At 68.6% G+C, this 111,522-nt stretch carries 107 protein-coding genes (2 of these 107 running past the window's edge); 69 read left to right on the top strand and 38 right to left on the bottom strand.

Features of this window, described 5'->3' with window-relative positions; all coding sequences use genetic code 11:
* Both FZ983_RS04840 and FZ983_RS04835 read left to right on the top strand, forming a co-directional pair.
* On the top strand, positions 1 to 364 hold the final stretch of the coding sequence (locus tag FZ983_RS04840) for a CYTH and CHAD domain-containing protein (RefSeq protein WP_149222413.1). Its footprint begins 1,241 nt before the window's first position; the window shows 364 of its 1,605 coding nt (coding positions 1,242–1,605); the start codon falls outside the window, past its left edge; the stop codon is at positions 362 to 364.
* 12 nt (positions 365 to 376) lie between these two features.
* Positions 377 to 1,000 (top strand): ParA family protein, encoded by a 624-nt coding sequence (locus FZ983_RS04835; RefSeq protein ID WP_149222412.1) that lies wholly within the window; start codon positions 377 to 379, stop codon positions 998 to 1,000.
* A 31-nt stretch (positions 1,001 to 1,031) separates the two neighbouring features.
* Here the strand turns inward: FZ983_RS04835 and FZ983_RS04830 are convergent, their stop codons facing one another.
* The 3 genes from FZ983_RS04830 to FZ983_RS04820 all read right to left on the bottom strand — a co-directional run bounded on the left by FZ983_RS04830 (position 1,032) and on the right by FZ983_RS04820 (position 3,684).
* Complete coding sequence (locus FZ983_RS04830) at positions 1,032 to 1,826, bottom strand: methyltransferase domain-containing protein (protein ID WP_247883571.1); 795 nt, start codon at positions 1,824 to 1,826, stop codon at positions 1,032 to 1,034.
* 80 nt (positions 1,827 to 1,906) lie between these two features.
* The gene (locus FZ983_RS04825) at positions 1,907 to 2,095 is read right to left on the bottom strand and encodes a hypothetical protein (RefSeq protein ID WP_149222410.1); all 189 of its coding nucleotides are present in this window, start codon (positions 2,093 to 2,095) and stop codon (positions 1,907 to 1,909) included.
* A gap of 119 nt (positions 2,096 to 2,214) precedes the next feature.
* Complete coding sequence (locus tag FZ983_RS04820; RefSeq protein WP_149222409.1) at positions 2,215 to 3,684, bottom strand: HAMP domain-containing sensor histidine kinase; 1,470 nt, start codon at positions 3,682 to 3,684, stop codon at positions 2,215 to 2,217.
* A 122-nt stretch (positions 3,685 to 3,806) separates the two neighbouring features.
* On the opposite strand from FZ983_RS04820, the gene rfaE1 reads away from it, so the two are divergent.
* From rfaE1 to FZ983_RS04805, 3 genes are all read left to right on the top strand, one after another.
* On the top strand, positions 3,807 to 5,252 hold the full coding sequence (gene rfaE1 / locus FZ983_RS04815; protein WP_149222408.1) for a D-glycero-beta-D-manno-heptose-7-phosphate kinase: 1,446 nt from the start codon (positions 3,807 to 3,809) through the stop codon (positions 5,250 to 5,252).
* 197 nt (positions 5,253 to 5,449) lie between these two features.
* A complete protein-coding gene (locus FZ983_RS04810; RefSeq protein ID WP_149222407.1) occupies positions 5,450 to 5,659 on the top strand; it encodes a cold-shock protein in 210 nt (69 codons plus the stop codon).
* 132 nt (positions 5,660 to 5,791) lie between these two features.
* Positions 5,792 to 6,211: a DUF6481 family protein gene (locus FZ983_RS04805; protein ID WP_247883570.1), complete on the top strand. Its 420-nt coding sequence runs from the start codon at positions 5,792 to 5,794 to the stop codon at positions 6,209 to 6,211.
* Positions 6,212 to 6,383: 172 nt separating this feature from the next.
* Here FZ983_RS04805 and FZ983_RS04800 read toward each other — a convergent pair whose 3' ends face one another.
* Entirely contained in the window at positions 6,384 to 6,542 is a 159-nt protein-coding gene (locus FZ983_RS04800; protein ID WP_042443141.1) for an entericidin A/B family lipoprotein, read from the bottom strand.
* Positions 6,543 to 6,681: 139 nt separating this feature from the next.
* On the opposite strand from FZ983_RS04800, the gene FZ983_RS35005 reads away from it, so the two are divergent.
* The 3 genes from FZ983_RS35005 to lpdA all read left to right on the top strand — a co-directional run bounded on the left by FZ983_RS35005 (position 6,682) and on the right by lpdA (position 8,849).
* The gene (locus FZ983_RS35005; protein ID WP_188092239.1) at positions 6,682 to 6,990 is read left to right on the top strand and encodes a Uma2 family endonuclease; all 309 of its coding nucleotides are present in this window, start codon (positions 6,682 to 6,684) and stop codon (positions 6,988 to 6,990) included.
* A complete protein-coding gene (locus FZ983_RS35000; protein ID WP_188092238.1) occupies positions 6,987 to 7,292 on the top strand; it encodes a Uma2 family endonuclease in 306 nt (101 codons plus the stop codon). The genes FZ983_RS35005 and FZ983_RS35000 overlap by 4 nt, the downstream gene beginning before the upstream one ends.
* A 159-nt stretch (positions 7,293 to 7,451) precedes the next feature.
* Positions 7,452 to 8,849, top strand: coding sequence for a dihydrolipoyl dehydrogenase (lpdA, locus tag FZ983_RS04785; protein WP_149222404.1), 1,398 nt, complete (start codon positions 7,452 to 7,454; stop codon positions 8,847 to 8,849).
* A 103-nt stretch (positions 8,850 to 8,952) separates the two neighbouring features.
* Here the strand turns inward: lpdA and FZ983_RS04780 are convergent, their stop codons facing one another.
* The 4 genes from FZ983_RS04780 to fsa all read right to left on the bottom strand — a co-directional run bounded on the left by FZ983_RS04780 (position 8,953) and on the right by fsa (position 13,790).
* Complete coding sequence (locus tag FZ983_RS04780) at positions 8,953 to 11,133, bottom strand: methyl-accepting chemotaxis protein (protein ID WP_149222403.1); 2,181 nt, start codon at positions 11,131 to 11,133, stop codon at positions 8,953 to 8,955.
* Positions 11,134 to 11,446: 313 nt separating this feature from the next.
* Complete coding sequence (locus FZ983_RS04775) at positions 11,447 to 12,397, bottom strand: tyrosine recombinase XerC (RefSeq protein ID WP_149222402.1); 951 nt, start codon at positions 12,395 to 12,397, stop codon at positions 11,447 to 11,449.
* Positions 12,394 to 13,116 (bottom strand): DUF484 family protein, encoded by a 723-nt coding sequence (locus tag FZ983_RS04770; protein ID WP_149222401.1) that lies wholly within the window; start codon positions 13,114 to 13,116, stop codon positions 12,394 to 12,396. The genes FZ983_RS04775 and FZ983_RS04770 overlap by 4 nt, the downstream gene beginning before the upstream one ends.
* 17 nt (positions 13,117 to 13,133) lie before the next feature.
* A complete protein-coding gene (fsa, locus tag FZ983_RS04765) occupies positions 13,134 to 13,790 on the bottom strand; it encodes a fructose-6-phosphate aldolase (RefSeq protein WP_085090287.1) in 657 nt (218 codons plus the stop codon).
* A 105-nt stretch (positions 13,791 to 13,895) separates the two neighbouring features.
* On the opposite strand from fsa, the gene FZ983_RS04760 reads away from it, so the two are divergent.
* Together FZ983_RS04760 and FZ983_RS04755 are read left to right on the top strand one after the other, a co-directional pair.
* A complete protein-coding gene (locus FZ983_RS04760; protein ID WP_247883569.1) occupies positions 13,896 to 16,202 on the top strand; it encodes a primosomal protein N' in 2,307 nt (768 codons plus the stop codon).
* A gap of 187 nt (positions 16,203 to 16,389) precedes the next feature.
* Positions 16,390 to 16,905 carry a cache domain-containing protein gene (locus tag FZ983_RS04755; RefSeq protein WP_149222400.1) on the top strand — a complete coding sequence of 172 codons (516 nt, stop codon included), beginning with the start codon at positions 16,390 to 16,392 and terminating at the stop codon, positions 16,903 to 16,905.
* Between the two features lie 118 nt (positions 16,906 to 17,023).
* On the opposite strand, the gene FZ983_RS04750 is transcribed toward FZ983_RS04755, so the two are convergent.
* Positions 17,024 to 17,419, bottom strand: coding sequence for a hypothetical protein (locus tag FZ983_RS04750; RefSeq protein WP_149222399.1), 396 nt, complete (start codon positions 17,417 to 17,419; stop codon positions 17,024 to 17,026).
* Positions 17,420 to 17,802: 383 nt separating this feature from the next.
* On the opposite strand from FZ983_RS04750, the gene FZ983_RS04745 reads away from it, so the two are divergent.
* From FZ983_RS04745 to FZ983_RS04720, 6 genes are all read left to right on the top strand, one after another.
* Positions 17,803 to 18,372 (top strand): F0F1 ATP synthase subunit delta, encoded by a 570-nt coding sequence (locus FZ983_RS04745; protein WP_149222398.1) that lies wholly within the window; start codon positions 17,803 to 17,805, stop codon positions 18,370 to 18,372.
* Positions 18,372 to 19,901, top strand: coding sequence for a F0F1 ATP synthase subunit alpha (gene atpA / locus FZ983_RS04740; protein ID WP_014248784.1), 1,530 nt, complete (start codon positions 18,372 to 18,374; stop codon positions 19,899 to 19,901). Before FZ983_RS04745 ends, atpA begins: the two co-directional genes overlap by 1 nt.
* A gap of 87 nt (positions 19,902 to 19,988) precedes the next feature.
* Entirely contained in the window at positions 19,989 to 20,876 is an 888-nt protein-coding gene (locus tag FZ983_RS04735) for a F0F1 ATP synthase subunit gamma (RefSeq protein ID WP_149222397.1), read from the top strand.
* Positions 20,877 to 20,961: 85 nt separating this feature from the next.
* Complete coding sequence (gene atpD / locus FZ983_RS04730; protein ID WP_149222396.1) at positions 20,962 to 22,383, top strand: F0F1 ATP synthase subunit beta; 1,422 nt, start codon at positions 20,962 to 20,964, stop codon at positions 22,381 to 22,383.
* A gap of 146 nt (positions 22,384 to 22,529) precedes the next feature.
* Positions 22,530 to 22,946, top strand: coding sequence for a F0F1 ATP synthase subunit epsilon (locus tag FZ983_RS04725; protein ID WP_149222395.1), 417 nt, complete (start codon positions 22,530 to 22,532; stop codon positions 22,944 to 22,946).
* Between the two features lie 259 nt (positions 22,947 to 23,205).
* Positions 23,206 to 24,027, top strand: coding sequence for an acyl-ACP desaturase (locus tag FZ983_RS04720; protein ID WP_149222394.1), 822 nt, complete (start codon positions 23,206 to 23,208; stop codon positions 24,025 to 24,027).
* A gap of 175 nt (positions 24,028 to 24,202) precedes the next feature.
* Here the strand turns inward: FZ983_RS04720 and FZ983_RS04715 are convergent, their stop codons facing one another.
* The gene (locus FZ983_RS04715) at positions 24,203 to 25,738 is read right to left on the bottom strand and encodes a DEAD/DEAH box helicase (RefSeq protein ID WP_149222393.1); all 1,536 of its coding nucleotides are present in this window, start codon (positions 25,736 to 25,738) and stop codon (positions 24,203 to 24,205) included.
* A 297-nt stretch (positions 25,739 to 26,035) separates the two neighbouring features.
* The gene (locus tag FZ983_RS04710; RefSeq protein ID WP_149222392.1) at positions 26,036 to 26,590 is read right to left on the bottom strand and encodes a superoxide dismutase family protein; all 555 of its coding nucleotides are present in this window, start codon (positions 26,588 to 26,590) and stop codon (positions 26,036 to 26,038) included.
* Between the two features lie 142 nt (positions 26,591 to 26,732).
* Between FZ983_RS04710 and FZ983_RS04705 the strand changes: the two genes are divergently transcribed.
* The 10 genes from FZ983_RS04705 (at position 26,733) to FZ983_RS04660 (ending at position 36,313) form a co-directional block, all read left to right on the top strand.
* Positions 26,733 to 27,155: a Fur family transcriptional regulator gene (locus FZ983_RS04705; RefSeq protein ID WP_149222391.1), complete on the top strand. Its 423-nt coding sequence runs from the start codon at positions 26,733 to 26,735 to the stop codon at positions 27,153 to 27,155.
* Positions 27,152 to 27,376 carry a hypothetical protein gene (locus FZ983_RS04700; RefSeq protein WP_149222390.1) on the top strand — a complete coding sequence of 75 codons (225 nt, stop codon included), beginning with the start codon at positions 27,152 to 27,154 and terminating at the stop codon, positions 27,374 to 27,376. Before FZ983_RS04705 ends, FZ983_RS04700 begins: the two co-directional genes overlap by 4 nt.
* A 503-nt stretch (positions 27,377 to 27,879) precedes the next feature.
* Positions 27,880 to 28,698, top strand: coding sequence for a phage capsid protein (locus tag FZ983_RS04695; RefSeq protein ID WP_149222389.1), 819 nt, complete (start codon positions 27,880 to 27,882; stop codon positions 28,696 to 28,698).
* 60 nt (positions 28,699 to 28,758) lie between these two features.
* Positions 28,759 to 29,031 (top strand): hypothetical protein, encoded by a 273-nt coding sequence (locus tag FZ983_RS04690; protein WP_149222388.1) that lies wholly within the window; start codon positions 28,759 to 28,761, stop codon positions 29,029 to 29,031.
* Between the two features lie 77 nt (positions 29,032 to 29,108).
* A complete protein-coding gene (locus FZ983_RS04685) occupies positions 29,109 to 29,678 on the top strand; it encodes a hypothetical protein (protein WP_149222387.1) in 570 nt (189 codons plus the stop codon).
* On the top strand, positions 29,678 to 31,573 hold the full coding sequence (locus FZ983_RS04680; protein ID WP_149222386.1) for a hypothetical protein: 1,896 nt from the start codon (positions 29,678 to 29,680) through the stop codon (positions 31,571 to 31,573). Before FZ983_RS04685 ends, FZ983_RS04680 begins: the two co-directional genes overlap by 1 nt.
* A 20-nt stretch (positions 31,574 to 31,593) precedes the next feature.
* Positions 31,594 to 32,379 (top strand): hypothetical protein, encoded by a 786-nt coding sequence (locus FZ983_RS04675; RefSeq protein ID WP_149222385.1) that lies wholly within the window; start codon positions 31,594 to 31,596, stop codon positions 32,377 to 32,379.
* Positions 32,380 to 32,411: 32 nt separating this feature from the next.
* Positions 32,412 to 34,442 carry a glycosyl hydrolase family 28-related protein gene (locus FZ983_RS04670; protein ID WP_149222384.1) on the top strand — a complete coding sequence of 677 codons (2,031 nt, stop codon included), beginning with the start codon at positions 32,412 to 32,414 and terminating at the stop codon, positions 34,440 to 34,442.
* The gene (gene terL / locus FZ983_RS04665) at positions 34,439 to 35,959 is read left to right on the top strand and encodes a phage terminase large subunit (RefSeq protein ID WP_149222383.1); all 1,521 of its coding nucleotides are present in this window, start codon (positions 34,439 to 34,441) and stop codon (positions 35,957 to 35,959) included. The genes FZ983_RS04670 and terL overlap by 4 nt, the downstream gene beginning before the upstream one ends.
* A gap of 33 nt (positions 35,960 to 35,992) precedes the next feature.
* Positions 35,993 to 36,313: a hypothetical protein gene (locus tag FZ983_RS04660; protein ID WP_149222382.1), complete on the top strand. Its 321-nt coding sequence runs from the start codon at positions 35,993 to 35,995 to the stop codon at positions 36,311 to 36,313.
* Between the two features lie 29 nt (positions 36,314 to 36,342).
* On the opposite strand, the gene FZ983_RS04655 is transcribed toward FZ983_RS04660, so the two are convergent.
* Positions 36,343 to 36,561, bottom strand: coding sequence for a hypothetical protein (locus tag FZ983_RS04655; protein ID WP_063635317.1), 219 nt, complete (start codon positions 36,559 to 36,561; stop codon positions 36,343 to 36,345).
* A 356-nt stretch (positions 36,562 to 36,917) separates the two neighbouring features.
* Here FZ983_RS04655 and FZ983_RS04650 point away from each other — a divergent pair, with 356 nt between their 5' ends.
* The 5 genes from FZ983_RS04650 to infC all read left to right on the top strand — a co-directional run bounded on the left by FZ983_RS04650 (position 36,918) and on the right by infC (position 42,417).
* Entirely contained in the window at positions 36,918 to 37,292 is a 375-nt protein-coding gene (locus FZ983_RS04650; protein ID WP_149222381.1) for a DUF952 domain-containing protein, read from the top strand.
* Positions 37,289 to 38,362: a quinone-dependent dihydroorotate dehydrogenase gene (locus FZ983_RS04645; protein ID WP_149222380.1), complete on the top strand. Its 1,074-nt coding sequence runs from the start codon at positions 37,289 to 37,291 to the stop codon at positions 38,360 to 38,362. The genes FZ983_RS04650 and FZ983_RS04645 overlap by 4 nt, the downstream gene beginning before the upstream one ends.
* Positions 38,363 to 38,398: 36 nt before the next feature.
* Complete coding sequence (locus FZ983_RS04640; protein ID WP_149222379.1) at positions 38,399 to 39,598, top strand: EAL domain-containing protein; 1,200 nt, start codon at positions 38,399 to 38,401, stop codon at positions 39,596 to 39,598.
* Between the two features lie 242 nt (positions 39,599 to 39,840).
* Entirely contained in the window at positions 39,841 to 41,805 is a 1,965-nt protein-coding gene (gene thrS, locus FZ983_RS04635) for a threonine--tRNA ligase (protein ID WP_149222378.1), read from the top strand.
* Positions 41,806 to 41,889: 84 nt separating this feature from the next.
* The gene (infC, locus tag FZ983_RS04630; RefSeq protein ID WP_149222470.1) at positions 41,890 to 42,417 is read left to right on the top strand and encodes a translation initiation factor IF-3; all 528 of its coding nucleotides are present in this window, start codon (positions 41,890 to 41,892) and stop codon (positions 42,415 to 42,417) included.
* 75 nt (positions 42,418 to 42,492) lie between these two features.
* Here infC and FZ983_RS04625 read toward each other — a convergent pair whose 3' ends face one another.
* The 3 genes from FZ983_RS04625 to FZ983_RS04615 form a co-directional block, all read right to left on the bottom strand.
* Complete coding sequence (locus tag FZ983_RS04625; protein WP_149222377.1) at positions 42,493 to 43,863, bottom strand: CocE/NonD family hydrolase; 1,371 nt, start codon at positions 43,861 to 43,863, stop codon at positions 42,493 to 42,495.
* A gap of 234 nt (positions 43,864 to 44,097) precedes the next feature.
* Entirely contained in the window at positions 44,098 to 44,295 is a 198-nt protein-coding gene (locus FZ983_RS04620; protein ID WP_149222376.1) for a DUF2783 domain-containing protein, read from the bottom strand.
* Between the two features lie 24 nt (positions 44,296 to 44,319).
* Positions 44,320 to 45,987 carry an FAD-dependent oxidoreductase gene (locus tag FZ983_RS04615; RefSeq protein ID WP_149222375.1) on the bottom strand — a complete coding sequence of 556 codons (1,668 nt, stop codon included), beginning with the start codon at positions 45,985 to 45,987 and terminating at the stop codon, positions 44,320 to 44,322.
* Between the two features lie 234 nt (positions 45,988 to 46,221).
* Between FZ983_RS04615 and FZ983_RS04610 the strand changes: the two genes are divergently transcribed.
* On the top strand, positions 46,222 to 46,860 hold the full coding sequence (locus FZ983_RS04610; RefSeq protein WP_149222374.1) for a transferase hexapeptide repeat family protein: 639 nt from the start codon (positions 46,222 to 46,224) through the stop codon (positions 46,858 to 46,860).
* Between the two features lie 6 nt (positions 46,861 to 46,866).
* Here the strand turns inward: FZ983_RS04610 and FZ983_RS04605 are convergent, their stop codons facing one another.
* Complete coding sequence (locus tag FZ983_RS04605; protein WP_149222373.1) at positions 46,867 to 47,412, bottom strand: MarR family transcriptional regulator; 546 nt, start codon at positions 47,410 to 47,412, stop codon at positions 46,867 to 46,869.
* 157 nt (positions 47,413 to 47,569) lie between these two features.
* Here FZ983_RS04605 and FZ983_RS04600 point away from each other — a divergent pair, with 157 nt between their 5' ends.
* Positions 47,570 to 48,694: a homogentisate 1,2-dioxygenase gene (locus FZ983_RS04600; protein ID WP_149222372.1), complete on the top strand. Its 1,125-nt coding sequence runs from the start codon at positions 47,570 to 47,572 to the stop codon at positions 48,692 to 48,694.
* Between the two features lie 64 nt (positions 48,695 to 48,758).
* Positions 48,759 to 49,775, top strand: coding sequence for a fumarylacetoacetate hydrolase family protein (locus FZ983_RS04595; RefSeq protein WP_149222371.1), 1,017 nt, complete (start codon positions 48,759 to 48,761; stop codon positions 49,773 to 49,775).
* Between the two features lie 43 nt (positions 49,776 to 49,818).
* On the opposite strand, the gene FZ983_RS04590 is transcribed toward FZ983_RS04595, so the two are convergent.
* The 4 genes from FZ983_RS04590 to paaX all read right to left on the bottom strand — a co-directional run bounded on the left by FZ983_RS04590 (position 49,819) and on the right by paaX (position 53,969).
* Complete coding sequence (locus FZ983_RS04590) at positions 49,819 to 50,877, bottom strand: 2Fe-2S iron-sulfur cluster-binding protein (protein ID WP_149222370.1); 1,059 nt, start codon at positions 50,875 to 50,877, stop codon at positions 49,819 to 49,821.
* Positions 50,878 to 51,118: 241 nt separating this feature from the next.
* Positions 51,119 to 52,147: a hypothetical protein gene (locus FZ983_RS04585; RefSeq protein ID WP_149222369.1), complete on the bottom strand. Its 1,029-nt coding sequence runs from the start codon at positions 52,145 to 52,147 to the stop codon at positions 51,119 to 51,121.
* A 262-nt stretch (positions 52,148 to 52,409) separates the two neighbouring features.
* A complete protein-coding gene (locus FZ983_RS04580) occupies positions 52,410 to 52,895 on the bottom strand; it encodes a BLUF domain-containing protein (RefSeq protein ID WP_149222368.1) in 486 nt (161 codons plus the stop codon).
* A gap of 129 nt (positions 52,896 to 53,024) precedes the next feature.
* Positions 53,025 to 53,969 (bottom strand): phenylacetic acid degradation operon negative regulatory protein PaaX, encoded by a 945-nt coding sequence (paaX, locus tag FZ983_RS04575; protein ID WP_149222367.1) that lies wholly within the window; start codon positions 53,967 to 53,969, stop codon positions 53,025 to 53,027.
* Between the two features lie 447 nt (positions 53,970 to 54,416).
* Here paaX and FZ983_RS04570 point away from each other — a divergent pair, with 447 nt between their 5' ends.
* From FZ983_RS04570 to FZ983_RS04540, 7 genes are all read left to right on the top strand, one after another.
* Positions 54,417 to 55,583, top strand: coding sequence for an ABC transporter substrate-binding protein (locus FZ983_RS04570; protein ID WP_149222366.1), 1,167 nt, complete (start codon positions 54,417 to 54,419; stop codon positions 55,581 to 55,583).
* A gap of 196 nt (positions 55,584 to 55,779) precedes the next feature.
* Positions 55,780 to 56,655, top strand: a complete 876-nt coding sequence (locus FZ983_RS04565; RefSeq protein WP_149222365.1) for a branched-chain amino acid ABC transporter permease — start codon at positions 55,780 to 55,782, stop codon at positions 56,653 to 56,655.
* A gap of 14 nt (positions 56,656 to 56,669) precedes the next feature.
* Entirely contained in the window at positions 56,670 to 57,617 is a 948-nt protein-coding gene (locus FZ983_RS04560; protein ID WP_149222364.1) for a branched-chain amino acid ABC transporter permease, read from the top strand.
* The gene (locus tag FZ983_RS04555; RefSeq protein ID WP_149222363.1) at positions 57,614 to 58,438 is read left to right on the top strand and encodes an ABC transporter ATP-binding protein; all 825 of its coding nucleotides are present in this window, start codon (positions 57,614 to 57,616) and stop codon (positions 58,436 to 58,438) included. The genes FZ983_RS04560 and FZ983_RS04555 overlap by 4 nt, the downstream gene beginning before the upstream one ends.
* 13 nt (positions 58,439 to 58,451) lie before the next feature.
* Complete coding sequence (locus FZ983_RS04550; protein ID WP_063635298.1) at positions 58,452 to 59,156, top strand: ABC transporter ATP-binding protein; 705 nt, start codon at positions 58,452 to 58,454, stop codon at positions 59,154 to 59,156.
* Between the two features lie 193 nt (positions 59,157 to 59,349).
* The gene (gene maiA, locus FZ983_RS04545) at positions 59,350 to 60,000 is read left to right on the top strand and encodes a maleylacetoacetate isomerase (RefSeq protein WP_149222362.1); all 651 of its coding nucleotides are present in this window, start codon (positions 59,350 to 59,352) and stop codon (positions 59,998 to 60,000) included.
* Positions 60,001 to 60,150: 150 nt separating this feature from the next.
* Positions 60,151 to 62,742, top strand: a complete 2,592-nt coding sequence (locus FZ983_RS04540) for an ATP-binding protein (protein WP_149222361.1) — start codon at positions 60,151 to 60,153, stop codon at positions 62,740 to 62,742.
* A gap of 9 nt (positions 62,743 to 62,751) precedes the next feature.
* On the opposite strand, the gene FZ983_RS04535 is transcribed toward FZ983_RS04540, so the two are convergent.
* A complete protein-coding gene (locus FZ983_RS04535) occupies positions 62,752 to 63,666 on the bottom strand; it encodes a DMT family transporter (RefSeq protein ID WP_014248737.1) in 915 nt (304 codons plus the stop codon).
* Between the two features lie 205 nt (positions 63,667 to 63,871).
* Between FZ983_RS04535 and FZ983_RS04530 the strand changes: the two genes are divergently transcribed.
* From FZ983_RS04530 to FZ983_RS04520, 3 genes are all read left to right on the top strand, one after another.
* A complete protein-coding gene (locus FZ983_RS04530) occupies positions 63,872 to 64,447 on the top strand; it encodes a hypothetical protein (protein WP_149222360.1) in 576 nt (191 codons plus the stop codon).
* 56 nt (positions 64,448 to 64,503) lie between these two features.
* Positions 64,504 to 64,701, top strand: coding sequence for a hypothetical protein (locus FZ983_RS04525; protein ID WP_149222359.1), 198 nt, complete (start codon positions 64,504 to 64,506; stop codon positions 64,699 to 64,701).
* A gap of 159 nt (positions 64,702 to 64,860) precedes the next feature.
* The gene (locus FZ983_RS04520) at positions 64,861 to 65,673 is read left to right on the top strand and encodes a cold-shock protein (protein ID WP_149222358.1); all 813 of its coding nucleotides are present in this window, start codon (positions 64,861 to 64,863) and stop codon (positions 65,671 to 65,673) included.
* 18 nt (positions 65,674 to 65,691) lie between these two features.
* On the opposite strand, the gene FZ983_RS04515 is transcribed toward FZ983_RS04520, so the two are convergent.
* The 3 genes from FZ983_RS04515 to FZ983_RS04505 form a co-directional block, all read right to left on the bottom strand.
* Positions 65,692 to 65,958, bottom strand: a complete 267-nt coding sequence (locus FZ983_RS04515) for a DUF2934 domain-containing protein (protein ID WP_149222357.1) — start codon at positions 65,956 to 65,958, stop codon at positions 65,692 to 65,694.
* Between the two features lie 35 nt (positions 65,959 to 65,993).
* Positions 65,994 to 66,428, bottom strand: a complete 435-nt coding sequence (locus tag FZ983_RS04510) for a CBS domain-containing protein (RefSeq protein ID WP_149222356.1) — start codon at positions 66,426 to 66,428, stop codon at positions 65,994 to 65,996.
* 80 nt (positions 66,429 to 66,508) lie between these two features.
* On the bottom strand, positions 66,509 to 67,180 hold the full coding sequence (locus FZ983_RS04505) for an NnrU family protein (protein ID WP_149222355.1): 672 nt from the start codon (positions 67,178 to 67,180) through the stop codon (positions 66,509 to 66,511).
* 155 nt (positions 67,181 to 67,335) lie between these two features.
* Here FZ983_RS04505 and FZ983_RS04500 point away from each other — a divergent pair, with 155 nt between their 5' ends.
* From FZ983_RS04500 to FZ983_RS04490, 3 genes are all read left to right on the top strand, one after another.
* Positions 67,336 to 67,974 (top strand): DedA family protein, encoded by a 639-nt coding sequence (locus FZ983_RS04500; RefSeq protein ID WP_149222354.1) that lies wholly within the window; start codon positions 67,336 to 67,338, stop codon positions 67,972 to 67,974.
* A gap of 138 nt (positions 67,975 to 68,112) precedes the next feature.
* Entirely contained in the window at positions 68,113 to 68,679 is a 567-nt protein-coding gene (locus tag FZ983_RS04495) for a DUF4398 domain-containing protein (protein ID WP_149222353.1), read from the top strand.
* Positions 68,676 to 69,446, top strand: coding sequence for an OmpA family protein (locus FZ983_RS04490; protein WP_149222352.1), 771 nt, complete (start codon positions 68,676 to 68,678; stop codon positions 69,444 to 69,446). The genes FZ983_RS04495 and FZ983_RS04490 overlap by 4 nt, the downstream gene beginning before the upstream one ends.
* Before the next feature lie 91 nt (positions 69,447 to 69,537).
* Here FZ983_RS04490 and FZ983_RS04485 read toward each other — a convergent pair whose 3' ends face one another.
* Positions 69,538 to 71,133 (bottom strand): phospholipase D-like domain-containing protein, encoded by a 1,596-nt coding sequence (locus FZ983_RS04485; protein WP_149222351.1) that lies wholly within the window; start codon positions 71,131 to 71,133, stop codon positions 69,538 to 69,540.
* Positions 71,134 to 71,492: 359 nt separating this feature from the next.
* Here FZ983_RS04485 and FZ983_RS04480 point away from each other — a divergent pair, with 359 nt between their 5' ends.
* On the top strand, positions 71,493 to 71,888 hold the full coding sequence (locus tag FZ983_RS04480) for a hypothetical protein (protein ID WP_149222350.1): 396 nt from the start codon (positions 71,493 to 71,495) through the stop codon (positions 71,886 to 71,888).
* Between the two features lie 176 nt (positions 71,889 to 72,064).
* Here FZ983_RS04480 and FZ983_RS04475 read toward each other — a convergent pair whose 3' ends face one another.
* On the bottom strand, positions 72,065 to 72,841 hold the full coding sequence (locus FZ983_RS04475; RefSeq protein WP_149222349.1) for a gamma-glutamyl-gamma-aminobutyrate hydrolase family protein: 777 nt from the start codon (positions 72,839 to 72,841) through the stop codon (positions 72,065 to 72,067).
* A 14-nt stretch (positions 72,842 to 72,855) separates the two neighbouring features.
* Positions 72,856 to 73,878, bottom strand: a complete 1,023-nt coding sequence (locus FZ983_RS04470) for an amidoligase family protein (protein WP_149222348.1) — start codon at positions 73,876 to 73,878, stop codon at positions 72,856 to 72,858.
* 340 nt (positions 73,879 to 74,218) lie between these two features.
* Between FZ983_RS04470 and FZ983_RS04465 the strand changes: the two genes are divergently transcribed.
* Positions 74,219 to 77,323: a PAS domain-containing protein gene (locus FZ983_RS04465; protein WP_149222347.1), complete on the top strand. Its 3,105-nt coding sequence runs from the start codon at positions 74,219 to 74,221 to the stop codon at positions 77,321 to 77,323.
* Between the two features lie 18 nt (positions 77,324 to 77,341).
* Here FZ983_RS04465 and FZ983_RS04460 read toward each other — a convergent pair whose 3' ends face one another.
* The 4 genes from FZ983_RS04460 to FZ983_RS04445 form a co-directional block, all read right to left on the bottom strand.
* Positions 77,342 to 77,824, bottom strand: coding sequence for a hypothetical protein (locus FZ983_RS04460; protein WP_149222346.1), 483 nt, complete (start codon positions 77,822 to 77,824; stop codon positions 77,342 to 77,344).
* Entirely contained in the window at positions 77,821 to 78,033 is a 213-nt protein-coding gene (locus FZ983_RS04455; protein ID WP_149222345.1) for a hypothetical protein, read from the bottom strand. The genes FZ983_RS04460 and FZ983_RS04455 overlap by 4 nt, the downstream gene beginning before the upstream one ends.
* A 243-nt stretch (positions 78,034 to 78,276) precedes the next feature.
* A complete protein-coding gene (acnA, locus tag FZ983_RS04450) occupies positions 78,277 to 80,964 on the bottom strand; it encodes an aconitate hydratase AcnA (RefSeq protein ID WP_149222344.1) in 2,688 nt (895 codons plus the stop codon).
* A 345-nt stretch (positions 80,965 to 81,309) separates the two neighbouring features.
* Positions 81,310 to 82,233: a class I SAM-dependent methyltransferase gene (locus FZ983_RS04445; RefSeq protein WP_149222343.1), complete on the bottom strand. Its 924-nt coding sequence runs from the start codon at positions 82,231 to 82,233 to the stop codon at positions 81,310 to 81,312.
* A gap of 396 nt (positions 82,234 to 82,629) precedes the next feature.
* Between FZ983_RS04445 and FZ983_RS04440 the strand changes: the two genes are divergently transcribed.
* The 4 genes from FZ983_RS04440 (at position 82,630) to FZ983_RS04425 (ending at position 84,692) form a co-directional block, all read left to right on the top strand.
* Positions 82,630 to 83,232 carry an NUDIX hydrolase gene (locus FZ983_RS04440; protein ID WP_149222342.1) on the top strand — a complete coding sequence of 201 codons (603 nt, stop codon included), beginning with the start codon at positions 82,630 to 82,632 and terminating at the stop codon, positions 83,230 to 83,232.
* Between the two features lie 22 nt (positions 83,233 to 83,254).
* Positions 83,255 to 83,896: a 3'-5' exonuclease gene (locus tag FZ983_RS04435; protein ID WP_149222341.1), complete on the top strand. Its 642-nt coding sequence runs from the start codon at positions 83,255 to 83,257 to the stop codon at positions 83,894 to 83,896.
* A 74-nt stretch (positions 83,897 to 83,970) separates the two neighbouring features.
* Positions 83,971 to 84,255: a YciI family protein gene (locus tag FZ983_RS04430; protein ID WP_149222340.1), complete on the top strand. Its 285-nt coding sequence runs from the start codon at positions 83,971 to 83,973 to the stop codon at positions 84,253 to 84,255.
* A 17-nt stretch (positions 84,256 to 84,272) separates the two neighbouring features.
* Positions 84,273 to 84,692 carry an EVE domain-containing protein gene (locus FZ983_RS04425; RefSeq protein ID WP_149197959.1) on the top strand — a complete coding sequence of 140 codons (420 nt, stop codon included), beginning with the start codon at positions 84,273 to 84,275 and terminating at the stop codon, positions 84,690 to 84,692.
* A gap of 131 nt (positions 84,693 to 84,823) precedes the next feature.
* Here FZ983_RS04425 and FZ983_RS04420 read toward each other — a convergent pair whose 3' ends face one another.
* On the bottom strand, positions 84,824 to 85,048 hold the full coding sequence (locus tag FZ983_RS04420) for a hypothetical protein (protein ID WP_149222339.1): 225 nt from the start codon (positions 85,046 to 85,048) through the stop codon (positions 84,824 to 84,826).
* Between the two features lie 400 nt (positions 85,049 to 85,448).
* On the opposite strand from FZ983_RS04420, the gene acs reads away from it, so the two are divergent.
* Complete coding sequence (gene acs, locus FZ983_RS04415) at positions 85,449 to 87,389, top strand: acetate--CoA ligase (RefSeq protein ID WP_149222338.1); 1,941 nt, start codon at positions 85,449 to 85,451, stop codon at positions 87,387 to 87,389.
* A 262-nt stretch (positions 87,390 to 87,651) separates the two neighbouring features.
* Here acs and FZ983_RS04410 read toward each other — a convergent pair whose 3' ends face one another.
* The 3 genes from FZ983_RS04410 to FZ983_RS04400 all read right to left on the bottom strand — a co-directional run bounded on the left by FZ983_RS04410 (position 87,652) and on the right by FZ983_RS04400 (position 89,863).
* On the bottom strand, positions 87,652 to 88,146 hold the full coding sequence (locus FZ983_RS04410) for a hypothetical protein (RefSeq protein ID WP_149222337.1): 495 nt from the start codon (positions 88,144 to 88,146) through the stop codon (positions 87,652 to 87,654).
* On the bottom strand, positions 88,143 to 88,682 hold the full coding sequence (locus FZ983_RS04405) for a hypothetical protein (protein WP_149222336.1): 540 nt from the start codon (positions 88,680 to 88,682) through the stop codon (positions 88,143 to 88,145). Before FZ983_RS04405 ends, FZ983_RS04410 begins: the two co-directional genes overlap by 4 nt.
* A 143-nt stretch (positions 88,683 to 88,825) precedes the next feature.
* On the bottom strand, positions 88,826 to 89,863 hold the full coding sequence (locus FZ983_RS04400; RefSeq protein ID WP_149222335.1) for a DctP family TRAP transporter solute-binding subunit: 1,038 nt from the start codon (positions 89,861 to 89,863) through the stop codon (positions 88,826 to 88,828).
* Between the two features lie 53 nt (positions 89,864 to 89,916).
* On the opposite strand from FZ983_RS04400, the gene FZ983_RS04395 reads away from it, so the two are divergent.
* The 6 genes from FZ983_RS04395 to cowN all read left to right on the top strand — a co-directional run bounded on the left by FZ983_RS04395 (position 89,917) and on the right by cowN (position 94,479).
* Positions 89,917 to 90,585 carry an OmpA family protein gene (locus FZ983_RS04395; protein ID WP_149222334.1) on the top strand — a complete coding sequence of 223 codons (669 nt, stop codon included), beginning with the start codon at positions 89,917 to 89,919 and terminating at the stop codon, positions 90,583 to 90,585.
* Positions 90,586 to 90,674: 89 nt separating this feature from the next.
* Entirely contained in the window at positions 90,675 to 91,139 is a 465-nt protein-coding gene (locus tag FZ983_RS04390; RefSeq protein WP_149222333.1) for a cupin domain-containing protein, read from the top strand.
* Positions 91,140 to 91,229: 90 nt separating this feature from the next.
* On the top strand, positions 91,230 to 92,360 hold the full coding sequence (gene lpxD, locus FZ983_RS04385) for a UDP-3-O-(3-hydroxymyristoyl)glucosamine N-acyltransferase (protein WP_149222332.1): 1,131 nt from the start codon (positions 91,230 to 91,232) through the stop codon (positions 92,358 to 92,360).
* Between the two features lie 144 nt (positions 92,361 to 92,504).
* Positions 92,505 to 93,287 (top strand): RNA methyltransferase, encoded by a 783-nt coding sequence (locus FZ983_RS04375; RefSeq protein WP_149222331.1) that lies wholly within the window; start codon positions 92,505 to 92,507, stop codon positions 93,285 to 93,287.
* A gap of 22 nt (positions 93,288 to 93,309) precedes the next feature.
* A complete protein-coding gene (locus FZ983_RS04370) occupies positions 93,310 to 94,038 on the top strand; it encodes a LytTR family transcriptional regulator DNA-binding domain-containing protein (protein WP_149222330.1) in 729 nt (242 codons plus the stop codon).
* 144 nt (positions 94,039 to 94,182) lie between these two features.
* Positions 94,183 to 94,479, top strand: a complete 297-nt coding sequence (gene cowN / locus FZ983_RS04365; RefSeq protein WP_149222329.1) for a N(2)-fixation sustaining protein CowN — start codon at positions 94,183 to 94,185, stop codon at positions 94,477 to 94,479.
* A 28-nt stretch (positions 94,480 to 94,507) separates the two neighbouring features.
* Here the strand turns inward: cowN and FZ983_RS04360 are convergent, their stop codons facing one another.
* Positions 94,508 to 95,866: a PQQ-dependent sugar dehydrogenase gene (locus tag FZ983_RS04360; RefSeq protein ID WP_149222328.1), complete on the bottom strand. Its 1,359-nt coding sequence runs from the start codon at positions 95,864 to 95,866 to the stop codon at positions 94,508 to 94,510.
* A gap of 269 nt (positions 95,867 to 96,135) precedes the next feature.
* On the opposite strand from FZ983_RS04360, the gene FZ983_RS04355 reads away from it, so the two are divergent.
* From FZ983_RS04355 to FZ983_RS04330, 6 genes are all read left to right on the top strand, one after another.
* On the top strand, positions 96,136 to 100,035 hold the full coding sequence (locus FZ983_RS04355; protein WP_149222327.1) for a response regulator: 3,900 nt from the start codon (positions 96,136 to 96,138) through the stop codon (positions 100,033 to 100,035).
* 8 nt (positions 100,036 to 100,043) lie between these two features.
* Positions 100,044 to 100,961, top strand: a complete 918-nt coding sequence (locus FZ983_RS04350) for a PleD family two-component system response regulator (protein WP_149222326.1) — start codon at positions 100,044 to 100,046, stop codon at positions 100,959 to 100,961.
* A complete protein-coding gene (locus FZ983_RS04345; protein ID WP_149222325.1) occupies positions 100,958 to 102,124 on the top strand; it encodes a molybdopterin-binding protein in 1,167 nt (388 codons plus the stop codon). Before FZ983_RS04350 ends, FZ983_RS04345 begins: the two co-directional genes overlap by 4 nt.
* Positions 102,125 to 102,148: 24 nt before the next feature.
* Positions 102,149 to 104,125, top strand: a complete 1,977-nt coding sequence (locus tag FZ983_RS04340) for a molybdopterin biosynthesis protein (protein ID WP_149222324.1) — start codon at positions 102,149 to 102,151, stop codon at positions 104,123 to 104,125.
* A gap of 248 nt (positions 104,126 to 104,373) precedes the next feature.
* On the top strand, positions 104,374 to 104,949 hold the full coding sequence (locus tag FZ983_RS04335; RefSeq protein WP_149222323.1) for a sigma-70 family RNA polymerase sigma factor: 576 nt from the start codon (positions 104,374 to 104,376) through the stop codon (positions 104,947 to 104,949).
* A gap of 10 nt (positions 104,950 to 104,959) precedes the next feature.
* Positions 104,960 to 105,631: a ChrR family anti-sigma-E factor gene (locus FZ983_RS04330; protein WP_247883568.1), complete on the top strand. Its 672-nt coding sequence runs from the start codon at positions 104,960 to 104,962 to the stop codon at positions 105,629 to 105,631.
* 21 nt (positions 105,632 to 105,652) lie between these two features.
* Here the strand turns inward: FZ983_RS04330 and mtgA are convergent, their stop codons facing one another.
* Positions 105,653 to 106,327, bottom strand: coding sequence for a monofunctional biosynthetic peptidoglycan transglycosylase (mtgA, locus tag FZ983_RS04325; RefSeq protein WP_149222321.1), 675 nt, complete (start codon positions 106,325 to 106,327; stop codon positions 105,653 to 105,655).
* 112 nt (positions 106,328 to 106,439) lie between these two features.
* Here mtgA and FZ983_RS04320 point away from each other — a divergent pair, with 112 nt between their 5' ends.
* Positions 106,440 to 109,205, top strand: a complete 2,766-nt coding sequence (locus FZ983_RS04320; RefSeq protein ID WP_149222320.1) for an ATP-dependent DNA helicase — start codon at positions 106,440 to 106,442, stop codon at positions 109,203 to 109,205.
* 24 nt (positions 109,206 to 109,229) lie between these two features.
* Here FZ983_RS04320 and FZ983_RS04315 read toward each other — a convergent pair whose 3' ends face one another.
* Positions 109,230 to 110,177 (bottom strand): AEC family transporter, encoded by a 948-nt coding sequence (locus tag FZ983_RS04315; protein WP_149222319.1) that lies wholly within the window; start codon positions 110,175 to 110,177, stop codon positions 109,230 to 109,232.
* A 173-nt stretch (positions 110,178 to 110,350) separates the two neighbouring features.
* Here FZ983_RS04315 and FZ983_RS04310 point away from each other — a divergent pair, with 173 nt between their 5' ends.
* Positions 110,351 to 110,776 (top strand): tellurite resistance TerB family protein, encoded by a 426-nt coding sequence (locus FZ983_RS04310; RefSeq protein ID WP_149222318.1) that lies wholly within the window; start codon positions 110,351 to 110,353, stop codon positions 110,774 to 110,776.
* A gap of 49 nt (positions 110,777 to 110,825) precedes the next feature.
* Positions 110,826 to 111,522, top strand: the 5' portion of a protein-coding gene (locus FZ983_RS04305) for an NAD(P)-dependent oxidoreductase (protein WP_149222317.1). The gene runs 191 nt beyond the window's last position; only the first 697 of its 888 coding nucleotides appear in the window; the start codon lies at positions 110,826 to 110,828; its stop codon lies beyond the right edge, outside the window.

The following is a 111,522-nucleotide window of genomic DNA, read 5'->3' as shown; positions in this document are numbered from 1 at the left end:
CGGTTTCGCCCATCTGCCGGTGGCCCAGCGCCACCAGCTGCGCATCGCCCTGAAGAAGCTGCGCTATGCCGTGGAGTTCTTCCGCAGCCTGTATGACGACAAGCCGGTGCGCCGCTACATCCAGCAGCTTGCCGCCTTCCAGGACGCGCTGGGCCACCTGAACGACGTGGCGACGGCGACGCGGCTTCTGCACGAGCTGCATGACGACGGCAGCCGCTCCGCCCCCGGCGAGCCGCGCGCCGCCGGCATCGTCATCGGCTGGCACGCCCGCGGGGTCGCCGACACCGAAGCGGCGCTTGTCGCCCTGTGGCATGATTTCCTCGACACCAAGCATTTCTGGTCGAAGCCGGACGCTGCGGTGTAGAGTCCCAGGGACATGCTCACGATCCTCGTCGCCAACATCAAGGGCGGCTGCGGCAAGACGACCGTCGCCACCCATCTCGCCGCCGCGTCCGCCGCGGCGGGCCTGCCCACCGTGCTGGCCGACGTGGACCGTCAGCACTCCTCGCTCGGCTGGCTGGAGCGCCGGCCGGGACAGGCGCCGACCCTGGTCGGGCTCGATTGGGCCAAGGACTTCTCCGACACGCCGCGCGGCACCAAACGGCTGGTGATCGACGCGCCCGCCGCATTGAAGACCAGGCAGATCGAGGATCTGGTGAAGATGGCCGATATCGTCGTGCTGCCGGTGCTTCCCGGCGCCTTCGACGAACAGGCGACCCAGCGCTTCCTCACCAAGCTCGATGAATTGAAGCGCATCGCCAAGAAGAAGACCACGGTGGCGGTGGTCGGCAACCGCATGCGTGCCCGCACCAGGGCCGCCGACCGGCTGGACCGTTTCCTCGGCGGTATCGGTCATCAGGTGGTGACCCGCCTGCGTGACAGCCAGATCTACGCCGACGCGGCCGAAAGCGGCCTCAGCCTGTTCGACATGCCGGGCAAGCGCGCCGCCGAGCATCGCGGCGACTGGCAGCCGCTGCTGAGCTACATCGACGGGGTTTGAGGGAGGGGGTGCGGTTGTCTCCTCCTCTCCCCTACACCCGCACCACGACGAACAGCCATTTGGTCGGGATCAGCGTGTTGCCGCTGGAATGCTCCGGATAGGCAGCCTCCAGGCGGCGGCGGTAGGCGGCGAGGAAACGGTCGAGTTCGGGGCCGGTCAACCGATGCATCACCGGCGCCAGCGCCGCCTGATGCAGCCATTGCAGAAGCGGAACGTCGCCGTCGAGGACGTGGAAATATTCGGTCTCCCACAGCTCGATGGACGCTCCTTCCGGGCTGAGCCAGTCGTAATAGTCCTGGGCATCGCAACCCCGGCCCTCGGTCAGCGGAGCCGCGGGCCAGACGCCATGCAGCCGCTCCGCCCAAGGGCCGTCGGCGGCGGTTTCCAGAAGCAGGTTGTGGGTGTCCTGATCCTGCGGGCGGGGCAGGGCGACGGCCAGCACGCCGCCGGGGCCGAGCGATTGCAGCAACTCGGGAAACAGCCGGTCATGCCCGGCCACATGCTGAAGCCCGCCGGCCGAGATGACGAGATCCGTCGGCCAGTGCGGACGCCAGACCGCCAGATCGGCGTGGAGGTAGCGCACGGAGGACGGCGTGTCGGCGGCCCAGCGCAGCATCGCGCGCGAATGGTCGACCGCCAGCACGTCGGCCTGGGGCCAGCGCGCCGCCAGCAGCCGGGACAACTGTCCGGCACCGCAGCCGAGATCGACGACCGAGCGTGGTGTGAGGGAGGAGGGAAGCGCCGCCGTCAGGTCGATGACGGGACGGCGGCGCAGGACATCGAGCGTCGCGAAGGCGTCAGGGTCCCATGCCATGCTGTGTGTCATGTGGCACCCGCTCTGTTGGGCTCATGCCCTCCAGCCATCGCGTCGACCGTCGGGGCTTCGCCGATGGAAGCCCCTTCAGGTCAGTGGGCGGAGCCCATGCGGTCGAAATAACGGCCGATCGACGCGAAGATGAAAAGCACGCAGCCGAGGAAGACGATCAGGCCACCGATGGCGAATGCATCGTCCGCCGCGCGCGAGGAGGCGAGCAGGCCGACGAAAGCCATGAGGCCGGCGAGGATGGGATTGATCCAGTAGGAGAAGGCTTTCACGTCCCGAAGTCCTTTCAGAACAAGGCGTTGGCGGAGGGGAAGCGCTCGCCTCCCGCCCCGCCGGGCTTCCCGCGAACGCTTCGTCATTGAAGGGATTCTGCGGGACGGAGCCCGCGGAATCAATGCGACACAAACGACTTGTGCCCTGCAACATCTACCGGATCGGTTTCCGTGTTGCCTTGCGGTATGTCAAGCGCGAAGACCGTTCCGGCCGCATCGCTGCGCACCAGCCGCAACTCCCCGCCATGGGCGCGCAGCACCTCCCGCGCGATGGCGAGGCCGAGGCCGATCCCGCCGGCCCGGGCCGATCCGGCGAAGGGCTGGAACAGGTTTTCCCGTGCCCGCGGGGCAAGGCCGGGGCCGTCGTCGGCGGCTGTCAGGGTCAAGGAGCCCGCCGGCCCGGCCTCGACCGCGATCCGCACCCGGCCGGCGCCGGCTTGCACCGCGTTGCGGCCGAGGTTGACGAGCGCGCGGCCAAGCTGTGCCGCATCCACCGGCGCCAGAGTGCCGGCGGGGATGTCGTTGATCCATTCCGCCTCGACCCGCCCGCCGTCGGGGTGGACGGTGGCGAGCACCTCCGCGCCGGCCTCATCGGCCACACGGTGCAGGTCGGTGGAGGCGGGGGACAGCGGCAGGACGCCGTCACGGGTGAAGGACAGCGTCTGGCCGCACAGCTCAACCGCACGATCCAGCGAGGCGACCAGCCGCGGCGTCACCCGCCGCACCTCCGGATCCGCGCTCTCGGTCAGTCGTTCCGACAGTAGGGAGGCGGTGGAGAGGATGCCGCGCAGGTCGTGGTTGATCTTCGCCACCGCGGTGCCCAGGGTGGCGAGCCGTTCACGCTGGCGCAAGGCCGCGCGCACCGTGCCCTGCATGGCAGCGAGTTCTCGCTCGGCGACGCCGATCTCGTCGGCGCGGGCGCCCGGCACCAGCGGCGGGGCGCCGTCGGGGTCGCGGCGGAAGGCGACGACCTCCGCGGTCAGCCGCCGCATCGGCCGCACCAGCAGCGCATGCAGCGTGAGATAGACCAGGATCGCCGCGATCAGCGAGATGGCGACCGATACCGCCAGGATGCGGCGGGAGAACTCCACCATCGCGTCGATCAGCGGCCGCTCGTCCATCGTCACCTCGACGCGCTGGACAGGGTCGTTGGGCGAACGGTCGATCACCCGGATCACCCGGTTGCGCGGCGGTCCGAAGGCGCCTTCCAGGGCCAGCCGCAGAGCGTGGCCGGCATCGATGATCTGCATGCCCATGCCGGTGGTGCGCAGGTCGTACACGGCATCGACCTGCGGCGGCATCGGGCGCGACAGCATATAGACCCGCGCACCCGGCTGGATCAGGTCGATGACATGGGTGCCGGTGTAGGCCAGCAGCTTCGCCTGCAGCTCCTTCGTCACCATCAGGTCGGGGGCGGCCTCCACCGACAGGGCCGCGATGTGGGCGGCGGCCAGCCGCTCCTCCAGGTAGCTCATGCGGAAACGGGCGATGGAAGGGGTGTAGATCAGCACCTCCGCCAGCAGCACGAACAGGATGGTCAGCACCAGCAGCTTGGCCGACAGGCTGGTCGCGACGGTGTGGCGGGGCATGGGCGGAGGAACTGAGCGTGTGTTGCAGGAACGCCATCCTACGACGGTGACAAACGAGCGTCACCCCCGCCAAGGCCCCGATCCGCTGGCTTTACCGCTTTGGCGTTGGTAAGACAGGCGCCATGAGCGACCTTGCCCGTCACATCGACTCCCTGTCGCGCGCCAACGTGCTGTGCATTGGCGACGTGATGCTCGACCGTTTCGTCTATGGTTCGGTGGACCGGGTGTCGCCGGAGGCGCCGATCCCTGTCCTGCGCGTGGACCGCGAGGTGCCCAAGCTGGGCGGCGCCGGCAATGTCGCCGCCAACCTGGTGGCGCTGGAGGCGGCCTGCCGCTTCGTTTCGGTGGTCGGGCGCGACGGCATCGGCACCGACCTGCTGGCCCTGCTGCGGCGCGAGGGCGTCAGCGACGGCGCAATCGTCATCGAGGACGGGCGCCAGACCACGGTGAAGACCCGTTTCATCGCCGGCCAGCAGCAGCTTCTGCGCACCGACATCGAGACGGTGGTGCCGATCACCGTCGCCGATCGCGTGCTGGAACGGGTGCGCGAACTGCTGCCCGACGTGGGCGGCGTCATCCTGTCCGACTACGGCAAGGGTGTGTTGACCGACGATCTGGTGACGGCGGTGATCGCCGCCGCGCGGGAGGCAGGGCGCACGGTGGTGATCGACCCCAAGGGGCGCGACTACCGCCGCTATCGCGGCGCCGACATCGTGACGCCCAACCGCAAGGAGCTGATGGAGGCCACCGGCCTGCCGGCGCGGACGGACGAGGAGGTGATCGCCGCCGCCCGCCACCTGATCGCCACCTGCGGCATCGGCGCCGTCGTCGCCACCCGCAGCGAACAGGGCATGTCAGTGGTCACGGCCGGGGACGCGGTGCATCTGCCGGCCGAGGCGCGCGAGGTGTTCGACGTTTCCGGTGCCGGCGACACCGTGGTGGCGACGCTGACCGCCGCGCTGTCGGTGGGGATCGATCTGGTGGACTCGGCGCGGCTGGCCAATCTGGCCGCCGGCATCGTGGTGGGCAAGGTCGGCACCGCGGTCGTCCGCTCGGCCGAGCTGTTGTCCGGCTTGCACGAGCAGGAGTGGCGCCAGGGCGAGGAGAAGGTGGCGACCCGCGACACCGCGGCCGAGCGGGCGGAGCGCTGGCGGCTGCGCGGCAAGCGCGTGGGCTTCACCAACGGCTGCTTCGACCTGCTGCACCCCGGCCATATCTCGCTGCTGAAGCAGGCGCGGGCGGCCTGCGACATCCTGGTCGTTGGGCTGAACAGCGACGAATCGGTGAAGCGGCTGAAGGGCGAAAGCCGGCCGGTGCAGAACGAGACGGCACGTGCCACGGTGCTGGCGTCGCTGGGTTGCGTCGATCTGGTGGTGATCTTCGGCGAAGACACGCCGGAAACGCTGATCCGTGCGCTGCGCCCGGATGTGCTGGTCAAGGGCGCCGATTACACCATCGCGACCGTGGTGGGGGCGGAGTTCGTCCAGAGCTATGGCGGCAAAGTTGTGCTGGCCAATCTGGTCCAGGGCCAGAGCACGACCAACACCATCAAGCGCATGAAGAGCTGATCCAATCCGGCGGGCCATCGCCGCCGGCATCGATTGTCACTTGTAAGCTGCCGATGCATGGCCCATCTATGGGTGATCGACGTTGCTCTGGGCTTTGTTATTCCGATCCCTCACACGGATTTGGGTCTCTTCCCCGAAGTGAAATTGATGCGCCTGCGCACTCTCGCGCAGGGCAACGCCAGGAAGGGAACTGACCCATGGCTATCGGTACCGTCAAGTTTTTCAATTCCACCAAGGGCTTTGGCTTCATTCAGCCGGAAGACGGCACGGCCGACGTGTTCGTCCACATCTCCGCGGTGGAGCGCGCCGGGATCAGCAACCTCGGTGAAGGCCAGAAGCTGTCCTTCGATGCCGTTCGCGATCCGCGCCGCGGCAAGGTTGCGGCCGAGAACCTGCGCGCCCTCTGAGCGCAGCAGGTTCGAAGAGGAAGGGCGGCTCCGGCCGCCCTTTTTCGTACCGGAAATCGGGAGCGCCGCAGCCGGGATCACTGATCCCCGGCGCCGCATCGCCGCCTTTGGTGGCCCCGCCCGATACGGGACTTGTTTGATGGCCTGCCTGCGGGCACGGCCAGTTTTACGAAATGGATGGATATGAACGGTTTTAAGAATGCAGGGCTTTCGGAGCGTCTGAGCGCGGCCGCCGGCGCGAAAAAGGCACTGCTGGAAAAGTTCAAGGCGCAACCCGGTGTGAACGATCCGGTATTCGCCGAGCGCGAAGAGGCGCGGCTGGCCATTCGCGTCGCCCGTGAGGCCCGCGAGGCTGAACGCAATGCAGCGCGCGAAGCCCGCAAGGCCGCCGAACAGGAAGTGTTGCAGGCCGAGCAGGCCGAGTTGGCCGCCCGCGAGGCGCTGGCGGTTCAGGAACTTGCCGAGCAGGCCAAGCGCCAAGTGGCGACGGCAGCGGAGGCGAAAGCCGCCCGCGACGCCCGCTACGCCGCCCGTAAGGCCAGAAACCGCTGAATCGGATCGCGGAAAGTCGGAAATCGGACTGAACCGCGAATCCGGTCGTTGAACAAAGCGGTCGTTGAAAAAAGCCATGGCCCCATGCGGTTCGGATCGAACGCATGGGGCCATGGCTTTTTCATTGTCGGCTCCGGGTGGATCGGCTTCCGGAGCCGTGCTGAACGCTGACTTACATCTTCTTCTGGACGTTGTCGGCGCCACGCTCGATGGCGCGGCCGCCGGCCTGCACGTCCTGGCCCGCACCCTCGACGGTGTTGCAGGCGGCCAGCGTGGTGCCCAACAGCGTGCCCAGGACGGCGAGCAGGGCGAACTTCTTGACGGTGGTCATGGTCGGTCTCCGTTGCGGTGGCTGTGTGATGTCCACTGGAACGCAAGCGGAGCCGTAAAGGTTTCCCGATCCAATCGGAGAGGGGCCTTGCGCAAAAGGGGTGCCCTTCGCTTCGACGCCGGGATGGATTACATTTGGAGTGCTGCCGCACGTCGCGCCCGGATCGGAGACCGCCATGCCGCTCGCCCGCCGCTTCACCCCGCTGACGACCGCCGACGAATTCCTGGCCATGGAATTCCGTGACGATGCCCGATACGAACTGGTCGATGGTGAGATCGTGGGGCAGGCGCATTCAAGTCCGGCGCACAGCACCCTGCAGGTCGCCCTGGGCGGCGCATTGCGCGATGCGTTGCGGGAGAAGGCCAAGCGGGACGGAACCCGCTGCCGCGCCCTGTCGGAGGCCGGCGTCCGTCCGCACTTCGACCTAACACACAACTACTCGCGGTGACCTGCGAGCCCTTCGATCCGGAGATCCCCTACACCACGGCGCCGGTGCTGCTGGTGGAAATCCTGTCGCCGACGGAGGAGAAGGCGCAGCGGGCGAAGCTGCACGCCTATGCCGCCATGGCGTCGGTGCGGGAGATCCTGTTCCTCGACTCGCGGATCATCCGGGCGGAACTGCATCGCCGCAACTCCGACAATCTCTGGCCCGCCGCACCCGAGGTGCTGGAGGAGGAGGGGCGGCTGGTGCTGGGAACCGCCGGCCTCGACATACCGCTGGCCGAGTTGTACCGCGACCTCGGGTTCTGACCTCGTCCATTAGGCGACCCTGCTTGCAGAGACGAAGTGTCCCGTTGCCACCGGGCGTGAGCGCGGGCATAAATCGCCCCGCGGAACATCCCGCTTGCCCTCCCCGCTGGATGGGACGGCTTTTGGCAACGAGCAAGAATGGCGAAAGGAAAGCCTCTCATGGCTGAAAGCACTTTTGACGTCGTTGTGATCGGCGGCGGCCCCGGCGGGTATGTCTGCGCGATCCGCGCGGCGCAGCTCGGCTTCAAGGTCGCCTGCGTCGAGAAGCGGGGGACGCTGGGCGGCACCTGCCTGAATGTCGGCTGCATCCCGTCCAAGGCTCTGCTGGCGGCGTCGGAGAAGTTCGAGGAAGCGGCCCACGGCCTCGCCAAGTTCGGCATCAAGGTCGGTGGCGTCGAGCTCGACCTGCCGGGCATGCTGGCCCACAAGGACAAGGTCGTTAAGGACAACGTCGGCGGCATCGAATTCCTGTTCAAGAAGAACAAGGTCACCTGGCTGAAGGGTGCGGGCAAGATCACCGCCGCGAACACCGTCGAGGTCGAGGGCGTCGGTTCCATCACCGCGTCGAAGGCGATCGTCATCGCCACCGGTTCGGACGTGACCCCGCTGCCGGGCATCGCCATCGACGAGAAGCGCGTGGTGTCCTCCACCGGCGCCCTGTCGCTGCCGGAGGTTCCGAAGCATCTGGTCGTCATCGGCGGCGGCGTGATCGGGCTGGAGCTGGGCTCCGTCTGGGGCCGTCTGGGCGCCAAGGTGACGGTGGTCGAGTATCTCGACCGCGTGCTGCCGAGCATGGACAACGAGCTGTCGAAGCAGGCCCAGCGCATCTTCGCCAAGCAGGGCATGGACTTCAAGCTGGGCACCAAGGTGACCGGCGCGTCCGTGACCGAGACCGGCGTGACCCTGACGGTCGAGCCCGCCGCCGGCGGCGAGGCGCAGACCATCGAGGCCGATACCGTCCTGGTCGCCATCGGCCGCCGCCCCTACACCGAAGGCCTCGGCCTGGAGGCGGTGGGTGTCGAGCTGGAGCGCGGCCGGGTCAAGATTGACGGTCATTTCCAGACCAACGTGCCGGGCATCTACGCCATCGGCGACGTGGTGGAAGGCCCGATGCTGGCCCACAAGGCCGAGGAAGAGGGCGTCGCCCTGGCCGAGCAGCTGGCCGGCCAGAAGAGCCACGTCAACCACGACTTGGTTCCCGGCGTCGTCTACACCTGGCCGGAAGTCGCCGCCGTCGGCAAGACCGAGGAGCAGCTGAAGGCCGCGGGCGTCGCCTACAAGACCGGCAAGTTCCCGTTCACTGCGAACGGCCGCGCGCGTGCCGGCGGCAACACCGACGGCTTCGTGAAGATCCTGTCGGATGCCTCCACCGATCAGGTGCTGGGCGTCCACATGATCGGCCCGAACGTGTCGGAGATGATCGGCGAGCTGGTGCTGGCCATGGAGTTCAGCGCGTCCGCCGAGGACGTCGCCCGCACCTGCCACGCCCACCCGACTTTGTCGGAAGCGGTCAAGGAAGCGGCCCTGGCGGTGGACGGGCGTCCGCTGCACATCTGATTTCCTGCCCATCTGATCCGCGGTCCGCAAGGTCCGTAACGACGAAAGGCTCCCTCGCCGTTTGGCGGGGGAGCCTTTTCCGTTCCGGCGCCCGGGTCGCTCGTCAGGCCGCGCGGATGGTCGACAGGAAGCCGTTCACCGCGGTGCGCAGGCGGCCGGCGTCGCCGGCGAGCTGACCGGAGACCGACAGGACGTTCTCGGCGGAATGGCCGGCCTCGACGGCGGCGCTGCGGACGTCGGCGATGGTCCTGGTCACTTCCTGGGTGCCGCTGGCGGCCTGCTGGACGTTGCGGGCGATCTCGGCGGTGGCCGATCCCTGTTCCTCCACCGCAGCGGCGATGGCGGTGGAGATCTCGTCGATCTGGGCGATGATACCGCCGATCCCCTTGATGGCGCTGGCGGTCTCGTCGGTGACGCGCTGCATGCCGGTGACGTGGCCGGCGATCTCCTCCGTCGCCCGGGCGGTCTGGCTGGCGAGGCTCTTCACCTCCTGCGCCACCACGGCGAAGCCCTTGCCGGCCTCACCGGCGCGGGCGGCCTCGATGGTGGCGTTCAGCGCCAGCAGGTTGGTCTGGCTGGCAATGTCCTGAATCAACTGCACCACCGTGCCGATCTTCTCTGCCGCCTCCGTCAGGCTCAGCACCTGCCCGTTGGCCTGTTGGGCGGCCTCCACCGCCTCACGGGCGATCTGGGCGGAGCGGTTGACCCGCTCGCCGATCTCCTGGATCGACGCCGACAGCTCTTCCGTGGCGCTGGCGACGGTCTGGACGTTGCTGCTGGCATCCTGGGACGCGTTGGCGACCACGCCGGCCTGCTGGCTGGTCTGGGTCGCGGTGGCGGTCATGGTCTGGGCCGTGCCGGTCATCGATTGGGCCGCACGGTCGACGCCGTCGACCACATTCATAACCTGGGCCTCCAGGGTGTCGGCCAGTTGCAGCATGGCGGCGCGGCGTTCGGCGTCGGCCTTGGCCTGATCCTCCGCCCGCTGGTCGATCATCCGCTTCAGGTCGGCCAACATCTTGCGCAGGGCGTCGGCCAGGGCGCCGACCTCGTCGGATTGGCGGATGTCGAGCGTCTGATCGAAGCGGCCGGCGGCGATGCCTTCGGCGAAGGCGACGCTGGCGCGGATCGGCCGGGCGACGCCGCCGGCGACCACCCACATCACCGCGACGGCGCCAAGCGCGACCAGGGCGCCGACGGTCATCTGCCACAGGATGTTGGAGTTGGCACGCTCGCCGAGCGCGGAGGACAGCGCCATGCCGTCGGCCAGCACGATGTCCTTCGGCACCTGCACCAGCACCGCCCACGGCTTCTCGGTGTTACCCATGGTGATGGGGGCGAAGCTGCGCAGCATGTTGGTGGAGGACTCGATGTCGACATGGGCCTTGCCGGCCTGGACATTCGCCAGATCGGCCTGCCAGGAGGTGTCGAAGGTGGAGATCGGCTGGCCGATCAGGTCGGGCCGGGCGCTGTGGGCGACGATCAGGCCCATGTTGCTGATGATGACGACCTGGCTGCGGCCGTCGAACACCGCGGCGCTGACCTTGGTCGACAGCTGCTGGACGAAATCGAGGTTGAAGTCGGCGCCGGCCACGCCGCGGAACTTGCCGTCGATCACCACCGGCACCGACAGGGTCGCCAGGAACACCTGCTTGCCCTGCACGATGTAGGGCAGGGGGTCGAGCACGCTTTCACGCCCGTTCTCCTGCGGGCCGATGTACCAGCCGCCCTTCATGACGCCGTTGGGATGGCGTTCGCGGCTGTCATACTCGACCAGGGGCTGCATGGCGATGTGGCCGCTCTGGTCGCGGTTCCAATAGGGAAGGAAGCGGCCGGTGGCGTCGGTGCCGGTTTCGCGGCGGTTGCGGAACTCTTCGTCCCGGCCGTCGAGCGCGTTGGGCTCCCAGGCCGAATAGGTGCCGTTGAACAGCGGGTTGCGCTTCAGCACCGACAGGAGCACGCCGTTGAAGGCGTCGCGGCGCCGGTCGGACGGGACATGGCCGCCCGCGCTGCCATCGGCGAGGCTGGAGAAGCTGGCGGCCATGGTCCGGGCGGCGTTCAATGCGGTGTCGAACTCCGACCGCAGAAGGCCGGCCTGCGTGGCTGCGAGATTCTGAAGCGATTCCGTCGTCTTGCTCTCAAGAATTCGCTCTACGTTGTCCGTGACGAATTCGTTGCTGGAGCGTGTCGACAGAATTCCGAAACCGACGAGTACGGCAACCGTGCCGGCCAAGCAAAGTCCAGATAGGATGGATATCTTCGATTGGATTGATTTTATTTGCATGTCGGTTTCCCCGCGTGAGCTGCGCGCTGGGATAGCATTAGAAAATTGAAATATTAAACAACAGATAACAGCTTGTAAGGGTTTATCACCGATATCCTGTACAAAAGTCTGATAGGCTCAGAGAGTTTGACAATCATTATCATTGGGTATTCTTGCAATGTGCAGAACACGTTTGATTGACGGCAAAGTGAATGCCGTCAGTTCGATTGTTGCGCGGTTTGCAGCGTGACCGCGAGTGCTTTGATGGAGAGTTCGGCCAGACGTTGGGGCGCATACTGGAATATGTCGACTGGGTTGAGCAATCCGGCGTCGGTCAGCCCTTGCGCGCCCGAGGATGGGCGTTGCGGTACACGTTCATCAACTGCTCGTTCTCCACATCCGTGTAACGCTGGGTTGTGGAAAGTGAAGCGTGGCCGAGCAGGTCCTGGATGGCACGCAGGTCGCCGCCGTCCGCCAAAAGATGGGTCGCGAAACTATGTCGCAGGGCGTGCGGGGTGGCACTGTCCGGCATGCCCATCAGGGCGCGCAGCTTCTGCATCTGGTGCTGGGCCACGCTGGCGTTCAGCCGGCCGCCGCGGGTGCCGACGAACAGCGGGCCGTCCGGCGCCAGCGTGAAGGGGCAGCTGTCGATATAGGCGCGCACAGCCTCCGTCACCGCCGGCAGCACGGGGATCATGCGGTCCTTGCGGCCCTTGCCGGTGACGCGCAGCGTGTCGCCCAGCGGTGCGTCCTTTCGGGCCAGACCCAGCGCCTCCGAAATGCGCAGGCCGCAGCCGTAGAGAAGTGTGAACAGGGCGCGGTCACGCTTGCCGATCCAGGGCTCCTCGCGGTCGCGTTCGGCCTCCTCCAGCAGGCGGTCGGCGTCGATCTCCGTCAGCGGGCGCGGGGCCGGGCGCTTGACCTTCGGTGTGGCGAGCGTGGCGATGGCGGGATTGTGCAGGCGGCCGCTGCGGTCCATCCAGCGGAACAGGTTGCGCACCGCCGCCAGCTTCCGCGCCCGGCTGGCCCCGACCAGCCCATCCATCGCCAGCCTGGACATCCAGGCGCGGAAATCCGCCGCCTTCAGGTCGCCCAGATCGTTCAGCGAGGGCGGGGTGCCGCCGCGGAATTCGGTGAGGAAGCGCAGGAACTCAGCAACGTCGGCGGTGTAGGCCGACAGGGTGTGGCGGGAAACCGCCTTTTCGCTCTCCATCCAGCGCTGCCAATGGGCCAGCACGTCCTGGACGTCCGGCTTGGCGGAGAATCCCAATACAGGTTCGCTCACGCCGGCAGCTCCAGCCAGCCGCGGATCACCCGCTCGATGACGCGGGCGAGGAAGCCGACCAGTTCGGTGCCCTGACCGCTGTGGAAGGTGTCGGGCTCGCGGCTGCCGAAGGCGAGCAGGCCGTCGGGCGTCTCGCTGGAAACCTGGATGCGGATCAGCGCCTCCGACCGGACCAGGCCGGCGCCGGGACCGTAGATCTCGGGATCGCCCTGGATGTCGGTGTTCAGCACCACGTCGGCGCGGCCCAGCCGGTCGGCGATGGCGCCCGGCTCCACCACCCGCACGCCGGAGCGGTGGACATGGGGGATGTCGGTGCCGTTGGATTCGATGACGAGGCAGGCGACGTCGAGGTCGAGCAGAACCGCGAGGTCGGTGGTGATGGTCTGGATCAGCTGCTCGAAGCTTTGGGCGTCGAGCAGGAACAGCACCGCGGCATGGATGCGGTTCTGGCTGTTCAGGTTGGCCCGGCTGGTGCCGATCAGCTCGCGCTGCTGGTCCTTGAGGGTGCGGACCTCGGCGCGCAGCCGGTCGACCATGAAGGCCTGGAGGTCCACCACCCCACGCCCACGGTCGACCGACGGCGGAGTCAGGTGGTGGACCAGATCGGCGTTCTGGGCCAGGAAGTCCGGGTGGCTCCGCAGATAGGCGCGCACATCCTCCGAGGAGAGCGTCGACGCCTGACGCGGGGGGTGGCCCGGTTCGCGGCCCCTGTCGGCCATGATCGCTCCGGCCCGCCTTACAGGATCGACTGACCGGTCTTCTTCCAGTCATCGACGAACTGGGAGAGACCCTTGTCGGTCAGCGGGTGGTTGAACAGCTGCTTCAGCACCGACGCCGGGGCGGTCACCACATGGGCGCCGAGGCGGGCTGCCTTGACGATGTGCATCGGGTTGCGGATCGAGGCGACCAGCACCTCGGTCTTGAAGGCGTCGTAGTTGTTATAGATCTCGCAGATGTCCTTGATGATGCCCATACCGTCCTGGCCGATGTCGTCCAGACGGCCGACGAAGGGCGACACGAAGCTGGCGCCGGCCTTGGCCGCCAGGATCGCCTGGGCGGGGGAGAAGCACAGCGTGACGTTGACCATCGTGCCTTCGGACGAGATGATCTTGCAGACCTTCAGGCCGGCCGGGGTCAGGGGCACCTTCACCGCGACGCGGTGGGAGATCTTGGCGATCTTGTGGGCCTCGGCGAGCATGGTCTCGAAGTCGGTGGAGGCCACCTCGGCGCTGACCGGACCGTTGACGACGTCGCAAATCTCGGCCACGAGGTCGAGGAATTGACGGCCGGACTTGGCGATCAGGGAGGGGTTGGTGGTAACACCGTCCAGCAGACCGGTATCGGCCAGATCGCGGATCTCGGCGATGTCGGCGGTGTCGACGAAGAACTTCATGACGAAGGGTCCATGCTTGCTGATGTTGACCGGAACCGGCCGCGCCGGAAAGCTGACCGACGCGCCGTCCCGCCCGGTGCCCGGGACATGAGGCCACTCTAGCCGATGCGTTCGACTTCCGCCAGTTCCGCCCCGGGCATTCAGGGGGATCTTCTTGGGGACACGCCCGAAACGGGGCAGCCCGAAGGCGATTTCGCGCCCGAATCCACCCGTTCCGCGGCAAAGCTCCAGCCCGGTGCGCCGGACCGCCGCGTCGCCGTTCTGCTGCCACTGCCCTTGCGCGAGGCCTACGACTACCGCGTGCCGGACGGGATGGAACTGGTTCCCGGCGATTACGTCGAGGTGCCGCTGGGCCCGCGCCGGGTCATCGGCGTCGTCTGGGGACCCGGCGCCGGGACACTGGAGTCCGGCCGGCTGAAGGCGGTGGTGCGCCGGTTCGACGTGCCGCCGATGACCGAGGTCGGCCGCCGCTTCGTCGAATGGGTCGCCGCCTACACCATGACCCCGCCGGGCTTCGTCCTGCGCATGGCGGTCAGCGTGCCGGCGGCGCTGGAGCCGCCCAAGCCGATGCTGGCCTATCTGCGCAAGCAGGGTGCCGAGCCGCCGCCCGGCTTCAAGATGACCGACCCGCGCAGGCGCATCCTGGCCTTGCTGGAGGATGGGCCGCCGCGCACGCCGGCGGAACTGGCCGACGAGGCCGGCTGCGGCGTCACCGTGGTGCGGGGACTGGCGGAGGCCGGGCTGCTGGAGCCGGTGATGCTGCAGCCGACCCGGCTCGGCCGGCCGGACTGGCAGCGGCCGGGGCCCACCCTTTCACCCGACCAGCGGGCGGCGGCCGATGACCTGCGTGAGCGGGTGGCATCGGGGCGCTACTCCACCGTGCTGCTCGACGGCGTCACCGGGTCGGGCAAGACGGAGGTCTATTACGAAGCGATCTCGGCGGCGCTGGAGCAGGGCAAACAGGCGCTGGTGCTGCTGCCGGAAATCGCGCTGTCGGCGCAGTGGCTCGACCGCTTCGCCCGGCGCTTCGGCGCGCCGCCGGCGGAATGGCATTCGGAATTGACCGGGGCGCAGCGCCGCGACACCTGGCGCGCGGTGTCGAAGGGCGAGGTGCCGGTGGTGGTCGGCGCGCGCTCGGCGCTGTTCCTGCCCTATCCCGACCTGGGCGTCATCATCGTCGACGAGGAGCACGACTCCGCCTACAAGCAGGAGGAGGGGGCGATCTACCACGCCCGCGACATGGCGGTGGCGCGGGCGCATCTAGGGGGCTTGCCCATCGCGCTGGTCTCGGCCACGCCGTCGCTGGAGACCAAGGTCAATGCCGACAGCCACCGCTATGCCCGCATCGCCCTGCCGGCGCGCCATGGCGGCGCCGTGCTGCCCGACGTCGAACTGGTCGACCTGCGGCGCGACCGTCCGCCGGCCCGGCATTGGCTGGCGCCCAGCCTGCGCAAGGCACTGACCGACACGCTGTCGGGGGGCGAGCAGGCGATGCTGTTCCTGAACCGCCGCGGCTACGCCCCGCTGACCCTGTGCCGCGCCTGCGGCCACCGCATGCAATGCCCGAACTGCACAGCGTGGCTGGTCGAGCACCGGCTCGCGCGGAAGTTGCAGTGCCACCATTGCGGCCTGCAGCAGCCCTTGCCCCATGCCTGCCCGGAATGCGGGGAGGAGGGCACGATGGCGGCTTGCGGTCCCGGCGTGGAGCGCATCGCCGAGGAGGTGGCGGAGCTGTTCCCCGAGGCCCGTGCCGCCATCATGGCGTCCGACACCCTGCATGGGCCGCGCGCCATCCAGGAGATGGTGGAGAGCATCGGCCGGCACGAACTGGACATCATCATCGGCACCCAGGTGATGGCGAAGGGCCACCATTTTCCGATGCTGACCCTGGTGGGGGTGGTCGATGCCGACCTGGGCCTCAACGGCGGCGACCTGCGGGCGGCGGAGCGCACCTACCAGCTTTTGCATCAGGTGGCCGGGCGCGCCGGGCGCGGCGAGCGGCCGGGACGGGTGATGCTGCAGACCTTCATGCCCGAACATCCGGTGATGCAGGCTCTGGCCGCCGGCGACCGCGACGGCTTCTACCAACTGGAGGCGGAGATGCGGCTGGAGGCCGGCATGCCGCCCTTCGGCCGGCTGGCGGCGCTGATCGTGTCGGGCGAGGATCCGACGCTGGTGGAGCGGGTGGCGATGGCGCTGGGCCGCGCGGCCCCGCGCAGCGACGACGTCCATGTGCTGGGGCCGGCCCCGGCGCCGCTGGCCCTGCTGCGCGGGCGGCACCGCCGCCGCCTGCTGCTGAAGGCGCCGCGCAGCACCCAGGTGCAGCCGCTGATCGCGGAATGGCTGGACCGGGTGGAGATCCCGCCGGCCATTCGGGTGCAGATCGATGTCGACCCCTACAGCTTCCTTTAGGCGTCCTTGGTGCCGTCCGGCGAAGCTGCGGCGAATTGACCCGAATTGGTCGCCGCGACGGCCGGGCATGGCACCTGTGACGTTTGGTCCATTGCGCGGCGGCGGTCACGGTATTACCACGGCCGAGATGGTTCCGAATCGAAACATCCTTCCCGGACCCAAACACCACAGGCACAGGTTCAGGCTGATGGCCGGCATGATCTCCAAGCTTCGTCTGCGCGTACAGCGTCAAACCCTGCTGACCGTTCTGCCGGTTCTGCTGCTGCTGGTGGTCATTGCCTTCGCCGCCGGCGCGCCGGCCCACACCCGCGGCACCGATGCGGAGGCGCTGACCATGATCGACCGTGCCCAGCATCTGCTGGAGCGCATCGGTCCGGACGCTGCGGCCGAAGCCTTTGCCGGCCATGATAGCGCTTACATCGACCGCGACCTCTACCCGATGCTGCTGGACGACAAGGGCGTGATGATCGCCCATGGCTGGACCGCGACGCTCAACGGGTCGGACCTGCAGGATCTGCGCGACGTCGACGGGAAGCCCTTCATCCGCGAGGCGCTGGCCGGGGTGGCGCGCGACGGGCGCACCGATGTCACCTATCAGTGGATCGATCCGCTGACCGGACAGGTCGCGCGCAAGACGATGCACGCCCGCCGCTTGGTGCTGAACGGCAAGCCCTACATGCTGGCGGTCGGGGTCTACCGATAGGCGGGGATGGCGCCGGCAGGTCGTCCGGTTCGACAGTGGAACGCATGCGGCGGGATGCCGCACGTCTCTTTTCTACATGGTGAAATTTGGAAGCCGCCCTTCCTGGGCCATCCGACGGTCACGGCGTCCGCGGGCGACGCGGGCGCCAGATCGACAGGCATTCCGCGGCGCTGTCGCCGGCTCCGATGCCGTACCACCCGGAACGGTCGTGGAAGGACAGGCTGTAGCGCCCCTTGGCATCGCGTTCGAAGCGGAAGACGGGGCGATCCACCTCCGGCAGAAGCACCAGCAGGCGATCGTGGTCGCGGCCCGACTCGCGCAGCACGCCGGCCCAATGGCCGTGGCTCAGCTTGGGTTCGGCGACCGCGGAGAAGGCGTCCAGGTCTTCCGGAGTGAAACGGGCGCGGCAGAACTGGATGACGTTCGACGGCCGGGATCCGGTGCCGGCATCGGCGATCGCAACGGTGTCGGCAACGGCATCGGCACTAGGATCGGACGTCGGCATGATGGTCATGGCGGAAGGGCCCCTGGTCTCTCTGGACCGGCCTCGAGCATGGCGAAACCACCGGAAACGGTGGCGGATCGGCCGGCTGGGCGGTTCGGTACGACCGTGGATCAGATTGGTTAACCTTGAATTAAGCCGAGATTGGGGCCACATCGAAGTCACAGCCGGTATGACCAGTCGAGCCCGACTCGAGTCATTGGCGAACGCAGTTGCGACCAATGATTCCGCAGTTGCTCAAAACGCCGCAGTCAAATTGTCCAGACCCCGTTGCGTAGGCGCGATTCCTGTGATATTGGACCGCTCGCTTTCGCGGCCGGGGTGTTTGTGCCTCGGGTTGACACCCTATAAGGCCGCCGAATTCACCGTCTACCGAACTCAATTCGAGGGATCAGGTGGCATCCGAAGGAACAGGCGTATCCGAACTCGCCGCGCGTTACTCCATCGCGCTGTTCGAGCTTGCGGACGAAAACCAGGCGTTGGACACGGTCGCGAGCGACCTGACCACGCTGAAGCAGATCCTGGCCGAGAGCGCTGACCTCCGTCGCCTCGTCCGCAGCCCCGTCATCAGCCGCGCCGATCAGGGCAAGGCCATGGCCGCTGTCCTGGACAGCGCCGGCGTGTCCGATCTGACCAAGCGCTTCATCGGGCTGGTGGCGGCCAACCGCCGCCTGTTCTCGATCGACGGGATGATCGATGGCTTCCTGGCCGAACTGGCCCGGCGCCGCGGCGAGGTCACGGCGCAGGTCACGACGGCCCAGCCGCTGAACGACGCCCAGCGCGACGCCGTCATCGACGCGCTCAAGGCGTCCATCGGTTCCAAGGTGCTGGTGAACACCTCCGTCGATCCGGAGTTGATCGGCGGCATGATCGTTAAGTTCGGCTCGCGCATGGTCGATACCTCGGTGCGCACGAAGCTGAACAAATTGCAACTCGCCATGAAGGCCTCAGGGGGATCAGTCTGATGGATATCCGCGCCGCAGAAATCTCTGCGATCCTCAAGCAGCAGATCGCGAATTTCGGGACCGAGGCGGATGTCGCCGAGGTTGGTCAGGTCCTGTCGGTGGGTGACGGCGTCGCCCGCGTGCACGGCCTGGACAACGTCCGCGCCGGCGAAATGGTCGAGTTCCCGGGTGGCCTGCAGGGCATGGCGCTGAACCTCGAAACCGACAATGTCGGTATCGTGATCTTCGGCGACGACCGCGGCATCAAGGAAGGCGACACCGTCAAGCGCACCGGCACCATCGTCGACGTTCCGGTCGGCCGTGGCCTGCTGGGCCGCGTGGTCGACGGCCTGGGCAACCCGATCGACGGCAAGGGTCCGCTGGTCAACGTCGAGCGCAAGCGCGTCGAGGTGAAGGCCCCCGGCATCATCCCGCGCAAGTCGGTGCACGAGCCGATGCAGACCGGCCTGAAGGCCGTCGACAGTCTGGTTCCGATCGGGCGCGGCCAGCGCGAACTGATCATCGGTGACCGTCAGACCGGCAAGACCGCCGTCGTCATCGACACCTTCCTGAACCAGAAGCCGATCAACCAGGGCGACGACGAGAGCAAGAAGCTCTACTGCATCTACGTCGCCGTCGGCCAGAAGCGTTCGACCGTCGCCCAGATCGTCAAGACCCTGGAAGACGCCGGCGCCATGGAATACTCCATCGTCGTCGCCGCCACCGCGTCGGAGCCGGCTCCGCTGCAGTTCCTGGCGCCGTACACCGGCTGCACGATGGGCGAGTATTTCCGCGACAACGGCATGCACGCCCTGATCGTGTACGACGATCTGTCCAAGCAGGCCGTCGCCTACCGCCAGATGTCGCTGCTGCTCCGCCGTCCGCCGGGCCGCGAAGCCTATCCGGGCGACGTGTTCTACCTCCACAGCCGCCTGCTGGAGCGCGCCGCCAAGATGGGCGACGCCCACGGCAACGGCTCGCTGACCGCCCTGCCGGTCATCGAGACCCAGGCCGGCGACGTGTCCGCCTACATCCCGACCAACGTGATCTCGATCACCGACGGTCAGATCTTCCTGGAAACCGGCCTGTTCTATAAGGGCATCCGCCCTGCCATCAACGTCGGTCTGTCGGTGAGCCGCGTCGGCTCCGCCGCCCAGATCAAGGCGATGAAGCAGGTCGCCGGCACCATCAAGATGGAACTCGCGCAGTACCGCGAGATGGCTGCCTTCGCCCAGTTCGCCTCGGACCTCGACGCCTCGACCCAGCGCCTGCTGGCCCGCGGCGCCCGTCTGACCGAGCTGCTGAAGCAGGGCCAGTTCCAGCCGCTGCCCGTCGAAGAGCAGGTCGTGTCGATCTTCGCCGGCGTGAAGGGCTACCTGGACGCCATCCGCGTCGAGGACGTGAACCGCTTCGAGGCCAAGTTCCTGTCGGAAATCCGCGCCAAGGGCGCCGATATCCTGGCGGCGATCCGCACCGACAAGCAGATCACCTCGGCGACCGAAGAGAAGCTGAAGGCGTTCCTCGACGGCTTCGCCAAGGTCTTCGCCTGACCGACCGCGCGCGGGGGCGGGAAACCGCCCCCCACCGTCTTGTAGAGACGGTCACGGAACGACCTCGAGCGGAATTGAAGGGCCGGCATGCCTAACCTCAAGGACCTAAAGAACCGGATCTCGAGCGTCCAGTCGACGCGCAAGATCACCTCGGCCATGAAGATGGTTGCGGCTTCCAAGCTGCGCCGCGCTCAGGACCAGGCGGAAGCCAGCGGTCCCTACGCGGAGCGCATGGGCCGCATGCTGTCCTCCCTGGCCGCCAACGTGCAGGACAGCGGCAACGGCCCGAAGCTGATGACCGGGACGGGCGCCGACAAGGTGCATCTGCTGGTCGTCATCAGCTCCGACCGCGGTCTGTGCGGCGCCTTCAACGGCTCCATCGTTCGTGAGGCCAAGCGCCAGATCACGCGCCTGCAGAGCGAAGGCAAGACCGTCAAGCTGCTGACCGTCGGCCGCAAGGGCCGCGACCAGCTGAAGCGCGAATTCGCCTCCCTGATCGTCGAAAGCTACGAGGATGTCGGCCGCCGCCGGCTCGGCTTCAGCGACGCCGACATGGTGGCGACGAAGGTGCTGGCGATGTTCGATGCCGGCGAGTTCGACGTCTGCTCGGTCATCTTCAACAAGTTCAAGTCGGCGATCTCCCAGATCGTCACGGTTCAGCAGCTCATCCCCTTCGCCGTCGCCACCGAGGCCACCGAGGCCGCCGGTGCTGATGCCAAGGCGATGTACGAGTTCGAGCCGGACGAGGAGCAGATCCTCGCCGAACTGCTGCCGCGCAATCTGTCCATCCAGATCTACCGCGCCCTCCTGGAGAGCGCAGCGTCCGAGCAGGGTGCCCGGATGACCGCGATGGACAATGCGACGCGCAACGCCGGCGACATGATCAACAAGCTGACGATCACCTACAACCGGACGCGCCAGGCCTACATCACCAAGGAGCTGATCGAGATCATCTCCGGTGCCGAAGCCCTGTAACGGCCGCATCCGCACGTAGCGTCCAGCCAATTTGCGCCGGCGACGGCATACCGACACTTACCGAGTTCCTAGGGAGCTTTACTCCATGGCCACCACCAATTCTGTCGGCAAGATCACGCAGGTCACGGGCGCCGTCGTGGACGTGCAGTTCGACGGCGACCTGCCGGCGATCCTGAACGCGCTGCACACCCAGAACGACGGCAAGACGCTCGTTCTGGAAGTGGCGCAGCACCTGGGCGAGAGCACGGTCCGCACCATCGCCATGGACAGCACCGACGGTCTGGTGCGTGGCGCCGAGGTGACCGACACCGGCGCGCCGATCGCCGTGCCGGTCGGCCCGGAGACGCTCGGCCGCATCATCAACGTCATCGGCGAGCCGATCGACGAGCGCGGTGCGGTCAACGCCGCCCGCTCGCTGCCGATCCACCGTCAGGCCCCGGATTTCGTCGACCAGTCGACGGACGCCGAAGTGCTGATCACCGGCATCAAGGTCATCGACCTGCTGGCTCCCTACGCCAAGGGCGGCAAGATCGGCCTGTTCGGCGGCGCCGGCGTCGGCAAGACCGTGACGATCATGGAGCTGATCAACAACGTCGCCAAGGCGCACGGCGGTGTGTCGGTGTTCGCCGGCGTGGGTGAGCGTACCCGTGAGGGCAACGACCTCTACCACGAGATGATCGAGTCGGGCGTCATCAAGCTCGACGGCCCGGGTTCGAAGGTGGCCCTGGTGTACGGCCAGATGAACGAGCCGCCGGGCGCCCGCGCCCGCGTCGCGCTGAGCGGCCTGACGCTCGCGGAATACTTCCGCGACGAGGAAGGCCAGGACGTGCTGTTCTTCGTGGACAACATCTTCCGCTTTACCCAGGCCGGTTCGGAAGTGTCGGCCCTGCTGGGCCGCATCCCGTCGGCGGTGGGTTACCAGCCGACGCTGGGCACCGACATGGGCGCCCTGCAGGAGCGCATCACCTCGACCAAGAAGGGCTCGATCACCTCGGTGCAGGCCATTTACGTGCCCGCCGACGATCTGACCGACCCGGCCCCCGCCGCCTCCTTCGCCCACCTGGACGCCACCACGGTGCTGTCGCGCTCGATCGCCGAAATGGCCATCTTCCCGGCCGTGGACCCGCTCGACTCGACCAGCCGCATCCTCGACCCGCGCGTCGTCGGTGAGGAGCACTACGCGGTCGCCCGCTCGGTGCAGAAGGTTCTGCAGACCTACAAGTCGCTGCAGGACATCATCGCCATCCTGGGCATGGACGAGCTGTCGGAAGAGGACAAGCTGGTCGTCGCCCGCGCCCGCAAGATCCAGCGCTTCCTGTCGCAGCCGTTCCACGTCGCCGAGGTGTTCACCGGCACGCCGGGCGTTCTGGTCAGCCTGGAAGACACCATCAAGGGCTTCAAGGGCATCGTGAACGGCGACTACGATCACCTGCCGGAGGCTGCCTTCTACATGGTCGGCACCATCGACGAGGCGATCGCCAAGGCCAAGAAGCTGGCCGCCGCCTGATCCCTCACCAGGGATTGCGGCATTCCGACCCGGCCCCATCGCCCTTGTGAAGAGGCGTGAGAGGGCCGGGTGGAAATCGACATCAGCACACCCCCTCCCCCCGTCAGCGGGGGAGGGGGTTCCTATGAAGAGGCACCAGGAAACCCATGGCCGATAAAGTCGAATTCGAGCTGGTCTCGCCGGAAAAGCTGCTGAAGTCGCAGCCCGTGGACATGGTCGTGGTGCCGGGTTCGGAAGGCGATTTCGGCGTGCTCGCCGGCCATTCGCCGATGATCTCGACCGTGCGTCCGGGTGTCATCGACGTCTATGAGGGCGACCGCGTGGTCGACCGCGTCTTCGTCGCCGGCGGCTTCGCCGAGGTCACCGAGGCCCGCTGCACCGTGCTGGCCGAGGAAGCGGTGGCGCTGACCGACCTGGACCGCGCCGCGGTCGAGAAGCAGATCAAGGATCTGTCCGAAGATCTGGACGACAGCAAGTCGGACGCCGAGCGTGCCGTCGCGGAGGCCAAGCTGGCCGTTGCGCGTGCCAAGCTGGACGCGCTGAGCCAGTCCTCCGCTCACTGAGCGGAAAGTTCGTCGGCCCAGGGTTTTCCGGGGCAGACGGCATACATTTCTTCGGTCAGACGGGCGGCTTGGGCTTCCAGGCCGCCCGTTTCCGTTGCGACTCGGTTGCATCGCGAAAAAGACGACTTACATTCGAAGGCCTGAACCGTAAATCCCGCCGCACCCCGACGGCACTGGTGGGGACGCGGGGAACAGACCTTACCCGATATTGGACACGGCCGCCGGCAGGGCGGCCCAAGACGAGGCGGCAGAGCGGATCATGGCGCGTGCGCATTGGCGGATCGATGAGCTTCCCTGGGACCGTTTCGATGCCGGCCGGGTGGATCCCGACCTGGTCCCTCTGATCAAGGCGGCGGCTCTGGTCGAATTCAACGCCGACGACTACACGGCCTATCTGTGCAACGTCTTCAATGACGATCCGGAGTTCCAGGAGGTCGCCCGCGGCTGGGCGGTCGAGGAGGTCCAGCATGGCGAGGCGCTGGGCCGCTGGGCCGAGCTGGTCGATCCGACCTTCGATTTCCGGGCCGCAGTAGAGCGCTTCCGCGCCGGCTACCGCGTGCCGATCGATCTGGACGCCTCGGTCCGTGGATCGCGCACCGGCGAGATGATTGCCCGCTGCATGGTGGAGACTGGCACCAGCTCCTACTACGCCGCCATCGGCGACTCGACCGATGAGCCGGTGCTGAAGGAGATCTGCCGCAACATTGCTGCCGACGAACTGCGCCACTACAAGATCTTCTACACCTACGCCAAGAAGTACCTGGACCGTGAAGGGCTGAACAAGATCCAGCGCCTAAAGGTGGCGCTGTCGCGCATCGGCGAGTCCGAGGATGACGAGCTGGCCTACGCCTATTACGCCGCCAACGCCCCGGCCGAGGCCGCGTACGAGCACAAGGTCTACAACGCCGCCTACAAGCGCCGCGCATTCGGCCGCTACCGCCGCAAGCACGTCGACCGCGCCATCGCCATGGTGTTCAAGGCCTGTGGCCTGAAGCCGCACACGCGGCTGTGCAGCGTGGCCTCGCGTGGCGCCTGGTGGTTTATCGACCGACAGGCTCGGAAGCTGGCGGCGCAGGCCTGACCGCGTCAAGCCAACCCGTCGGTGGCCGACGTCCAGGCAGTGACCGGCGTATCACGCAGGCGAGCCGCGGGAGGTGCATGCTGTGGAAGCCCAGGGCCGACGACTGCGTTTCTGAACGGAAAAGGCCCCGTCTCGGCGAGAGACGGGGCCTTTTTCCTTGCCGGCGCTGTCCGGATCAGGCGGCGCTGGGCTTGCGGCGCATCGGCGTGTTGCCGCCGGGGGTGCCGGCCACGCGCGGGGCCTGCTTGCCGCCCCCATGGTTGTTGTTGCCATGGGTGTTGCCGTGCGAAACGGCATGCGGAGCCGGGCGGCGGTCATGCCGGTTCTGGTCGTTGCGGGCGGCGTCCGGCCGCGGTGCGCCGGTTGGCTTGCCGGCCTTCTGCGGGACCTTGGCTGCCGACGCGACAGGCTTCGGCTGTGCAGCCTTGGCGGGGGCCGCCGGCTTCGGCGCGGCGTTGGAACCAGCGTTTCTGGGGCGGGCCTGCTGCTGGTTGCGGTTGTTCTGGTTGCGGTTGCTGCCCGGCGCCTTGGGGCGGGGCGGCGGCTTGCTGGAGGCGTGGATTTGCGCCACGTCGACCGCGTGGTACGGGTGGTCGGTGTCGGCCGGGATGGGCTGACGGATCGTCTTCTCGATATCCTTCAGGTAGCCGACCTCTTCATGGTCGCAGAAGGACACCGCGCTGCCGTCGGTGCCGGCGCGGGCGGTCCGGCCGATGCGGTGGACGTAGCTTTCCGGCTCGTTCGGCAGGTCGAAGTTGATGACGTGGCTGATGCCGTCGATGTCGATGCCGCGGGCGGCGATGTCGGTCGCCACCAGCGCCCGCAACTCGCCCGCGCGGAAGCTTTCCAGCGCGCGGACGCGGGCCGACTGCGACTTGTCGCCATGGATGGCGTCGGCGGCGATGCCGGCCTTCTTCAGGTGGTCGGCGATGCGGTCGGCGCCGTGCTTGGTGCGGGCGAAGACGATGGTGCGGGCCATCGCCGAATCTTCGAGCAGGTCGGCCAGCAGACGGCGCTTGTCGCTGCGCTCCACGAACAGGACGCGCTGGTTGATGCGCTCCACCGTGGTCGATTGCGGCGTCACTTCGATGCGTTCGGCATCGGTCAGGATGCTGTTGGCCAGATCGACGACGGCGTCGGGCATGGTGGCGGAGAACAGCAGGGTCTGCCGTTCCTTCGGCAGCACCGCGACCACCTTCCGCACGTCGCGGATGAAGCCCATGTCGAGCATGCGGTCGGCTTCGTCGAGGACGAACACCTCGATCGCGCCGAGATTGACGTGGTTCTGCGCCATCAGGTCGAGCAGGCGGCCGGGGGTGGCGATCAGCACCTCGACGCCGCGGGCGATGGCGGCGACCTGCGGGCTTTGGCCGACGCCGCCATGGATCACGGTGCGGCGGATCGGCAGATGGCGGCCGTAGGTGGTGAAGCTGTCACCGATCTGCAGCGCCAGTTCCCGCGTCGGGGTCAGGATCAGCGTGCGCGGCGACTTGGCGGCCACGCGCTTCTTGTTCTGGAACAGCCGCTGCAGGATGGGCAGCGTGAAGGCTGCGGTCTTGCCTGTGCCGGTCTGGGCGAGGCCCAGAACGTCGCGGCCGGCCAGCAGCAGCGGGATGGCGCCGGCCTGGATCGGCGTGGCCGTGGAGTATCCCTCCTCCGCGACGGCGCGCAGAAGAGGCTCGATCAGGCCGAGGCCGGAAAATTCGGTCATGGAAGCGATGGTCCTGGTCACCAAAATGGGGGCCGCGCCAGGAGGGAGCGGCCGGGCTTGCGCGCTCCGCGGCGGGTTGGCGCGGAGCCGTCGGGCGGCGGGCGATCCGGGCGCGCGCAAGTCCTGCGCGGCGCCGGGCGCCGTCCGACCCCGGACAGATAGGGCCGGTGGCTTGATTTGGCAAGCAAACTCGGCGCGCGGCTGGGGTGCGCCGGTCAGCATGCGCGGGGGAGGGGCGCGAATCCCCGCCGCGGCACCGCGGCAAATCGTCGCGCCCCGGGGCTGGTCAGGAGGTGCTTACGGCTTCTTGATGACGCCGCAGGCGATGCGGTCGCCCGAGTTGCCGGCGGGCTGGCTGAGATAGTCGTCGGGCTGGGCATGGACGACGATGGAGGTCCCGCCCTGCTTGAACAGGCCGTCCGGCGCGTCGGTCAGTGTGACCATGTGGGTGATCGCCTCGAACCCGGCCTTGCCGGCCTCGTTGGCCCAGATGTTGGGAAGCTCGCCATAGTGCATCTTTTCGGCCTCGAGCCCGTGCTTGGAGCCCTGGGCGGCGAAATGGCCGCCGGCCGCCTTGAAGTCGGGCGTGCAGGCGCCGTTTTCGTGGATGTGGATGCCGTGCCAGCCCGGCGGCAGCCCTTCGAGTTGGCCGTGGACCAGGATGCCGTGCGGGAAGCGGGTGAAGGTGACGGTCCCCAGCGGCTTGCCCTGGGCATCGGCGACGGCGGCCTGGGCGGCGGGAGCGGGAGCCGGGGCCGACTGCTGGGCCAGGGCCGGGGCGGCGAACAGCGACAGGCCGGCGATCAGCAGGGCCTGCGTCGTCCCGATCCGGGGCGGGTGGGCACGGGTCATGCGGGTGAGTCCTCCATCTTGGCCGGGCCATGGGTGGCGCCGGCGGGTTCAGCGACTTTCCGTCGCTGCGAAACCGCTCTGGGATTGCGAACGGTTTTCAGTATGATGGGGGTCTCGGGAAGCAAAGACCAGGGTTGGGGTGATGACGTCGCGTCTGGAAGCGTTGTGTATGGAGAAGGGGCTGAAGATGACCGGGCAGCGCCGCGTCATCTCGCAGGTGTTGTCGGACGCCGACGACCATCCCGATGTGGAGGAGGTGCACCGCCGGGCCGTGCAGATCGACCCGCGCATTTCCATCGCCACGGTGTACCGCACCATGCGGCTGCTGGAAGATGCACAGGTGATCGAGCGCGTCGACCTGGGCGACGGCCGTGCGCGGTACGAGGAGGCGTCGGCCGACCACCATCACCACCTGATCGACACCCGCACCGGGCGTATCATCGAGTTCGCCAGCCCGGAGCTGGAGGCGCTGAAGGAGCGCATCGCCCGCGAGCTCGGCTACAGGATCGTCGGCCACCGGCTGGAGATTTACGGCGTGCCCCTGGATGAGGAGGAGCGTCCATGACCGATCCCCGTTTTTCCGAGGCAGAGCAGCCGATCGCCGACGCCATCGCCTGCCGCGATGCGGTTCAGCGCTGCTATTCCGGTCTGTGCCGCTGCGGCCAGCCGGAGCGCTATGCGCTGGAGGCGGCGGTCACCGTCTACCGCTACCACCATCCGGAAATCCCGCCGGCCCAGGCGGAAACCATCGTCAGCCATTGGGTGGCGGGGCCGGTTCGGCACTGAGGCTTTCTGTGGGTTGGTATCGGCCACCGATGCCCCCACCCTGACCCTCCCTTGTCGGGCGGGGGAGGGAATTGGATTTTTGTCGGCGTTCAGCGGCAGTCCCTCCCCCGCCCAGCTCTCGCACAAAGCTCCTCTTTGTGCTGACGCGGCAGGCGGACCATAGGTCCGCCGATAGCGGGGAAGGTTAGGTGGGGGCATCGCCAGACGACACCTCATGTGAAAATAGTCCTTGACCTCTCCCGCATAAAATCCTAAAACCATTCTCGTCAAGGCGACAGGTCCACCCCCGGACCTCAATGCCCGACAGACCCAAAGCTCCCCCCTCGCTTCGGTCCGAAAAGGGCCGGTTGGACACTCGAAAGTCCGGCCGGCCCTTTTCGTTTTCGCGTTTCGCCCGCGGCCGGCGCTGCGCCTTGCGCGCGGTCCCGACAACCGGGTGGCGGAACGACCCCTCCCGCCACGCCGTCGCGGGATCCGCAGGAACGCGAAAGGAAAATATCCTTATGTCGACCAGCATCGCCCAGGCATTCGTCAAGCAGTTCGAACGCGAGGTCCACGAGGCCTACCAGCGTATGGGTTCCAAGCTGCGCAACACGGTGCGCAGCAAGAACAACGTGCAGGGCGCCTCCACCGTCTTCCAGAAGGTCGGCAAGGGCGCCGCCTCCACCAAATCGCGCCATGGTGCGGTCCCGGTGATGAACCTGGACCACACCCCGGTCGAATGCGCGCTGTATGATTTCTATGCCGGCGACTGGGTCGACCGGCTGGACGAGCTGAAGACCAACATCGACGAGCGGCAGATCATCGCCAATGCCGGCGCCTATGCGCTGGGCCGCAAGACTGACGAGCTGCTGATCGCCGAGCTGAACAAGTCCGTCAACTATGCCGGCAGCGCCGCCGACGGGCTGACCAAGGCCAAGATCCTGGCTGCCTTCGAGATGATGGGCGAGGCCGATGTGCCGGACGACGGCCAGCGCTTCGCCGTCGTCGGCTGGAAGCAGTGGAGCCAGCTGCTGGGCATCGAGGAGTTCGCCAGTTCCGACTATGTCGGTTCCGACGAGCTGCCCTGGCGCGGCACCCAGGCCAAGCGCTGGCTCGGCACGCTGTGGCTGCCGCATTCCGGCCTGACGCTGAGCGGCAATGTGCGGCTCTGCCACTGGTATCACAAGACGGCGGTCGGCCACGCGGCGGGCGCCGACGTGAAGACCGACATCACCTGGCACGGCGACCGCGCGGCGCATTTCGTCAACAACATGATGAGCCAGGGCGCCGCGCTGATCGACACCACCGGCGTGGTGACCCTGCGCTGCCTGGAGGGCTGAGCGGGGTAGGGTGATCCTCCCGCTCTCCCATCCCCTCACAAAATCCGGAGTCTGAGATCCATGGCCTATGCGTCCAAGGATTTGAGCGTGCTTGCCTATGCGAACGGCTTCACGCTCTGGCACTACACCACGGCCGATGCGGCGACCGACATCGACACCGCCGGCTATTTCAATGGGGCGGCCGACCTGCTGCGGGTGGGCGACATGCTGCTGGCGAACTGCGCGGTCGGCAGCGCCACGCCGGCCACCGGCGTGCTGGTGGTGGCGGCCAGCGCCAACGGGGCGGTGGATGTCGCCAACCTGACGCCATTCGGCAGCGCCAACAGCGACTGATCCGCCGAAGGGGAGGGCGCTGCAAGTCGACCATAGAGGGCGGCGCCTTCCCGAAACCCTGGAAAGGGAGACCGTCCATGGCCCTGACCGCCATCGGCCTGTGCGGCCGTGCGCTGATCAAGCTCGGTGCCACCGCCATCGCTTCCTTCGACGACGGCTCCGCCGAGGCGGAGGTGGCCGCTGCCCTCTATGCGCCGACCCGCGACGCGCTGCTGTCGGCCAACGCCTGGAGCTTCGCCAACGTCCAGGCGGCGCTGCCGCGGCTGGCCGAGCCGCCAGTCGCCGACTATGCCTGCGCCTTCCAACTGCCGGCCGATTTCCTGCGGGCGCTGGGGGCGGGCGGCGGCGGGCGGGCGCGCGGCCTGTCCTACCGCATCGCCGGGCGGACGCTGCTGTGCGATGCCGGCGCCGTCACCCTGTCCTACATCGGCCGTCCGGCGGAGGAGCATTTCCCCGCCTTCTTCGATCAGGCGCTGATCGCCCGGCTCGCCGCCGAGTTCTGCCTGCCGCTGACCGAAAGCTCGACGCGGGCGGAGTTGCTGGGCCAGCTGGCCGAAAGCGAGTTCCGCCGTGCCCGCCAGATCGACGCCCAACAGGACAGCCAGCCCGGCTTCGAGGACTTCACCCTGATCGACGCGAGGGCCTGATGGGACGGCTGCATCAGGTGAAGACCAACTTCACCGCCGGCGAGGTGTCGCGCCGCCTGCTGGGGCGCGGCGACCTCAAGGCCTACGACAACGGGGCCCTGGCCCTGCGCAACCTGTTCATCGACCCGACCGGCGGGGTGACGCGGCGGTCCGGCCTTGCCTTCACCGCGCTGGCCCGCGGCGACGGGCGGCTGGTGGCGTTCGAGCGGAACAGCGAACAGACCTATCTGCTGGTCTTCACCGACCGCTGGATCGACGTGTTCCAGGGCGGGACCAAGTTGGCGTCGGTTGCCGCACCCTGGACGTTGACGCAACTGGCGCAGATCACCTGGACGCAGAGCGCCGACACGCTGCTGGTCTGCCATCCCGACCTGCCGCCGCGCAAGCTGACGCGCGGCGACGATGGCGGATGGACGCTGTCGGACTGGGTCTTCGCGGTGGAAGGGGAGCTGGTGCGGACACCCTTCCACCGCTTCGGCGATCCGGCGGTGACGGTGACGCCGTCCGGCACCAGTGGGGCGATCACCGTCACCGCCTCGGCCTCCGTTTTCGACCCGCGTCATGACGGCACCCGCATCCGCATCAAGGGCAAGCAACTGCAGGTGACCGGTGTGGTATCGGCCACCCAGCTTAACGCCACGGTGAAGGAGACGCTGGCCGACACCCAGCCGACGACGCAATGGGAGGAGCAGGCCTTCTCGGCATTGCGCGGTTGGCCGGTGTCGGCGGCCTTCCACCAGGACCGGCTGGTCATTGGCGGATCGCGGGATCTGCCCAACCGGCTGTGGCTGTCGCGCTCCGCCCAGATCTGGAACTTCGATCTGGGCGAGGGGCTGGACGATCAGGCCATCGAATTTGGCATCCTGTCCGATCAGGTGAACGCGGTGCGCGCCGTCTTCTCCGGCCGGCATCTGCAGGTCTTCACGTCGGGCGCCGAATATATGGTGACCGGCGACCCGCTGACCCCACAGAGCATGCAGGTCAACCGCCAGACGCGCATCGGCTCGCCGATGGACCGGGCCATTCCGCCGCGCGACGTCGAGGGGGCGACGCTGTTCGTGCCGCGCAACCGGCGCGAAATCCGCGAGTTCCTCTATACCGACACCGAAGCGGCCTATCAGGCGAACGACCTCGCCCTGCTGGCCCGCCATCTGCTTTCCAGCCCGCGCGACCAGGATTACGACCAGAACCGCCGGCTGCTGTTCGTTGCGATGGAGGATGGCACGCTGGGGGCGCTCACAGCCTACCGGGCGGAGGACGTCACCGCCTGGACCCTGCTGGAAACCGATGGGGCGGTCCGCTCCGTCGCCGCGGTGGGGGACGAGGTCTACACGCTGGTGGAACGGCAGGGCGTGTGGTCCGTCGAGCGGTTCGACGATGCGCTGAATCTCGATGCGGCGATCACCGGCGAGCGGGTGGACGCAACCGCAGTCTGGGGCGGGCTGGCGCATCTGGAGGGGCGGGCGGTCGCAATCGTCGCCGACGGGGTGATTCGCAGCCCCGCCACCGTCCAGGCCGGCAGCGTCACGCTCGACCCGCCGGCGCGCAGGGTCGAGATCGGACTGCCCTATACCCACCGTATCGAACCGCTGCCGCCCAATCTGCTGGGACAGGCGACCGGGGCCGACATCGTGCGGCTGGTTGCCGTCACCTTCCGGCTGGAGGAGACGGCGGCGCTGCGCGTCGATCTGGGGCGCGGGTTGCAGGAACTTCCGCTTCACCGGCTGGGCCCGCAACCAGCCGACGGGGTGCCGCCGCGCGTGTCTGGGGACCGCCGGCTGCGGGCGCTCGGCTGGCGCCACGACACCAATGTCCCGCTGTGGCGCATCGAACAGGACGCGCCGCTGCCCTTCACGCTGCTTTCCGTGACCATGGAATTGAAGGTGAACGACTGATGGGTGGAATTGCTCCCCTCGTGACCACGGCACTGCCGCTGGCGAACTCGGTCATCGGCACCGTGCGCAGCGCCAATGCCGGCCAGTCCGGTGCCGCCGCACAACAGGCCGCAGCCCAACAAGCCGCTGCCGAACTGGAGTACAAGCGCCAGCAGGACGCGGCACAGGCCGCGGCGGCACAGGCGGCCCTGGAACAGAAGTACCGCGAGGAAGCGGCGGCGGCCGAACGCAACGCCCAGGCCGCAGCCGTCGCACGCCAGCAGCAGGCCCAGTTGGAGGCCGAAGCACAGGCCCGCCAGTGGGCGCATGATGCCGAGTTGCGTCAACGCGAGCAGGAGCTTCAGCGCCAGAAGGACGAGGCGGCCGCTGCTGCTGCGGCGGCGGCACGGGCGAAGGAAATGGACGACTTCCGCTCCGCCCAGGAGCAGACGCTGGCGCAACTGCGCGCCAGCCAGGAGCAGACCGTCCGCTCCAAGGAAGCCGATACCCAAACCCAGCTGGCACAGTTGACCGCTGCGGCGGATGCCGCCGAGCAGCGTCGGCTTACCGCCCTGCGGCAGGCGGTCGGCAAGACCCGTGCCGGGTTGGGCGCGCGTGGCGTCAGTGCGCAGGACGGGTCGGGCGAGGCGATCCTGCTGGGGCTGACCAACTCCAGCGAAGCCGAACGGAAGAATGCGCAGGCGACCGACCAGCTGAAACGTGCCGCCATCCAGCAGAGCTTGGACGAGGCCAAGCGCCGCAACCTGCTGGAGTTGTCGCAACTCGCCGACCGTCAGCGGCTGGAATACATGAGCAAGTTCTTTTGAATGCGTTTGTGTGCGCTTTCGCGGAGACCTTGATGTCCACGTCGCTTCTCATTCCGCGGGGCATCCCGCGCGTGCAGTATATTGCCGACGGCATGCAGCGGGTCTTCACCTACCCGTTCCCGATCTTCGCCGACGAGGATCTGCAGGTCTTCCTGGGCGCCGCGCTTCAGAGCACCGGCTATGCGGTCGGCGGGGCCGGGGCCACCGCGGGCGGGGCGGTGACCTTTGCCACGGCGCCGGCAGAGGGAACAATGGTGTTGCTGTGCCGCCGGCTTCCCATCGAACGGCGCAGCGATTTCGCTGAAAGCGGGCCACTGCCGGCCTCTGCCCTCAATGGCGAGCTGGACCGCCTGACGGCGATGCTCCAGCAGGTGGCGGGCGACCAGGAGCTGATGCTGCGCTATGCCGACAGCGACCTGCCGGCCTCCCCCCTGCTGCCGGAACGGGCTTTGCGCCAGGGCAAGCTGCTGGCCTTCGACAGCGCCGGCAACCCCACGATCCGCCCGCCGGTGGACGAGGAGGCGCTGGCGACCTATGTGCCGCCGGGGGCCGGGGCCACCGCCCGGCCGGTGCGCGACAAGCTGGCCGACCTCGCGTCGGTGAAGGATTTCGGCGCGGTGGGCGACGGGCTGGTCGACGACACGTTGGCCCTGCAGACGGCGCTGACCTCGGCCCGTGCCGTGTTCGTGCCGCCGGGCACCTACCGCGTCGCCAACACGCTGACGCTCGGCTATGGGCAGACGCTGTATGGGGTGGGGCAGGGGTCGGTGATCCGCGGGGCGTCCAACGGCTTCGACCTGATCCATCTGCCGGATGGCTACGCCACCCTGTCGGGCCTGCGGCTGGAACAGGGCAAGGCGGGGGTGCGGCTGTTCGGGCGCGACGGGCCTTGCGTGCAGAACAGCCTGACCGACCTGACCCTGTGGGAGCCGGAGGTGGGGCTGGTCTTCGACGGCTACATCGACCCGAACCTGCCCTGCTACTGGAACAACATCGCCCGCGTGCTGGTGGCGCGGCCGTCGCGCCATGGGGTGTGGCTGACGCGGACGGGAGCGGGCGACACGCCGAACGCCAACCGGTTCCACGCCGTGCGGGTCTATTCGCTGTCGGCGCCGATGAGCGGCTGCGGCTTCTTCGTGGAGCAGGGGCGCTACAACAATGCCTTCTTCGACTGCGAGGCCAACCTTTGGCCGGAGGCGGAGGCCTGCTTCCGTGTCGGTTCCGTCACCGACAAGACGCTGATCGTGAATTTCTACGCCGAGTCGCTGGGCGCCCTGCCGAATCTGCAGCTGGATGCCGGGTCGGTGGAGACGGCGATCGTCAACCTGTTCTCCGCCGCCGCCGGGCCGGCGATCCTCGACCGCTCGGGCGGGCAATACACCGCGGTCAATGCCGGCTATCCGGAGAAGAACCGGCTTCAGCGCAGCCGCATCACCGAACTGGTGGTGGAGGCGCTGCGTTACGACACCGACTATGTGGAGCCGGTCCAGGGCGGGGTGGTGGCGCTGGACCTAACGAGTTCCGTCTATCTGGCCAGCGCCTATGGTGGGCCGGTGGAGTTGCGTCTACCGAAAGCCGAAACCGTCAACGGCCATGCGGTGACGATCAAGCGCACCGATGCCTCCGCAAACCCGCTGACGGTGACGGAGACCGGCGGGCCGGGGCCTGACGGGCGGGCGCTGTCGCTCGGCAACCGCTACGACTTTGTGACGCTGGTGTCGAACGGGGCGGGCTGGTGGATCGTCGCCGGCAACAATCCGCCGGGCAACGCCCACTATCACGCGATCCCCGGCCTGTTCGAACCGGACCTGAACCAGCAGCTCTATCTGGTCAGCGCCTGGAGCGGGGCGGTGGAGGTGCGGCTGCCGGCGCCCTCGGCGCCGCGTGCGGTGGGGCGGACGGTCACCATCAAGAAGTCCGACACCGGCGGCAACCGCGTTACCGTCACCCAGGCCGGCGGCGGCGGGCCGGACAGCGAGGCCATCGCGCTGGCCGCCCAGGGCCATGCGGTGACGGTGATGTCGAACGGCGCCGGCTGGCACATTCTGGGGCGGAATCCATGAGGGCGGGGAAGGAGGACAGCTTCTTCGGCTTCGTCGCCGGCTGGAACAGGATGGTCGAACTGAAGACCCCCGCCCACCACGCGCGGATGGCGGGATGGCTGGAGGAGCATATGGCCGGGCAGAACCGGCGCATGCTGCTGATGGCCTTCCGCGGGTCGGGCAAGTCCACACTGGTCGGGCTGTTCGCGGCGTGGCTGCTGCTGCGCGATCCCAACCGCCGGCTGCTGGTGCTCGCCGCCGACATGCGGCTTGCGACCAAGATGGTGCGCAACGTCAAGCGCATCCTGGAACGCCATCCCGATTGCAGCCACTTGAAACCGCCGGCGTCGGTGCGCGACCAGTGGGCGGCCGACCAGTTCACTGTCGTGCGGCCGATGGAACTGCGCGACCCGTCGATGGCGGCGGCCGGCATCGGCGGCAACATCACCGGCAGCCGCGCCGACGTGGTGATCTGCGACGACGTGGAGGTGCCGCGCAACGCCGACACAGGGGTCAAGCGCGCAGCATTGCGCGAGCGTCTGTCGGAGCTGGAGTATGTGCTGGTTCCGGGCGGGGCGCAGCTCTATGTCGGCACGCCGCATGCGCAGGACAGTCTCTATGCCGAGGAGACCGACGACGGCAGCCCGCCTTTCCTGGACGGGTTCGAGCGGCTGGTCCTGCCGGTCTATACCGAGGATAAGGACGGCAAGCGCACCTACACCTGGAAGGAACGCTTCGGCGAGGCGCATGTCGCCCGCATCCGCAAATCGACCGGCCCCAACAAGTTCACCAGCCAGATGCTGCTGCGTCCGGTCAGTGTCGCCGACGGTATGCTGGATGTCGCCAAGCTGGGCCGCTACGACGCGGAGCTGGTGTACCGCGAGGCGCTGGGCCGTGCGGTGCTGACGCTGGACGGGGTGCGGATGGTTTCCGCCTCCTGCTGGTGGGACCCGGCCTTTGCCCGGCTGGAAGCGGACGGCAAGGGCAAGGGCGGCGACGGCAGCGTGGTGGCCGTGGTTTTCGGCGGCGCCGACAAACAATTCTACCTGCACCGGGTGTTGTATCTGACGGTCGACCCGCGGTTGGAAGAGACGGAAGCCGACCAGCAATGCCGGCAGGTCTCCTGCCTTCTCGCCGACAACCACCTGTCGTCGATCCATATCGAGATCAACGGCTTGGGCCGCTTCCTGCCCGGTCTGCTGCGCGAGCGGCTGCGCCATGACCGGTTGGCCATCGGCGTGGTCGAGCAGACCAGCCGCAAGCCCAAGGCCCAACGCATCACGGAAGCCTTCAACGCCCTGATGGCCGACCGCCGCCTGTTGGCGCACCGGTCGGTATGGGACACGCCGCTGATCCGGGAAATGCGCGACTGGCGTCCGGACGGCCGATATCGCGGGCCCGACGACGGCTTGGACGCGGTGGCCGGCTGTCTCAATGCCGAACCCTTCCGCTTCGAAGAGGCGTCAGCCGTGCCCGAACGCCGCCCCGATTGGCGGGGTGTCGGCACGGTGGTGGCGCCGTCGGACTGGGAGCTTTGAGCCGTTTTCTCACCTCAACCACAGGAGACCCCGATGCACGACACCCTGACCGGAGGCCTGGATCTCGCCTGGTGGATCACCGCGGTCGAACTGCCGGCGATGGGCGGGCTGTTCTGGCTGATCGCGCGGGTGCGCAAGGATGCTGACAGCGCGCTGGACGAATTGCGCGCCCGGGCGGAGGAGGCTCAGGCGCAGGTGCGCGAGAATCTTGCCGCTTACAAGCTGGAGGTCGCGAAGACCTACGTCTCCTTCGCGACGCTCAAGGATGTGGAACAGCGCCTGACCGACCATCTGCTACGAATCGAGACCAAGCTCGATTCCGGCTTCATGCCCTTCGAGGGCGGACGGCGCTGACCGTCAACGGCCGCAATGGGCGAGGCGGCTCAGTCGGCGTGGTGGATCATCGCCTGGTAGATCTTCCAGGCCACCTCGACCGACACGCCGCCGGCCCGCGCGCCTGCCGCCAGCATGGTGGCGCTCGGCTTCAGCGGGACCGCGGTCTGACCCGGCTCGCACAGCGCGCCCATGGCGGTGACCGAGGCGCCCAGGTCCGTGTCGCAGGACTGGGTCTTCTTCATCAGGCTCATGGAAATCGCGTTCATGACGGGTCCTCCGTTGACTTGCTTCTGTCACAGCAAAAGCAATGCCAACCGGCGAAAGCGGCTCCGGGCCTTGGAATCGCGGGGGGTGAACTGGATGGCACGCCGTTTCGGCAGGAATGGAGGCGGCGGAAACTCAAAAATACCCGCAAAATGCCGAATAGTTTCGAGTGTGCTTTGCAAAATGCAACGCGCGACGCGTGCGGAATTGCAATCGGGGAGTCGATCTTGCGTTGTACCCTGGGGCCCACCCGACCCGACCGCATGGGACGCCCGGCACCGCGAGCAACTGCGGCTTTCGGGCTGCGGCTTTGATGTGTCTGGCCGGTGGCCGCGCCTTGGGATAGTGTCCGACCATCATGACCGACCGAATCATCCACCACATGTGCCGCGCGGACGAGTGGGACGCCGCCCGCCCGGCCGGCAGCTACCCGGGTTCGTCGCAGGATGTCCAGGACGGCTTCATCCATTTCTCCACCGCTGGACAGGTGGTGGAGAGCGCCGCTAAGCATCGCGCCGGCCAGGACGGCCTGCTGCTGCTGACGGTGGACGCCGACCGGCTGGGTGCCGCCCTGCGTTGGGAACCCTCGCGCGGCGGACAGCTGTTCCCGCACCTCTACGGGCCGCTGCCGGTGGATGCCGCGCTGCGGGTCGACCCGCTGCCGCTGGGGCCGGATGGGCGCCACGTCTTCCCGGCCGGCTTTCCCTTCACCCTCCAGGACCTCGTTCCGTGATCGACCTCTATCCGCTTGCCGGGCCGCTGCTGTTCCGCTTCGACCCTGAGACCGCGCATGGCCTGACCATCAAGGCGCTGAAGACCGGACTGGTCCCGCCGGCGCGCGGCAAGGACGAACCTGCGCTGCACACCCGCGTCTGGGGGCTGGACTTCACCAACCCGGTCGGGATGGCCGCCGGCTTCGACAAGAATGCCGAGGTGGTCGACGCCATGCTGAACCTCGGCTTCGGCTTCGTCGAGCCCGGCAGCGTCACGCCGCGGCCGCAGCCTGGCAACCCGCGCCCCCGCCTGTTCCGGCTGGTGGAGCAGCGGGCGGTCATCAACCGCATGGGCTTCAACAACGAGGGCCTGGAAGCCTTCGCCCAGCGGCTGGAGCGTCGCCGCGCGGCGGCCAAGCGCGCCCCCGGCATCGTCGGCGCGAACCTGGGCAAGAACAAGGACACCGCGGACGCCGCCGACGATTACGTGATCGGCGTGCGCCGGCTGGCGCCGCTGGCCGACTATCTGGTCGTCAACGTCTCTTCCCCCAACACGCCGGGCCTGCGCGCGCTGCAGGGCCGCGATCCGCTGCGCGCCCTGCTGGAACGGGTGCTGGAGGCGCGGGCCGCCTGCGGCCTGACCCGCAATCCGCCGCTTCTGCTGAAGATCGCGCCCGACCTGACGGTGGAGGACAAGAGCGACATTGCGGCGGTGGCGCTGGAGTCCGGCATCGACGGGCTGATCGTCTCCAACACCACCATCGCCCGGCCCGACGGCATCCCGGCGGCGATGCGCGGCGAGGCCGGCGGCCTGTCCGGCGCGCCGTTGTTCGAGCCATCGACCTCCGTCCTGCGCGAGATTTACGCTCTGACCGGCGGCAAGCTGCCGATCGTCGGGGTGGGCGGCGTGGCGACGGGCGAGGACGCCTATGCCAAGATCCGGGCCGGCGCCTCGCTGGTTCAGCTCTATTCGGCGATGGTCTATGCCGGGCCGGCGGTGGTTCACCGCATCCGCCGCGAACTGGCGGAACTGCTGCGCCGCGACGGCTTCCGCTCGGTCGCCGAGGCGGTGGGGGCGGATCACCGCTGATCCCGCGCTGCCGTTTCCACCACCGTGGTTTCCGCGATGACCCTGCTGACGCACCTCGTCTACGCGCTGGCTTACCTGATCGCCGGGATTTCGGCCGGTGCCGCCCTATGGGCGCTCCGCCCGGAGGCCGATCCGCTGGTGGCGTGGATGGCCGGCGCGCTGGTGGTGCTGGCCGGAGCGTTGGTCCATGACGTGGTGACCCGGCTGGAGCGCGAGCGCAAGGCCGCCCGCCGCATCACCCGCCTGAACGACCGGGTGGAGGAACTGGCCCAACTGCTGGAGCGGCGCCTTGCTTCGGATGCGGGCGCCGCGCCGGAAAGCACCGTCCGCTACGATGCGGTGATGCAGGAGGTAAAGCTCCTGCAGTCGCTGGTCGCCCGCCTGACCGAACGGCGCGCCCCGCGCCCACCGGCCCCCAGCAGCGACCCCGGCGGCGTCCGGCGTCCGGCGGCGATGCCGTCCCCGGCTCCAGAGCCGACTCCGCCCTCCGCCGCTCCGATGGACGACGCCGCGGTGCTGGAGGCGGTTCGCGACGCGCTGAAGGCCGACCGCATCGACGTCTATCTCCAGCCCATCGTCAGCCTGCCCCAGCGCAAGCACCGCTTCTACGAGGTGTTCTCTCGCGTGCGCTCCGCCGACGGGCAGCAGATCATGCCCGACCGCTATCTCGACATCGCCGAGCGCGAGGGACTGATCGCCACCATCGACAACCTGCAACTGGTCCGCTGCGTCCAGCTGATCCGCGAGACTGAGCGGCGCCAGCACGCCATCGGCTTCTTCGCCAACATCTCCGCCGCGACGCTGGCCGACGCGGAGTTCATGCGCCAGTTCCTGAACATGATGGCGCAGAACCATGCCCTGGTGCCGAAGCTGGTGTTCGAATTGAGCCAGCACGATCTGCGAGCCGGCGGGGCGGTGACGATGGGCATCCTGTCGCAGTTGGCGCGGCTGGGCTTCCGCTTCTCCATGGATCAGGTGACCGATCTCGGCATCGACGTCGACCGGCTGCTGCGCCACGAGTTCCGCTGCATCAAGCTGGACCGCGCCCTGGTGCTCGACCCCGCCAATGCCGAGCGCATCGGGGAGTTGCGCCGCCGCTGCGCCGCCGACGGCATCGACCTGATCGTCGAGAAGATCGAGACGGAGAATCAGCTGGTCGAGGTGCTCGACACCGGCTTCGACTTCGGCCAGGGCTATCTGTTCGGCGAACCGCGGCTGAGCCGGAAGCCGGAGTGAGGTGTCGTTAGACCCCCACCTATCCTCCCCCGCTGGGCGGGGGAGGGACTGCCGCTGCCTTCCTGCATCAGCGCCAATTCCCTCCCCCGCCCAGCGGGGGAGGGTTAGGGTGGGGGCAAGTGCTTGGGCGGCGCTCCCCTTGATTTCCGCCACCGCGCTTGACATTCCCCCACGCGGCGATGGAAATTTCGCGTTCCCGGCCAAGTCCGGGCACCCGATGCGGGTGAGACCAACACTAGTAAATGGTGACTTCGGTGACGTCCAACATCGCCATCACGCTGCCCGACGGCAGCGTGCGGGAGTTCGACCGGCCGGTGACGGGGCTTGAGATTGCCCAGTCCATCGGTTCGCGCCTTGCCAAAGATGCGCTTGCCGTCAAGGTCGACGGCACGGTGAAGGACCTCACCACCACCGTCACTACCAACGCCAAGATCGAGATCGTCACGCGCAACCACGCCGACGCTCTCGAGGTCATCCGCCACGACGCCGCCCATGTGCTGGCCGATGCGGTGCAGAAGCTCTATCCCGGCACGCAGGTTACGATCGGCCCGTCGATCGCCACCGGCTTCTACTATGACTTCGCGCGTGACGAGCCGTTCACGCCCGAGGATCTGGAGAAGATCGAGGCGAAGATGCGCGAGATCGTCGGGGCCGACATCCCGATCGTCCGCGAGGTCTGGGACCGCGACGAGGCGGTCGCCTACTTCAAGAAGCTCGGCGAGCACTACAAGGCCGAGCTGATCGAGGCGATCCCGCAGGGCGAGCCGGTGTCGATCTACCGCCAGGGCGACTGGCTGGATCTGTGCCGTGGACCGCATGCCATGACCACGGGCAAGGTCGGGCAGGGCTTCAAGCTGATGAAGGTGGCCGGCGCCTATTGGCGCGGCGACAGCCGCAACCCGATGCTCCAGCGCATCTACGGCACCGCCTGGCGCGACGAGAAGGAGCTGAAGGCCTACCTGCACCAGATCGAGGAGGCGGAGAAGCGCGACCATCGCAAGCTGGGCAAGGAACTCGACCTGTTCCATGTGCAGGAGGAGGCGGTCGGCTCGGTCTTCTGGCATCCGAAGGGCTGGACGCTCTACCAGACGCTGGAAACCTACATCCGCACCAAGCTGAAGGCCGCCGGCTATGTCGAGGTCAAGACGCCGCAGCTGATCGACAGCTCGCTGTTCAAGGCGTCGGGCCACTGGGACATGTATGGCGACAACATGTTCAAGGTGGAGGCCGACGGCGGCGAGAAGCTGCTGGGCATCAAGCCGATGAACTGCCCCGGCCATGTCCAGATCTTCCGCCACGGCCTGCGCTCCTACCGCGACCTGCCGATCCGCATGGCGGAGTTCGGCGCCTGCCACCGCAACGAGCCGTCGGGCGCGCTGCACGGCATCATGCGCGTCCGCGCCTTCACCCAGGACGACGCTCACATCTTCTGCACCGAGGATCAGGTGCAGAGCGAAGCGGCCGAGTATTTCAAGCTGCAGCTCGGCGTCTACAAGGACCTGGGCTTCGACAAGATCTCGGTGAAGCTGGCTCTGCGTCCGGACGTCCGCACCGGCGCCGACGATCTGTGGGACCGGGCCGAAGGGGCGCTGGCCCAGGCGTTGCGCGACGCCGGGCTGGAGTATGAGGAGCTGCCCGGCGAGGGCGCTTTCTACGGCCCGAAGGTGGAGTTCCATCTGACCGACGCCATCGGCCGGACCTGGCAGTGCGGCACCTTGCAGTACGACCCGAACCTGCCGGAGCGACTCGATGCCAGCTATATCGGCGAGGATGGCGCCCGCCATCGGCCGATCATGCTGCACCGGGCGATCCTGGGGTCGATGGAGCGCTTCATCGGCATGCTGATCGAGCATTACGCCGGCAAGTTCCCGTTGTGGCTGTCGCCGGTGCAGGTCACCGTCGCCACCATCACCAGCGAGGCCGACGGCTATGCCGAGGAAGTGGCCAAGCTGTTGAAGCGCAAGGGCCTGCGCGTCGAGCTCGATACCCGCAACGAGAAGATCAATCTGAAGGTCCGCGAGCACAGCCTGCAGAAGGTTCCCCTGATGCTGGTTGTCGGAAAGCGGGAAGCGGACGAGAGGACGGTCGCGCTCCGCGTGCTGGGCGGCAAGGATCAGGAAATTCTTGCCCTCGACGCCGCCGTGGCTAAACTGGTCGAGGAAGCGAGATCGCCCGCCGGCGAAACCGTGACCGACTCGCCGTTTTAACCGACCACGCGACGCCGCCGGCCGCTCCTCTGGACGGCCGGCCTCTGCGTGGTTTCAGACCATGGAGAAGCGTCCATAGCCAGGATCCCGTCCGAAGCCGCCCCGACCCGCGATGGCCCGCGGGTTAACCGGGAGATCTCGGCTCGTTCCGTTCGTCTCGTCGGTGCAGATGGCGAGATGATCGGGGTGGTGTCGTTGCGTGATGCTTTGCTGGCCGCTGAGGATGCCGGTCTCGATCTGGTCGAGATCGCTCCCCAGGCGGAACCGCCCGTCTGCAAAATCCTCGACTATGGCAAGTTCAAGTACGAGGCGCAGAAGAAGGCGAACGAGGCCCGCAAGAAGCAGAAGATCATCGAGGTCAAGGAGATCAAGCTCCGGCCGAACATCGATGACAACGACTATGACGTGAAGATGCGCTCGGCGCGCCGTTTCCTCGAGGAAGGTGACAAGGTCAAAGTGACCCTGCGCTTCCGCGGCCGTGAAATGGCGCACCAGGATCTGGGTATGAACGTGTTGGTCCGCGTCCGCGACGAGCTTACCGAACTGGCGAAGGTCGAGCAGATGCCGAAGCTCGAAGGCCGCCAGATGGTCATGGTGCTGGCTCCGCGCTGACGCGGGGATGATTGTTGCGAAAAAGGCCCGTCCGGGATGCCGGACGGGCTTTTTTCTTTTGGGAGCTACGACGCCTCACCGCAGCGGCCGGTCGTCGACGATCACCACATAGCAGGTGTGGCGGGTGTATTTGGCGCAGTTGTCCAGGGCGCCGCGGCGGGCGGCGTCCTCGTTGGCCATGCCGGACTTCCATCCGAAGGCGCCGTCCCGCGACACCGCGAAGGCCTTGCGGCCGGCGGCTTCGAGATAGGCGCTGAACTTCGGCCGGTTGGCGTCGGACAGTTCAGAAGGCGGCTCCAGCCTGACTCGCGTGCCGGGCGCTCCTTCCATCGGCGTGGCGGCCATATCGGCACCGGCAGGGCGGTCGTTCAGGTAGGCGATGCGGCAGCTTTGCCGGGTATGCTTCGCGCAGGTCTCCAGCGCGCCCTCCTGTGCCGCGTCCAGGCTACGCAGGCCGGATTTCCAGCCATAGGCGCCGTCGGGCGACACGGCGAAGGCCTTGTTGCCACCGGCCGCGACATAGGCGGGAAATTTTGCCCGGTTGGCGGCTGACAGTTCGGGTGGCGGCGGCAGAGCCGGCAGCGACAGCGCGATCGGCGTCTTGCGCGGAACCAGCCCGTTCTGCGCCAGGAACCCGTCGACCATCGGCGTCCATTCCGCGATGGCGGCGCTGAAGAAGGAATGCCCGTCCTTTCCGTTCGGCGGTGCGGCGATGAACTCGCCCCGGCCGCCTTCATGGGTGAAAGCCTCCCACAGGCGGCGGGCGAGGTCGGGGCCGAAGAACAGGTCGTTTTCGGCATAGATCCACAGGGTCGGAACGCGCGAGCTGCGGCCCAGCGTGCCGAAGGCGGCGACCAGCCGCTCTTCCCGGCAGACCTCGTTGTCGGCGATGGAGCCGCGCCCGCCGGCGAAGCTGATCGCCGCCTTCAGCCCGGGCGGGGGATCGGCGCTGAGCGCGATGCTGGCAAGCCCGCCGGCCGACACGCCGACCGCGATGACGCGGCCGGGATCGGCATAGGGTTGGGTCGCCACATGGCGGACGGCCTGACGCAGGTCCTCGGCGCTCTGCCGGGCGGAATGCAGGTAGTCGGGGTTGTTGCAGGCGCCGGTCGTCTCGCTGTAGGGGCCGTCCGATCCGCCATAGCCGCGCCGCATCACCGCCACCGTCGCCCAGCCGCGCCGGGCGAACTCACGGGCTTCCGGCAGATAGCGCAATGGCGTCATCTGCGCCCGCTCCGCCGGGTCGCGCGGGGTGCCGTGGCTGATGATCGCGATGGGGTAGGGACCGGGACCGTCCGGCCGCAGCAGCATCGCCTCCAGCGTTGCGGAACTGCCGTCGGGGAAGCGCGCGGGGATCGACAGCGGAGCCTGCACCAGCCCTTCGGCAAGCGCCGGTCCGCACCACGACAGCATGAACAGCAGGGCGATCAGGCGGCGCAGGGTCATGGCGGGCGCAGTCTCCGCAAGAGGGGGCTTGCGCCTTTTGTACGCCATCTTGGGCTTGGCGTCAGGGGGGGAGGTGGCGGGGTGTCGGCTGACGATGCCCCCTCCCTAGCCCTCCCCCACCTGCGGTGGGAGAGGGAACTGCCGCCGCTCTCGCGCTCAACTCCCTCTACCGCCGAAGGCGGGGGAGGGAAGGGGCCCATGCGCAAGCATGGGAAGGGAGGGGGCAGCCTCTCCCTACTCCACCCCCTGCCGCGCCACCCGCAGCGCTTCCGCCAGGACTTCCGCATCGCCGATGTGGTTGGCGAGCAGCAGGATCAGCTTGGCGTTCAGGCGGGTGCTCTGGTCGGGGGTCAAGTCGCGGTGGCTGTCGATCAGCATCTGGTAGACGTCATCCGGGCTGGCGAAGCGCTGCTCGGTCATCAGTTTGGCCATGGGTGGGCTCCACGAGTTCAAATGTCAGCGGCCGGTAGCGCGGTCCAGCGCGGCGGACAGGGCGGCGGCGTCGAAGCGGCGCCAGCGGGCGGCGATGTGCTGGTCGGGGCGGATCAGATAGACGCTGCCCGGCGTCAGGTCGTAGCGCTCGCGCAGGCGGCCGGCGCAGTCCACCAGTTCCCCGGCGATGCCGCGGCGGCGGTCGGTCACCGCGTGCCACGCCAGCGGCAACGGCCCCGCGGCGAGGTCGTCCAGCGCCTCCGCCACCTCGGCCGGGACCGGCCCGCCCATATCGTCGCTGGCGGCGGCGTAGAGCACGGTGAAGCGGCCGTCCAGCGCCTCCATCAGCCAGCCGGGCTGGCCGTTGCGCTCCACCGGCGCGTCGGTGGCTGGCGCCCCCGGCACCATCCTGCCGGCGAAGGCGTCGCCGTCCGGCGTGTTCAGCGGGCTGTCGGTGTAGGTGGTCGGGGTGGACAGCCGGCCGGAATTGACCAGCGAGCGGGCGAAGGGCTGGTCGACCGCCAACTCCAGCACGGCGTCGCGGAAAACGCGGCTCATCTCGCTCTTCGGCGTGATGAAGTCGGTGGAGCGGGTGGAGTTGAGGATGTTCTCCTTCGCCGCCGCCACCCGTTCGTCGCTGTAGCTGTCCAGCAGCGACTCGGGCGCCTTACCCTCCAGCACCAGCGCCAGCTTCCACACCAGATTGTCGGCGTCGGGCACGCCGCTGTTGGCGCCGCGCGCACCGAAGGGCGAGACCTGATGGGCCGAATCGCCGGCGAACAGGATGCGGCCATGGCGGAACCGCTCCAGCCTACGGCACTGGAAGGTGTAGACCGACACCCATTCCAGTTCGAACGGGGTGTCGGCGCCCAGCATCGCCTGGACGCGGGGAATGACGCGCTCCGGCTTCTTCTCTTCCTCCGGGTCGGCGTCCCAGCCCAGTTGGAAATCCAGGCGCCAGACATTGTCGGGCTGCATGTGCAGCAGGGCCGACTGCTTGCGGTGGAAGGGCGGGTCGAACCAGAACCAGCGCTCGGCCGGGAAATCCGCCTTCATCACCACGTCGGCGATCAGGAAGCGGTCCTTGAACACCTCCCCCTGGAACTCCAGCCCCAGCATCTTGCGCACCGACGATTTGGCGCCGTCGCAGGCGATCACCCAATCGGCCTCCACCGCATGGACGCCGTCGGGCGTCTCCACCTGCAGCACGACATGGTCGGCTTCCTGCTTTGCCGAGATGACGCGGGACAGCCAGCGCAGGTCGATCAGGTCGCTCTCGCGCGCCTGCGTGACCAGGAAATCCTCCAGGTAGTATTGCTGGAGGTTGATGAAGGCGGGGATCTTGTGGTCCGGCTCCGGCAGCAGGTCGAACTGGTAGACCATGCGGTCGCCGTTGAAGACCTTGCCGATCTTCCACACCACGCCCTTGTCGATCATACGCCGGCCGACGCCCAGCCGGTCCCACACCTCCAGCGCGCGCTTGGCATAGCAGACGGCGCGGCTGCCGACGCTGACGGTGTCCTCGGCGTCGAGCACCACCACCGGCACGCCCTTGCGCGCGAAATCGAGCGCGGCGGTCAGCCCGACCGGGCCGGCGCCGATGACCACCACCGGATGGCGCCGGACGCTGCCGGTGCGCTGTTCCTCCGACGGTATGAAGCTGTATTTGGGATAGCTGAAGGTCGCGTGCATTGGGCGTTTCCTCCCCCGGAAACCATGATCGGGCGCTTTTGCGCGCCGGCTTGTAACGAACCGTTATGGTTGCCAACGATACAGTTTCAAATGATACCAATCAAGCGTTCAACGCGAGCGATTTGGAAGCGATACAGGGAAAGCTACTATGACGGAAAATCAGTATCGCGTACAGGGTGCGGCGGTGTAGCCTTGCGGCAAAAGACCGGATAGAGACACCGAGGAACGCCAATCATGACCGCTCCCACCATCACGCCCACCTTGCCGCGTCCGATCGTCTATGCCATCGACGGGGTGATTCCCGTTATCGACCCGACCGCCTTCGTCCATCCCTCCGCGGTGCTGATCGGCGACGTGGTGGTGGGGCCGGGCTGCTATGTCGGCCCCTGCGCCAGCCTGCGCGGCGATTTCGGCCGGATCGTGCTGCAGCGGGGCAGTAACGTGCAGGACAACTGCACGCTCCACGCCTTCCCCGGCCATGACGCCATCGTGGAGGAGGACGGGCATGTCGGCCATGGCGCTGTGCTGCACGGCTGCATCGTCCGCCGCAACGCACTGGTCGGCATGAATGTGGTGGTGATGGACGGGGCGGAGATCGGCGAGGAGTCCATCGTCGCCGCCATGGCCTTCGTCAAGGCCGGGTTCGTCGTGCCGCCGCGCACGCTGGCCGCCGGTCTGCCGGCCAAGGTGATGCGCGAGCTGCGTCCCGACGAGATCGCCTGGAAGTCGGAGGGGACCGACGAGTACCAGCGCCTCGCCCGCCGCTCGCTCGCCACCATGGTCGCCTGCGCACCCCTGGAGGCGGAGGAACCCGGCCGCGGCCGCGTCGATGCCGGCACGAGCCAGCCGCTGCACAAGGTGAAGGGGGGGTGAGCGGCTTTACTCTTCCACCGGCTCGGCCTGTGCGCTGACCGGCGCCGGGCGGGCGGCCAGCTGGTCGGCGCGGGCCTGCAGCTTCGACAGTAGCGTGTCGAGCTGCGCCCGCTCGTCGATCGACAGGGCGTCGGTGGCCTCTTCCTCATAGGTCAGAGCCATCGGCACGATCTCCGCATAGATCGCCAGCGCCTTGGGCGTCAGGGTCAGCAGGGCCTTGCGCCGGTCGGTGTCGCCCGACTCGCGCAGGATCAGCGCGGACTCCAGCATGCGGCTGATGGCGCGGCTGACCTGCACCTTGTCCATCGCGGTGCGCTGCGCGATCTCGCCGGCGCTCATCGTCTCGCCGCCGCCCAGAACGGCGATGATCCGCCATTCCGGGATCGTGATGCCGAACCGTTTCTCGTAGAGCTTGGCCAGCGTGTGGCTGACCGTGTTGGCCAACACCGACAGCCGGTAGGGCAGGAAGCGCGTCAGGTGCAGCGCCGGCCGATCCGCCGGGCCGGATGATGAAGAGGGTGAGGGGGTGCGGGAACGGCGGGCGGGCGGCATCGGCGGGCATCGTCTGTGGGAAGAATCGCGAGTGTCCCCATCCTGCGCCGGAATTTGGCTCTTGCAACAGTTTCAAACGAAACTAAAATGGTGGCAACGGAACAAGCCTGCCGGCGCCCGACATGGAAGCGGCCTGCGGCATCGAGGGGGAAGCGCCATGAAGAACTGGATTTCGTTTCCGAAGGTCGAGGGCAATGCGTCGCGTCAGGCCCATGTCCGGCTTCCTGCCGGCACCTACGAGCGCGAGATGGGGCGCGAGGGCTTCTTCGGGCCGGCGACCCAGATGCACCATGCCCATCCGCCGACCGGCTGGACCAGCTTCGACGGGCCGCTGCGCCCGCGCGCCTTCGACCTGAACCATGTCGATTCCATGCCCGGCTGCCCGCTGGAGGCGCCGGCCCTGATGGGCAACGGGGCGACCCAGGTTCGGCTGTGGCGCTTCAAGGGCAGGATGGAGCATCTGGTCCGCAACGCCGACGGCGACGATTTGCTGTTCTTCCACCAGGGCGGCGGTCATCTGTTCTGCGACTACGGCCATCTGGAGGTGCGCGAGGGCGACTATGTCGTGCTGCCGCGCAACACCTGCTGGCGGCTGGAGACGGACGAGGCGGTGATGGTGCTGATGGTGGAGGCCACCAACGACGCCTACAAGCTGCCGCACAAGGGGCTGGTCGGCACCCACGCCATCTTCGACCCGGCGGTGCTGGACGTGCCGGCGCTGGACGACGCCTTCCAGGCGCAGAAGAACGAGCGCGAGACCCTGGTCCGGGTGAAGAAGCGTGGGCAGCTCTGCGCCATGACCTATCCGTTCAACCCGCTGGACGCGGTGGGCTGGCACGGCGACCTGGCGCCGGTGCGGCTGAACTGGCGCGATATCCGGCCGCTGATGAGCCACCGCTACCACCTGCCGCCCTCGGCGCACAGCACCTGGATCGCAGGCCGCTTCATCATCTGCACCTTCGTGCCGCGGCCCATCGAGTCGGACCCGGAGGCGCTGAAGCTGCCCTATTATCACTCCAACGAGGATTTCGACGAGGTGCTGTTCTATCACCGCGGCCAGTTCTTCTCGCGCGACAACATCCATCCCGGCATGGTCACCTACCACCCCTCGGGCTTCCCGCACGGCCCGCACCCGAAGGCCTACGAGGTGGCGCAGAAGTTCGAGCGCAAGGAGACCGACGAGGTCGCGGTGATGATCGACACCCGCGATCCGCTGGACGTCTATCAGGCGATGGAAGGCGTCGAATGGGGCGGCTACGCCGACAGCTGGAAGGCGAAATGAGCGGCCACCCGAATACCGGGATCAAGGCCGCCGGACGCCGAACTCCAAGGAAGGGAAGAGACCGATGAAGCTGGCAAGTTTGAAGGCGGGAGGGCGCGACGGCACCCTGGTCGTGGTGTCGCGTGACCTGACCCGCGCCACCCCGGTGCCGGAGATCGCCCGCACCCTGCAGGCGGCGCTGGACGACTGGACGGCACTGGCGCCCGGGCTGGAGGAGGCCTATCGCGCGCTGAACGCCGATTCGGCGATCGGCCAGCCCTTCGACACGGCGGAGGCGGCTTCGCCGCTGCCGCGCGCCTACCAGTGGGCGGACGGGTCGGCCTACGTCAACCATGTGGAGCTGGTCCGCAAGGCGCGCGGGGCGGAGATGCCGCCCAGCTTCTGGACCGACCCGCTGATGTATCAGGGCTGCTCCGACAGCTTCCTGGCCCCGACCGACCCGATCCCGGCGGCGACCGAGGCCTGGGGCATCGATTTCGAGGCGGAGATCGCCGTCATCACAGGCGACGTGCCGATGGGGGTGCCGGCCGAGGCGGCGCGCGGCCACATCAGGCTGCTGATGCTGGTCAACGACGTGTCCTTGCGCAACCTGATCCCCGCGGAGCTGGGCAAGGGCTTCGGCTTCTTCCAGTCCAAGCCGGCCTCCAGCTTCTCCCCCGTCGCGGTGACGCCGGACGAGTTGGGCGATGCCTGGGACGGCGGCAAGCTGCACCGTCCGCTGGTGACGACGCTGAACGGCGAGCCCTTCGGCTGCCCGGATGCCGGGGTGGACATGACCTTCGACTTCCCGACGCTGATCGCGCACGCCGTCAAGACCCGCCGTCTGGCGGCCGGCAGCATCATCGGGTCGGGCACGGTGTCGAACAAGCTGGACGGCGGCCCCGGCAAGCCGGTCGCGGCCGGTGGTGTCGGCTATTCCTGCCTCGCCGAACTGCGGATGATCGAGACCATCGAGCACGGCGCGCCGCAGACCCCCTTCATGCGCTTCGGCGACCGCGTGCGGATCGAGCTGTTCGACAAGGGCGGCGCCAGCGTGTTCGGCGCCATCGACCAGCAGGTGGTGCGGTACGAGGGGGCTTGAGGATACCAAAACGCCCTCTCCCTGGTTGGAAGAGGGCGTTTTCCTATCCCAAGGCGCCGGCCAGCAGACGTTCCGGTGGCGGAGATTCGGGGATGTGCTGGGAGACGTAGCCTTCGCTGTGGATCTGGTCGTCCCTGGCACCCAGCGAACGGGCGGCGGCGACGCAAGCCTCGACGAAGGCGGGGCTGCCGGCGGTGAAGATGGCGTGGCCGGACAGGTCGGGGAACAGGCCGGGCAGGATGGCGGGGATGCGGCCCTTCAGATGACCGGCAGCCTCCTCGCGCGTCAGGGTCACCTTGACCTTGAAGTTGCGGTATTTGGCCTGCCAGTAGCTCAGCAGTCCCAACTCATACACATCGGCCTGGGTGCAGGCGGAGAACAGCAGCGTCACCGGCGGGCGGTAGCCGCGGCGCAGCGCCGCGTCGGTCAGCGCCAGGATGGGCGCGAGGCCGGAGCCGGCGGCCATGCACAGCACCGGGCTGTCCACCGACGGGTCGCCGATGAAGGTGCCGTAGGGGCCGGACAGCTTGACCATGCTGCCGACGGTCAGCGTGTCGTGGATCCAGCCGCTGGTCGGTCCGCCGTCGACGCGGGTCACCTGCAGCACGATCTCGCCGTCCGGGCGGGGCGCGTTGGCGATGGAATAGCAGCGCGGCGGCGCGCCGGCCGCGGCGTCGCCCAGCATCACATACTGGCCCGGCCAGTAGCGCAGCGGCTGGCCGAGAGGGCGCAGCCGCAATTCCACGATGCGCGGCGTGCGGGGAATGCGGTCGGTGACGATGAACAGCACGTTCTCGCGCGGCGGGAACAGCTTGGGCTGGGCGTCGGCGGTGCCGTATTCGATCACCAGCTCGTCGGAGATCGGCTTGGCCATGCACATCAGGCCATAGCCGTCCTTCCGCTCGGGCTGGGACAGCGCCATGTCCAGCACCATGCCCTGGTCGAACTGGCCGCTGAGGACCTTGACCTTGCATTCGCCGCAGGCGCCGGCGCGGCAGTTGTTGGGCAGGGCGTAGCCGGCCTGTTCCAGTGCCGACAGGACGGTCTCGCCGTCACGGCACTCGACCGTGCGGCCGGAGGGGTGGAGGCGGATGCGGCTCACCGGGGGGATCCTTGGGGCGGGGAGAGTAAGGATTGGTCGGCGTTTGCCCCCTCCCTAACCCTCCCCCGCTCTCAGCGGACCTACGGTCCGCCTGTCGCGTCAGCACAAAGCGGAGCTTTGTGCGAGAGCTTCGAGGGAGAGGGGACTGCCGCTGCGCTGCAAATCCTCCCTCTCCCTCGAAGAGGGGGAGGGTGGGACCCGCGGCGGAGCCGTGGGAGGGAGGGGGCCGCGAGGATGCGCCTCAAAACACCGGAATGATCTCGTCCATGTCGACGTCCCGCACTTCCTCGCCGGTGATGCCGACTTCGGGGATCGCCGGGAACGGGATGCCGTAGCGGTCCAGCACGCCCTTCAGGTTCAGCATGGCGTTGCGCCAGTTCTCCTTCTTCGCCTCGTAATCCGGGATGTGGAAGCCGGCGTTGCGGGCGATGGCCTCGGCCTCGCGCTGGGTGGCGATGAAGTCGTCGGGCAGGTCCCAGAACTGGGGCGGCGGTTCGAACAGCACGGCGGACAGGAACAGGTAGCCGGCGCGGATCTGCTTGGTGATGACGGACTTGTCCTCCACCGCCAGATGGGGATAGTCGCGCTCCATCACCGACATGCAAATCGCCATGTGGCGGCCTTCGTCGCGGCCGATGTTGCGGAAGGCCTCCTTGAACACCGGCTCGGTGCAGCCCGCCGCCATCTGGTGGAAGATGGTCGCCGCCGCGATCTCTCCCATCAGGAAGGAGCTGAACAGAACGGCCAGCGAGTATTTCGGAACCGCCTTCTTGTAGCCGTCCCAATAGCGCCCGCCGTTGTAGTACAGCCAGTGGGCGTTCTTCTGCAGCCGGCGGCCGAGATCGGTCTTCGGCTCGTAGGTCAGCGGGCTGGTGGCCTCCAGCAGCTTGGTGATGGCCAGCCCGCACATCTGCTCGTGGTTCTGCTCGTCCCGGGTCACGGAGAAGAAGCAGCGGCGGACCGGGTCCTCCTCATGCACCTCGTAGGTCTTGATCAGCGCATGGGCGAAGACCGGGGGAGCCGACGCGTCGAACACCGACAGGATGGTCCACCAATAGGCGATGGCCTCCCGCTCCTCCCAGCTGTAGCGCGACACGTCGAAGCTGTCCCAGGGCAGCTTGGCCGGGTCCCAGTTCTCGCGTTGGGCGGCGGCATAGACCTCTTCCAGCTTCTTGGTCTGCGACACCCAGGACAGCGGGTAGACGTTCGGCTGCGGCGTGGCGGGGGGGAACTCCATCGTATTGGCGATGGGGGTGTAGTCCTTGGACATGGGGGCGTTTCCTCCGGGACATTTCGGCGGGCGCTCACATTTCCATCGGCGCCCTGTGGTCTTTATATGACACGGAAAATCTTATATCTCAACATTTTCTGTATCATATAGACAGACTAAGGTTTTGCCTTAGGGAATTGATTTTGAACAGAAAACATGCAGAAGCGACGAATTGATCCAGATCAATTCGTTCGCCCTGCTGAATTTTGAAGATGGAATAGTATCGAAACGCCGTACCGGCCGAGCCTGCGCCGGATAGAAATCAGCCCCCCAAGAAGCAGGGGATGTTGCCGCGCACCAGTTCACGGGTGGCGGGATCGATGTCGGCCAGGATGCAGGCATGCATATAGGCGCGGGCAAGCACGTCGAGCGCGAAGTCGGCATCGTGCGACCGGCGGCGGAACTCTTCGATCCGGACCGGGGAACCGAAAACCGCCTGCCAGAAGGTCGGGGTGTCGAGCGGTCCGAAATTCATCGCCCAAAAGCCAAAATTGGGTTGGCCGGCCGAATTCTCGCGCAGGAGCAGCTCGACGTCGTTGTGGCGCGGATCGGCGGCGATACGGGCGTAAAGCCGCTCCACCACCTCGGCTTCGCCTTCCAGGACCTGCAGGAAGATGCCCTCGAATTCCACCAGGAAGCCGGTCACTCCCAACTCCCGGTTCTTGCGGGCGCTGAACAGGCAGATGTCGGCAAGCGCGCTGTAGGACAGTCGGTCAACAGCCTCGCTGCGGTAGACGATGGTCAGCATGGCGGTATCCCGGAAACGGTCGGATCGAACGGCGACGGTTCCAGCTTATCGTGATTCCTTGCATTTTATGTATAGGCTTTTAGCTGAGGCGGCTGGCGGGACGGGCGCCCATTGTCGCAGGGATGCAGGTCAACCGGCTGGGATGCTCTCCAGTCCGCCGAACCGGCCGTGGAAGGCCGGCTGCGCATCGGGCAGCGGACCGTTGGCGGTGGTCGCCGCCTGCATCAGGAATGCTTCCGATGGACCGGCCAGCCGACGGTAGAGGTTGCGGGTGAGCATTCGCGATTCCTGACCCGGCCAGTCGGCCGGCAGCAGGTCGGGCGGCAGCATCGGGTCACGCAGCAGGATGCGGCGGAAATCGTGGATCATCAGCGTGCGCAGGACGAAGCAGGCTGCCGGATCCGGCGTGTCTGCGGCATCGACCGCCGCCCAGACCGGACGGAAGTGATCCAGAAACGCCGCATAGTCGTGCTCGAGCTGATCGATATCCCAGCAGCCGCGCACCAGATCGCGCAACGCCCCGAACCCCTCCGCCCGGTCCAGGCTGGCCTTCATGTGGACGATCCTGTCGGCGACCCCCAATTCCGCCAGCGAACGGTGCATCGCCGCCTCGTCGCAGTTGGGGTGGGCGTAGACGGTGGCCGACGCAGCGCCGAAGCCCTGCCAGGTCAGTTCCCGCCGCAGGGCGTCGCGCGTCTCGGCGTCCAGCGCGTTGGGCGGCACCATCAGCAGGTCCCATCCGCGGTCCCATTCGCGGGCCAGCGGCGCGTAGATCCGCCGCTCCGCCGCGGCGAAGCGCTCCTTCCCGCTGTCGGTGACGCGATAGAAGCTGCGCCGGCCGATCTGGGTGTTGGTCAGCCAATCGTCCTTGCACAGCCGGAAGACGGAGGTGCGGATGATCCGCTCGCTCATGCCGAACAGGCCCATCAGGTCGATCAGGCTGCCCAGCCAGAGCGATCCGCCATGCGGCAGCACGGCATCGCCATAGATGGTGATGATCAGCGACTTCGCCCGCGGCGCGATCGTCTCGGTCAGCTGGGCGGCAAGGTCTTCGGGGCGGCGCGGGCGGGCCATGCGGTGGGGACGTCCTTATGGATACGGCTTGTGATGCGGGTGGAGCCGAACGAGGCGGCGCGACGGAGTTGTATACGAAACCCGGACCCGGTTGGGCCAGCGCCACGACAGCGCGGACGACGGGAGCGGAAAGCGCGCTGGCGGCCGATAGGAGGCAACTCGGACTTTCCGTTTGACAATCATTAATGTGATACACTACGTTGGTTCATCAAAGTAAATTTGTGTCATAAAACGAAACGACGATCCCCTGGGCCGAAGATGGAGGGATCGCAAAGGGAAGGGGACGCGGACGGCAACATCCGTACTTCGATTGTGGTCGCGGCGGCCAAAAATCTTCTTTCGAAACTGTTTCGTTTGAAACATTATGTGATGCAAATCGTCCCGCCGCGCCGGGATCGGGCCGCCGCCCGGTCCGGTGACAAGGCGGGCAGCCCAAGGGAGGACATCATGCGCAAACGCTTGTTCGCCACCATCGCCTTCACCGCCCTGACCGCCATGACGGCGGTGTCCGGCCTGCTGTCCGGGGCGGCGCAGGCCGCGGACCCGATCAAGGTCGGCGCCATCGTCTCGGCCACCGGCCCGGCCTCCTTCCTCGGCGATCCGGAGAAGAAGGTGCTGGAGCTGTATGCCGACCGCATCAACAAGGCCGGCGGCGTCGACGGCCGTCAGGTGCAATTGACCGTCTATGACGACGGCGGCGCGGCCGACAAGGCTGCCTCCTTCACCAAGCGCCTGATCGAGAGCGACGGCGTCGACGTGATCGTCGGCGGCACCACGACCGCGGCGACCATGGCGGCGGTGCCGCTGGTGGAACGCGCCGGCGTGCCCTTCATCTCGCTGGCCGGCGCCGTGGTGATCGTGGAGCCGGTGAAGAAGTGGGTGTTCAAGACCCCCCACACCGACCGCATGGCCGCGGAAAAGGTGATGGAGGACATGAAGAAGCGCGGACTGACCAAGCTGGCGCTGCTGTCGGAGGATTCCGGCTTCGGCAAGTCGGGCCGCGAACAGACCGTCGCCGTCGCGAAGGAGCGCGGGATCGAACTGGTCGCCGACGAAACCTATGGCGCCAAGGACACCGACGTCACCGCCCAGCTGACCAAGATCAAGAACAACGCGGCAGCGCAGGCGGTGCTGGTGTTCGGCCTGGGCCAAGGCCCCGCGGTGGTGACCAAGAACTACCGCCAGCTCGGCATCTCGCTGCCGATCTACCAGTCGCACGGCGTCGCGTCGAAGGAGTTCATCCGGCTGGCCGGCGGTGCCGCCGAGGGTGTCCGCCTGCCGGCCGCCGGTCTGGTCGTCGCCGCCCAGCTGCCCGACAGCGACCCGCAGAAGAAGGTCGTGACCGAGTTCACCAAGGTCTACGAGGACAGCTTCAACACCGAGGTCTCGACCTTCGCCGGCCATGCCTATGACGGTCTGATGATCGCTCTGGACGCGGTGAAGCGCGCCGGCGGCACCGACAAGGCCAAGCTGCGCGACGCCATCGAGCAGACCAAGGGCTATGTCGGCACCGGCGGCACCGTGACCATGAGCGCCAAGGACCACATGGGCCTGACGCTGGACGCCTTCCACATGGTGGAGGTCAAACAGGGTGACTGGGCGCTGGTGAAGTAGACCGCCGGTTCTGGGTTATCCCCTCTCCCCCCTGGGGAGAGGGTTAGGGTGAGGGGGATGCGTGGCGTGGATTCACAAGAGTTGTGACGCTGCGATCATCTCCGCCAATCCACCCTATGCATCCCCCTCACCCCGACCCTCTCCCCGGGGGGGAGAGGGGGAGATGTGTGCGGGATAGGATCACAGGAACCCAACGATGTTCGCGGAACTGCTGCAATACATGCTGTCGGGGCTGACCATCGGCGCGATCTATGCGCTGGCGGGGCTCGGCTTTTCGATCATCTACAACGCCAGCCATGTCATCAACTTCGCCCAGGGCGAGTTCATCATGGTCGGCGGCATGGCGTCGGCCACCCTGACCGCGTCGGGGGTGCCGTTGCCGCTGGCGATCCTGATCGGCTGCGGCGGCGCCATGCTGGTCGGCGTGCTGGTGGCGAAATTCGCCGTGGAGCGCGCCCGCAACGCCTCCACCGTCACCCTCATCATCATCACCATCGGCGCGTCGATCTTTCTGCGCGGCGTCGCCGAGCTGATCTGGGGCAAGGATTTCAAGCGGCTGGACGCCTTCTCCGGCGAAACGCCGATCCAGATCCTGGGCGCCTCGATGCAGCCGCAGTCGCTGTGGGTGGTGGGCACCGCCGGCGTTCTGATCGTCGCCATCGGCCTGTTCTTCAACAAGACGCTGACCGGCAAAGCGATCCTCGCCACCTCGCACAACCGGCTGGCCGCACAGCTGGTCGGCATCGACGTGAAGCGGGTGGTGCTCGCCTCCTTCGCGCTGTCGGCGGCGCTGGGCGCCATCGGCGGGGCTGTGGTGGCTCCCATCACCTTCTCCTATACCGAGATGGGCATCATGCTGGGGCTGAAGGGCTTCACCGCCGCGGTGCTGGGCGGCCTCGGCCACGGGCCCGGCGCGGTGGCCGGTGGGCTGATCGTCGGCGTCGCGGAGGCGCTGGGCGCCGGCTACATCTCTTCGGCCTACAAGGATGCGGTGGCCTTCGTCATCATCCTGGCCGTCCTTCTCTTCATGCCGAACGGACTGTTCGGCAAGCGCGGCACCGAACGGGTGTAAGGACCGGATAACCGATGAACGCACTCCTTCACGGGCGGCTGACCGGGCTTTTGGCACTGGGCGCGGTGATCGCGATCCTGCCGGCCTTCCTGCCCAACAACTTCTATCTCGACATCGCCATCCTGGCCGGCTTCAACGCCGTGGTCTGCGTCGGGCTGAACCTGCTGATCGGCTATGCCGGGCAGATCAGCCTGGGCCATGCCGGCTTCTTCGGCATCGGCGCCTATGCGTCGGGCGTGCTGGTCGGCACCTACGGCTGGCCGCCCGTGCTGGCGCTGCTGGCCGGCGCCGCCTTCGTCGGGCTGATGGCTTTCCTGGTCGCCAAGCCGATCCTGCGGCTGAAGGGCCATTACCTTGCCATGGCGACTCTCGGCATCGGCATCATCGTGTCGATCGTTCTGCGCACCGAAAGCGGCCTTACCGGCGGCCCGGACGGCATGATGGTGGAGCCGTTCAGGATCTTCGGCGTCGAGCTGTATGGCGAAAAGGTCTGGTACTGGGTGGTCGGCGTGTTGCTGCTGGGCGTCGTCTGGCTGTCCTTGAACCTGATCGACAGCCCGATGGGCCGGGCGTTGCGCGCCGTCCACGGGTCGGAGGTCGCGGCCGAGGTGGTCGGCGTCGACACCGCGCGCTTCAAGGTTCTGGTCTTCGTGCTGTCTGCGGTGTTCGCCAGCGTGGCCGGCAGCCTGTTCGCCCACTACGCCGGCCTGATCACCCCGGCCAAGGCCGACTTCTTCAAGTCGATCGAGCTGGTGACGATGGTGGTGTTCGGCGGCATGGCGTCCACCTTCGGCGCCGTCGTCGGGGCCGTGGTGCTGACGCTGCTGCCCCAGGCGCTGACCGTCTTCCAGGATTACCAGCAGATCGTGCTGGGCGGCATCCTGATGGCGACGATGGTCTTCATGCCGAAGGGCCTTCTTCCCACCCTGGCGGCGCTGATCCCGGCGCGGAGGCGGGCATGAACATGCTGACCACGACCGACCTCACCGCCGACACCACGGCCCAGGCCCGCCGCGTCGGCCCGCCGATCCTGAAGGTGGAACATCTCAGCCGCGAGTTCGGCGGCGTGCTCGCCGTCGGCGATCTCAGCTTCACCATCGCGGCCGGCGACATCCATTCGATCATCGGTCCGAACGGGGCGGGCAAGACCACGCTGTTCAACCTTGTGACCGGCGTCTACAAGCCGTCGGGCGGCCGGGTGCTGTTCGACGGGGCCGACGTGTCGGGCATGGCGCCCTACAGGCTGGCCGCCCGCGGCATGTCGCGCACCTTCCAGAACCTGCAGATCTTCTTCAACATGACGGCGCTGGAGAACGTCATGGTGGGGCGGCACCTGCACCTGAACACCCGGCTGCTGCCGGCGCTGTTCCGTTTCCCCTCGCTGGTGCGCAAGGACCGGGAGGCGCGTGACCGGGCCGCCCAGCTGATGACCGAGGTCGGGCTGGAGAAGTACATCGACGCCGACGCGGCCTCCATGCCCTACGGCGCCCTGAAGCGTCTGGAGATCGCCCGCGCGCTGGCGTCGGAACCGAAGCTGCTTCTGCTGGACGAACCGGCCGCCGGCCTGAACGCCACCGAAAGCCGCGAGATCGACGAGGTGATCAAGACCGTGGCGGGGAGCGGCGTCACCATCGTCCTGGTGGAGCACGACATGAAGATGGTGATGGGCATCTCGCACCGGATCACCGCGCTGAACCAGGGCCGCATGCTGGCCGAAGGCACGCCGCAGGAGGTGGCGGCCAACCCGGACGTCATCGCCGCCTATCTCGGCGCGGCACCGTAAGGGAGGCCCGGACATGCTTCTGGAAATCGAGGGCCTCAACAGCCATTACGGCCGTATCCACGCGCTGAAATCGGCCAGCCTGTCCGTGCGGGAGGGGGAACTGGTGGCGCTGGTCGGCGCCAACGGGGCCGGCAAGACGACGCTGCTGCGCACCCTGTCCGGCGTCCACCCCGCCAGCAGCGGGCGCATTACCTTCGACGGCTGCGACATCACCCGGATGAAGGCCTCGCGCCGCGTCGCCGAAGGGGTGGTGCAGGTGCCGGAAGGCCGGCAGCTGTTCGGCCCGCAGAGCGTGGAGGACAACCTCCGCCTCGGCGCCTTCCGCCGCGGCAGCGGCAAGCCCGACGACGACATCGAGCGGCTGTACGAGATGTTCCCGGTGCTGAAGGTCAAGCGCGACCAGCCCGCCGGCACCTTGTCGGGCGGTCAGCAGCAGATCGTGGCGCTGGCCCGCGCGCTGATGGCGAAGCCCCGCCTGCTCCTGCTCGACGAGCCCAGCATGGGGCTGGCGCCGCTGCTGGTGGCGGAGATCTTCGACGCGGTGCAGCGGTTGAAGCGCGAGGGCACGACCATCCTGCTGGTGGAGCAGAACGCCCATGCGGCGCTCGCCATCGCCGACCGCGGCTATGTGATCGAGACCGGCGAGATCGTGTTGAGCGACAGCGGCGCCGCGCTCCTGAGCAACGAGCGGGTGCGGCAGGCTTATCTGGGGCTGTGAGGGTTGGTAGAGTGTCGGCTTCGGCTGCCCCCTCCCTAACCCTCCCCCTCTTCGAGGGAGAGGGGACTGGCGCCGGACCTTTGCTTTAGCTCTCGCAAAGCTCCTACCCCCTCTCCCGCGATCGGACCGGCCTTCGGCCGCCTGAGGGCGGGGGAGGGGGCAACCGCCGCGACACTTCAACGGACCCACGCCCGTGAAACTCCACACCTACTTCCGCTCCTCCGCCGCCTACCGCGTGCGCATCGCCCTGAACCTGAAGGGGCTGGCGCCGGAGCAGGCCTTCGTCCATCTGCGCCGCGGCGAGCAGGCCAAGCCGCCCTTCGCCGACCTCAACCCGGAGCATCTGGTGCCGGCGCTGGAGGTCGACGGGCCGGACGGGCACCATGTGCTGACCCAGTCGCTCGCCATCATCGAGTATCTGGACGAGACTCATCCCAGCCCGCCGCTGCTGCCGGCCGATCCGCTGGGCCGCGCGCGGGTGCGGGCGCTGGCGCTGGCGGTGGCCTGCGACATCCATCCGCTGAACAATCTGCGGGTGCTGGGCCGGCTGAAGGCGATGGGCCACGGCCAGGAGGAGGTCGACGACTGGTACCGCCACTGGATCGCCGTCGGGCTGACCGCGCTGGAGGCTCAACTGGCCAGCGATCCGCGCACCGGCCGCTTCTGCCATGGCGACGCGCCGGGGCTGGCCGACATCCTGCTGGTGCCGCAACTGGCGAACGCCCGTCGGCTGGCCTGCCCGGTGGACGGCTATCCGACCCTGCTGCGCATCGACGAAGCCTGCCGTGCCCTGCCGGCCTTCGCCGCTGCCGCTCCCGACCGCCAGCCCGATGCCGAGGCGTGAGGCGGAATCGTCAGACGCCCGGCTGTTGTCCCGTCCAGGTCACATCCCACCCGTCGGTGTTAGCGGTTTCGCGATACTCTTCCGTGGTATAGAGGTAGCCGCGAATTGTGCGGGGACGACGGCCGGGCGATGTTGGGCAACTTTTCTTCGATGGCCTACGATCTTGCCGAGAACATCGCGGCAAGCGCCTTCGTCGTTCTTGCCTATACCTTCCTGATCCGCCGGTCCGGCGGCTGGAACCAACTCACTCGACAGGTCGTCTTCGGCGCGGTGATGGCGCTGACCGCCCTGTTCTCCATGGTCCACCCGATCCATGTCGGACCGGGCATCTTCATCGACGCGCGGACCCCGCTGATCGGGCTGGCCGCCCTGTTCGGCGGGCCGGTCTCCGCGGCGATGGCGGCGGCGGGCGTGGCCGGCTACCGCTTTTCCCTGGGCGGCGTGGGGATGGAGGCCGGGGTCGCCAATGCCGGGCTGTCCTTTCTGGTCGGCGTCGGCTTCGCCGTCTGGGTGAAACGGCGCCGCGTCGGGCTGGGGGTGCTGCCGCTCCTGCTGTTCGGCCTGCTTTTGACCCTGGCGTCGCTGTCCACGCTGGCCCTGCTTCCCAACCTGGATCTGGCGCTGCAGGTGGCGGGGCGGACGGCGGCGCCCATGCTGGCCATCGTGCCGCTCGGCACCCTGTTCCTCGGCGTCCTGCTGCTGCGCGAGCAACGCCATCACGGAGCCGAGCAGCGGCTGGGCGAGAGCGAGGCGCGTTACCGCCTGCTGGCCGACAATGCCACCGACATGATCCTGGAGATGAAGGCGGACGGATCGGTGCGCTATCTGTCGCCGTCGGTCCGCGACATCCTGGGTCATGATCCCGCGGAGCTCGTCGGCCGCGCCCCCGCCAACCTGCTGCACCCCGACGATCTGGAAAGTGCGGCGATGGCCTTCGCCGGCATGCAGCCGGGGTCGTCGCCCGTCACCTTCACCCACCGGCTGCGCCACCGCGACGGCCATTACCTGTGGGTCGAATCCAGCATGCGCCCGACGGTGGGGGCCGACGGCGTGTTCGTCGTGGTCGGCGTCGTCCGCGACGTGACCGAGCGCAAGCGTTATGAGGAGGAACTGTCCGCCGCCCGCGCCGAGGCCGAGGCGGCCAACCGCGTGAAGTCGGAATTCCTGGCCTCCATGAGCCACGAGATCCGCACACCGCTGAACGGCGTCATCGGGTTCGCGGACCTGCTGCTGGGCACCGACCTGACGCCGGAACAGCGCCAGTATGTCTCGCTTCAGCGCGAAGCCGGGCGCGGGCTGCTGGCGATCATCGGCGACATCCTGGACTATTCGAAGATCGAGGCCGGCAAGCTGGAGTTGGAGGAACGCGCCTTCGACCTGCACCGGCTGCTGCGCGACTGCCGCGACCTGATGAGCAACGCCGCCTCGCAGAAGGGGCTGCTGCTGCAACTGTCGCTGGGCAGCACGGTGCCGCGCTTCGTCCGCGGCGACGAGGCGCGCATCCGCCAGATCCTGCTGAATCTGGTCGGCAATGCCGTGAAGTTCACCGAACGCGGATCGGTGCTGGTCTCCGTCGGACTGCTGTCGGGGGAGGAGGACGGCCGTGGCGAGGGGGCGCCGGCCCTGGTCCGCTTCTCCGTCAGCGACACCGGACCCGGCATTCCGGCAGCCGATCAGGCGAACCTGTTCCAGCGCTTCAGCCAGGGCGACCGGTCCACCACGCGGCGCTTCGGCGGCACCGGCCTTGGATTGATCATCTCCAAGCAGCTGTCGGAGCTGATGGGCGGGCGGATCGGCGTGCAGAGCAGCCCAGGCGTCGGCAGCACCTTCCGGTTCGAGTTGCCGCTTCCGGTGGCGGAGGCTCCCGGTCTCGTGGCGGAACGGCGGGCGGAGGGTGCCGCCGGGCGCTTCGCCCGCATCCTGCTGGCCGAGGATGTGCCGATGAACCAGATCGTCACCTCCTCCATCCTCTGCAAGGCCGGCCACACGGTGGAGGTGGCGGAGGACGGCGTGCTGGCGGTGGAGGCGGTCCGCGGCGGCGAGTTCGATCTGGTCCTGATGGACATGCAGATGCCCCGGATGGACGGCTTGCAGGCCACCGCGGCGATCCGTCAGCTTGGCGGACGGCGGGGTGCCGTGCCCATCATCGCGCTGACCGCCAACGCGCTGACCGATCAGCTTCAGCTTTGCCTGGATGTCGGCATGAACGACCATGTGACCAAACCGATCGAGCGCGACACCCTGCTGTCGGCGGTCGACCGCTGGCTGGAAGCCAAGGCGGATGCAGATGCGAATGCTGCGGCGGGGGCTGCGGCGGATACTGCCCGGCCCGGCGGCGACGCGGAGGAGGCGGCCGTGCTGGCCGGGGTTGCTCCGGTGTCCGGCGGCGCGCCTGTGCTGAACCGCGGCGCGCTGGACACGCTGGCGGATACGCTGGGCGGCGACGTGCTCCCCCGCTTCGTCACCGGCACGCTGGCCGAACTGGCCCTGCGCGCCGACCGCATCAGCGAGGCGGAGACCATGAAGGACGCCGCCGCCGATGCCCATGCCATGGTGTCGCTGGCCGGCAATGTCGGCTTGCTGGAGCTGTCGCGGCTGGCCCGCATGCTGCAGCACGCCTGCGAACAGGATCGCCCCGACGTGCCGGCGCTGAAGGCGCAGCTGCGCGACGCCGTCAACCGCGCCTCCGCCGCGCTTCAGGCGGCGCTGCCCACCCTGGGCGTCGCGGTCGAGGCGCGCTGAGGATGTCTTCTATCGGTTGACGATCAGGGCCACGCCGGCCACGGCGACCGCGGCGCCGGCCCAGGCGCCCAGCGACGGGCGCTGGCCGGTCATCAGCCACATCATCGGCAGGATCAGCACCGGGCTCAGGGCCGACAGGGTGGCGACCACCCCGGCATTGCCGTGTGCCAGCCCGACCAGCAGAAGCGTCATCCCCAGACCGACGCCGAGCAGCCCGTTGCCGGCGACCTGCAGGGCGAGCTTCGGCGTCAGCCCGCGCGGCAGGAACAGGCCGCCGCCGGCCGCCGCCGCATCGCCGCCCCGCAGCGCCGACAGGGCGCCGATGGCGGTGAACATCAGCGCCGCCGTCGTCACCCGCACGGTGGCCGACGCGACCGGATCTGCGCCGGCCGCCATCACCGGCTTGGCGATCACCGATCCCACCGCCTGCGCCACCGCCGCCACCAGACAGACGCCGACGCCGGCCAACAGGCTGCCCTGCACCGCCTCCCAGTTGTGGGTGGAGCCGGACCGCAGGGCCACCGCCAGCATCACCCCCAGCGTCACCAGCACGATCCCCAGCGTCGTCCACGTCCCCAGCGCCTCGCCCAGCAGGGTGTAGCCGAGCAGGGCCGTCAGCGGGGCGTTGGCGGCATAGATCACCACGTTGCGCCGCGGTCCCAGCCGGCTCAGCGACCAGAACAGGGCCATGTCGCCCATCACGATGCCGGCCGCCCCCGACAGGGCCAGCGTCAGGACCGCTCCGGTGTCCAACGTCTCCCAGCCGCCCAGCAGCGTGGTGGCGACGAGCAGGACCGCGGCGACGATCGTCAGGCGCACGCGGTTGAACGCGATGGAGCCGAGCACCCGCACCGGCCCGATGGCGATCAGGCCGCCCGCGGCCCAGCACAGCGCCGCGCCGAGCGCAGCCATATTGGCGATCATGATGAACTTATGAACCGTTGGTTGAGGTCGTGGACCGGCACTCTACAGCAGCCGGCGACTGCCCGCGAAATGAGCAAGCTGCATGGCCGGACCTCTCTTCCGCCCGGCCATCGGAACCAGCCATCGGAACCCGGCCCTGCCGGTCGCCGTTGACTCGGTTGACATACGTCGTCTGTGGCACAGCCAACCGAGGAGGATGCGACCGATGCGGACAGATTTCACGAGGCTTGGCCCCGTCGCCCCCCTCGCGCTTGCGGTGGCGGCCGGGCTTCTGGCCGTCCAGCCGGCTGCTGCACAGAGCGGATGCGCCGCGATGGTGGAGCAGTTCGCCGCCAACCGCGGCCTGTCGACCGAACCGCCGCCGGTCGCCGTCCCGGACAGCGCGCCGCCCGGCCTGTCCGGCTCGACCCCACGCGATGAGCTGGGCTCCGGTTCCGGATCGGGCACCAGCAGCGAGGACCTGGCCCAGTCCGGCGGCATGGTGGCGCCACCCGCCGTCGGCGACCGGTCGGTGATCGAACCCCCGGCGACCGGCAGCAACATGCCGACCGCCCCCTCCGTCGCGCCGCAGGCCAACTCCCGCGCGATGCCGGACAGTGGGCCCGGGGGCTCCGGCGGGGCCAACGGGCCTATGGGGCAGGCGGCGCGCAACGCCCAGTTGGAGGCCCTGGTCACGGCGGCCCGCAGCGCCGCCCGCGATGGCGACGAGGCCCGCTGCATGGAAAGCCTGAACGACGCCCGCCGCCTGTCGCAGACGCCTCCCGGCGGCCAGGGCGGCTGACCGGCCGCACCCCACTTCTCCCACCGCCGCCCTTCCACCGATGGAGAACACCGAGCATGAATTTCAGCCTTGGTCCTTTTCCGCCGTCTCCGCCGCGCGAGCCGTCCATTCCCCCGGTCGGTCCCGACGAGCCGTTGCCTGTGCCGGGCGATCCGTCCCGCCCGCCGCTGGGGGAACCGCCGGCACCGATCCCCGTTCCGCCGCGCGAACCGCCGCCGGTGCCCGACCGTCTGATGGACCGCCTGATGGGATGACGGCCTGGCCGTAAGATTTTACAGCCTGTCCGGCGTATTCGGAGCGGTCCCGACTTGCCAAAGCCGCCAGGACGGGCGATGTGTCAGAGGTTGGCGTCCGCCGGTCCATGTCGGGACAGGTTCGGGCGCCGCTTCTGTTTGCCGGAGTTCGGGTTTCCCATGTACAATCAGCCGCCCCGCAGCCACGTCTATCGTCAGCCCAACGTCGTCGCCACCCAGGTGACGGCCACCGTGAAATGGTTCAACCCCGAACGCGGCTACGGCTTCGTCAAGGTCGGGGACAGCGGCAAGGACGCCCTGCTGCCGGCCTCGCTTGTCGTGCCCGCCGGCCACACCACCCTGCCGGACGGCGCCACCGTCGTCGTCGACATCGTCGAGGATCGCAAGGGCCAGCAGGTCAGCGTCCTGCATTCCGTCGACCTCTCCACCGCCGCCGCCCCGGCCCGTCCGCAGGGACGCGACCGTAGCTTCGGCGAGCGCAGCTTCGGTGATCGGGGTGGCGATCGGGGCGGTGACCGCGGCTTTGGTGATCGGGGCGGCGATCGCGGGTTCGGCGCGCGCCGCGATGCCGGTGGTCCGCGTGACCGCAACTTCGGAGACCGGGGTGGCGACCGCGGCGGCTTCCAGGACCGCGGCCAGGGTCGCGGCTTCCAGGATCGGGGCCAAGGTCGCGGTTTCCAGGACCGGAGCCAGGATCGTGGCCAGGACCGTGGTGGCTTCCAGGATCGCGGTCCCCGCCGTCCGCAGCAGGACAGCGGCCCGACCAGCGAGATGGGCGCCACCGTGAAGTGGTTCAACGGCGGCAAGGGCTATGGCTTTGCGCAGCCCGACGGCGGCGGGCGCGACGTGTTCATCCCGGCCCGTGCGCTGGAGAGTGCCGGCCTGCGCGGCCTGGACGACGGACAGCGCGTGCGCATGACCGTGCGCCAGACCGAAAAGGGCATGGAAGCGGTCAGCCTCAAAGTCGAGTGACCGCTTCCGCCGCCCGGCCTACCGGTCGGACGGTACTGTGGACTGCCCCAGATGCTCCGCCGCTTCCCGCTGGTTGCGGGCGGCGGGGTCGTCGGGGACGGCAAGCCCGGCATCCGGGCTGTTGACGCGGGGACCGCCCGAGTTGCGGCGGTCCTCCTCCTCGATCTCGCGGGCGGCCTGCGCCCAGTGATCGAGATGGCGGTGTTCGGGCCGCCCCTCTTCTTCCCAAAGCTGATAGGCGCGTTCGCGGACCCGCGGGTCGTCCGGACCCAGTGTGTGTTCCATGATGGTCGGCTCCACTTCGAAGGGTTGCGGGCCGGTCAGCTCCGGTCCGGCTGGGAGGGGGAGGAGATCCGCTCCAGCGCGCCTTGCACGGCGCGGTCGTTCTTGGCTTCGGTTGCCAGATCGCCCAGCGAGACGATGCCCGTCAGGCGGTCGTTGCGGTCGACCACCGGCACGCGCCGGATCTGCTGGCCGGCCATCAGTTCGGTGACGCTGCCGACCGGGTCGTCCTCGTAGCAATAGCGGGGATTGGCGGTCATCACCTCCGCCACCTTGCAGCGGTCGGGCTGCTTTCCGGCCGAGATGGCGCGGACGGTGATGTCGCGGTCGGTCACCACGCCGACCAGATCCCGTCCTTCGCAGACGGGCAGGATGCCGACGTTCAACTGGTCCATCAATTGCGCGGCCCGGCGGATGCTGTCGTCGGGCCGGACCGTCTGCACGTCGCGGGTCATGATCTCGCGGATTTTCATGCGGGGGCTTCCTGGCACAGTGGCGGTGAGGCGCGGTACTCCAGTCCCGTCTCAACAGATGCGCCAGTCCACCGTCGCGCTCAACCTATCCAGTAGAGGGGATCCACCCCGAAGAGCCAGGGGTGCAGCAACAGCATGCCCCCATAAGCGGCCAGCCCTCCGGCCAATCGCGCCGCTCCCATTTCCTTCAGCCCCGTCAGCGCGCCACGCACCCCCTGGGGTCCGGCCAGCGGCAGAAGCGAGGTCTCCGCCCGGAAGGCGCGGCCGGCCGGGCTGCGGCCCAGGACGATCTCGTTCTTGACCAGCGCGAACAGCGCGATGGCCGCCATGGTGCCGAACAGCAGCACGCGGCGCCCGTCGCCGGTGGCGTTCAGATGCGCACATGCCCACAGCAGCAGCGCCAGGCTGCCCGGCGCGCGGGTCAGGCGGTAGATGCCGTGCGGCGGGTTGGGCGCGCTTTGGCTGCCGAAGCGGGTGGTGACGCGGGCGACCAGCAGCAGGAAGACCACCGGCATCACCACCGCCACCAGCGGCGCCGCCCAGTCGAAGGGCGTGAACACCACCTCCCCGCCGTCGGCGGCGCGATAAGCCAGCACGAACAGGGTCAGCGTCAGCAGCGAGCCGACGGAATGGATCGTCACGAAGCCGCCACGGCCGAGCCGGGCGATCAGGGCGGGCCGCACCCCCGGCCAGGACGGCAGGGCATGGCTGAGGAACAGCAGGGCGGCGGCAAGGGCGAGGGATACGGTCATGATGGAGACACTAAACCGTGGACGAACGGCCCACGCCTTGACTCGGGTCAAGAGGGAGGGTGGGTCAAGAGCGGATCGGGTCGGGAACGCCCGCACCGGTCGCGCGGTTCACAGTATCGAACCCGTCCAATCCACGGCCAAACCCCGTCGAGCAAATGACCGAGTGGATCATCCAGATCGTGCAGCAGTTCGGCTATCTGGGCATCTTCCTGATGCTGATCCTGGCTCGCGCGCTGCCGCCGATCCCGGCGGAGACGGTGATCCCGCTGGCCGGCATGGGGGCGGCGACGGGGGAGTTCAACCTGCTGCTGGTGGCGCTGGCCGCCGGGCTCGGCTCCGCGGTGGGGGAACTGGTGTGGTATGCGCCGGCCCACTGGATGGGGCGCGAGCGGTTCGAAGCCTTCCTCGGCCGCCACGGCCACTGGCTGACCGTGAAGCCGGAGCAGGTCCATCGCGCCACCGGATGGTTCGCCCGGCGCGGCGGCCTTGCCGTCCTGCTGTGCCAGCCGTTGCCGGGCCTGCGCACCCTGATCTCCGTTCCCGCCGGGGCCTGCGGGCTGCCGATGGGGGTGTTCCTGCTCTATGCCGCGGCGGGGGCGACGCTGTGGTCGCTGGTTCTCGCCTGCACGGGCTATCTGGTGCGGGTGGGTTTCCCCTGGATCGCCGACCTGATGGTGCCGGGGACGCTGCTGCTGTTCATCGCCCTGATCGGCGCCTATGTGCTGCGGCTGGTCCGCCACCGCCGCGACAGCCGACGCGCGGCCCAAACCGGGGTGTCGCGCAGCGGAGGTTGATTCGCTTTGGAAGCGCCGTGGAACCTTCGTGCAGGCTTGCGCGTTGGAGGCACGAACCACCCGAACGGACATGGCCTTACGGCCAGTAGCGTCGGCCAGGATTTTCGGCGTGAGCCGCTTCCGAAAGGACCCAACGCGATGACCCGCAATTCCGCAACGACGAACCGGTGGCGTGCCGCCGCCGTCCTGTCGGCGGCGCTCGGCATGGCCGCCTGCGCCTCCGACGTGCCGCCGCCCACCGCCCAACTCGGTGCCGCCTCCCAGGCGGTACAGGAGGCGGAGCGTGCCAACGCCCTGCAATATGCGCCGGTCGCCCTGCAGAGCGCCCGCGACAAGCTGGCCGCCGCCGACAAGGCGATGCGCGCCGACGAGCGCACCCGCGCCCGCCGCCTCGCCGAGGAGGCCCGCGTCGATGCCGAACTGGCGACGGTGACTTCGCAGCGCGCCGTGACCCAGCAGGCCGCCACTGCGGTTCGCCAGTCCGCCACCCCGACCGTGCCGCAGTCGGCGGCCGCGCCCACTGCCGCGCCGGGCGCCGCACCGGTCTACAGCGGTTCGACGTTGGGCACGCTGCCCGCCACCGGCTCCGGCGCAAGCGGCTCCAGCTACCCCGCACCGTCCGCCGTTCCGCCGGCGCCCGCCGGTTCGCTCGGCACCAGCACCGGCAACAGCTGGGGCTACAGCTATCCGGAGGTGCGGCAATGAGCATGCTCGCCCCCCGCACCTTGCTGGTGCTGGCCGGCCTCGGGCTCGGCCTTGCCGGCTGCGCCACCCAGCCGACCGACAGCGCCGCCCTGACCCAGGCGCGCCAGGACTACAGCCTCGCCGCCGCCAACCCGCAGATCGCCGGCAACGCCCCGCTGCAGCTGCGCGACGCCGAGCAGGCGCTGCGCCGGGCCGAGGCTCTGCGCGACCAGGGCGCCGACGCCTCCGAGGTCGCTCACCAGGCCTACATCGTCAGCCGCCGCGTGCAGATCGCGCAGGAGACGGCCGGGGTGAAGGGCGCCCAGACCGTGGTCGCCAATGCCGACACCTACCGCCTCCAGGCCCGCAACACCGAGCTGGAGCAGCAGCTGCGCGATCTCCAGGCCCAGCGCACCGAGCGCGGCCTCGTGATGACGCTCGGCGACATCCTGTTCTCCACCGGCCGGGCGGAACTGACTCCCGGCGCCTATGAGCGCATGGACCGGCTCGCCCAGTTCCTGCAGGCGCATCCGGCCCGCACCGTGCGGATCGAAGGCCACACCGACAACACCGGCAGCGACACCACCAACCTGCGCCTGTCGGAAGCCCGCGCCCAGGCTGTCCGCGACGCCCTGTCGGCGCGTGGCGTCTCGCCGTCGCGCATCGTCACCCAGGGCATGGGCGAGGCGCAGCCCGTCGCCTCCAACAGCAACGATGCAGGCCGCCAGCAGAACCGCCGCGTCGAGATCATCATCTCCGACGACGGCACGGTGGCGCAGACACGCTAAAGGGGGCTTCGCGCCCCCTCCCCACCGCCTCGCACAGGGCCCCTCTCCCGCGCGCAGTGGGGGAGGGGCCTCGGCCTGAGAACGAAAAGCCCTACCGACCGCGCTCCTCCTTCCGCACCGCCCGAACCACCCCCCAGGCACCGGCCGCCAGACCCACGGTCAGCAGCGCCGCAGCGGCCACCCGCAAGGCGGAGCGCGGCGGTGCCGGCAGGCGCTTCCACGGGGCCCAGGCCTCGTCCGGATGGTCGGGATCGGCGATGCGCAGGGCGGCGAAGGCCTGTTCGGTCAGGCTGGGATCGGTGGCGGGAAGATCCACCAGACGGCGACCGGACTGCCGGCACAGGCGGCCGATGGCGGCGATCAGGCTTCCCGTCTCCCGCAACTCGGCCTCAAGCCGGTCCTGCTCGATGCCCATATGCTCGGCCAGCAGGCGGTTGCGCACGCCGGTGATGGCGTCCGCCGCCCGGTCGCGCCCGGGACCGTCCGCCTCCGGCGCCTCGATGGTCAGGTCGCATTCGCTGTCGTAGCCCATCGAGCGGTTGTTCAGGTTCGAGGAGCCGATGCGCAGCAGCCGGCCGTCCACCGCCACCACCTTGGAATGGACGATCACCGGCGCCCCCTGGTCCGTCACCGGGGTCATGGCGCGCAGGCGGCCGAAGCGGTCGGCCTCGCGCAGGCAGCGCAAAGCGACCGAGCGCGGCGTGTCCATTGCCATGCGGTCGAACCAGCTCGGGCTTTCCATCGAAACCACAACCACCACCTCCGGCCCGTCGGGCTCGGCCAGCCGTCGGGCCAGCGCATCGGCGACGCGGGCTGAGGCGAAATACTGGTTCTCCAGATAGATGGTCCGCTCCGCCGCGGCGATGGCGGCGAAGGTCAGCGCCTCGCTCTCGCGGATCGCCGGGCTGTCGTCGGTCGCCGGCACGGTGCGCGACACGCCGATCACCGCGTCGGTCAGCACCGGGTGGGAGCAGTCGCGCAGCGGGCAGTCGGGCCAGGGGTCATGATCCGGCGGCGGGCAGGGCTCCAGTGCCTCACCGGTGGCGCAGCGCCAGCGCTCCCGCGCCAGTTCGGACAACGCGCGGGCGGCGTCGCCGTCGACCATCATCATCACGTCGTGGCGAGGACCGTAGGGCTCGCCATCCGGGCCGCGGCGGCGCGGGTCGTCGTCGCGATGCTCCGAGGTGTCCCAACGGTCGAAGGAGAAGTCGATGCCACCGCAGAAGGCGAGCGCGTCGTCGATCACCAGAATCTTCTGGTGCTGGGCGGCGCCGACAGGCAGTTCCCCGTCCAGCCGGGCGTTCAGCCGGCGGCCGGTGTTGCGGTCCCAGCGCTGCAGCGGCTCGTGCGGGTGGTCGAGCGCGATGGGGAAGGGCATGTCCCATTTCAACGCCCGCACATGCAGGCCGGGGCGCGACCGCATCAGCCGGGCCAGGAAGCGGCCGAGCGTTTCCGGGCTGTGGGGATCGAGCCGCATGCGCGGATCGACGTCCCAGCCGACCAGCAGGATCGAATGCTGCGCCTTTTCCATCGCGGCACGGGCGGCGACGAAATAATCGGCACCGTCGACGAGAACCGCCACCCGCCCGGCCCGCTCCGTCCGCCAGCAGGTGACGCCGGGGCGCAGCACCGGCCCGGCTGTGGGTTGCGGGGAATGGATCGGCGGGGCGGAAGGATTGAGCTTCATCGGGAAAAATCGACTCCGGGTGCGGCGGAAACGCATGAAAACCGTCCGGTCGGCTGTCCGGCACACTGTCCGCCTCGCGGCTTGAACCCCGGCGCGGGCCCGATGTTCCCGCCGCAGGCCCGGTGCGTCGGGATCACGCCGAAGGAGGCCCGGCAGCCACGCTTTTGCCGCGGATTCCTGAAAAAAGCGCATTCGTCGATCGAAACCATGGCCGGATTGCCCTGTTGAACCCAGTGAAAGAGGCGATGGCCCGGCCGGCAAGCGCGACGCCGACTCGGCACGCGATGCAAGGTCCGCCATCGGCCCCGATCCGAAAGACGCCCGACTGCGAGGCGTTGCCACCATGAAGGAGTTCGAGGATGCGTAACCTGATGATCGGCGCCGTTTCGGCGGTTCTCCTGATGGCTACCCCGGCGCTGGCCCAGACGGCCCCGCAAGTTCCGCAGGGTTCGGCCGACAGCGCCACCAGCTACACCGGTCCGGACGGTGTGGTCCGCACCACGCCGGGCGCCACCACCTCGCCGTCGGCCGGCTCGTCGGGCAACGGCCCGCTGAACGCTCCGGGCACCTCGGGTTCGACCGGCACCTCCAGCGGCAGCATGTCCGGCTCGTCCACGCCGGGCGTGACCACCGCGCCGTCGGGCATGGGCAACAACACCGGCAGCAACATCCCGCGCGACAACCAGACCGCCACGGGCACCCACTGCCCGCCGGGCACCCCGAACTGCGGCCCGGACCAGGGCGGCAGCCAGTAACCTCCGCTCAGCGGCCATGATACCGCGGGCGTCGCCGGAGCCATCCCTCCGGCGGCGCCTGCGTCGTTTCGGACTGCCGAGTCTTCGAAGCGCCCAACGGGCACAACCGGACAGGTGCAGGGTCCACAAGGCAATACGCGGTATCCGCAGCGATCCCGGGCGCGATCTTGGGCGCTTTACCCCTGTGCCCGTACCGGGAGGCGGCCGGACGGCGTTTCGCTGCCGTCGTCTGCGTCCTGATCGGTTCCGGCGATGTCGTCCAGCGGGGCGGTGCCCATGGCGGTGGCGACCAGACGGCGGAACAGGCCCTGCTGGCGGCTGTCCGTCACCAGATATTCCGGGTGCCACTGCACGCCGATCATGAAGGGCTCGTCGGGCGCCTCGATGCCCTGGACGACGCCGGCGCGCTCGCGGGCGACGACGCGCAGGCCGTCGCCGACGCGGTCCACCGACTGGTGGTGCAGGGCATTCACCCGGCATTCGGCGATGCCCAGGATACGGTACAGCCGGCTGTCGGGTTCGATGCGGATGCGCTTGCGCGGCAGCACGGTGCGCATGTGCGGCGCTTCCTCGTACACCTCGTGGATGTCGACGTGCAGCGAGCCGCCCCGGTGGACGTTGATCATCTGCGACCCGCGGCAGATCCCCAGCACCGGCAGGCCGAGCTTCGCGGCGCAGTCCAGCGCGCGCATCTCCAGCCGGTCGCGTTCGGGGTCGATGCGGATGTGCGGCCGGGCGGATTCGCCGTAGAGCGCCGCGTCGATGTCGTCGCCGCCGCCGACCACCAGCGCGTCCAGCCGGTCGATGGGGAAGGGCACCTCGGCCGTGATGCGGACCGACGCGGCGCCGGCCCGCCACAGGGCAAGCCGGTTGGCCATGGCGGCGATGCGGCTGCCATGGACGGAGGCGGTGATGCCGACCAGCGGCCGGGACCTTCCGATGACGGCTGCCATGGCACGCTCCCTTTTCAGCCGGCCTGCCGCAGGGTGCCGTCCGCGGCGACATCCTCCTCACCGGGAGGGCCATGAATGACGGGATTCGCGGCCATGAAGCCGTCGATCCGCTCGGCCCAGCGATCGGGCGCCTGCGTCTCGGCCATCTGCCGGTACTCGGCACCCAGCTCGTCCAGCAAGGCGCGGTCCGCCGCCAGCCGCTCCACCGCCACCCAGCGATTCCAGTCGGCGGCGAGCGACCAGTCCGGATCGCTCAGCCGCGCATTGGGCAGCCGGTAGTGAAAGGTCGGGCGAGGGCGGACATGCGGGTCCTCCATCGCCTTCGCCAGGCGGTCGGGGTCGAGATGGGCGAACAGCGGGAACAGGTCCAACTCGCGGTTGCGGGTGGGGTTGTCGGCCAGATAATCGTCGATCAGGCCGCCCAGGTCGGGGCGATAGGCCGGATCGGCCAGCTTGGCGGCATAAGGGGCGGGAAATGCGGCGATGAAGCCGGACAGGCGGCGGGTCGGATCGACGCGGATCTCCCGCCGCAGCCAGGGCGCCAGGATCAGGAAGGCCTTCAGGTGGTCCAGCACATAGTCGCCGTCCGTCCGCGCCACCTCCGGATTGAAATGCAGTCCGAACGCGAACAGCGGGCTGGCCTCCGTCCCGGCGGCACCGCGGTCGCGCAGGCAGGCGACCAGCCTCTCCAGATCCGGCATCTGCTCCACCGTCACCGGCGGAGCGGCGATCTCGAACGGCATCACCAGACTGCCGATGTTGCCCCAGAGCGGACGCAATGGGTCCAGCATTGCGGCGCCTCCCTTGCCGGGATGGGCGGAGCGCATATCCAGTTCCACCGTGAAGTCGCCCAGGCTGGTGCCGCTCACCAGACATCGGTGCGGGTTTTCGACGGTGACCGTCCCCCCGAACAACTCGCGCACGCAGGACGCGGCCGACGGCGCGTCCAGATCGGCGAATTCAAGTTCCACCCCGACGCGGCGCGGCGTGCCCTGGGGGGTGGTGCGGAGCGGGGGGAGGAAGAAGGGATGGGTCATTGCAAGCCATCAACACCCCATTCCCTGCGCTGTTCCCGCACCGTCGGAAATCCAAATCCGGCCTTGGGGTGGGAGGTTCAGGTCCCGGCGACGTCATACCTCTTTTGGCTGTAACCACTCGTTGGGGGTATTTTTTGATTTTTTATACAAATGCGTCTGGGCAACCAGCATTCTTGAGGGCCTTTCTTTCCATCTGGCGGGAGCTTTCCGCCTATTCTACCCAACTGTTTTCTAAATTAACCGGCGCTTAACCATAGTTGCGTTAGCGATAGGCAAGCGGCACGGTGGTGCGCCTGGTGCGCCATCCGGTCGGCTTCGCGGTGGGAGCCTCGTCTACGCCATGACCCTTCTGGCACGCCTCTTCATCCTGGTCCTGCTCGCGGTTCTGCCGGCGATCGGCATCCAGATCTACAGCGTGCTCGAACAGCGGGCGGAACGCGAGGCGGAGGTCACCCTCCAGGCCGAACGGCTGCTGCGTCAGGTGGAGAGCGAACATGTCCGCATCCTGGACAGCGCGCGACTGATGGTCACCGCGGTGACGGAGGCCCCCTTCCTGCGCGGAGACGGGAGCGGGGGCGAGGTCGCCGGTTGCCAAGCCTATCTGGAGCGTCTATCCGCCCGCTCCGCCGACTACCGCACCCTGTCGATCACCGATGCCGGCGGGCGCATCAGGTGCAGTGCAGACCCGTCGCGCATCGGCTCCTCCCTGACCTCCCAGCCGCATTTCCGCCGGGCGATGGCCCAGGGGCGTTTCGTGGTCGGCGAATGGACGATCACCCATTCCGGTGTCGCCGGCGGCGAGCTTCCGGTCGCGGTTCCCTACACCGACGCCGACGGCAAGCGGGCCGGCGTGATCGCCCTGTCTCTCGACGTGCCGCGGCTGACCTCCATCTTCGCCGCCCGCCCGATGCCGGAGAACACGGCCCTGACCGTCGCCGACCGGTCCGGCACCATCCTGGTCAAGCTGCCGGGCATCCAGGGCCGCGTCGGCGAGCGGCTGCCGGACAATTACCTGCCGCTGCTGTCGGCGACCGACATGGGTGTGACGATGCTGCCCGGCCTGGACGGCGTGTCCCGCATCCTGGCCTTCTCCCCGCCCACCGCCGGAATCCGCGACCTGTTCATCAGCGTCGGCGTCGACCGCGGTGCCGCGATGGGGGCGGTGGACCGCGCCACCCGCGACGGGCTGCTGATGACCCTGTCCGGCTTCCTGGTCGCCGCCGCCGCCGCCTGGATCGGCGGTACCCTGTTCATCCGCCGCCCGGTCGACGCGCTGGTCTGCGCTGCCCGCGACTGGAGCGAGGGCAAGACCGCAACCCGCGTCAAGCTGTCCGACCGCTCGTCGGAAATCGGCCAGCTCGGCCATGCCTTCGACATGATGGCCGACCGGCTGGAAGCGCGCGAAGCGGCGCTGCGCCAGTCGGAAAGCCACATCCGCGCCGTTCTGGACGCGCTGCCGGCCTATGTCGGCGTGCTGACGCCGGACGGGGCGGTGGCCCAGGTCAACCGTGCCGCCGCCGATGCCGCCGGGTTGCCGGCCGCCCGCATCGTCGGCCGTCCCTTCGACGAGATCTGCTGGCTGTCCTTCGACGACGCCGGGCGGGAACGGCTGCGTCAGGCGCTGGCGCTGGGAGCGCACGGCCGCTCCTCCCGCTTCGACTCCGGGCTGCGGCTGGGTGACGGGCGCGAGCTGACGGTGGACGTCAACCTGACCCCGATGGTCGATGCTGACGGCCATGTCACCCACCTGATCGCCTCCGGTATCGACATCACCGAGCGCAAGCGCACCGAGGAGGCCCTGCGCGTCGCCGAGGAGCGCGTGCGCACCGGCCTGCGCAATTCGGGGGTGGCGGTGTTCAACCAGGACCGCGAGCTGCGCTACACCTGGTCCCATTCCGAATTGCTGGGCTTCCCGCCGGAGATGCTCAACGGCCGCACCGACGCCGACCTGTTCGACCCTGGCGAGGAGGCCGACAACCTGATGGCGCTGAAGCGCCGCGTGATGGAGAGCGGCGTCGGCGCGCGGGAGGAGGTCCGCATCCGCTTCAAGGGCGAGGAGCGCTTCTTCGACCTGACCGTCGATCCGCTGCGCGATCCCTCCAGCCGGGTGGAGGGCGTCACCTGCGCCGCCGTCGAGGTCACCGACCGCAAGAAGGCCGAGGCCGAACTGCACCGGTTGCGGGAGGAGGCCGATCAGGCCAACGAAGGCAAATCGAAGTTCCTGGCCGCCGCCAGCCACGACCTGCGCCAGCCGGTCCAGTCGCTCTATCTCTTCACCGCGGCGCTGAGCGACCGGCTGCAGGGACACCCGGCGCTGCCGATCCTGGACAACATCCGCCAGGGGCTGGACACGCTGAAGACCCTGCTGGACGGACTGCTCGACATGTCGCGGCTGGAGTCTGGCAAGATCGTCGCCACTCCGGTCGAGGTGCGGCTGAACCAGCTGCTCGGCCGTCTGGTCGCCGAATATGGCCCGCGTGCCGCCCAGAAGGGTTTGGAGCTGCGCGCCGTGCCCACCCGCGCCTGGGTGCGCACCGACCCGGCCCATCTGGAGCGCATCCTGCGCAATCTGGTGGAAAACGCCCTGCGCTACACCAACAGCGGCAAGGTGCTGCTGGGCTGCCGCCGCACGCCGTCGGGCATGCGGGTGGAGGTGTGGGACACCGGCGCCGGCATTCCCGCCGACCGGCTGGAGGACATCTTCGAGGAGTTCACCCAGCTGGGCGAGCGCAGCGAGCGCGGTCTGGGCCTGGGGTTGGCCATCGTCAAGCGGCTGTCGCGGCTGCTCGGCCATCCGGTGACGGTGCGGTCGTGGGAGGGCAAGGGCTCGGTCTTCGCGGTGGAACTGCCGCGGGTGATCCTGGGCAACGCCCGTCCCGCCAGCGGTACGGCCGCCGCCGCGGCGACGCTGGCCCGCCGCTCCGCCGCCAACGATGCGGCCAACGCCGCCGCCAACGACCGCGGACAGGCGATCAGCGCCATCGCCAGCGCGTTCGGCGGCGGCAAGGGCAGGGGGACGACGGGCGGCGACGTTGCGGTCAAGACTGCGGTCTCGCCCAGCAAGGAAGCGGATGCCAAGGGCATGGTGCTGGTGATCGACGACGAGGCGATCATCCTGCTCGGGCTGAAGGCGATCCTGGAGGGCTGGGGCTATGACGTGCTGACCGCCAAGTCGGGCGATCAGGCGCTGGAGCGGCTGCGCGCCGACGGACGCTGCCCGCAGATCGTGCTGGCCGACTACCAGCTCCAGCAGGGCCGCACCGGCCCGGAGGCGGTTGTCGCGGTGCAGACCATGCTGGGCAGGACCGTTCCCGGCATCATCCTGACCGGCGACACCAGCTCCGAACGCCAGGAAGAGGCCGAGCGCCGCGGCTTCCGCCTGCTGCACAAGCCGGTCTTCCCCAACGACCTGCGCCGCATGATGGCGAGCGCCGGGGCGGCGTGAGGCCAGGACAGGCGGAGGTCAGCCGGCCTCCGCCGCAAAGGCGTCGAAGAACAGCCCCGCGGTTTCCTGGTTGGCATGCCGGCGCGACAGCTGGTAGCTGAGTTCGAGGATGTTTGCTTCCGGGACGTGGCGCTGTACGAACAGCTTGCGGACCAGCAGAGTCGCGGCCAATTCCTGGATGAGATGGAAGTGGCTGTTGTCCCAGGCCTCTTCCTTGAAGTGGACGATCTTGAAACGGCTCAGCCGGAACGCCAGGACCCCGGCGATCTTTCCGCGGCTGACCCCGCGAGATTTGGAGCGGCGGGCAAGCATCGCCCGGATGTCGATTTCCGCTTCCTTCACCGCCAGTGCCAGTTCGCGGTCGCTGTACTCGATGTGCTTTTGCGAAAGCCCGAAAACGCCGCAGGCCTTCCACAGGAAGGTCACATAGTCGGAGAAGATCCTGGCCCACACGTCGGTGGAGAAGGAAAACTCCGGTAACGCCGGGTCGCCATTCTTCATTCGAGGGGAAGCCCCAGCAGCCGCCGGTAGGCGTTCACGTCCACATCATCGTCCTTGGGAGCATTGCGGACCAGAGCGTCGAGTTCCTCCGTCGTGCGGATGCCGTGGTTCAGGCACACTTCGCCGCGGGTCTCGCGATACTTCATCATCCGTTCGATGGATTCCGCCAGCAGTTGCGGGTTGTCCATCACGTCCTGAAGGTTGGGCATGTCGCTGAGCAACCCATGTTCAACCGCCCAGATGCAGGCCGGAACCGCATCCAAAGGCCGGGTTGGTGATGGCCGTTCGGCCGAAATGCGAAGCGACCGGGAATTCCCGATCGCTTTCCACATTTTTCTAATTCGGCAGGGCGGCACCCGTCAAGGATGAAAGGAAAGGGTGCCGTCCAAGCAAGACTTCGCTCCGCGCGGCATTCGCTCACGAATGAAGTGACGAATGCCGCGCGGGCGCGATCACTTCGCCAGATTCCGCAGCACGAAGTTCAGAACGCCGCCGTTCCTGTAATACTCCACCTCGTCCACCGTATCGATGCGCAGCAGGAGCGGGTAAGTCTCGACCTTGCCGTCGGCGCGGGTCAGGGTCAGGGTGACGTCCTTGCGCGGGCGCAGGTCCTGCTCGATGCCGGCGATGTCGAAGGTCTCCGACCCGTCCAGCTTCAACTCGGCGCGGGTTAGGCCGTCCTTGAACTGCAGCGGCAGGATGCCCATGCCGACGAGGTTTGAGCGGTGGATGCGCTCGAAGCTCTCGGCGATCACCGCGCGGATGCCCAGCAGCTTGGTGCCCTTCGCCGCCCAGTCGCGGCTCGACCCCGTTCCGTATTCCTTGCCGGCGACCACGACCAGCGGCACGCCTTCGTCGGCGTAGCGCATGGCGGCGGTGTAGATCGGCAGCTGTTCGCCCGACGGATAGTGCTTGGTCTCGCCGCCTTCGACGCCGGGGATCAGCTCGTTGCGGATGCGGATGTTGGCGAAGGTGCCGCGCATCATGACTTCATGGTTGCCGCGGCGGGCGCCGTAGCTGTTGAAATCCTGCGGACGGACCTGATAGCTCAGCAGATATTCGCCGGCCGGGCTGGTCCGCTTGATCGAGCCGGCGGGGGAGATGTGGTCGGTGGTGATCGAATCGCCCAGCACCGCCAGCGCCCGCGCGCCGCGAACGTCCGACACCGGGTCCGGCGTCTTGGTCAGGCCGCTGAAGAAGGGCGGCAGCTTCACGTAGGTGGAGCCCTCCTGCCACTGGTAGGTCTGGCCCTCCGCGGTGGCGATGGCCTGCCACTGCTCCGGCCCCTTGAACACGTCGGAATAGCGGCTGCGGAACATGTCGGCGGTCAGCGAGGCGTCGATGGCGTCCTGAACCTCGCGGTTGCTCGGCCAGATGTCCCTCAGGTAGACCGGACCGTCGGTGCCGATGCCGATGGGGTCCTTGGTCAGGTCGATGTTCAGGTTGCCGGCCAGCGCATAGGCGACGCACAGCGGCGGCGAGGCCAGATAATTGGCGCGGGTGTGCGGGTTGACGCGGCCTTCGAAGTTGCGGTTGCCCGACAGCACGGCGCCGACCACGAGGTTGCCCTCCTCGACCGCCGCGGCGATCGGCTCCGGCAGCGGGCCGGAATTGCCGATGCAGGTGGTGCAGCCATAGCCGACGATGTTGAAGCCGATGCGGTCCAGATAGGGCTGCAACCCGGCCTTGGCGAGGTAGTCGGTGACCACCTGGGACCCGGGCGCCAGCGAGGTCTTCACCCACGGCTTCTGCTTCAGCCCCTTTTCCACCGCCTTCTTGGCCAGCAGGCCGGCGGCGACCAGCACCGCCGGGTTGGAGGTGTTGGTGCAGGAGGTGATGGCGGCGATGACGACCGCACCCTGCTCCAGGCTGTAATCGGCGCCCTTCACCGGAACCGCCTTGTTGGGGTCGTCGGCCTTGTACGCGTCGGTCATGTCCTTGGCGAAGCCCTGGGCGATGCCCGACAGGGCGACGCGGTCCTGCGGGCGCTTCGGGCCAGCCAGCGACGGCTCCACCGTGCCCATGTCCAGTTCGAGCACGTCGGTGAAGACCGGATCGGGACTGCCCGGCTCGCGCCACATGCCCTGGGCCTTGGCATAGGCCTCGACCAGCGCGACGCGGTCGGGATCGCGGCCGGTGAAGGTCAGATAGCGGATGGTCTCTGCATCGATGGGGAAGATGCCGCAGGTGGCGCCATATTCCGGCGCCATGTTGCCGATGGTGGCGCGGTCGGGCAGCGTCATGCTGTCCAGGCCCGGCCCGAAGAACTCCACGAACTTGCCGACCACTCCCTTCTTGCGCAGCATCTGGGTGACGGTCAGCACCAGATCGGTGGCGGTCAAGCCCTCCTTCAGCCGGCCGGTCAGCTTGAAGCCGACGACCTCCGGGATCAGCATGGAGATCGGCTGACCCAGCATCGCGGCCTCGGCCTCGATGCCGCCGACGCCCCAGCCCAGCACGGACAGGCCGTTGACCATGGTGGTGTGGCTGTCGGTGCCGACCAGCGTGTCGGGATAGGCCACCGGCTTGCCCGACGGGTCGCTGTCGGTCCACACCACCTGCGCCAGATATTCGGTGTTCACCTGATGGCAGATGCCCGTGCCCGGCGGCACGACGCGGAAATTGTCGAATGCCTTCTGGCCCCAGCGCAGGAAGGCGTAGCGCTCCAGGTTGCGTTCGAACTCAAGCTCGACATTCTTCTCGAAGGCGTCGTTGCCGCCGAAGTAATCGACCATCACCGAGTGGTCGATGACGAGGTCGACCGGCACCAGCGGGTTGATCTTCGCCGGATCGCCGCCCAGCGATGCCATCGCTTCGCGCATCGCCGCCAGATCGCAGACCGCCGGCACGCCGGTGAAGTCCTGCATCAGCACGCGCGCGGGCCGATAGGCGATTTCACGGTCGGATCGCTTGTCGACCAGCCATTGGGCCACCGCCTTCACGTCGTCGACGGAGACGGTGCGCCCGTCCTCGAAGCGCAGCAGGTTTTCCAGCAGCACCTTCATCGAGAACGGCAGCCGCGACAGATCGCCGAGACCCGCCTCCTCGGCGGCCTTCAGGCTGAAATAGTCGTAGCTCTTGCCGCCCGCGCTGAGCGAGCGGCGGGTCTTCAGCGAATCCTGACCGGTGAAGGTGGTCACGGGAAGCCTCCTTGGCTTTGGGTCGGGCGTGCGCCTTGGGCGGCGCTTGGGAGGGCGCTTCGGTTACGGTCCGGCTGATGACGGTCAAAAGGAAGCCAGAGATCGTCCAAAAGACTGGGACGGCCGCAACGGCGCCCGCGCGTCATGCAGGCAAGATGTAGGGCGTGGTCTGTACAGATCAAACGCTTGGCACGAAGAAAGCGGGAGCATGGGTATGGTCTTGGAGCATCGCCCGGACCCAATGCGCCGGTCCGACTTTCGGACGGTATCCACCGAACATCCTATGCTGTCTCAGAAGATGCCTTCTTTACTCATATGAACATTAGAGGGGTCTGCTCCGCCGCCTTATGCAGGCTTCATCGCCACATAACGGACGAAGCGCAGGCCGCTGCCCAGCACCCGCAACCGCGCCCACCACAGGGCAAGCTCGCGCTTCAGCGCCGCCAGTACCGGAGCGGTCGGTACGGCGGCGGCCAGAGTGTCTGCCAGCTTGCGCACACGGTCGATGATGTGGCGGCGGTGCAGCTGGGTCAGATCCTCGGAAATGCGCAGGTCGAGGTTGCGTTGCGTCAACTCGTCCGCCATGCGGGTGGCGGTCCAGGGATAGACCTCCATCGGCTCCTCGTCCCGCCATGCGCTCCAGGCATCCCAGGAGCCGGGGGCGCCGTCGATCACGTAATCGAACAGGGCAATGCCGCCCTTGGGCTTCACGCAGTCGCCGAGACGGTCCAGGAACAGGTCCTTGTCGCGAACCCGGTGGACGATGCGGTCTGCCATGACGAGGTCGAAGCTGCCGGCCTGATTGAAATGCTCCGGGTCGTAATGGGCGATCGGCGCCTTCTTCGACAGTCCCAGTGCCTTCGACCGGTCCATCGCCAGCTTCGCCAGCAGCGGCGACGGCTCCAGCCCGGTCACCCAGGTGTCGCAGCTCTCGACCAGGGCGCGGGCGGTGCCGCCGAGGCCGGCCGACAGGTCCAGCACGCTCTTGGCCGGATTCAGCCCGAAGGAGCGGACGGAGTCGATCATCCACGCCGCTTCCTCCGGCCCGGTCATGTCCTGGCCCCACAGAAGCTGTGCCCCCTCGCTGCGTGCCGGCGACCAGACGGGTTCGCCGTGGCGGTCGAGTTGCATCAACGCCAGCCGATCCAGTTCCGGATTGCCGCCAGCCGCCGAAGCGGGGGCAAGCGGATCGGCCGCAACGGGGAAGGGAGCGGAAAGGCCGGGCGCGGTGCCGACCGCATTGACCGCCCCGTTTCTACGCTGGTCCATCGAGTTACGCAGGGCAGACCGGTTCGTAACGCGGGGCAGGCGGGAGAGGTCATATCCTTCCCACCAAGCGGCCAAACGGCTACGCCAGTCGGGATTTCGCCACCGCTCCAAATCCTGTGGACCGAACTGAGGAGCCACGTAGCTTCCCTTTCCAGGTCAATGGCCGGGCCGTTGCCTCACCCTTTCGGAGTATGGCTGCGACTTTTCCTGCCGCAATTTAGAAGTAAGAGCGGTCGATTTGTCTGTCAAGAAACCATTATTTAACGATTTGGACTTCGTTTCATTTAATTGTTAGAAAATTTTATCATTTTTGTCTGTGACCTGCTGCGGTGCGGCCATTGCGAGTGCGGGGCCGTCTCCTTATACTCCGGTCGCAACCGACGGAGGGGGCCTCGCGTGCCGATCGAAACCGGTGAGTCCACCGGCAATCCCTGGACCGTGCTGACCAGCACGACAAAGTACGAGAATGCCTGGATGGAGGTGGTCGAACATAAGGTTCTGACTCCGAAGGGCGCTCCCGGCATCTACGGCGTCGTCCATCCCCGCAGCCTCGCCACCGGCGTGGTGCCGATCCACGACGACGGCACGGTGACCCTGGTCGGCCAGTACCGCTTTCCGCTGAAGCAATACAGCTGGGAAATTCCGGAAGGCGGCGGGCGCAAGGGGGTCGAACCGCAGGAATCCGCCGCGCGCGAGCTGCGCGAGGAAACCGGCCTGACGGCGCGGCGCTGGATGCCGCTGATGAAACTGCACCTGTCCAACTGCATCACCGACGAGGTGGCATATACCTTCGTCGCCTGGGGTCTGGAGCAGGGCGAGTCCGCTCCCGACGAGACCGAGGTGCTGGCGGTCCGCCGCGTGCCCTTCGCCGAGGTGATCGACATGGTGCTGGCCGGCGCCATCACCGACGCCATGGCGGTCGCCAGCCTGCTGAAGCTGCGGGTACTGGCGGCGGAAGAGGCGCTGCCCGAGGATCTCGCCGGCATTCTCCGCCTCTGACCTGCCTGCAAATCGGATATCAATGACCGTCATCACCGGCCACGCCGTCGCCATCGATTTCGAAACCGCCAACGAGACCCGCACCAGCGCCTGCTCCATCGGCGTCGCCTGGATCGAGAACGGCCGCGTGACCGGGACGGAAGAGCATCTGATCCGCCCGCGCGAGCTGCGCTTCAACTCCTTCAACAGCGCCATCCACGGCATCCGGGAAGAGGACGTGGCCGGAGCGCCCGAATTCCCGGAGGTGTGGGCGGCCTTGCGCGAGCGGGTGCAGGGTCGGCTGATCCTGGCGCACAACGCCGCCTTCGACCTCAGCGTTCTGCGCCACACCCTGACCGACTACGGGCTCGACTGGCCCGCCTGCGACTATCTCTGCACGGTCGTGCTGGCGCGCCGTGCCTGGCCGACGCTGACCGCGCACAGGCTGAACCATCTGGCAGATTTCCTGGGCATCGCCCTCGACCACCACCATGCCGGCAGCGATGCCGAGGCCTGCGGCCGCATCGCGCTGGCCGCGACGCAGGAAATGGGGCTGCGCGGCTTCGGCGAGATCGAGGGCACCGGCATCAGCCTGGGCCGCATCGCGCCCGGCGGCTATTCCCCCTGCAAAGGCGGCAAGGGCCGCGGCAAGGCGCCGCCGCGGCGTCCGCGCGTGGTGGCGTGAAGCTGCAGGCGGCGCTTTCCCGCCGCAGTCCCCTGCGCTAGGCTCCCGCTCCATCGTATGGAGGAGGGGACCGCATGCTGTTCATGTTCCATTGCGTCGACAAGGCGGGTGCCGCCGACATCCGCGCCGCCAACCGCGCCGAGCATCTGGCCTATCTGGAAGCCAACGCCGGCCGCATCTTCGCCGCCGGCCCGCTGCTGTCGGACGACCAGAGCGGCATGGTCGGCAGCCTGCTGATCGTCGAGTGCGCCGATGCCGCCGCCGCTGAAGCGTTTGCCGCCGGCGATCCCTATGCCAAGGCCGGCCTGTTCGACAGCGTCACGATCCGGCCCTGGCGCCGCGTCTACCCCAAGGCCTGAGCGGGAGAGTGCCGGCGATGGCCTATTGGTTGGTGAAATCCGAGCCGTTCAAATACTCGTGGGACCGTATGGTTGCCGACGGCCGGACCCATTGGGACGGGGTGCGCAATTACCAGGCGTCCAACAATCTGAAGGCGATGGAGGTGGGCGACCGCGCCTTTTTCTATCACTCCAACGAAGGGCTGGAGATCGTCGGCATCGTCGAGATCGTCCGCACCTATTACCCGGACCCCAGCGACGAGTCCGGCCGCTTCGGCATGGTCGACGTCGCCCCGGTGATGCCGGTGAAGACGCCCGTCACGCTGAAGCAGATCAAGGCCGACCCGCTGCTGCAGTCGATGGCGCTGGTCCGACAGTCGCGCCTGTCGGTCTGCCCGGTCAGCGACGAGGAATGGGCGCGGGTCTGCGATCTGGCGGGGGTTGGCGTTCCGGCTTGACAAGTGTGCTGCCGCCGCTTCGCAGAAGGCACCCTCTCCCGCGATCGGACCGGCCTATGGCCGGCCGAGAGCGGGGGAGGGCCGGGGAGGGGGCAAACGCCCACACACTCCCCAATCAATCGAAAGTACCCCTACTCCGCCGCGTCCTGCATCACCGCGCGGAAGTCGCTTGTCGCCTGCTTCATGCGCCGGGCGATGTCCGCCATGCCGGCGGCGGAATTCGCGTTGAGGGGAGCGCCCAGCGTGCGCAACGTGGCGTCGATGGCCATCAGGCTGGTGCGGTCGGCCAGACCGGCGAGGCGGTCGCTGCGGTCGCCGGTTTCGGGAAGATCGTCCGCGTTCGTGGTGCTGGGCATTGCGATCCTTGCCGGCGATGATCGTTACCGTGATGCAGCAACTCTATAGCTGCCACCCGGTTAAGGTCGGGTTAAGCAAGGGATCGCCCGTTACAAGGCAGTCATGACGCGTTTTGCACCGCGGCGCGGCGGATGGTCGCGGCAAAGGGACCGGGGGAGTCCGGAGACGTGCGGCGCCGGATCCTTCGTGCCCTGAAATGCCTGGGTATGCTTGGGGAAGAAACAGTCTCGCGCTGCAAAATCAGCGACACAATCCTCCTTTGGTCGGGGGGCCTGCAGGGGCCGATTTGCTTGTTAGTCCCGCAACATGTGTGGATAATGCCGCTCAATTCCGGGCGGCGGCCCGCCGCCCTGCAACATCTTCCGGCCAATTCGGAAGCACCACGGGGGAATCGCACTCATGACCGACAACAGCTTCTTTCCGGTGAAGCCCGAGATCGCGGCGACCGCCCACGTGAATGCGGACGCCTATGCCCGCATGTACGAGCAGTCGGTCAAGGACCCCGAGGCTTTCTGGGGCGAGCAGGGCAAGCGGCTCGACTGGATCAAGCCCTACAGCAAGGTGAAGGACGTCAACTTCAACGACGACGTTCACATCCGCTGGTTCTACGACGGCACCCTGAACGTTTCGGCCAACTGCATCGACCGCCATCTGGCGACCCGCGGCGACCAGACCGCGATCCTGTTCGAAGGCGACGACCCCGGCGTTTCCAAGGCCATCACCTACAAGGAGCTGCACGAGAAGGTCAGCCGTCTCGCCAACGTCCTGAAGAAGAACGGCGTCAAGAAGGGCGACCGCGTCACCATCTACCTGCCGATGATCCCTGAGGCGGCCTATGCGATGCTGGCCTGCACCCGCATCGGCGCCGTGCACTCCATCGTCTTCGGCGGCTTCTCGCCCGACAGCCTGAAGGACCGCATCGTCGACTGCGACAGCCATTTCGTCATCACCTCCGACGAGGGCCTGCGCGGCGGCCGCAAGGTGCCGCTGAAGGCCAACGCCGACAAGGCGGTTGCCGGCGCGCCGACGGTCAAGCATGTGCTGGTCGTCAAGCACACCGGCGGCAACGTCGCTTGGACCGAGGGCCGCGACCTCTGGTATCATGAAGAGATGGAGAGCGTTTCCGCCGACTGCCCGCCGGAGGAGATGAGCGCCGAGGATCCGCTGTTCATCCTCTACACCTCCGGTTCGACCGGCAAGCCGAAGGGCGTGCTGCACACCACCGGCGGCTATCTCGTCTATGCGTCGATGACCCACCAGTATGTCTTCGACTACAAGGACGGCGAGGTCTACTGGTGCACGGCCGACGTGGGCTGGGTTACCGGCCACAGCTACATCGTCTACGGCCCGCTCGCCAACGGCGCGACCACGCTGATGTTCGAAGGCGTGCCCACCTATCCGGACTCCTCGCGCTTCTGGCAGGTCATCGACAAGCACAAGGTCAACATCTTCTACACCGCTCCCACCGCCATCCGCTCGCTGATGCGCGAGGGCGAGGGCCCGGTCAAGAAGACGTCGCGCGCGTCCTTGCGCGTCCTGGGTTCGGTCGGCGAGCCGATCAATCCGGAAGCCTGGCTGTGGTACTACAACGTGGTCGGCGATGCCCGCTGCCCGATCGTTGACACCTGGTGGCAGACGGAGACCGGCGGTATCCTGATCACCCCGCTGATCGGCGCCATCGGCCAGAAGCCGGGTTCGGCGACCAAGCCGTTCTTCGGTGTCCAGCCGGTCGTCGTCGACAACGAAGGCCAGATCCTGGAAGGCGAGACCGAGGGCAACCTCTGCATCGCCGACGCATGGCCCGGCATGATGCGCACGGTGTTCGGCGATCACGAGCGCTTCGTCCAGACCTACTTCTCGACCTTCCCGGGCAAGTACTTCACCGGTGACGGATGCCGCCGCGACGCCGACGGCTATTACTGGATCACCGGCCGCGTCGACGACGTCATCAACGTGTCCGGCCACCGCATGGGCACCGCCGAGGTCGAAAGCGCGCTGGTCGCCCACCCGAAGGTCGCCGAGGCCGCGGTCGTCGGCTATCCGCACGACCTGAAGGGCCAGGGCATCTACGCCTATGTCACGCTGAACGCTGGCGAGACCCCGACGGAAGAGCTGCGCAAGGAGCTGGTCGCCTGGGTCCGCAAGGAGATCGGCCCGATCGCCTCGCCCGACCTGATCCAGTGGGCCCCCGGCCTGCCGAAGACCCGCTCCGGCAAGATCATGCGCCGCATCCTGCGCAAGATCGCCGCGAACGAGCATGACAGCCTGGGCGACACCTCGACGCTCGCCGATCCGGGTGTCGTGACCGACCTGATCGACAACCGCATGAACAACGGTTGATCGGCGGTTGATGGAAGAGGGGGCGCTCCGGTTGGGGCGCCCCTTTTTTCTTGCGGCGCTGGACCCCCACCCTAACCCTCCCCCGCTGGGCGGGGGAGGGGATTGGTGCTGATGCGGGAGGGTGGCGGCAGTCCCTCCCCCGCCCAGCTCTCGCACAAAGCTATGCTTTGTGCTGACGCGGCAGGCGGACCGTAGGTCCGCTGAGAGCGGGGGAGGTTAGGTGGGGGCATCGTCGGCCGACCACTCTCCACCACGACTGCCCTCAATGCTCCGGCAGCACCAACGGCGCGGCGGGGGAGATGGCGAAGGCTGTGGGCGAGGGATAGCGTTCGGCGATCCGCTTGCGCGCGTCCTCCGCGGTGTCGGCGGCGACGGCGTAATGGCGCACGCCCGACCATGGGGCGGTGGCGTCCAGCGCCTCCACCGCGACGTACCACAGCGGGCCGCCGGAGCGGGTGACGCGGTCGACGGAGTAGAATTCCATCGGCGCAAGCGCGGCCTCGTCGGTCATGGCCGATTGCAGGGAGAGGATCTCGCCCTCCACCTCCGCCACCTCGCGGCGCAGGCCGGCCAGTGTTTCCTCCGTCTCCGCCCGGCGGAGTGCGGCGAGCTTTGCGTAGTTGGCGTAGACGTCCAGCCGCTCCTTCAGCGCGGCCAGCTTCTGCGACTGGCGACGGGCGCGGATGGCGAGGATCCGTTCTCCCAGCACGCCGGCGCCTAAGCTGGCGACCGCCCCCAGCACCCAAAGGATGGTCATGGCGCGGCGACTCCCGCAACGGCGTCCTGCTCGGCATCCTCGCCGGAAACCGTCACGCCGACGCCTTCGTGGAAAATGCTGCGGGTCAGCATCTGGGCGGCGGCGAAATCGGCGGCCCAGACCTGCGCCACATTCTCGAAACGCCAGATGGCGGGATGGACCACAGCCTTGGCGTCGGGCTGTGCGACGAAGCCCGGCGCCATCACCAGCCGGAAGGCGAAGCATTTGCGCCCCGGCTCCGGCCGGCCGATCTCGTGGATGAAGCGGCGCGACGCCGCGGTTCGCTTGCCGCCGCGGCGGCTGAGGACCAGCTTGTCGGTCGACAGCTCGACCAGTTTGGCCTTCATCGCTCCGATGCCGGCCTGCATGGCCTCAAGCTCGTTGGCCTGACGTTCCAGCGCATCGCGCTCCGCGATCAGGGTCGCGCCGGCGCGGCGGATTTCCTGGTCGGTGCGGAGAATCAACCCGCGCCGGACCGCCAGGAACAGCAGGGTGGCGCCGATGCAGAACAGCGCCAGCAGCATTTCCGACGTCATACCCGCCCGCTCCGCAAACCATCCGGCAAGTTGGGGGAGTTGTAGCGCAATCCGCACGGGCACGCATCACAAGCAAGTGCTTTGCGGCCATGAAAAACGGCGCCCCGAAGGGCGCCGCTTTCCGTCATGCAGGTGAAAAATGCCTACTTCCGCTCGGCGATCGCGGTTTGGGCCGACTTTACCAGATCGGCACCGATCTGCTTGGCCCACTTGTCGAACACCGGCTGGGTGGCGGTCTGGAAGGCCTTCTGCTGCTCCGGCGTCAGGCGGACGACCTCGACGCCCTGGGCGGCGATGTCCTTCAGCAGGCTGTCGTCCTCGGCGGTGATGCCCTTGCGGGAGATCGCCACCTCTTCGGCCGCGGCCTGTACGGCGGCGGCGCGCACGGCCTCCTGGTCCTCCTTCGACCAGCTTGCCCACACCTCCTTGTTGACCACGAAGATCAGCGGGTCGGCGACATAGCCCCACAGCGTCAGGTTCTTCTGGCCCAGCGTCGCCAGCTTGGCGGCGACGAAGATGGTCAGCGGGTTTTCCTGGCCGTCGACGGCGCCGGTGGACAGCGCGGGCTGCGCATCGGCCCAGCTCATCTGCGTCGGGTTGGCGCCCAGCGCCGTGAAGGTGTCGAGGTAGAGCGGCGAGCCGACGACGCGGATCTTCAGCCCCTTCAGGTCGGCCGGCGTGCGGATCGGGTGCTTGGAGTTGGAAATCTCGCGGAAGCCGTTCTCGCCCCAGGCCAGCGGCACCACGTCCTTGGTGGCGAGCAGGTCGAACAGCTTCTGGCCCACCTCGCCCTTGGTCAGGGCGTCCAGCGCCTTGTGGTCGGGCATCAGGAAGGGCAGGGAGAAGAGGTTCAGCTCCTTCACCTGCGGCGACCAGTTGATGGTGGAGCCGACCGCCATGTCGATGGTGCCCTGGCGGAGCGCGGTGAATTCCTTGGTCTGGTCGCCGTTCACCAGCGACGTGCCGGGATACATCTTGATGTTGATGCGGCCGTTGGTCTTCTCCTTGACCAGTTCGGCCCAGCGGTCGCCGCCCACGCCCCAGGGGAAAGGCTTGCCCAGAACGGTGGAAAGCTTGTACTCCGCCTTGTAGTCGGCAGCGTTCGCAGCACCGGCCAGAACGGCGGGAACCGTCAGCGCGGCCAGCGCGATGCCGGCGAGCAGAGCCTTCAGCGATTTCATGCTTGTTTCCTCCCAAGCGCCCTATACGAAAGATACGGACCGGGATCGTACAGATGCACGCAGGACTGTTCCACGGGCAATGTGACACGACCGTCCGCGGTCCGAACAATGCGGCCATGCGGCTTGGCCTGATGCTCGGTGCTTGTGTCTGGCTGGTTCTGCCGCTTGGGGCAGGCGCTCAGGGGTTGCCCAACCCGGCGATGCCGATGGGGCCGAATCCCAGCGAATGCGAGATTCAGGCGGCGTTGCTCGGCACCACCGGCCCGAACTGTCCACCGGTGACGATGCAGCGCCCCGCCGCCCCGCCGCCGGCAACCGTGGCCCCTCCTCCCGGACCGGTGGCGCTGCCGCCGCTGCCGGGGCCGGCCGCCCTGCCGGCGCCGGAGTTGCGCGCCGCCTTCCGGGTGGAGTTCGACTTCAACTCCGCCCGCATCAAGCCGGAGTCGCGGGCGATCCTGGACAAGGTGGCCGCGGTGATGACGACGGCGGGCAACACCCGCTTCCGCATCGTCGGCCATACCGACGCCGTCGGCGGCGATGCGGCCAACCTCGCCCTGTCCAGGCGACGGGCGGCGGCGGTGGTCGGGTATCTAGCGTCCAACCACCAAATCCGCCGCGACCGGCTGGAGGCATCGGGCATGGGCGCACGGGACCTGCTGCTGCCCGGCGAACCCAAGGCGGCGGCCAACCGGCGGGTGGAGATCGTCAATCTGGGCGGCTGATTTTTTGGTCCTGCCGGGAACCTTTGGGGGCTTGCGGTGTTGCGCTGGAGCGCCGCCGACACCTCCACCCTTTCGGACCGGGAGAACCGATGCCCGATTTTACCCCCGTGCCCATCGAAAGCCGCCGCATCGCCGATGACGAGAGCGGCAAGCCCGCGGTCTTCGGCGCCATCCTGGCCGGCCAGCCGCAGGAGATTCACCGCAACCTGTTCGACGGCGACTATGGCCGCTTCAAGTCGGGGGTGTGGCAGTGCACGCCGGGCACCGTGGCGATGAAGGACTGGCCGTACCACGAGTTCTGCGTCCTGCTGTCCGGCCGCGTCATCATCACGCCGGAAGGCGGGACCCCGCGAGAATACCGGGCCGGCGACGCGCTGGTCCTGCCGATGGGCTTCACCGGCACCTGGGAGATCCTGGAGACGGTGCGCAAATACTATGCGGTCCAGGCGCGCCAGCCCATGCTGCGGCGGGTGAAGGAGCGGGTGAAGGGCTGGCTGCGTCCGGGCGCCAAGGGTGGGCAGGCGGGGGACGCGCAGGCCGGCGCCGCGTTCTGACTCCTCGCCATCCGCCGGACGCCCGTGTTAGGGTCCGCCGCGCCGTCCGGCAGGGCGGCCACTGAAGACCCTGACATCGGTGTTCCGACCATGACCAAGCCCCCGATGACCCTGACCGAAATCGCCGAAGCGCTGGGCGCTGCGGTCGAAGGCGACGGCTCCATCCTGATCCGCCGCGCCGTCCACCCGTCGGAGGCGGAAGGGCCGGAGGATCTGGCGCTTGCCATGGACAAGGACCTGCTGGCCCTGCTGCCCGGCAGCAAGGCGGTGGCCGCCGTGGTCGCCGAGGGGGTCGAGGTGCCGGACGGCATCAGGGGCCGTGTCGTGGTGAAACGTCCGCGCTATGCCATGGCCGGGATGCTCGACATCTTCGAGAAGCCGGTCCATGCCGAACCGGGGGTGTCGCCGCAGGCGTATGTCGCGCCCGACGCGGTCGTGGCGCCGGATGCCTCCATCGCCCCCTTCGCCTACATCGGCCCGCGCGCCCGCATCGGGGCCGGCGCCATCATCCTGCCGCACGTCACCGTCGGTGCCGACGCGGTGATCGGCGACGGCTGCCTGCTGCACCCCGGCGCCCGCATCGGCGAGCGGGTGGAGATGGGCGCGCGCTGCATCATCCATCCCAATGCCGCCGTCGGTAACGACGGCTTCAGCTTCGTCACGCCGGAGCCGGGCAGCGTCGAATCGGCCAAGACCACCGGCCGCGTCGTCGGCACCAACGTGCTGATCCGCCGGGTGAACTCCATCGGCACGGTGATCCTCGGTGACGATGTCGAGATCGGCGCCGGCGCCACCATCGACCGCGGCACCGTGACGGCCACCCGCATCGGCAACGGCACCAAGATCGACAACCTCGTCCAGATCGGCCACAACGTCCAGGTCGGCACCAACTGCATGCTGTGCGGCCATGTCGGCGTCGCCGGCAGCACGGTGATCGGCGACCGCGTGGTTCTGGCCGGCAAGGTGGGCGTTGCCGACCATGTGAAGATCGGCAGCGACGCGGTGGTGGCCGCCAATTCCGGCGTTGGCATGGACATCCCGCCGAAGTCGGTGTGGATGGGCTATCCCGCCGTGCCCCGCGCCCGCGCCTTCGAACAATACAAGGGCCTCGCCCGCCTGAAGCGCCTGTTCGCCGATGTCTCCGACCTGAAGAAGCGCCTGACCGCCATCGACGGCGGCCCGGTGAAGGTCGAGGCGGAGAAGGCGGAGCAGCAGGAATAGGCGGCGTTAGACCCCCACCTAACCTCCCCCGCTGGGCGGGGGAGGGACTGTCGCAGATCTCCTGCAAAGCTCCTGTCCCCCTCCCCCGCCCAGCGGGGGAGGGTTGGGGTGGGGGCAAGTGTCGTCTCAACAGCATGTACGTCCATGACCTCCGGCCAGAACCCCACGCGTGAGTCCATCCTTGGCGGCCCCGCCGTCATCCTGGTGCAGCCGCAGCTCGGCGAGAACATCGGCGCCTGCGCGCGCGCGATGCTGAATTGCGGGCTGACCGATCTGCGCCTCGTCAAGCCGCGCGACGGCTGGCCGAACCAGAAGGCGAGTGCCGCAGCCTCCGGCGCCGACCTCGTCATCGACAACGCCAAAATCTTCGAGACGACGGCCGAAGCGGTCGCCGACCTGGAGGCGGTCTACGCCACCACGGTGCGCACCCGCGACATGATCCAGCGCTTCGTCACCCCGCGCGTCGCGGCCGGCGAGATGCGGGAACGCTATGCCGCCGGCCAGAAGGTCGGCGTAATGTTCGGGCCGGAGCGCACCGGGCTGGTCAACGACGATTTGACCTTCGCCCAGACGCTGGTGACGGTGCCGCTGAACCCGGCCTTCTCCTCGCTCAACCTGGCGCAGGCGGTCCTGCTGATCGGCTACGAGTGGTTCCAGGCCGGCGACCGCACGCCCGACCGCTTCCTGCACACCGGCCAGACCCGCCCGGCGACGATGGCGGAACGGGTGAACTTCTTCGAGCGGCTGGAAGCGGCGCTGGACCGCACCGGCTTCTTCACCAGCGAGGAAAAGCGCCCGTCGATGGTCCGCACCCTGCGCAACGCCTTCGAGCGGATGGAGATGACCGAGCAGGAGGTGCGCACCTTCCACGGTGTCGTCGCCGCATTGGTGCAGGGCAGCCGGCGGAAAGGCGAGAGCCAGGACTGAATCACCGCTATAGTGGGCGTCCATGGACTACGCGCTGCAGAACATGGACGTCGGGCTGGTGCTGCTGGACAGCGCACGGCGCGTGCTGACCCTCAACCCGGCGGCGGTGCGGCTGCTGGGGGAACGCGCGGCCGGGCTGGTCGGCGCCTATCTGCACGACCTGCACCCGCCCTCGCACCGGGCCAAGGTGGAACTGCTCCTGGCCGCAGCCGGCGATCCGGCCGCTTCGGCCTCCGCCTGTTCGATGATGGTGGCGCTGCCCGGCCGGGTGCTGGTGGTGAAGGCGACCGCGCTGGCGCCCGCCGCCACGGTGGCGGAGGGAAGTGCCGTCACCGCCCTGATGCTGATGGAGGCCGTTCGGCCCGTGGCCTCCGACGCCCAGGCTCTCGCGCCGCCGCCATCCGGCTCCTTGAGCGAACCGCTGGTCAAGCTGCCGGTGGAGAAGGGGCAGGGCATCGTCCTGCTCGACCCGGCGGATGCCGTCTATCTGCAGGCCGACGGCCATTACACCACCGTCCACACCGGCGACGGCGCCTTCTTCTGCGGCCTGCCCCTGTCGGAACTGGAGGCGCGGCTCGACCCGCGGTCCTTCGTGCGCACCCATCGCGGCTACATCGTCAACCTGCGCCATGCCCGCGCGGTGGAGCGGCAGGACGGCCGCGCCGCCTTTGTCATGGCCGCCCCCGGCGCCCCCCGCGTGCCGGTCAGCCGCAACCGGGCCGATGCGCTGAAAAAGCGGTTGGCGCTTTAGGCGTCTCCGTTCACGCAACGATTCCACCGTTCGCGCAGGCCGGATGCCGCTGGTGCAGCATGGCTTGCAGGCAGGGTCGCGGGCGGGAAAGCATCGATGCCATGTTCCCCACCCCCGGCAACCGGCATGAGGAGGCCGCATCCCGTGGACAGCATCGACGCGCCCGACCGTTACGTCTCGTTCAAGGGAATCGATTGCGAGGGCAACAGCCGCCGCATCATCGACCGGCTGTACATGCACATCGACGATCCGGCCAAGACCAACGCCTTCTGGGAGCGGTTCCGCGCCAAGCTGGCAGTTGCCGAGGATCCGCTGAAGCGGCAGGCCGACGGGCTGTGCCTGCTCTGCTCCAACATCTATTACATCGCCGACCTGTTCGAGGAGCACGACGACGAGGAGGGGCTGACGATGCTGCGCCGATTGGAGGACGAGTGCTGTTGACCGGATCGCAGATCGGGCGGCGGTGCGGTCAGGGCTTCGCGGCCGGCTCCGGCTCCCGGTCCGCCGCGGCATAGGCCACCCGCCAGACCGTGCCGGAAGCGTCCTCGGCGATCAGCAGGGCGCCGTCGGCGGAAATCGCCAGTCCGCTCGGCCGGCCCCAGACCCGCGGGGTCTCGTCGCCGTCCGACCGGCTGTCGATGCGGAAGCCGGTGACGAAGGTCTCGTAGGTGCCGGTCGGGCGGTTCTTGTCGAAGGGGGCGGTGTCGAAGGGCACGAAGGCGATGGCGTATCCGGTGGGGCGGGACCGGTTCCACGAGCCGCGCAGAGCCACGAAGGCGCCCATGCGGTAGCGTTCCGGGAAATGGGTGGCATCGCCGAAGACCAGCCCGATCGGCGCGGAATGGGCCTGGAACAGCAGCCCGGGCACCAGCGCCGCCTTGACCAGATCGGGCCGCCGTCCCGCCAGGTCCGGCTGCGGGTTGGCGCCGATGTAGGAATACGGCCAGCCATAGAAGCCGCCGGGGGTCACCGCCGTCAGGAAATCGGGGACCAGCTGGTCGCCCAGCCCGTCGCGCTCGTTCACCACGGCATAGAGGTCTCCGGTGCCCGGCTTGAAGGCGAGGCCGACGGGGTTGCGCAGCCCTCCGGCGAACATGCGCTGGCCGCTGCCGTCGATGCGGAATTCCTGGATGGTGGCGCGCGGTTCCGGCTCCACCCCGATGTTCCCTTCCGACCCGATGCCGACGTAGAAATGCCGGCCGTCCGGCGCCACCGCGACGGAGCGGGTGTTGTGGCCGCCGCGCTTGCCGAAGGCGCCCTCCGGGGTCAGCCGCCGCCGCTCCCCCGCCTGTGCGGTCCCGGCCGTCCAGGGCAGCCGCCACACCCCGTTCAGGTCGCCGACCAGCACCGCACCGTCATGGAAGGCGAGGCCGAAGGGATGATCGAAGCCCTCCGCCCAGACCTGGGCCATCTCCGCGTGGCCATCGCTGTCGCCGTCGCGCAGCAGGGTCAGGGTGCCGGGTCGCTGCTGGGCCACCAGCACGTCGCCGTTTGGCAGGACCAGCAGGTTGCGGGCATTCTCCACCCCGTCGCGGAACAGGGTGACGGTAAAGCCCCGCGGCGCCCGCAGCGGCTGGTCGCCGGGCCGCGGGACCAGCACGGCCTCGTTGGCGACGGCGGGCGTGGCATAGGGCTTGGGCAGCGTTTCCATCCGCACATGCACCTCGGCGCCGACCGTCTGCATAGGGTCCGTCCGCACCGGCCCCGTCATCGCCCCCTGCGCCAGCGCCGTCACGGCCGGGGTCGTGCAGACCGCCAGAGCCAGCAGGCCGGCGCCCAGCAGAGTGGTCGGGGGGAACTTGGCTGGGACGAGGCGGCGGTCGGCCATCGATCGGGCACTTTCAACGGGGCGGGAACGGAAACGGGCGGCATGACAAATATGGGGCACGATGCCGCCGGCCGCGCGCAAAGGCAGGCGGTGCAAGGGGGGCTGTACCGTCGGGGTCCCCCGCAAGCGCCGGATGTCCCCATCGTCACCGTTGCGCACATCAAGTTGCTTGCGGTCACGGAGCGCACCAGACCATACTCCGACCGATGTAGGCGGAAAGGTTGGCGGTGGGCGCCGGCCGATGGCAGCGGTGCGGCGACGGCTCGGCAATGATGGACAGAAACGCGATCGACGCTGCGACTCTTGCCCTGTCGCCCACCCGCACCCGCCTGCTGCTTGCCGCCGCCTTCTCGCTGATCGCATTGCTGGGCATCGGTTTCTGGGGCTATGTGGTCTGGGCCGACCGGACGGAGACGTTGCGCCATGCGCAGGAGCAGGCGCAGGCGTCGGCGCGGCTCATGCAGGAGCATGTGCGCCGGACGGTCGCGACCGCGGACCTCGCCATCCGGCGGACCCAGGACCTCATAAGCCGCTACGGCATGCCGGGGCTGGACACCAACCGCGAGGCATGGATCACCGTCCGTGACATGGTGGACAATCTGCCGGAGATCGCGGCCCTGTGGGTCCATGGTCCCACCGGAGACAATGTGCTGTCCAGCCGCCAGTTTCCGGTGCCGCGCGGCAATGTCGCCGACCGAGCCTATTTCCAGGTTCATCGCGACGGCGCCGAATTCCATGTCGGCGAGCGGATCACCGGCAGGATGACCGGTATCCAATCCTTCACGGTTACCCGGCCGGTGCTGCAGGACGGCCGCTTCCTGGGGGTCGCCCACGCCAACATCGACCTCGACTATTACCGCCAGCTGTACGAGAGCCTGGATCTCGGCGCCGGTTCGGCGGTCGCGGTCTACCGCACCGACGGCAAGCCGGTGCTGCGCTTCCCCGACAGTGAACCGCTGGACGGGCCGGACGGCAGGATTGTGCTGCGTCACGCCGTCGATGCCGCCACCGAGACCTTCGAGGTTGACGGGCCGGTGCCGGGAGAGCGGCGCATCCTGTCCTATCAGCGGGTGCCCACCCTGCCGCTGGTCGTCTTCGTCGCCCTGTCGGAGCGGACGGAACTGGCGGCTTGGCGGGAGCGGGCGGTCCGTGGCGGCATCCTGGTCGGGCTGGCGGTGCTGGCCTGCGCCGGGCTGGCCTATGGTGCCCTGCGCAGCCTGGAGCGCGAGGTGGCCGGCCGCCGCCGGCTGGCCGACACCAATGCCGAACTCGACGCCAAGAAGCGGGAGCTGGAAACCGCCAACGAGGCCTTCGCCAGCGCCAACCGCCGCCTGAACCTGATCCTGCACTCCGCATCCGACAGCATCTGCGGCGTCGACCGCGAGGGGCGGATCACCTTCGCCAATCCCGCCACCTCGGTGCTGACCGGCTATGACAACGAGGAACTTCTGGGCGGCAACCTGCATGCGCTGATCCATTCCCGCCGCGCCGACGGCTCTTCCTTCCCGGCGCTGGAGTGCCCGGTGACCGCGGTGCTGCTGAGCGGGGAAAGCCGGCGCGGGCTGGAGGACACCTACTGGACCAAGGCCGGAAAGCCCTTCCTGGTGGAATACACCGCCTCGCCCATGCTGGCCGACGGCAAGGTGGAGGGGGCGGTGGTGGTCTTTCACGAGATCGCCGAGCGCAAGCGGGCGGAGGCGGCGATGCAGCGCGCCCGGCTGGCGGCGGAGGCGGCGAGCCGCGCCAAGAGCGAGTTCCTGGCCAACATGAGCCACGAGATCCGGACGCCGATGAACGCGATCCTCGGGCTGATCCACCTGATTCAGCAGACGGAGCTGACCGACCGCCAGGCGGACTACGTGCACAAGGTGCGGGTGTCGGCACAGTCGCTTCTGGGCATCCTGAACGACATCCTCGACTTCTCGAAGGTGGAGGCCGGCAAGCTGGAACTGGAGCGGGTCGATTTCCGCCTGGACGACCTGCTACAGACGCTGGCGGTGATCGTCGGCTCCGCCGCCCAGGAAAAGGATATCGACGTCCTGTTCTCCGTGTCGCCGGACGTGCCGCTGGACCTGATCGGCGACCCGCTGCGCCTGCAGCAGATCCTGATCAACCTCGCCGGTAACGCCATCAAGTTCACGGAGGCCGGCGAGGTGGTGGTGGCGGTCAAGGTCCGCTCGCTGTCCAACGACCGCGCCGTGCTGGATTTCGCCGTGCGCGACACCGGCATCGGCATCGCGGCGGAGCAGCGTGAACGGCTGTTCCAGGCCTTCAGCCAAGGCGACAGCTCCACCACCCGGCGCTTCGGCGGCACCGGGTTGGGGCTGGCCATCTGCGCGCGGCTGGTCAGGCTGATGAACGGTGCCATGGAGGTGGAGAGCGAGCCCGGCAAGGGCAGCGTCTTCCGCTTCCGTGCGGAGTTCGGGCTTCATGCCGGGAACGGGGCGGGGATCGGGGCCGGCGCGGCCGGACGGCTGCCGCGTCAGGTCCCGCGCGACCTGACGGTTCTGGTGGTGGACGACAACGCCACCGCGCGCGAGGTGCTGAGCGAGATCGCCGCCGCCTTCGGCTGGGCGGTGACCGCCTGCGCCGACGGGCAGGCCGCCATCGACGAGCTGGAGCGGGCGGCGGCGGCCGGCGACCCCTATGACGTCGTGCTGATGGACTGGAAGATGCCGGGGATGGACGGGATCGAGGCGGCGCGTCGCATCCGCGCCGATGCCCGTGCCGGCACCCCGATGATCATCGTCATCAGCGGTTATGGCCGCGACCGGCTGGGCGCCCGTTTCGAAGAGACCGGTGCCGCCGGGTTCCTGGTGAAGCCGGTCACCGCCTCCACCCTGCTCGACGCCGTCACCGTCGCCTATGCCCGGACGGAGCAGCCCGGCGAGGGCGTCCGCCTCCCCGCCGCCATTCGGGCCCCGGCTTTTCCCACGCTTCGATCCGAAGCGGAGGGCGGCGGGCGTGCGGATGGCGGGCTTTCCGGGGCGGCCTGGGATGCCAGCCGGGCGCTGCACGGCCGCCGGCTGCTGCTGGCCGACGACAATGCCATCAGCCAGCAGGTGGCGCGCGAGATCCTGGAACGGGCGGGGGCGGCCGTCACCGTGGCCGCCACCGGGCGGCAGGCGGTGGACTGCGTGCGCGCGGCCGCCCAGCCCTTCGATGCCGTGCTGCTGGACGTGCAGATGCCGGACATGGACGGGTTCGCGGCGACCGCGGCGATCCGTGCGCTGCCGGGCGGGCGGGATCTGCCGATCATCGCGATGACCGCCAGCGCCTTGCCCGCCGACCGCCAGCGCTGCCTGGACAACGGAATGGACGCCCATGTGCCGAAGCCGCTCGACCTGCCGCAGCTGTTCGCCACGCTGGCCCGCTGGATCGGGCCGCCGCTGGTGGCGATCCGGCCCAGCACGCCCTGCGCGCCCGGACCGATCCCCTCACGCGGCCAGACCATGCTGACCGCCGCGGCCTCTCCCGGCATCACCATGCCGTCCGTCGCGGTGTCGGACCGCTTGGCAGGGGACCTGCCGAGCGACCTGCCAAGTGACCTGCCTGGAATCGATCTGGCCGACGCGCTCAACCGGCTCGGCGACGATGCCGGGCTGTTCCGCCGCTTCGTCGGCCAGTTCGCGTCAGGCTACGGCGATGTCGCCAACCGGATTTCGGCGGCGCTGGGCTCCGGCGACCTGACGACGGCCAAGGGCATCGCGCATGAACTGAAGAGCGTCGCCGGCAATGTCGGCGCCGTGCGCCTGTCTGCCGCCGCCGATGCGGTGCAGATCGCCGCGCAGCAGGGCGATGCCGCCGCGGCCGCCGCCCAGCTGCCGGTGCTGCACGCCGAACTGGCCCTGGTGCTGGAGAGTGCTGCCCGGCTGGCGGCGACAGCCGACGGTCCTGGACGCCCGGCAGGCGCCGGCAACCCCGGCCGGACGGCGGAAAACCTCAAGGAGTTGGCGGAGCGACTGCCGCAGTTCGCAACATTGTTACATGACAGCAACTTCGCAGCGGCGGAAGAGTTCGCTATGCTGGCACCGTTGCTGACGGATTCGGTCGAGCCCTCGACGATCAAGGGGCTCTCATCCGCCATCGACAGTCTGGATTTCATCAAGGCTCTTGGGATCGTGCAGCGGATCGCGCGTGACCTCGGCCTTTCATTGCCGACGGTCTGAACGCGCCCATGGCCGAACCCCGCCCGAAGATATTGGTGGTGGACGATATCCCGTCCAACGTCCATGTGCTCAGCCGTATCCTGAAGGACGATTACGACATCTATTTCGCCACCGATGGCGAAAAGGCGCTGGATCTGGTCCAGGCGCGGATGCCCGACCTTGTCCTTCTGGACATCATGATGCCGGGGATGGACGGCTTCGAGGTATGCCGCCGCATCAAGGCCGACCCGGCCATCCACGACATCCCCGTCATCTTCATCTCCGCCAAGAGCGAGGTGGAGGACGAGACCCGCGGGCTGGAGGTCGGGGCCATCGACTTCATCACCAAGCCGATCAGCCCGCCCATCGTGAAGGCGCGGGTGCGCAACCACCTGCTGCTGAAACGCCAGACCGATCTGCTGCGCAGCCTGTCCTTCCTGGATGGGCTGACCGGCATCGCCAACCGCCGCCGCTTCGACGATGCGATGACCCGCGAATGGCGGCGCTGCGCCCGCTCGCACCTGCCGCTGTCGCTCATCATCCTCGATGTCGACCATTTCAAGGCCTACAACGACCAATACGGCCATCAGGCCGGCGACGAATGCCTGCGCGTGGTGGCCGAGGTGCTGTCGGACCGGGCGAAGCGGCCGAGCGACCTCGTCGCCCGCTATGGCGGAGAGGAGTTCGTCTGCCTGCTGCCGGAGACCGATGGGCCCGGCGCCACCCGTGTCGCCGAGGGATTCCGGGCCGGCGTGGCGGAACGGCGCATCCCGCACGCCCAGTCGCCCGTCGCCCCCTATGTCACCATCAGCCTCGGCGTCGCCACCGTGATCCCGTCTGCCGACGGCAGTCCGGAACGGCTGGCGGAGATGGCCGACCAGTTGCTCTATCGTGCCAAGCGCGCCGGCCGCAACCGCGTGCAGGATGCAACGGTGCCGGCGCTGTGACCGCCACTCCGCCCGCATTCCATGATGTCCGCGGCCGAGGCTTCTCCCGCCGCGCGACGCTGGACGCCGCCTGGGACTGGATCGACGGCCGGGTCGTTCCTCCGGCCGCCCGGCCTTTGCCGCTGGCGGATTGCGCCGGTCTGGTGCTGGCGGAGGCGGTCGTGGCGGCTGGAGACTGGCCGCCGGCCGACCGGGCCGCGACGGACGGCTATGCCGTGGCGGCTGCCGATACGCTGGGTGCCGGCTCCTACAATCCGGTGCCGCTGGTGGGCGCGGTTGCGGTGACGGCCGGCGATCCGCTGCCGCCGGGCTGCGACGCGGTGATCCCCTATGAATCGGCGCAGGCCGCCGGCCCCTTCGTGGAGGCGGTCGATGCCGTGGCGCCCGGCAGCGGGGTGGAGCGCCGGGGCGCCTGGATGGCGGATGGGAGCCCGCTGCTGCCGGCCGGCCGGCGCCTGCGCCCCGCCGACCTCGGCCTGCTCGCCGCCGCCGGGCACCGCATCCTGCCGGTCCTGCCGGCTCCGCGGGTGCGCATTCTGCTGGCCGGCGGTCCCAAGGCCGGCGCGCCGGAGCAGTTGGGGGACATGCTGGCCGCGCTGGTCCGGCGCGACGGCGGCGATGTCGAGGCGGTCGTCCCGCTGCCCGCCGACATGGAAGCGCTGGCTGACGCCTTCACCCGGCCCGGCGCCGACCTGATCCTGTCGGCCGGACGCACCGGCACCGGCCCGGACGATGCGGCGCCGCCCGCTTTGGCGCAGGCCGGCAGCCTCGACCTTCACGGCATCGCCATGCGGCCGGGCGGCAGCGCCGGGTTGGGGATTGCTGGCGGCACGCCGGTCCTGCTGTTGCCAGGGGAGCCGATGGCGGCGCTGGCGGCTTACGAATTGCTGGCCGGGCGCGCGGTGCGGCGTGCCGCCGGCTTGCCCGCCGGGCTGCCCCATGCCACCGTTCAGGCGGTGACCGCGCGCAAGCTGGTTTCGGAGATCGGCTGTCTCGACATGCATCGGGTCCGGCTGGACGACGGGGGCAGGGTGGAGCCGGTGGGTTCGCCCGGCTGGCCGGGATTGGCGGCTGCGGCGCGGGCCGACGGCTTCGTCCTGATCGGGGCGGAAAGCGAAGGCGTGCCGGACGGCGCTGCGGTTACCATGTATCGTTTCGCCTGATCTTTCTCTGCAAGGGTTTGCCGCGTGCACAGTTCCGACCGCAGCCGCGAGGACATCCGCCGTTTCGTTGCCCAGGCCGCCCGCCAGGACCAGTTCCTGGAGGTGGTGAGCGGGGAGGAGGCGCGCGCCCGCTTCCACCGCCATCTCGACCTGTCCCCACGGGGGGAGGAGCGGGTGCCGCTGTCCGCATCCCTCGGCCGCGTGCTGTCGGACGACGTGGTGGCGGATGTGGACGTGCCCGGCTTCGACCGTTCGGTGGTGGACGGCTTCGCCGTGCGTGCCGCCGATACGGTGGGCGCTGCGGAGGACAGCCCGGTCGCCCTGCGCCTGAACGACGAGGTGCTGGCCGCCGGCCATGCCCCCGAACTGACGGTGGAGCCGGGAACCGCCACGGTGATCGCCACCGGCGGCATGCTGCCGCGCGGCGCCGATGCGGTGGTGATGGTTGAGACGACGGAGGCGGTGGAACGCCCCGACGGCCTGTTCGTCACGCTGACCCGGCCCGCTACCCCCGGCGCCTTCGTCGCCGCCGCCGGCTCCGACATCGGCCGGGGCGAGGTGGTGCTGCGTCGGGGGCAAGCGCTGACCTCGCGCGAGATCGGCGTGCTCGCCGCCATCGGGCTGGCCGAGGTCGCAGTGGTGCGCCGCCCGCGCATCGCCATCCTGTCCACCGGCGACGAGATCGTGGCGCCCGGCCAGCCGATCCGCACCGGTGCCGTCTATGACAGCAACGGCGCCATCCTGGCCGCCGCGGTCGCCGAGTTGGGGGCCGAGCCGGTGCCGCTGGGCATCGCTCCGGACGAGGACGCGGCGCTGGAGCGGCTGGTTGCCCGGGGGCTGGGGTGCGACGCGCTGCTGCTGTCGGGCGGCACGTCGAAGGGGGCGGGCGACCGCTCCCACCGCATCGTGGCGCAGCTGAAGGATCCCGGCATCGTCGCCCATGGCGTGGCGCTGAAACCCGGCAAGCCGCTGTGCCTCGCGGTGACCGGCGGCAAGCCGGTGGTGATCCTGCCGGGCTTCCCGACCTCGGCCATGTTCACTTTTCACAGCTTCGTGGCGCCGGTGATCCGCGCTATGGCCGGCCTGCCGCCCGCGACGGCGGAGGAGGTGCCGGCCACCCTGCCGGTGCGGCTGGGGTCGGAGCGCGGGCGCACCGAATATGTCATGGTCTCGCTGGTCCATGGCGCCGACGGGGACGCGCTGGCGGCCTATCCGCTGTCCAAGGGATCGGGCGCCGTCACCGCCTTCAGCCATGCCGACGGCTTCCTCGCCATCGACGCCCAGGCCGAGGCGGTGGAGGCCGGGACGCCGGTCTCGGTCCAGCTGCTCGGCCGGTCGGTGACGCCTGCCGACCTGATCGTGGTGGGCAGCCAGTGCATCGGCCTCAACGCCGTGCTCGGCGGCCTGATCGGCGAGGGGATGACGGTGAAGGCGCTGAATGTCGGCTCGATGGGTGGGCTGGCGGCGGCGCGGCGCGGAGAGTGCGACATCGCGCCGGTCCATCTGATGGATCCCGCCACCGGCACCTACAACACGCCCTTCCTTGCGCCGGGGCTGGAGCTCGTCACCGGCTACCGCCGGATGCAGGGCATCGTCTTCCGCCGCGGCGATCCGCGCTTCGAGGGCAAGTCGGCGGCAGAGGCGGTGGCGGCGGTCGCCGGCGAGGCCGACTGCATCCTGATCAACCGCAATGCCGGCAGCGGCACCCGCATCCTGACCGACCGGCTGCTGGGGCCGGCGCGGCCGACCGGCTACTGGACGCAGGCCAAGTCGCACAATGCCGTCGCCGTCGCGGTGGCGCAGAACCGCGCCGATTGGGGTGTGGCCATCAGGCCGGCGGCGAACCTGTACGGGCTGGGCTTCCTGCCGCTGCAGGAGGAGCATTACGACTTCATCGTCCCCGCCGCCCGCCGCGACCGTCCGGCGGTCCGCCGCTTCGTCGAGGCGCTGGAGACGCCCGAGGTGGCGGAGGCCCTGCGCGCCATGGGGTTCATGCGATAGGGTCCGGCCAATTCTTCCGCCAAATCCGAACAAAATGCCGCAGGTCGGGATTTTTAGTGATCCGACGGCCGGGCAGTTGCGTACCGACGGTCACGATGCGACATACAGCCCGGCGTAACGGCCGGAGGCGTAGGGGACCGGTGCAGGAGACCTGAAAAGGGGCCTGGAAAGGGGAGGGTGCCGCGAATTCCGGGAATGGGTGCCATCCCCGGCTTGTGCGGCGGCCGATGTTCCCCTTGAATGGGTCCATGCAGGACCAGCACACCCCCGCGGCCGACATGGCCCCCAGTCTGGAAGACCTGCTCGTCGCCGTCGGGCGCGAGCGGGACCGTCAGGCGTTCGGGGTCCTGTTCGGCCACTTCGCTCCACGGCTGAAGACGTATCTGCGCCGGTTGGGATGCGATTCCGCCGCCGCGGAAGAGCTTGTTCAGGAGGTCATGCTGTTGGTCTGGCGTCGTGCCGAAACCTATGATCCGATCCATGCCTCGGCCGGCACCTGGGTGTTCACCATCGCGCGCAACAAGCGAATCGACGTGTTGCGCCGCGAGCAGCGGCCGGAGATCGACCCCGACGATCCGGCCCTGGTCCCCGAACCCCAGGAGGCTGCCGACCACCGGATCGAGGCGAAGGAGAGCAGCGGCCGCCTGCGCGCCGCGCTGAAGGACCTGCCGCCCGAACAGGCCGAACTGCTGCGCATGGCCTATTTCGAGGACAAGCCGCACAGCGTCATCTCCGCGGAGCACGGCATCCCGCTGGGCACCGTGAAATCGCGGCTGCGTCTGGCGATGGAGCGCCTGCGCCGGTCGCTGAGGGATGTGGGATGAGGCATTTCCGATGATTCGGCCCAGCCACCATCCGGGCGATACCCTGCTGATCGACTATGCCGGCGGCGCCCTGTGCGAAGGCGCGTCGCTCGCCGTGGCGACCCATCTGGCCTTCTGCCCCGCCTGCCGCCACGAGGTGGCGGAGATGGAGGCGGTCGGCGGCGCCCTGCTCGACGAGCTGGAGCCGGAACCGCTGTCCGACGGCTGCCTGGAAGCGCTGATGGCCCGCCTGGACCATGAGCGGCCGGCGCCCTGCCGTCCTACTCCGAAGCCGCCGGCCGAGCAGTCGCGCTATCCGGAGCCGTTGCGCAGCTATCTGCGCGGCCGTCTCGACCGCGATGGCCGGATCGGGGAGGGCGGTTGGCGCTTCCTGCAGCCGGGCATGCGCTGCATGGATCTGCTGTCAGGTCCGAACGGGACGACCCGGCTGATCCGCATGAAGGGCGGCGTCGGCGTGCCCCGCCACACCCATGGCGGCATCGAGCTGACCGTGGTGCTGGAGGGCGGCTTCTCCGACGAGTTCGGCGCCTTTCTTCCCGGCGACCTCGCCATCGGCGACCCGTCGCTGATCCACCGGCCGGTGTCCGACCCGGAGGGCTGCCTGTGCCTCGCCACCACCATCGGCGGGCTGAGGCTGACCGGTCCGGTCGGGCGGCTGTTCAACCGCTTCATCAAGTTCTAAGGCGAGCCGGCCGGCGGGGCGCTACCGTGCGCAGTCGGCCAGCCCGTCCCGGCGCACCACCGCCATCCGCCGCTCGATCACCCCCGCCCGACGGGCGACATAGGGGCCGGGGCGGGTGGGCGACCAGTTGCGCGGGCTGGGCAGCACCACGGCCAGCAGCGCCGCCTCGCGCCGGGTCAGCGCCGCGGCGGATTTGCCGAAATGGTGCCGCGCCGCGGCCTCCGCGCCATAGACGCCGTCATCCCACTCCACGATGTTCAGATAGACCTCCAGGATGCGGCGCTTGGTCCACAGCCCTTCGATCAGAAGGGTGAACCAGGCCTCCGCCCCCTTGCGGGTCCAACTGCGGTCGGGCCAGAGGAAGGTGTTCTTGGCGGTCTGCTGGCTGATGGTGCTGCCGCCGCGCAGGCGCTTGCCCTCCTCGTTGTCTTCGAAGGCGCCTTCGATCGCGGCCCAGTCGAAGCCGCCATGGCCGCAGAAATTGCTGTCCTCCGACGCGATCACCGCCTCCACCAGGGCTGGCGAGATGCGCTCCAGCGGTTCCCAGTCGCGCGACAGACCGGAGCCGCCCAGCGCCCGGATCAGCATCAGCGGCGTCGCCGGCGGCGGCACGATCCGGTAGAGCGCGGCCCACAGGATGGTGAAGGCCACCAGCCCCGCCACCCCGATCACCGCCCAGCGCAGCAGCTTCCGCATAAAGTCCCGTCTCCGCTCGGCTCCCCCGGACTTCCCTCAATGGGGGGGAAGCGGCGGCCCGTCAACATCCGGCACTCGCTTTGCGGCACGCCACCGCCATATAGTGCCGCCGATGGACCTGACCGCCGACCCCACCCCGATCCACAGCCTGGACGACGCGCCCGCCATGGTGGCCGGCGCGCGCCGCGTCGTGTCGCTGACGCTCGACGGCGAGGTGGAGGAGCTGTCGCTGGCCGCCGCCGCCTCGAAGGTGCGCCGCCAGCCGCCGCTGGTCTGCCATGCCCGTGCCTTCGCCCGCCGGCTGGGGATCGACGGCTTCCCCGCCTTCGACGTGCTGGAGCTGTTCGCCTTCGTCCATCCCGCCCGCTTCTGCGTCCCCACCCCGCGCGGCATCGCCGAGGCGCTCGACCTGCCCACCCCCGAGGGGCACGAGGCGGAGGCGCTGGCCCTGCAGCGCGCCGTGCGCCGGCTGCTGGGCGATCTCGGCGCCGCAGGCCGGGAGGAGTCGTCCGATCCCGTCGCCTTCGCCTGGGAGATGGGGCGCGCCGGGTGGCCCTGGGCGCCCGCGGTGCTGGCCGCACTCGGCAAGCCGGACGGGCCGGAGAAGGGCGCCGCCCGCTCGGGCCTGCGCGTCTGGACCCGCATCAAGGAGTGGGAGGAGGGCGCTCCCCCGCCGCCGCCCGCGCAGAACCCGGTGGACCCGGACGAGGCGCGCCGCCGCCTCGCCGCCATGCTGACGGCCAATGTGCTGGGCAAGGTGGCGGAGCCGCGGCCGCAGCAGGCCGACTATTCCAGCGCGGTGTCCGCCGCCTTCGCCCCGCGCCAGCTGCCCGACACCCCGAATGTCGTGCTGGCGGAGGCCGGGACGGGCGTCGGCAAGACGCTGGGCTATCTGGCGCCGGCCACGGTGTGGGCGGAGAAGAATGGCGGGACGGTGTGGATTTCCACCTACACCCGCAACCTCCAGCACCAGATCGACGCGGAACTCGACCGGCTCTATGCAGACCCGGCGACCAAGGCGCGCAAGGTGGTGCTGCGCAAGGGGCGCGAGAATTACCTGTGCCTGCTGAACCTGGAAGAGGCGGTGCGCGCCATGCCCTTCCAGCCGCACAACGCCATCGGCGTCGGGCTGATGGCGCGCTGGGCGGCGGCGACGCGCGACGGCGACATGACCGGCGGCGACTTCCCCGGCTGGCTGGTCGACATCGCCGGGCGCGGGCCGACCATGGGGCTGGCCGACCGCCGCGGCGAGTGCATCTATTCCGCCTGCGACCACTACGCCCGCTGCTACATCGAGAAGAGCGTGCGCCGGGCGCGCCGCGCCGACATCGTCATCGCCAACCACGCGCTGGTGATGGTGCAGGCGGCGCTTGGCGGCGGCGAGGAGCCGACGCTGCCCAGCCGCTATGTCTTCGACGAGGGACACCATGTCTTCGACGCCGCCGACAGCGCCTTCGCCGGCCACCTGACCTGCCGCGAGACGCAGGAGTTGCGGCGCTGGCTGCTGGGCGCCGAGGAAACCGGCCGCAGCCGCGCCCGCGGCCTGAAGCGCCGGCTGGAGGACATCGTCACCGGCGACGAGGAGGCGCTTCGCCACCTCGACGACATCCTGATGGGTGCCCGCGTCCTGCCCGGCGACGGCTGGTCGGCGCGGCTGGCCGCCGACAACCCGCAGGGGCCGACCGAGCGCTTCCTGCTGCTCGCCCGTCAGCAGGTCTATGCCCGCACCGCCGGGCAGGGCGGCCCTTACAGCCTGGAGGCCGACAAAGCCTATCCGGTGGACGGGCTGCTGGAGGCGGCGGCGGAGCTGGAACAGGCGCTGGTCCGCCTGTCTGAGCCGGTGGAGGCGCTGGCCCGCCGGCTGGCGCAGCGGCTGGAGGACGAGAGCGCCGAGTTGGACTCCGACCAGCGCCGCCGCATCGACGCGCTGTCGCGCAGCCTGCACCGCCGCGGCACCCTGACGGTGGAGGCGTGGCGCGCCATGTTGCGCACCCTGCCGACCGAGACGCCGTCGCATTTCGTCGACTGGTTCGCGGTGGAGCGGATCGACGGGCGCGACGTCGATGTCGGGCTGTACCGCCACTGGGTCGATCCGACGGTTCCATTTGCAGAGGCCTTGGCCGGTCCCGCCCATGGGCTGGTGGTTACCTCGGCCACGCTGACCGACGGCACCGGCGATGTCGGGCAGGACTGGCGCGCCGCGGAGGACCGCTGCGGCGCCAGCCATCTGCCGGCCCCGGCGATCCGCGCCCAGGTCCCGTCGCCCTTCGACTACCCGAACCGCACCCGCGTCTTCGTGGTCAACGACGTGCGCAAGGACGATCTGGGGCAGGTGTCGGCAGCCTACAAATCGCTGTTCCTGGCGGCGGGCGGCGGCGGGCTCGGCCTGTTCACCGCGATCAGCCGCCTGCGCGCCGTGCGCGACCGCATCGCCGAGCCGCTGGATCAGGTCGGCATCCCGCTCTACGCCCAGCATGTCGATCCGCTCGACGTCTCCACCCTGATCGACATCTTCCGCAACGAGGAGCATGCCTGCCTGCTCGGCACCGACGCGGTGCGCGACGGGGTGGACGTGCCGGGCCGCTCGTTGCGGCTCATCGTCTTCGACCGCGTGCCCTGGCCGCGTCCCGACATCCTCCACCGCGCCCGCCGCGAGGCCTTCGGCCGCCGGCGCTACGAGGACATGATCACGCGGCTGCGCCTGAAGCAGGCCTTCGGCCGGTTGGTCCGCCGCGCCGACGACACCGGCGTCTTCGTCCTGCTCGACTCCATGATGCCGAGCCGGCTGGCCGGTGCCTTCCCGGAGGGGGTGGAGATGCGGCGCGTCGGGCTGAAGCAGGCGGTGGAGGAGACGGCGGAGTTTCTGCGGGGGTGGTGAGGCGTTGAATCGCCTCCCGTTGGCTCACCCCCCCGGCGCATACACCGCCAGCAGCGCCGACAGCGTCACCACACTCAGCACCGTGGACACCAGGATGGCCGAGGACGTGCGCTCCACATAGGTCTGGTACTGGGTCGCCACCACGAAGGTCAGGGCGCCGGTCGGCAGTGCCGCCAGGATCACGGCGCTGCCGGTCCAGAACGGGTCCATCGGGAACAGGGTCTGCGTCAGCACCCAGGCCAGCGCCGGATGCACCAGCAGCTTCAGCGCGCTGATCCACCCGGCCTCCGCCAGCCCGGCGGTCAGCCGCTGCGAGGCCAGGAACAGGCCGATGGCGAACAGGGCGCAGGGGCCGGCGGGGGCGCCCATCAGTTCGCAGAAGGTGGCGATCGGCTTGGGCACCGCAACGCCGGGCAACAGCGCCGACCAGGCGAGGCCGGCGGTGGTGGACAGGATCAGCGGGTTCTTCGCCAGCGCGCGCCCGACGTCGCGCAGCGCCTTGCCCACCCCGTTGCCGTGGCTGTTGGCGAATTCCATCCAGATCACTGCGATGCCGACCATGATGGCGCTCATGATGACGGTCGCCAGGATGGTGGGGGCCAGATGGTCCGGGCCGAAGGCGGCGAGGAACAGCGGGATGCCCATGTAGCCGGTGTTGGAGAAGGCGGCGTTCAGCCCCTGCATGCACTGGATCTGCGTGCGTTCCCGCCGCAGGAGCCGGCCGATGACCGCCCCCAGCGCATAGACCAGCAGCATCGATCCCAGGAAGGCGCCGATGAAGGGGCCGTTGAAGATCTCCGGGATCGACCGCCGCGCCGTGCCCAGGAACAGGACCGGCGGCAGCGCCATCCAGTAGACGAACTTGTTGAGCGCCTCCGACGAAGCCGCGCCCAGCAGCTTCGACTTTCCGGACAGGAAACCGGCCAGGATGATGGCGAATACGGGAAAAGCGACATTGAGGACGACGTTCATGACGCGCGACAATAGGGGGTGCCAACCGTCGCGTCGAGCGACCGACCCCTCCGCCCCGAGCATGGCACCCTTGACGCCGCACAAGCGGCATCGGACGCTGGGCTTGACGCGGGTGGAGCGGCGTTCGAGATTGCCGCCCGGACACGCGACCGCTCCCCGAGGGAGACCGCCTCATGAGAAAGCCGACAGACGCAATGATCGACCATCACAGCGCCCTCATCTACGTCATGGTCCTGGTATCCGCCTGCGACGGCGACATGACCGACGCGGAACTGGAGGCCATCGGCGAGAACGTGCGCTACCTGCCGATCTTCAAGGATTACAGCGGCGATCAGGTGATGGCCGCCACCCGCGAATGCACCTCCATGCTGTCCGACAATGACGGGCTGGACACCGTGTTGACCATCGTCGAGCAGGCGCTGCCGGCCAAGCTGCGCGAAACCGCCTACGCGGTGGCCTGCGACATCGCCGCCGCCGATCCCAAGGCCTCGCAGGAGGAACTGCGCATGCTGGAACTGATCCGGCACCGGCTTGGGGTGGACCGGCTGTGCGCCGCCGCCATCGAACGCGGTGCCCGCGCCCGCCACATGCGCCTGTGATCCTGCCGGCCTTCTCCTGAAAGCCTGGAATTTTACCGAAAGCCTGGACATGAGCGAAGAGACCACCCGCCCCGACCTTTCCGGCCAGCGCATCGGCTTCATCGGGCTTGGCCTGATGGGCAAGCCGATGGCCCGCGCCCTGGCCCGCGCCGGTGCGGAGCCGGTGGTGAGCAGCCGCAGCCCCGGCCCGGTCGCCGAACTGGCGGCGGAGGGCATGATCGCGGCCACCGGTCCGGCCGCGGTCGCCGGACAGGCCGGGATCATCATCCTGATGCTGACCGATACGGCGGCGGTGGAGACGGTGGCCGACGCGCTGCTTCCGGTCCTGCGCCCCGGCCATCTGGTGATCGACATGGGCACCACCGCCGTCGCCGCCACCCGCTCGCTCGCCGAACGGGCCGCCGCGGCCGGCGCGGACTGGCTCGACGCCCCCGTATCCGGCGGCACGGTGGCGGCGGAGGCCGCGGCCCTGACCATCATGGCCGGCGGCTCCGACGCCGCCTTTGCCCGTGCCCTGCCGGTGTTGCAGGCGATGGGTCGCCGCATCACCCATGTCGGGGCCAGCGGCGCCGGACAGATCGCCAAGTCCGCCAATCAGGTCATCGTCGCCCTGACCATCGGCGCCGTGGCGGAGGCGCTGGCGCTGGCGCGTGCGGCCGGCGCCGATCCGGCGAAGGTGCGGGACGCCATCCGCGGCGGCTTTGCCGAATCCCGCATCCTCGATCTGCATGGCGGCCGCATGGTCA

The sequence above is a fragment of the Azospirillum sp. B21 genome, from assembly GCF_008364825.1.
In the GTDB taxonomy this organism is placed as follows: domain Bacteria; phylum Pseudomonadota; class Alphaproteobacteria; order Azospirillales; family Azospirillaceae; genus Azospirillum.
This window is presented reverse-complemented; position numbering and strand designations above follow the sequence as displayed.

Bases quoted from the DNA above. Each gene is read 5' to 3' on its own strand.
- FZ983_RS04835 (WP_149222412.1), top strand. From the start codon at position 377: ATGCTCACGATCCTCGTCGCCAACATCAAGGGCGGCTGCGGCAAGACG.
- FZ983_RS04830 (WP_247883571.1), bottom strand. From the start codon at position 1,826: ATGACACACAGCATGGCATGGGACCCTGACGCCTTCGCGACGCTCGAT.
- FZ983_RS04820 (WP_149222409.1), bottom strand. From the start codon at position 3,684: ATGCCCCGCCACACCGTCGCGACCAGCCTGTCGGCCAAGCTGCTGGTG.
- rfaE1 (WP_149222408.1), top strand. From the start codon at position 3,807: ATGAGCGACCTTGCCCGTCACATCGACTCCCTGTCGCGCGCCAACGTG.
- FZ983_RS04810 (WP_149222407.1), top strand. From the start codon at position 5,450: ATGGCTATCGGTACCGTCAAGTTTTTCAATTCCACCAAGGGCTTTGGC.
- FZ983_RS04800 (WP_042443141.1), bottom strand. From the start codon at position 6,542: ATGACCACCGTCAAGAAGTTCGCCCTGCTCGCCGTCCTGGGCACGCTG.
- lpdA (WP_149222404.1), top strand. From the start codon at position 7,452: ATGGCTGAAAGCACTTTTGACGTCGTTGTGATCGGCGGCGGCCCCGGC.
- FZ983_RS04780 (WP_149222403.1), bottom strand. From the start codon at position 11,133: ATGCAAATAAAATCAATCCAATCGAAGATATCCATCCTATCTGGACTT.
- FZ983_RS04770 (WP_149222401.1), bottom strand. From the start codon at position 13,116: ATGGCCGACAGGGGCCGCGAACCGGGCCACCCCCCGCGTCAGGCGTCG.
- fsa (WP_085090287.1), bottom strand. From the start codon at position 13,790: ATGAAGTTCTTCGTCGACACCGCCGACATCGCCGAGATCCGCGATCTG.
- FZ983_RS04760 (WP_247883569.1), top strand. From the start codon at position 13,896: ATGCGTTCGACTTCCGCCAGTTCCGCCCCGGGCATTCAGGGGGATCTT.
- FZ983_RS04755 (WP_149222400.1), top strand. From the start codon at position 16,390: ATGGCCGGCATGATCTCCAAGCTTCGTCTGCGCGTACAGCGTCAAACC.
- FZ983_RS04750 (WP_149222399.1), bottom strand. From the start codon at position 17,419: ATGACCATCATGCCGACGTCCGATCCTAGTGCCGATGCCGTTGCCGAC.
- atpA (WP_014248784.1), top strand. From the start codon at position 18,372: ATGGATATCCGCGCCGCAGAAATCTCTGCGATCCTCAAGCAGCAGATC.
- FZ983_RS04735 (WP_149222397.1), top strand. From the start codon at position 19,989: ATGCCTAACCTCAAGGACCTAAAGAACCGGATCTCGAGCGTCCAGTCG.
- atpD (WP_149222396.1), top strand. From the start codon at position 20,962: ATGGCCACCACCAATTCTGTCGGCAAGATCACGCAGGTCACGGGCGCC.
- FZ983_RS04725 (WP_149222395.1), top strand. From the start codon at position 22,530: ATGGCCGATAAAGTCGAATTCGAGCTGGTCTCGCCGGAAAAGCTGCTG.
- FZ983_RS04720 (WP_149222394.1), top strand. From the start codon at position 23,206: ATGGCGCGTGCGCATTGGCGGATCGATGAGCTTCCCTGGGACCGTTTC.
- FZ983_RS04715 (WP_149222393.1), bottom strand. From the start codon at position 25,738: ATGACCGAATTTTCCGGCCTCGGCCTGATCGAGCCTCTTCTGCGCGCC.
- FZ983_RS04710 (WP_149222392.1), bottom strand. From the start codon at position 26,590: ATGACCCGTGCCCACCCGCCCCGGATCGGGACGACGCAGGCCCTGCTG.
- FZ983_RS04705 (WP_149222391.1), top strand. From the start codon at position 26,733: ATGACGTCGCGTCTGGAAGCGTTGTGTATGGAGAAGGGGCTGAAGATG.
- FZ983_RS04700 (WP_149222390.1), top strand. From the start codon at position 27,152: ATGACCGATCCCCGTTTTTCCGAGGCAGAGCAGCCGATCGCCGACGCC.
- FZ983_RS04695 (WP_149222389.1), top strand. From the start codon at position 27,880: ATGTCGACCAGCATCGCCCAGGCATTCGTCAAGCAGTTCGAACGCGAG.
- FZ983_RS04690 (WP_149222388.1), top strand. From the start codon at position 28,759: ATGGCCTATGCGTCCAAGGATTTGAGCGTGCTTGCCTATGCGAACGGC.
- FZ983_RS04685 (WP_149222387.1), top strand. From the start codon at position 29,109: ATGGCCCTGACCGCCATCGGCCTGTGCGGCCGTGCGCTGATCAAGCTC.
- FZ983_RS04680 (WP_149222386.1), top strand. From the start codon at position 29,678: ATGGGACGGCTGCATCAGGTGAAGACCAACTTCACCGCCGGCGAGGTG.
- FZ983_RS04670 (WP_149222384.1), top strand. From the start codon at position 32,412: ATGTCCACGTCGCTTCTCATTCCGCGGGGCATCCCGCGCGTGCAGTAT.
- terL (WP_149222383.1), top strand. From the start codon at position 34,439: ATGAGGGCGGGGAAGGAGGACAGCTTCTTCGGCTTCGTCGCCGGCTGG.
- FZ983_RS04660 (WP_149222382.1), top strand. From the start codon at position 35,993: ATGCACGACACCCTGACCGGAGGCCTGGATCTCGCCTGGTGGATCACC.
- FZ983_RS04655 (WP_063635317.1), bottom strand. From the start codon at position 36,561: ATGAACGCGATTTCCATGAGCCTGATGAAGAAGACCCAGTCCTGCGAC.
- FZ983_RS04650 (WP_149222381.1), top strand. From the start codon at position 36,918: ATGACCGACCGAATCATCCACCACATGTGCCGCGCGGACGAGTGGGAC.
- FZ983_RS04640 (WP_149222379.1), top strand. From the start codon at position 38,399: ATGACCCTGCTGACGCACCTCGTCTACGCGCTGGCTTACCTGATCGCC.
- thrS (WP_149222378.1), top strand. From the start codon at position 39,841: ATGGTGACTTCGGTGACGTCCAACATCGCCATCACGCTGCCCGACGGC.
- FZ983_RS04625 (WP_149222377.1), bottom strand. From the start codon at position 43,863: ATGACCCTGCGCCGCCTGATCGCCCTGCTGTTCATGCTGTCGTGGTGC.
- FZ983_RS04620 (WP_149222376.1), bottom strand. From the start codon at position 44,295: ATGGCCAAACTGATGACCGAGCAGCGCTTCGCCAGCCCGGATGACGTC.
- FZ983_RS04615 (WP_149222375.1), bottom strand. From the start codon at position 45,987: ATGCACGCGACCTTCAGCTATCCCAAATACAGCTTCATACCGTCGGAG.
- FZ983_RS04610 (WP_149222374.1), top strand. From the start codon at position 46,222: ATGACCGCTCCCACCATCACGCCCACCTTGCCGCGTCCGATCGTCTAT.
- FZ983_RS04605 (WP_149222373.1), bottom strand. From the start codon at position 47,412: ATGCCGCCCGCCCGCCGTTCCCGCACCCCCTCACCCTCTTCATCATCC.
- FZ983_RS04600 (WP_149222372.1), top strand. From the start codon at position 47,570: ATGAAGAACTGGATTTCGTTTCCGAAGGTCGAGGGCAATGCGTCGCGT.
- FZ983_RS04595 (WP_149222371.1), top strand. From the start codon at position 48,759: ATGAAGCTGGCAAGTTTGAAGGCGGGAGGGCGCGACGGCACCCTGGTC.
- FZ983_RS04585 (WP_149222369.1), bottom strand. From the start codon at position 52,147: ATGTCCAAGGACTACACCCCCATCGCCAATACGATGGAGTTCCCCCCC.
- FZ983_RS04580 (WP_149222368.1), bottom strand. From the start codon at position 52,895: ATGCTGACCATCGTCTACCGCAGCGAGGCTGTTGACCGACTGTCCTAC.
- paaX (WP_149222367.1), bottom strand. From the start codon at position 53,969: ATGGCCCGCCCGCGCCGCCCCGAAGACCTTGCCGCCCAGCTGACCGAG.
- FZ983_RS04570 (WP_149222366.1), top strand. From the start codon at position 54,417: ATGCGCAAACGCTTGTTCGCCACCATCGCCTTCACCGCCCTGACCGCC.
- FZ983_RS04565 (WP_149222365.1), top strand. From the start codon at position 55,780: ATGTTCGCGGAACTGCTGCAATACATGCTGTCGGGGCTGACCATCGGC.
- FZ983_RS04560 (WP_149222364.1), top strand. From the start codon at position 56,670: ATGAACGCACTCCTTCACGGGCGGCTGACCGGGCTTTTGGCACTGGGC.
- FZ983_RS04555 (WP_149222363.1), top strand. From the start codon at position 57,614: ATGAACATGCTGACCACGACCGACCTCACCGCCGACACCACGGCCCAG.
- FZ983_RS04550 (WP_063635298.1), top strand. From the start codon at position 58,452: ATGCTTCTGGAAATCGAGGGCCTCAACAGCCATTACGGCCGTATCCAC.
- FZ983_RS04540 (WP_149222361.1), top strand. From the start codon at position 60,151: ATGGCCTACGATCTTGCCGAGAACATCGCGGCAAGCGCCTTCGTCGTT.
- FZ983_RS04535 (WP_014248737.1), bottom strand. From the start codon at position 63,666: ATGATCGCCAATATGGCTGCGCTCGGCGCGGCGCTGTGCTGGGCCGCG.
- FZ983_RS04530 (WP_149222360.1), top strand. From the start codon at position 63,872: ATGCGGACAGATTTCACGAGGCTTGGCCCCGTCGCCCCCCTCGCGCTT.
- FZ983_RS04525 (WP_149222359.1), top strand. From the start codon at position 64,504: ATGAATTTCAGCCTTGGTCCTTTTCCGCCGTCTCCGCCGCGCGAGCCG.
- FZ983_RS04520 (WP_149222358.1), top strand. From the start codon at position 64,861: ATGTACAATCAGCCGCCCCGCAGCCACGTCTATCGTCAGCCCAACGTC.
- FZ983_RS04515 (WP_149222357.1), bottom strand. From the start codon at position 65,958: ATGGAACACACACTGGGTCCGGACGACCCGCGGGTCCGCGAACGCGCC.
- FZ983_RS04510 (WP_149222356.1), bottom strand. From the start codon at position 66,428: ATGAAAATCCGCGAGATCATGACCCGCGACGTGCAGACGGTCCGGCCC.
- FZ983_RS04505 (WP_149222355.1), bottom strand. From the start codon at position 67,180: ATGACCGTATCCCTCGCCCTTGCCGCCGCCCTGCTGTTCCTCAGCCAT.
- FZ983_RS04500 (WP_149222354.1), top strand. From the start codon at position 67,336: ATGACCGAGTGGATCATCCAGATCGTGCAGCAGTTCGGCTATCTGGGC.
- FZ983_RS04495 (WP_149222353.1), top strand. From the start codon at position 68,113: ATGACCCGCAATTCCGCAACGACGAACCGGTGGCGTGCCGCCGCCGTC.
- FZ983_RS04490 (WP_149222352.1), top strand. From the start codon at position 68,676: ATGAGCATGCTCGCCCCCCGCACCTTGCTGGTGCTGGCCGGCCTCGGG.
- FZ983_RS04485 (WP_149222351.1), bottom strand. From the start codon at position 71,133: ATGAAGCTCAATCCTTCCGCCCCGCCGATCCATTCCCCGCAACCCACA.
- FZ983_RS04480 (WP_149222350.1), top strand. From the start codon at position 71,493: ATGCGTAACCTGATGATCGGCGCCGTTTCGGCGGTTCTCCTGATGGCT.
- FZ983_RS04475 (WP_149222349.1), bottom strand. From the start codon at position 72,841: ATGGCAGCCGTCATCGGAAGGTCCCGGCCGCTGGTCGGCATCACCGCC.
- FZ983_RS04470 (WP_149222348.1), bottom strand. From the start codon at position 73,878: ATGACCCATCCCTTCTTCCTCCCCCCGCTCCGCACCACCCCCCAGGGC.
- FZ983_RS04465 (WP_149222347.1), top strand. From the start codon at position 74,219: ATGACCCTTCTGGCACGCCTCTTCATCCTGGTCCTGCTCGCGGTTCTG.
- FZ983_RS04460 (WP_149222346.1), bottom strand. From the start codon at position 77,824: ATGAAGAATGGCGACCCGGCGTTACCGGAGTTTTCCTTCTCCACCGAC.
- FZ983_RS04455 (WP_149222345.1), bottom strand. From the start codon at position 78,033: ATGCCCAACCTTCAGGACGTGATGGACAACCCGCAACTGCTGGCGGAA.
- FZ983_RS04445 (WP_149222343.1), bottom strand. From the start codon at position 82,233: ATGGACCAGCGTAGAAACGGGGCGGTCAATGCGGTCGGCACCGCGCCC.
- FZ983_RS04435 (WP_149222341.1), top strand. From the start codon at position 83,255: ATGACCGTCATCACCGGCCACGCCGTCGCCATCGATTTCGAAACCGCC.
- FZ983_RS04430 (WP_149222340.1), top strand. From the start codon at position 83,971: ATGCTGTTCATGTTCCATTGCGTCGACAAGGCGGGTGCCGCCGACATC.
- FZ983_RS04425 (WP_149197959.1), top strand. From the start codon at position 84,273: ATGGCCTATTGGTTGGTGAAATCCGAGCCGTTCAAATACTCGTGGGAC.
- FZ983_RS04420 (WP_149222339.1), bottom strand. From the start codon at position 85,048: ATGCCCAGCACCACGAACGCGGACGATCTTCCCGAAACCGGCGACCGC.
- acs (WP_149222338.1), top strand. From the start codon at position 85,449: ATGACCGACAACAGCTTCTTTCCGGTGAAGCCCGAGATCGCGGCGACC.
- FZ983_RS04410 (WP_149222337.1), bottom strand. From the start codon at position 88,146: ATGACCATCCTTTGGGTGCTGGGGGCGGTCGCCAGCTTAGGCGCCGGC.
- FZ983_RS04405 (WP_149222336.1), bottom strand. From the start codon at position 88,682: ATGACGTCGGAAATGCTGCTGGCGCTGTTCTGCATCGGCGCCACCCTG.
- FZ983_RS04400 (WP_149222335.1), bottom strand. From the start codon at position 89,863: ATGAAATCGCTGAAGGCTCTGCTCGCCGGCATCGCGCTGGCCGCGCTG.
- FZ983_RS04395 (WP_149222334.1), top strand. From the start codon at position 89,917: ATGCACGCAGGACTGTTCCACGGGCAATGTGACACGACCGTCCGCGGT.
- FZ983_RS04390 (WP_149222333.1), top strand. From the start codon at position 90,675: ATGCCCGATTTTACCCCCGTGCCCATCGAAAGCCGCCGCATCGCCGAT.
- lpxD (WP_149222332.1), top strand. From the start codon at position 91,230: ATGACCAAGCCCCCGATGACCCTGACCGAAATCGCCGAAGCGCTGGGC.
- FZ983_RS04375 (WP_149222331.1), top strand. From the start codon at position 92,505: ATGACCTCCGGCCAGAACCCCACGCGTGAGTCCATCCTTGGCGGCCCC.
- FZ983_RS04370 (WP_149222330.1), top strand. From the start codon at position 93,310: ATGGACTACGCGCTGCAGAACATGGACGTCGGGCTGGTGCTGCTGGAC.
- FZ983_RS04360 (WP_149222328.1), bottom strand. From the start codon at position 95,866: ATGGCCGACCGCCGCCTCGTCCCAGCCAAGTTCCCCCCGACCACTCTG.
- FZ983_RS04355 (WP_149222327.1), top strand. From the start codon at position 96,136: ATGATGGACAGAAACGCGATCGACGCTGCGACTCTTGCCCTGTCGCCC.
- FZ983_RS04350 (WP_149222326.1), top strand. From the start codon at position 100,044: ATGGCCGAACCCCGCCCGAAGATATTGGTGGTGGACGATATCCCGTCC.
- FZ983_RS04335 (WP_149222323.1), top strand. From the start codon at position 104,374: ATGCAGGACCAGCACACCCCCGCGGCCGACATGGCCCCCAGTCTGGAA.
- FZ983_RS04330 (WP_247883568.1), top strand. From the start codon at position 104,960: ATGATTCGGCCCAGCCACCATCCGGGCGATACCCTGCTGATCGACTAT.
- mtgA (WP_149222321.1), bottom strand. From the start codon at position 106,327: ATGCGGAAGCTGCTGCGCTGGGCGGTGATCGGGGTGGCGGGGCTGGTG.
- FZ983_RS04320 (WP_149222320.1), top strand. From the start codon at position 106,440: ATGGACCTGACCGCCGACCCCACCCCGATCCACAGCCTGGACGACGCG.
- FZ983_RS04315 (WP_149222319.1), bottom strand. From the start codon at position 110,177: ATGAACGTCGTCCTCAATGTCGCTTTTCCCGTATTCGCCATCATCCTG.
- FZ983_RS04310 (WP_149222318.1), top strand. From the start codon at position 110,351: ATGAGAAAGCCGACAGACGCAATGATCGACCATCACAGCGCCCTCATC.